We start from the raw sequence: 114624 nt of genomic DNA on the forward strand, positions 1-114624 counted from the left end.
AACGCTGTGCCGAGAGGAGTCGAAGAGGCTAATCCGGTCGATGCCTGAGCGGCCCGTCACCAAACCCTGCCAGTAGTCCGCCGCCGTATTGCCGATGGGCGTCACCGCCCCGACCCCGCTCACCACCACCCGCTTCTTTTCCATCGGGGTGCTCTCTCCTCGCAAGCTTATCTTTCCAACGATAACAGCCTTCAAAGGAGTAGCCTGGAATCGGAATGTTCGAATAATCGTCCCCAACTCTATGCCCTCAACTTCCACCCGGCCCAAAACGGCCTGTCTTGTCACCTTCGGCTGCCAGATGAACAAGGCCGATTCGGAGCGGATGGCCGGTGCCCTCTGCCACCTTGGCTATCGAATTGTCGAAGAAACTGACAGCGCCGATCTGGTACTGTTCAATACCTGCACGATCCGCGACAACGCCGAGCAGAAGGTCTATTCGTATCTGGGCCAGCAGGTCAGGCGCAAGCGGCGCAATCCTGAGATCACGCTGGTACTGGCCGGTTGTGTCGCCCAGCAGGAGGGCGAGCGGCTGCTGCGGCGGGTGCCGGAGCTGGATCTGGTGATGGGGCCGCAGCACGTCAACCGCCTCGCGGATCTGCTGGAGCGGGTGGCCGAGGGCGAGCAGGTGGTGGCCACCGAACCCATCGAAATCTTTGAGGACATCACCAAGCCCCGCCGCGACAGCGCCGTCACCGCCTGGGTCAACATCATCTACGGCTGCAACGAGGGCTGCACCTACTGCATCGTGCCCAGCGTGCGCGGGCGCGAGCAGTCGCGCACCCCGGAGGCAATCTGCCAGGAGATCTGGCAGTTGGGCGAGCAGGGCTACAAGGAAGTGACGCTGCTCGGCCAGAATATCGACGCCTACGGTCGCGACATCGGTACCAACCTGGCCGCCCTGCTGCGCTCGATCCACAGCGCGCCCGGTATCGAGCGCATCCGCTTTGCCACCTCCCACCCCCGCTACTTCAGCGACGAGCTGATCGCCACCTGTGCCGAGCTACCAAAAGTCTGCGAGCACTTTCATATTCCGTTTCAGTCGGGCGACAACGAAGTGCTGCGGCGGATGGCACGCGGCTACACCCACCAGAGCTACCGGGCGATCATCGACAAGATTCGCGAGCAGATGCCCGATGCCGCCATCAGCGCCGACCTCATCGTCGGTTTTCCCGGCGAGAGCGAGGAGCAGTTTCTGGGCACCCTCGATCTGGTCGAGGCGATCGGCTTCGATGCGCTCAATACCGCCGCCTACTCGCCCCGCCCCGGCACCGCCGCCGCCCGCTGGTCCGGCCAGCTCGACGACGACACCAAACAGGACCGCCTCCAGCGCGTCAACCGGCTGGTGGCCGCAGTTGCCCAATCGCGCTCCCAGCGCTACCTGGGGCGCAAAGAACAGGTGCTCATCGAACAGGCCAGCCCCCGCGACCCTGAGCAGGTGGTGGGCCGCACCCGCACCAACCGCCTGGTCTATTGCAAAGGTGCCATCGACGCATTGCGCGGCCAGCTCGTAGACGTCCGCATCGACGAGGCGCGGGCCTTTTCCCTCAGCGGCCAACTGGTCTGAGGCCGATGGGCGGCAAGCTCTGTATCTTCGGCGGCACCTTCAATCCGGTCCACCGGGGGCATCTGGCGATGGCCCGCGCCGCCTGTAAGCAATTCGACCTCGATCGCCTGCTGTGGGTACCGGCGGGACAGCCGCCCCACAAGCCCCTGCTGGGCAACGCCACGATCGACGACCGCCTGGAGATGGTCCGCCTCGCTATCGCCTCCGAGGCGGGCATGGAGCTGTCGCCCATCGACGCCCATCGGCCTGGCCCGGCCTACGCGATCGACACTCTGGAACTATTGGACCGCGCCTACCCCGAGACCTGCTGGTACTGGCTCCTGGGCGAGGACAGCCTCATAGATCTGCCGGGCTGGCAGCGCGCCTCTGAGCTGATCGGGCGCTGCCACTGGCTGGTCGCCGCCCGCCAGAACAACTCCCGCCTTGAGGGTCAGCTTGTGGAGTTACGGGAGCGTTACCGGGCGCAATTTTCGCCCCTCGCCCATTTTTGGTGCGCCATCTCCTCGACCGGGGTGCGCGAGCGGATAGCTCAGGGACTTGCGATCGACGATCTGGTACCGGGAGCGGTCGCCGCCTACATCCACCGGCACCACCTCTATACGGCGCACCCCCGTTAGCGAAGGTAGCGGCGGAGCTGTCGGGTCAACTTCTTCAAGAAGCCTTCATATTGCATAGCAGGATTCCGGATAATTTGTGAATGTGGCCAGAGGAGCAAACCGGCTCAGTAAAGGCTGACTAACCACCTGGATATCCGGATGGATAGTGACATAAAAATCAAGCTCTGTCCGAAAGGCAGTTTTTGATTTGGTTGCCAACGCCGATACTGCCAGTATGTCCTTTATGCAGTAGAGACCTTATGCAGACCCTTTCTCAGCAAGTCGCAGCTACGCCCAAATTTGCGGTTCTCGGCAAAGTGCTCGTCGAGATGGGCCTGGTCAACGAGTATCAGTTGCACTGCGCCCTCGACTATCAAAAAGAAGAGGCCGAGCACTTTCAAAAATGGCGGTTGCTCGGTGAAATTTTTGTCGAGTGGGGGCTGATCACCCGCAGCCAGCTCGTGGCGGCGGTCGATCGGCAGTACTTGCAAAACGAGAAGTGGTTGTTTCGAGCCCGGACCCACCCCTCGGCGCGCAGCCTGGGCAAGCGCACGATCGATCTGGTAGGAGCGGCGGTCGGCTTGAGCCTCACCGCCTGTCTGTTACCGGCGATTGCCCTCGCCATCTACCTCGAAGACAGAGGACCGATCTTTTTTGCCCAACCGCGCATGGGCCTGCGCGGACGGCAGTTTACAATCTGGAAATTTCGTTCGATGGTGCCGGATGCGGAGGCAAGAAAGCTCACCGTAGCCGGGAGCAGCATCTTTTTTAGCCCAGCCGCCGATCCGCGCATCACGGGCGTTGGCCGGGTGCTGCGCAAATTGAACCTCGACGAGTTGCCCCAATTTTGGAACGTGCTTTTAGGCCAGATGAGCCTGGTGGGCACGCGACCGCCCACCCTCGACGAGGTCAAGCACTACTCAGAAACGCAGTGGCAGCGATTGCTGGTCAAGCCGGGGATCACCGGTCTATGGCAGGTGAGTGGCAGCCGCCACGCCCAGAGTTTCGATCAGGTACTGCAGCTTGACAGCGAGTACCAGCAAAGCTGGAGTGTCCGGCGGGATCTGGCGATTGTCTTCAAGACGCTCTACTGCGCTCTGTTTCGGCGGGGGAGGCTCTAGGGCGATGAAAGTTCTGCTGGTCTGCTCTTCCGGGGGGCACTTTGCTGCGATGCTGCGGCTGCAACCGTTCTGGCAGGCCCACGAGCGCAGCTGGGTCACTTTTCGTTCTGCGGCGACTGCCGGAGTGCTGGCGGGGGAGCGCGTCTACTGGGCCTTCAGCCCGACCAACCGCAATTTGATCAATCTGGTGCGCAATCTGGTGCTGGCGGTAACAGTCCTCATCACCGAAAAGCCCGATCTGGTGCTCACCACCGGGGCGGGGGTGGCCGTGCCCTTCTTGCTTCTGGGCAGGTTGCGCCGCTGCCGCGTCGCCTTCGTCGAATCGATCACCCGCACCGAGTCGCTGAGCATGTCCGCCCGGCTGGTGCTGCCCTTCAGCGAAGTCTACGTCCAGTGGCCCGAACTGCAAAAGCAGTACCCCAAAACGATCTACACCGGAGCCCCTTTTTTATGATCTTCGTCACCGTCGGCACCGAACAGTTTCCCTTCAATCGCCTGCTCCACTGGGTAGCGCGGGCGATCGAAAGAGGCGACATCCGCGAGGAGGTGATCGTCCAATCCGGTGCCTGCACCGACAGGGTGCCCGGTGCCCAGACCTTTTCGCTACTGAGCCAGCCTGAATTTGATCGCTGTGTGCAGCAGGCGCGGTTGGTGATCAGCCACTGCGGCGAGGGGTCTTTTTTGCAGCTGAGTACGGCCAACCGGCCCTTTGTGCTGGTGCCGCGCCGCTGCGGTCTGGGGGAGCACCTCGACGATCACCAGTGGGAGCTGGCGCGGGTGCTCGATCGGGTTGGGGTGCCGGTGGCCTGGATTCCCAACGACATTGGCCGCTTTGTCAACAGACCGGTGCCGGTGGCGACCGCTGCGCTATCGAGCCAGTCCCTGCTTCGTTGTCTGACGGAGCACTTCGCACAGCAGACACCTTCAAGAGGAGCGACGAACCGATGAAAGCCTACTTGTTGGCCGCCGGGACCGGTAGCCGCCTGCGACCGATGACCCAGTGGCTGCCCAAGCCCCTGGTACCCTTTCTCAACCAGCCGCTGGTGCATTACCAGCACCAGCAACTCCTGGAGCACGCCGCTCACGTCCGCTTCAACATCAGCTACCTCGCCGCTCCCCTCACCGCCTACGTCAATTCGGTGCCGCGAACGAGCTACAGCCTCGAAGCGCAACCGCTCGGTTCGGCGCGCACGGTCTGGCAGGAGCGGGACTACTTCGATGAGACGACGATCGTCGCCTGCGCCGATGTGCTCGCCGACTACCCGGTGGAGCAACTGCTCGCAAACCACCGCGCCAGCGGAGCCCTGGTGACGATCGCCACCACCACCGTCGATGATCCGCGCCGCTTTGGGGTGATCGTGAGCGCTCCCGACGGTCGCATCGAGGCGTTTCAAGAAAAACCGGAACTGCCCGCCTCCAACACGATCAGCACCGGCATCTACGTCTTCGAGCCCGAGGTGCTGCGCCACTGGAACAGCCACTGGCAGGATTTAGGCGGCGAAGCCTTTCCGCACCTTCTGGCCCAGGGGGTGCCCCTCAACGCCTGGGCGCTACCGGGCGACTGGCAGGACGTGGGCACGGGGGAAAACTATCTATTTTTGCAACTGCGGCGTCTGGGCGGCAACAGCCTCGTCCATCCCGAGGCGTGCGTCCACCCGAGCGCTACCCTCCAGCGCACCGTCGTCGGTGCCGGTGCCCTAATCGAAGCCGGAGCCACCCTCACCAACTGCATCGTCTGGCCCGAGACCCACGTCGAAGCCGGCGCAAGCATCGGCCTGTCGGTGCTCGCTCCCCAGTTCAGCCTGCGCCTCGATCGCCGCCAGCGCACCCAGACGGTGCCGGTCGATCGCCGTCAGGCGCTGCGCTACATCTCGTAGGACCACCCGGACCCGTGCTCGATCAAACTGTGAATATCCCTAACTGTGCCGTAATCCAGCAGGCACTCCTTGAAGATCGCTTCGAGCTGTGGTTTCAGCCGGTCTACCGCGCTGCTACCGGGGCGGTCGTCCACAACGAAGCCCTCCTGCGCTTGCGCGACGGCGACGGCGGGGTGCTCCTGCCCGGTCGCTTTTTGCCCCTGGCCGAGCAGGCCGGACTGATGCGCGAACTGGACCTGCGGGTGATCGAAAAGGCGATCGCTTTTTTACAGCAAGAAGACAGGCTCTGCCTCTCGGTCAACCTCTCAGGCGAGAGTCTGGCGGATCCGGGTTTTGCCGGACTTGTGATCGAGCGGCTGGGAGGAGCCGCTATTGCGCCGGAACGGTTGGGTTTTGAACTCAAAGAAAAGGACGTCCTCGCCGACCTCGATGCCGCCCGCACCTGGATCGCGGTGCTCAAAAAATTTGGCTGTCCCATTGCCCTCGACGACTTTGGCTTTAACCTCACCGCCTGCGAGTACCTGCGGGATCTGCCCGTCGATGTCGTCAAGATCGATGGCCGCTTTATCCGCAGCCTCAAAGCCGAACCGCTCTACCGGACGCTGGTGCAGGCGATGAACAGCGTCGTCCATGCCTGCGGCAAGCGGACTCTCGCCGAATCGGTAGAAGATGCCGAGACGCTGGGCCTGTTGCGACAGCTCAAGGTGGATTACCTGCAGGGCTACCACCTGAAGCGCCCCGACGCCGCTACCACCGCCACCGCCACCGCCGCTCTGCGCTATCCGGCGCGGGTGCTGCTGGCGCTGGCAGCCCTTTACCTGTTCAAAAGTGCCCTCAATATCAACCTCTTCGAGGATTTTCACCTGTGGGAACTGCCGCTGGTGCTGCTGCGGTGGTTCTGGCCCAATCTGTCCTGAGTCTCTAAGGAAGCAAAGATGAACTGCAACCGTGTCAAAAAACAGCGTACCCCAGCCGCCCTGGTCGCTGTCCTGCTGCTGGCGGCCACGGCCCCGCTCGGGGCGATGCCGCTCTCGCCCGGCGACAAAGTCCGGCTGGTCCTGCCCGAAGGCGAAGGCTTCAGCGGCAGCTACGAGGTAGACGGGGGCGGCGCGCTCGATCTGCCCCACCTTGGCCGCTTGCCGGTAGCGGGGCTGGAGCCGGAGGCCGCCGCCCGGCGCGTCTCTGAGACCCTGGTGGAGGAGGGCTACTTTCAAAAAGCGTTTGCCCGCACCAACCTGCAGGTGCTCGCCTGGGCTCCGATCAACGTCGAGGTCGAAGGGGCGACCTTCAACCCCGGTCGGGTGCTGATCAATCCCCGACCCGTCAAAGAAGGGCGCGAGGACGAGGCGGCGGATCTGCCCGGCGACGCCACCCTCGAGCGCAACCTGGCAGCCGCCCTGCGGGCTGCCGGTGGTGTCAGACCGAACGCTGACCTGGCCCATATCCGGTTGATCCGCGCCGGGGTCGAAAAAACCGTCGATCTAAGCGGCGTGCTCACCGACGGAGCGATCGAGGATGTGCCGCTGCAGGCGGGCGATCGGATCGTCGTACCGGCGGTCGCGACCTTTCAAGCCAGCCTGGTCCGCCCCTCGCAGATTACACCGCCGGGGATCATGGTGTTCTTGTCGAACCTCACCCAGCCTGCCACCAACAACGCCAGCTCCCACGTCGATCGCGACGTGCGCGAATTTGCCTACGGCTCGCGTTTTTCGCAGGCGGTGATCGCCGCCAACTGCCTGGGCGGCACCCAGACCACCAACGCCGATCGCTACGCCGTGCTGGTGCGCACCAGCCGCGAAACCGGTGAGACCAAAACCCTCGATCGATCCATCGAACAGCTCATCCGCCACTCCGATGACACCAACAACCCCCTGCTCATGCCCGGCGACGGCGTCGCCTGCTACGACTCGGGGGTGACCAACACCCGCAGTATCTTCCAGCTGGTGGGCGACATCCTCAATCCGTTCAGCCTGCTTTTTGGTCCCGCTCGTATCCTCCGGTGAAGTCATGACAAAAGCATTTCCAGTTCCTGAATTACCCCGCGACCTCGGTGGCCCGAAGCTCTCCGTCAGTCGCCATCTGCTTCTTGGCCTGGCGGCGAACGTCGGCATCTGGGGCCTGGCGGCGGCATTTTTGGTCGGGGCACCGCGCTCCTACACCAGCGAATGGGCGCTCATCCTGCCGGGCTCCGGCATGGGGACGAACATCACCCTCGCCGATGTCGGCCAGGCGAGTTCGTCGGTCAACTCGCCCTACGCCAGCTCCAGCATCGATCCACGGGCCAACTACAAGGCGGTGGCCGAGAGCGAGCCGGTGCTCCAGGCGGCAGCAAAGAGCCTGGGTCTGACGGCGCGCACCTTTGGCCAGCCGCGCATCAAACTGCCGGACCAGTCCTCGGTGATCGAGTTTGCCCTCAACGCTTCCACGCCCGAGCTGGCCCAAAAAAAATCCCGCGCCCTGGAGGCGGCCTTTGAAAAGCGCCTCGACCAGCTGCGCACCGACGAGATGGAGCGGCGCGAGGCAAGCATCGAAGCGGCCACCGCCAGTGCCCGCCAGAAGTTGCAGCGCGCCCAGCAGGCGGTCCTGCGCTACAAGGCGCACTCGGGCCTCAGTTCCACCGATCAGGTGAGCAACCTGACAGCGACGATCGAACAACTGCACAAGGAGCAGGCCGAAGTCCTCGCCCAGGGCCGCCTCACCAGCACCCAGCTCGCCCAGCTCACCCAGACGATGAAACTCTCGCCCGGCGGGGCAGCGGACGCCTTCGTGCTCCAGGCCGACCAGATCTTCCAGGAGCACCTCAAGGACTACAGCGAGGCGACCACCGCCCTGCAGGTGCTGCAGACAAAGTGGGGGGCGAACCATCCGACCGTAGCGAAGGAACTCGCTCGCCGCGAGGCCGCCCACACCGGCATGATCGAGCGGGCACGGGCACTGCTCGGCAGCCAGGCGAACGACAACCGCCTGCAGCAGTTGAGCTTGATGTCGAGTGCTGCCGGCGGCGGCAGCCGGGAGAATCTCTTTCGCGAGCTGGTCGCCACCCAGGCCCAGAGCCGGGGTCTGGCAGGTCAGGCAGAAGAATTGACCCGCCAGATCGCAAAACTCGAAACGAAGCTCAGGATGCGCACCGCCCAGCAGACGGGCCTGGAAGGGCTGCAGCGCAACCTTCAGCTGGCGGAGACAGTCTTTACCTCGACCCTTGCCAAGCTGGACGTGGGCAAATCGGACATCTACGCCTCCTATCCCCTCGCCCAGCAGTTGATTGCTCCCCAGCTGCCGGAGGAACCGAGTTTCCCCAGCCCGCTCTACACACTTTTAGGAGCGCTGGTCGGTTCGTTTCTCGTCAGCGCCGGTATCTTTGCCCACTGGCTGCGGGGACGCACCGATGAAGCCGCGTAACTTCGAGGAGTGGGCCGTCTGGTGGGCGATCGTCGGCACCTACGGGTTTTATCTGGTGGGCGGCCTCTACATTCTCGCCCCGGTCCTGGCCTGGACCCTGACGGGCTGTTTGATCTGGCGGTTGTGGCGGCAGAACGCCGCCACGCCCCAGGGCGAGCGCGTGCAGATCCCGGTGGGGGTCGCCGTCTGGGTGCTCTCGATGCTGGCGATGGAACTGGCGCTCGTCGTCGGTCACCTCGACTTCGATCTGGGCACCGCCTCGCTCATCAAGTCTTCGATCGGCTGGGCCAAGGGCTGGGCGCTGCTGGCGCTCTTTCCGCTCATCGGCTGCCTGAAGATCCGCCCCCAACTGTTGAGCCGGGCGGCCTGCCTGCTCGGGCTGCAGACGCTCATCGTACTGCCGCTTTTTGTTGCCGCCTACCTGCTCAAACTGCCCCCCACCCTCTACGTCTCGCCGCTGCAGGTGGTGGGCGGGCCGGGGCCAGAATTTTTTAGCCTCAGCCTCTACGAAATCGATCCGGGTAACGGCCTGCCGCGCTGGCGGCTGTTTGCTCCCTGGGCACCGGCTCTCGGGATGACAGCGAACGTCTATTTTTATCTCGCCCTGGCGGAGCGCGATTGGCGCTGGCGCTGGGTAGGAACGCTCGCCTGCGTCGCGATGTGCCTCATCTCTCAGTCGCGCCTCGCCGCCCTGGCCCTGCCGGTTGTCTGGGGAATCACCTGGCTGCTTGCCAACCTCTACCGACCGGGGGTGCTGGTCGGTAGCGGCCTCGCCGCGACGGCCCTGGGTCTGTTGCAATCACCCGTGCGCGAAGCCTACGAGAACTTTGCCCGCGCCTTTGAAGGGGCACGGGCCAACTCCTCGCGGGTACGGGATCTCCTGGGCCGCATCGCCTTCGACCGCTGGCAGAACGAGGCTCCCGTCTGGGGCCATGGGGTGCTCGAACCCGGCCCCCACAGCGTCGAGCACATGCTCATCGGCTCGCACCATACCTGGCTTGGCCTGCTTTTTGTCAAAGGAGCGGTGGGCTTTGCCGCCCTGGCTGCACCGATGCTCTGGAGCGGCGTCGAGCTATTCGTCAAGCTGCGCACCAGCGCGCTTGCCCGCGTGGCGATGAGCATGTGGCTGATTCTGCTGCTCTACACCTTTGGCGAGAACTTAGAAATTCTTGCCTACCTGTTCTGGCCCGCCCTGGTGGTCTTAGGCAGCGCCCTCGCCGAGCGGCAGGAGCAGGCTGTGGGCGATTGCGCCCCCCAACAGCAAACCGTTGGTTGAGGAGTGATACATGTATTTAACGGCAAAAGACCGCGAAGATGCGCCCCTGGTATCGGTGGTCATCCCCGCCTACAACGCCGGGCGCTTTATCGCCGCCACCCTCGAATCGGTCCTCGCCCAGACCTACAGCCACCTGGAGGTGCTGGTGGTCGATGACGGCTCAAGCGACCAGACCGCCGAAATTGCCCTCGCCTTTGCCGCCCGCGACCAGCGGGTAATCGTGGTAAGCCAGGCAAACGCCGGGGTGGCCGCCGCCCGCAACCTGGGCATCGAGCGTTCCCGAGGCGCGTTCATCGCCCTGGTCGATGCCGACGACATCTGGTATCCCGACAAGCTGAGCCTGCAGGTGCAGTGCTTCGAGCAATCGGGAGCAGCCGTGGGCCTGGTCTACACCTGGTCGGCCCACATCGACGCCGAGGGAAAGCTGACCGGCGGCTACATTGCCTTCAAAGAAGAAGGAGATGTCTACCTCCCCTTGCTCTATCGCAACTTCGTGGGCAACGGCAGCACGCCCCTGATTCGAGCTGGCTGTCTGCGGCGGACGGGCGGCTTTGCCGCTGAATTTCGCGAGCGCCGCGCCGGCGGCTGCGAGGACTGGGATCTCTACTTGCGCCTGGCGGAGGTGTGCGAATTTCGGGTCGTGCCCCAATTGCTCACCGGTTATCGCCAGCTTCCGGCCAGCATGTCCGCCAACTACGAGGCGATGGAGCGCTCCTTTGCCCTGGTGATCGAGCGCGCCTGCCAGCGGCGGCCCGCCCTGCCGGCTCTGGTCAGCCGCTGGGCAGCGAGCGACGTGTGCTGCTACCTGGCCAACCTGGCCCGCCAGAATGGCCACCATCGAGCCAGTTTCACCTGGGCGCTCAAGTCTATGGGCCTCGATCCAGCTGCCCTGTTGCGCTTTGAGCTTTATCGAGACCTCATCGAAGGCGCGCTGCTGCCGCTGGTGGGTCCAGACCGCCATCCCTTGCAGCACCTGAGGCACCGCTGGCGCACCGACCGCTTCGAGATGGCCGATGTCGAGCGGCGCATCGCCCACCACAACCGGCGGCTCTGGCCGCACTACGAGCGCCATCGCCTCCGCCGCCTCGTCGGCGCATCGCCGTCAGCCAATTCCCTCAACGCCGGGGTGTCAGTGTGAATTTTCGCCTTCGCCTGCAAGAAAAACTCTCCGACCGGTTCGTGCGCAACCTGGGCTGGTTGGGAGCCGCTCAACTCGTCAACCGCGTCTTTCGTCTGGCGACGACGGTGGTGCTCGCCCGGCTTCTCGCTCCGGACGACTACGGTCTGGCAGCCCTGGTGCTCACCACCAACGAATTTGTGAACGTCTTTACCCGCTGCGGCATCGGCACCAAGCTCATCCAGGCCCGCGAAGAAGACATGCCAGTCTACTGCGACACGGCCTACTGGCTCACCTGGATCGTCTGCATTGTCCTTTTTGTCGGCCAGTGCGCCCTCGCCCTGCCGGTGGGGCTCTTTTATGGCCGCAGTGCGATCGTGCTTCCAATCTGTGCGATGGCCCTCGTCTACCTGACGCTGCCCTTTGGCTACGTCCAGGCGATGCTTTTGATGCGCGAGAACCGGCTGGAGGTCGGGGCGCTCACCAACGCCGTGCAGCTGTCGGTCGATTGTTTGCTCACGATCGCCTTTGCTCTGGGGGGGCTCGGCCTGTGGGCGGTGATCTTGCCCAAGATCCTGGTCGCACCGCTCTGGTCGCTCATTCATATTTACAACCATCCCTGGCGGGCTCCCCGGCAGTTTACCCTGGCGCGCTGGCAGGAGATCTTCCGCTTTGGCCGCAACGTCCTCGGGGTCGAACTGCTCGCCACCCTGCGCGCCAACGTCGATTACCTGCTGGTGGGCCGCTTTTTGGGCGTCGAAGCGCTGGGGGTCTATTACTTTGCCTTCAACGCCGGTCTGGGCATCAGCCTCAGCTTGATCTCGGCCTTTGACATGGCCCTCTACCCCCACCTGTGCGCCGCCAACCAGCAACCGGAACAGCTGCGCCAGCGCTTTCATCGAGCCCTCAAGACCCTCGCGCTTTTGTTCGTTCCGCTCGTACTGCTGCAGGCGAGCCTCGCCCCGTTCTACGTGCCGATTATCTTCAGCTCCAAGTGGGCCGCCGCTGGAGCGATACCGGTGCTCGTTCTCATCTGCCTTTCGGCTTTGCCCCGGCCCTTCGCCGGTGCCGCCTCCCAGGTGTTGCACGCCCTGAACCGGCCCGAAGTCGATCTGCAGTGGAACCTGCTATTTACGCCGCTGCTGATCGTCGCGCTGTTGGCCGGCCTCAATTGGGGCATCCTCGGGGTGGCTGCCGCCGTGCTCGCCACTCACCTGCTGCTGCTGCCGCTATTTGCGCTCTGGGCAGACCGCTACTGCTTTACGAGCGCCCATTCGCCTGTTCCTGCGTCCGTCTGATACCCGCCGGAGAGCTTCGATGCCAAAAGTTTCTGTGATCGTTCCTGTCTACAACGTCGAGCCCTACGTGGCCGCCGCCCTGCACTCGGTCCTCGATCAGACCTACCGGGACTTCGAGGTGATCGTCGTCGATGACGCCTCTCCCGATCGCAGCGTCGAGATCTGCCGCTCCTTTCGCGACCCGCGCCTGCGCATCGTCCAGCAGGCCAATCGGGGCTTAGCCGGAGCGCGCAACACCGGCATCCGCCACGCCCGAGGCGAGTACCTGGCCTTTCTTGACTCCGACGATCTCTGGGCAGCGACCAAGCTCCAGAAGCACGTCGCCCACCTCGACAGCCACCCCGAGGTCGGCCTCAGCTTCAGCCGCTCCGCATTTATCGACGGGGCAGGCCAGCCCCTCAACTACTACCAGATGCCCCGTCTGAGCGGCATCGACGCCGCCCACCTGCTCTGCCGCAACCCGGTCGGCAACGGCTCCGCCCCGGTGATCCGGCGGCAGACGCTTGCGGACATCGCCTATCCAGGCGAGCGGGAAGGCGAACCGTGCTACTTCGACGAGCAGTTTCGCCAGTCAGAAGATATCGAGTGCTGGGTGCGCATCGCCCTCCAGACCGGCTGGCAGATCGAGGGCATCCCCGAGGCGCTTACCTTTTATCGGGTAAATGCCGGTGGCCTCTCCGCCGTTTTGCTCAAGCAACTGGCTTCCTGGGAGCGGATGATCGAAAAGACCCGCAGCTACGCTCCAGAACTCATCGCCGCTGCGGGCAACCTGGCGCGGGCCTACCAGTTGCGCTACCTGGCCCGCCGGGCCGTTCAGCTGCGCGACGGGGCGATGGCCGTCTCCCTGATGCGCCGCGCCATCGCGACTGACAAGCGCATTCTTATCGAGGAGCCGCGCCGCACCCTGCTCACCGCCCTTGCCGCCCTCGTCCTGCTCGCGGTGCCGGCGGATCTCTTTAACCGGCTCGAAGCGTTCGGGATGCGCCGGGTCGCCCGGCAGCAGGAGCGGATCATCGCCGCCTCGGGACTGTCTGCTCCGTGAGATGCCCGCTGTTGCTGTTGCTGCTGCTCCTGTTCTGGAGCGCTCCGGCCCGCCTGGTGCGCGCCTACCAGTGGGGGAGCGTCGCGATCGGGGGCGGCGGCTATATCACCGGGATCTACCTCCATCCAAAGGCAGCCGGCCTCGCCTACCTGCGCACCGACATCGGCGGCTTTTATCGCTGGAACGGGTCGAGCCACTGGATTGCCCTCACCGACGGCTTTACTGCCGATCAGAGCAACTACTACGGCGGCGAAGCCCTCGCCCTCGATCCCGCCGATCCCAACCTCGTCTACATCGCCTGCGGCAAAGACCTGAGTGTACCCGGTGCCCTGTTCAAATCCACCGATCAAGGGGCGCACTGGAGCCCCCTCGGCCTGAACGTGCCGATGGGGGGCAACGCCGATCGGCGCTGGGCCGGGGAGCGGCTGGCGGTCGATCCTTTCGATTCGCGGCTGCTCTTATTTGGATCGCGCCGGAACGGCCTCCTGCGTTCGAGCGACGGCGGCATGAGCTGGAGCGCGGTGTCTATTCCCGCCGTTCACCTGAGCGACGGCATCGGCGTGCTCTCCCTCGCCTTCGACAGCCGCACCCGTGGCCTTGTCTACCTCAACGCCTACGGCGACGGCATCTATCTTTCTCAAGATAGTGGCCTGCACTGGAGCCGGATCCCAGGCAGCCCGGACGGAGCCCTGCGGCTTGCGGTATCCGGCGACGGTTCCCTCTACGTGAGCCACAGCCAGGGGGTGGCCCGGTACGCGGCGGGCCAGTGGTCGGACCTCTCGCCCGAAGCGAATACCAGCTTCGATGCATTGGATGTCTCGCCCCTCGACCCCCGCCAGATCCTCGTCGCCACCGACCAGAGCAGCGATACTCATATTTATTATTCTAAAAATGGCGGCACTTCCTGGACCCTGCTCTCGCGCTCGCTCGCAAGCACCCTGCCCTGGTTCGATCCTGCCGCCTTCACAAGAAGCACAGCGGCGGTCGCCTTCGACCCGTTCGTGGCGGGCAAAGCCTGGCTGAGCGACTGGTACGCCGTCTATCAGACCGCCGACTTCACCGCCCAACCGACGATCTGGCGCAACGCTGTGGGCGGCATCGAGCAGACCGTCACCTTTGGCCTGAGCGCCCCGGCGAGCGGGCCGCTCCTGGTGAGTGCGATCGCCGATCTCGACGGCTTTGTTCACGACCGGGGGTTGGATGCCGCCCCGAGCCAGACCTTCGGCGGCAGGAGCGGCCCCTGGTACCAGGACACCTACAGCCTCGACAGCGATCCTGCGGCACCCCTGCAACTGGTGCGCGTCGGCGGCAACCGCTGGCAGAACCCCTACCAGGGCGGTGTAGCCGTCTCAGGCGACGGCGGACGCACCTGGAGGAGCAGCGGTTCCTTCCCGGCTGGAACGATCCCGCTGCGCGTAGCGATGGCGACCGGCAACCCGAGCCGCTTCGTGGTTGTGACAAGCAACGGGCTGCCGCTTTTTACCAGCAACGGCGGTCAGACCTGGCAGCCGGTGAGCGGCCTGCCGCTGGGCCCCACTGGTCCCTGGTACTGGGGGCAGCCCCTCGCCGCCGATCGGGTGGAGGCGAACACTTTTTATTACTACAGCGGCGGCACCGTCTACCGCAGCGACGACGGAGGCGAGCGCTTCGCTTCGCTCACCAGCACCCTGCCCGCCCAGGACGGGGCGCTGCTTAAAACTGCTCCCGGCAGGCAGGGCGAGGTCTGGCTCAGCCTGGATGGCGAGGGCCTGTACCATTCGATCGACGCTGCCCATAGCTTCCAGCCCATCGCCAGCGTTCAACAGGCGCATCTGTTTGCCCTCGGTAAACCCGCCCCCGGCAGCACCGTCCCGGCCCTCTACCTCTACGGCAGCGTGGTCGGTCTGGGATCGGGTATCTTCCAGTCCCTCGACGCCGGGCAGAGCTGGACGAGTATCGGCAACTTCGCTCTGCCCATCGGCGACGCCCCAAACACGATGGAGGCAAGCTGGCAGCGCTTTGGACTGGTCTTCGTCGGCACCAATGGCCGGGGCATCTACTACGGTATGCCTGCAGCCGGAAATTGAGCGTCTGGCAGTGTGCAGCAGAAAATAGATAAGCGCGCCTGCTGGTTAGACTGAAGTCCAGGCGCGTTCAGGACGCAGCGATGAGCGACTCGTACACCCGCCGATTTCCTACCGCTGAAGAGTTGCCCGACTCCGACGACACCCCCGTGGACAACGAACTGCAGGATCTGATCCCCAGTCTGCTCAAGCGCCTGCTCGCCTCTATCTGGCCCGAGCGCTACGACTGGTTCTGGGGCACCGACATGGGCATCTACTTCGACCCAGACGATCCGCCCGTCGTCCCCGATGGCTTTTTAGCGCTGGGCGTGCCCCGCGTCAAAGACGAGAACCTGCGCAGAAGCTATGTGCTCTGGGAAGAGAACACCGCGCCGATCCTGGCGCTGGAGGTGGTCTCGCGCTCGCGGCGGGGCGAGTATCGCCAGAAGAAGATCGACTATGCCGAGCTGGGCATCCGCTACTACGTCATCTACAACACCCAGCGGCGGGTAAAGGCCACCTTTGAGGTGTACCGGCTGGAGGGTGAGGAGTACGTGCTGTTGGAGGGCAATCCGGTGTGGTTGCCGGAGGTGGGTCTGGGGCTCGGTGTGGAGCGGGGAATAGATCAAGGAGTGGAGCGCGAGTGGCTCTATTGGTACGACGAGGCGGGCCATCGCTACCCCACACCGGAGGAGCGGGAGCAAGCGGCACGACAGCGGGCAGAAACAGCAGAACAGCGGGCAGAAACAGCAGAACAACGCGCCGAGCGGCTGGCCGAGCGGCTGCGGGCTCTGGGCGTCGATCCAGACGCCTGAGCAGACTTTTTTGCGCTGTTCTCAGCGGCTTTTTTTGAGCACCGAAAGCGAGCCGTAATCTTCCGGATGGGCCGTGCTCAACTCCAGGCCGCTCTCGCGGTCGGCGAGGGCAATCGCGTGCATCAGCTTGGCAATCCAGGCGCGCACCAGAAGCAGCCCGCCCAGGACCAGCAAAAATAGACAGATAGAGAGAATCTGGCCGGCGGGAGTCTTGAGGACTTCGTGGACGATCACCTCGCGCAGCACCGAGACGATCGTCACCTCGACGGCGACGCTCACCGAGATCCGGTGCTCGCGCAGGTAGATGATGAGCAAGCGAAAAAGCTCGACCAGGATCAAGACGAAGAGAATTTCCGCCGAGACCTCCTGAAAGTCCAGCGGCTGGAGCATCAGCTGCAACAGAGCCCAGAGCTTGAGCACCATCACCCCAAAGAGGCTGAGGCACAGCGACATGACAATCAGATCCTGGACGTTTTCGAGTCTGTCGATGATCAAGGAGCGGACGGTGACATCGATCTGATCGGCGGTGGGCTCTTTGCGCATCGGTCTACCCCATCAGTAGGACGTTGTCGATGACGTGGATGACGCCGTTGTCGGCCTCCACATCGGCGAGGACGACGGTGGCGTTCTTGACCTCGAAGCCGTCGGGGGTGGTGGCTCGAATCGGAATGTCTGCCCCTTCTAGAGACGTGAGGGTGTCGATATCGGCCAGATCCGCCTGGCGGTAGCGACCGGCGACGACGTGGTAGGTGAGGATGCGGGCCAGTTGGGGCGGATTCTGGACGAGGGTGGTGATCGTGCCGGGGGGCAACTTGGCGAAGGCAGCGTCTACCGGGGCAAAGACGGTAAAGGGACCGGGGCTTTTGAGGGCGTCCACCAGCCCCGCCACCTGCACGGCGGTGACGAGGGTCTTGAACGAATCGTTGCTGACGGCAATCTCGACGATGTCGGGCATGAGGGGCTCCCTTGCTTAGCGGTAGTCCGAGCGCTGTACGTCCCGCAGCCGCGCCTCCGGCCTGAGGAAGCGGTCCATCTGCCCTTCAAAGAACTGGCGGTTGGCCATCAGGTGGCGCGGATTGGGATCGTCGAGGGGATAGAGCAGAGCGGTGCGCAGCGCCTGGATGACAGCGGAGGTGACGACGTACATCGAGCGCTGGAAGGTGATGCCCAGTTGCACGAGCATGTCGTCTTCGCCCCGGCAGTGGCGCTGATAGTACTCCACCAGGTACGGCGGCAGAAAATGGAGCATGTCCTGCATCAAGAGCGTCGGTGGAATGCCCGCCGTCCCCACCGGGAAGACGTCGGCATAAAGAATGCCGTAATGAAAGTCCTTTTGATCGACTGGGATCTGGTGGGCCTGGGCGTTGTAGGACTTGGTGCCCCGAAAAGGCGCGGTGCGGTAGAAGACCGCCTCGACGTAGGGCAGGGCCGCCTCGTAGAGCCAGGTAAAGCCCTTCGATTTGGGGATCACCTCGTAGCACTCGCCCCGGATATAGACGTGGTGGTAGATGGGCCGCCCGGCAATGGCAAAGATGCCGTTGACCAGAAAGTTCATCGCCTCCGGCACGGTGCGGAGCTTGCCCTCGTCGTAAAGATCGGACATCTCAAAGAAGACCGGAGCCATCACCTCCCAAAAAAGGCCCAGGTTGGCGTAGTAGGACGCCTGGCGGCACTGCTCGATGAACATGTCCGGAAAGAGCCTGTGCAGGGCGAGCATCGCCGGGTTGCCCCGGAAGTAAGCTTCGATGGCGCGGTTGGCGTTCGCCTTGTACTCGTCGCTGTCGAGGTACGGATCGAAGCGCCCGCCCATGCCCCGGTGCCAGAGCATAGCCCGCATACACATCTCGGCAAATTCCATGTTGACCCGGTCGTGCCAGAGGTGGTGGAGCAGCCGGGGCAGACGGCCCGTCTCGCCGCGCTCCATAAAGGCCAACAGCTCCGGGTGGGCGGTCGCCTCACCCCGCCAGATGCGCAGATCCGCCGTGTCCCCGGCGTAGTGGTTGTGCAGTTCCAGGTACTCTTTGGGCAAAAAGTACTTGAAAAAAGGCAGCGGTTCGAGAAAGACGCGCTCGCCGATATAGAGCAGATCCCGCCAGTAAAAGTCCATCGGTACGGCGTAGGCTTTGTAGATGCCGATAATCTGCATCAGGTTCTCGGGCGTGTCCGGCAGCATCGCTCCGCCCGCTTCGAGGCGATGGACGATCTCGGCGTGGGGGTGGCGGGAGGGAGGCAGCTTGGCCCTGGTAGCAACGGCGTTCATCGAATCGCTCCTGGTAGTGGAATCGGTATCTAGTGCAGGCTGAGCTTGGCGACGGGCACCGGGCGGGGCACAGCGGCGGCAAGGGCGTCGGTGGTGCTCTCAGACCAGTGGGTGAGCCACGAGGGCTGGATGCCCAGAACAAAGATGAGGGCGACCAGCACCAGCGCCGGGATGCGCTCGGACCAGCGGATGGTCGGATAGTAGGCGCGGGAGTTGTCGAGGCGGCCAAAGCAGGTGCGGCTGAGGAGAATGACGAAGTAGACAGCCGTGAGGCCGCTGCAGACCACACAGAGCAGGGTCGCCACCGGAAAGACGGGGAAGCTGCCCTGCAGGACGAGAAATTCGGCAATAAAGCCCACCAGACCGGGGATACCGGCGCTCGCCATCCCTGCCAGCACCAGTAGAGCGCTCGCCAGAGGCAGGCCGCGCACCGGATTCATCAGGCCGTTGAGCACGTCGAGGTCGCGGGTGCCGGCTTTTTCTTCGATGATGCCCACCAGATAAAACAGCACCGCGAGGATGAGGCCGTGGCTCACCATCTGCAGGACGGCTCCCAGCAGGCTGAGGGGCGTCTCCGCCGCCAGCCCCAAAAGCACGTAGCCCATGTGGCCGATCGAACTGTAGGCGACCATGCGCTTGATGTCTTTTTGGGCAATCGCCGCGAACGCGCCGTAGATGGCGCTGATCGCTCCCAGGGTAGCGAGCCCCGGCGCGGTGAGGTTCCAGGTCTCAGGAAAAAGTCCCAGCCCAAAGCGCAACAGGCCGTAGGTGCCCAGCTTGGCGAGCACCCCGCCCAGCAAGATCGCCACCGGCGCGGACGCTTCGCAGTAGGCGTCCGGCAGCCAGGTGTGCAGCGGGAAGAGGGGCGTCTTGATTCCGAAGCCCAGCAATAGCAGGGTCAAGATCACCAGTTGGGCCGTGAGGGGCAGGGTGCGGGCAATATCCGAGTCGAGGGCAAAGGCCGCCGCTCCACCCAGCACCCCGATGCTCAAAAAAGCGCCCAGCAGCAAAAATCCGGAAACAGCGGTGTAGGTAAGAAACTTCATCGCCGCGTAGGCCCGCTTCGGGCTGCTGCCCCAGAGCAAGATGAGCAAGAACAAAGGCACCAGTTCCAGCTCATAAAAAAGCAAAAACAACAGCAGATTTTGCGCGGTAAACGCCCCAGCCAGCCCGGCTGTCACCAATAGCAACAGCGCGTAGTAGAGCTGGGGGCGCTCGATCGTGCGGGAGCTGGTGTAGACCGCCACCCAGCCCAGCAGCGCATTGAGGGCCAGCATCAGCAGCGAGAGGCCGTCCACTCCCAGGCTGTAGTTAAGACCAAGCGGCTCGATCCAGGGCACAAACTCGCTAAACTGCATCGCTGCACTGCTCGGTTGAAACTGGAAAAATAGCCAGCCAGTCCAGAGCAAGAGGGCGGCGCTGACCGCGAGGGCCGCCTGCCGGGCGCGGGTGGCCCCCAGGTTGGGCCAGAAGCCGATGGCGACAGCCCCCGCCACCGGTAACCAGATAAGCGTGCTTAACATTGGGGAATGCTCCGATTCTTAGCGTGAGTGGAGGGCCAGACCGACCGTGTGCAGGGGCGGATGGGAAGAAGCCATCGTCACCGAGGCGTAGATGCCCAGGGCAACCACCCCGAGCAGGATGGTCAGCATATAGAACTGGGTGCGGCCATTGGTGCTGTACTTGAGCCCTTCGCCTCCAAACAGTGAGGCGTAACCGACCAGATTGACCAGGCCATCGACGATGTGGCGATCGACCAGAAATACCAGCCGTGAGATCGAATCGACCAGAAAGACGACGCTGCGGCGATAGATTTCGGCCATGTAAAAGTCGTAGGCAAACAGTGCCTGCAACTTCGGCCAGGGCAGGGCGGCCAGCCTGAGGCGGATGCCCAAAACGCCCCCCCCAAAGCTGCCCACCGCCAGCAGCACAATGGCGGGCACAGAAAGACTCGATAGGGCCGGCAAAAGCCCGAGCTGCCAGAGAATAATGGGCAGGTGCAGCGCGACGCCAAACAGGGCCATCATCGGCAGCACCATCAGCCAGCTCACCTCCGGCGAGCGCTCGGTCATCTGCTGGGGCTTGCCTAAAAATATCAAAGCAAAGGCGCGGCCCAGGGCATAAGCGCTCAGGGCGTTGACAGCCACCAGCAGCACCGCCAGCACCGGCTGGCTGGTCCACAGTACTCCGATGAGTTGCACGATGGGCCAGAAACCGGCGAAGGGCGGCAGGGCCACCAGGCTCGCCCCCCCCACCAAAAAGGCAAGGGCAGTGAGGGGACGACGAGACCAGAGGCCACCGAACTGGGTGAGATCCTGGGTGACGCTGTTCCAGACTACCGAGCCGATGCTCATCACCAAAAGCGCCATCGAGATCGAAAAGCTCAGTACCAGCAACAGCGCCGTCTGCGTCTGCCCGGCGGCGACGGCGATAAAGACGATGCCCATGTAGGCGCTCACCAGATAGGAGAGCACCCGCGTGGTGTCCGTCTGGGCAAGGGAGATGAGGGTGCCCCCCAGGGCAGAGATAGCTCCGATCGTGGCGAGCAGAGCCAGGGCAAAGGGCGAAATCGTAATCACCGGGGCGAGTTCGACCAGCACCCAGGCACCGGTGGTCACCACCAGGGCGTTGCGCAAGATCGAAGCGGGCAGCGGCCCTTCCATCGCTTCGTCCAGCCACAGGTGCAGCGGAAACTGGGCGCACTTGCCGACCGGCCCGGCGATAAGCGCCACGGCGATGAGCGTCGCCGGCAGCGGGTCGAGCCGGTGGGTCGCCGCCCAGCGCGCCAGATCGCTAAAGTTCCAGCTGCCCGCCAGCGGCAGCAGGGCAAGCACCCCCATCAGCAACAGCAAATCGCCGACGCGCTTGGTCAAAAAGGCGTCGCGGGCTCCGGAGACCACCAGCGGCTGGTTGAACCAGAAACCGACCAGCAAGTAGGTGCCGAGGGTGAGAATTTCAAGCAAAAAGTAACTGAAGAACAGCGACTGGCAGAGCACCAGGCCGCACATCCCCGCCTCAAAAAGGCCCAAAAACGAAAACAGCCGCGCCCAGCCCCAGTCCATCTCCATGTAGCCGATCGCATAAATCTGGGCGAGCAAATTGAGTCCGGTAATCAACACCAGCGCGCCGACGGTGAGCGTCGAAATTTCGACTGGGACCGCGAGGGTCAGGCTCTGCAGGTGCAGCCAGGTAAAGCTGATCTCGCGGGCCGGTTGCCCCCAGATCCCGATGAGCGCCAAAAGCGAGTGGCTAAAAGCCAGCAGTGTCGTGACGACATTGACGTAGCCCGCCGGCCTGGGACCAGTGCGGCGGATAATACCCGGAAACCACAACAGAGCAGAAATCGCCCCCACCAGAGGATAGCAAGGAACTAGCCATACAGATTCGACCGCAGACATGAACATCAGAACGTCCCTTCGCGCAGACTAAATAGTTGTCTCCCGGCAACCTGGCAACCCCATGCCCGCCGCCCTACTGGTATGTTAAAGAATGGTTACATTTAATTAAAGTCAATGATTCTTATATAATCCATAGAACCCAGTCTATATTGAAAGTGCAAACGTTCGAGGTCTGGTTCCGATGCAGGTAACGCTTCATCAGTTGCAGCTTTTTCAGGTAGTGGCGCGGCACTTGAGCTACACGCGGGCGGCGGAGGAGCTGTTTTTAACCCAGCCGACCGTCTCGATGCAGATCAAGCAACTGACAAAGAGTATCGGCCTGCCTCTATTTGAGCAGATTGGCAAGCGGCTGTACCTCACAGATGCCGGTCGCGAACTGCTCGTCACCTGCGAGGAGATCTCAAAACAGCTCGCTCGCTTTGAGATGACCGTAGCCGACCTGCAGGGTCTAAAAAAAGGCTCGCTCAGGCTGGCGGTGGTGACGACGGCCAAGTACTTCGTGCCGCGCCTTCTGGGGCCTTTTTGTCAGCGCTATCCAAATATCGATGTGTCGCTGAAGGTGACCAACCGGGGCCGGGTGCTGGAGCGGCTGAGCGCCAACTCCGAAGATCTTTATATTCTCGCCTCGCCCCCCGAAAACTTTGAAGCCGAGGCCCAGCCGTTTCTGGCGGACGCGCTGGTGGTCCTCGCACCGGGGGATCATCCGCTTTCCCACCAGCGCAACATCCCGCTGGAGCGGATTGCCCGCGAGCCGTTCTTGATGCGCGAGGTCGGCTCCGGCACCCGCCAGACGGTGCAGCGCATCTTTGACAAGTACAACCTCCAGCCCAACGTCAAGATGCAGATCGGTAGCAGCGAGGCGATCAAGCAGGCGATCGCCGGTGGGCTGGGCATATCGATTTTGTCGCACCACGTCCTGGCCCTCGAAGGCGGCACCGACAAACTGGCCATCCTTGATGTCGTCGGCTTTCCGATTCGCCGCCAGTGGCACGTCGTCTACGCCAAGGGCAAGGCACTCTCGGTGGTGGCCCGCACCTTCCTTGAATATCTCTTCAGTGAGGGGCAGCAGATAGCCGAGCGCACCAGCACGCCGATGCCTGAGCAACTCTACAGCTACCTGCTCGCCGCCGAAGGGGTCGAGTAGCGATCCCTTAATCCTCGCCCTGCCAGCCGAGAGCCTGCCGGCTGTGCTTGAGGTCCTTCCAGAGATGGTTCATCTGTTGAAAGGCTTCTTCCGCTGTGATGTTGCCGCCGGTTTCGAGGGCACAGAGGTACTCTACCTGTCTGGCAAACTGCTGCAGGTTGGCATGAAAGAGCAACTTTTCGGGTGTGAACTCGCCTCGATAGGGCGTACTGGGATAAAGAAACTGTTCTAACTCGCGGTTGTTCTGAGACATAGCACCTCTTCCTGGCTATAAAACTGGGCGCACCGCCCCCAACCCCCCCGGCGGGGCACTACTATCGACACCTCAAGCTAAATAGGCGCAAAAGCACGGGTAAAAAGCTCACCCCAGCGTCGAATAACGGCGGCAGGGTAGGATACTGCTGTAGCGTCCGTCCTGGCCATCGACATTGCGGGGACGCGCTGCTTTTGATCTGTCTTGGACCGCGATTGTATGCGTATTCCCCGCCACGTCCTCGATCTCGACCTTCTGGAGCAGGGCCGCAGCTACTATCAAAAATTGTTCGACGAACAAAAACAGGCCCTTGGCCAGCGCCTGGGCGATCCGAACAGCGATGCCGGTGCCATCCTGGCCGAATCCGGCAGCACCGCTCTCAATCTCTTGCGCTACCGCTCGGTCCTCGAACCGGGCAATCGGGAATTGCGCAGCCTGCTCGATATCGCCTGTCTGCATCTGGGAGGACTGTTCGCCCTGGCGGCGATGCCTGCCGGCAGCGGCAGCTGGGGATTTGGACTGCCCACCGGTGAAAACATTCTGCTCAGGGGCACCGGACCTACCCCCCAAGCCAACGCCCGGCTGTGGATCGATAGCTTCTGCCTTGCGATCGTCGCCCGCCGCGACGAGGTGCTCGACAATCTCGTGCATCTGCCCGAGCCGATCCTGCGCCACTCGCCGGTGGGCTGTCCAGAATACATGCACCTTTGCGTCGCTGCTCTACGCGATCTGCGCGCCGGAGCGGCGTCTACCGCCGATCGCGTCATCAAGGCGCTGCACGCTGCCAGTGAGCTTCTCGCGGCCCCCAAAGCCGATCCTTCCGTCGTTCAGCTGCGCACAGCCGAACTGGAGATGCTCGCCGCCCTGGCGGGCGGCGACGGTGCTGGTTTCAACCGCTTTACCCAGAAGACGATGACCCTGCAGCGGCTCTGTTGGGGCACGCGCCCGCGACTGCTCGATCCGCGCGGCTGGCTTTCGATCGTCGGGCTGGGCCTGGTCACCCACGCCCACCGCCAGGGCGAGCGGATCGTGATTCGCTCAGATTACATCCCGGAAGTGCTGGTGTACTAAAAGGCGCTGCGCATCTGGCGGGCAACGCCATGGCCGGGGCATAGCTCCCATACGCGATTGCCCAGCCGGTACCAGGTCGAGCGCTGGCCGCAGTGGGGACAGTTCGACCAGAGCCGGACCAGATGCAGCGGCGTGTGCATGTCAAAGAAGATTTCGTCCTCCGAGCCGGAGCCGCCGGGACGAATGACGCGGGACGGCATGACAACCCCTGAAACCGATTGCGAATCACACAACGGTTGTTTCTATTGTGAAAAGTTTGGCGCAAAAAAGATTCAAAAATTGATATTTGGCAACAAACCGGTTATTTCGGTCGGTGGTAGACGACGTAGACCGAGCAGGGGGCGTGGTGAAGCACGTAGTTGCTCACCGAGCCCAAAAAAAGGGCGCTGAGGGTCGAGCGGCCCCGGCGGCCAATCACGATCAGATCCGCCTGCCAGCTCACTGCCAGCTCACAGATCTTGCGGCCCGGATGGCCTGCCACCTGGGTCGTCTCAGCCACCAGACCGGCGGCCTCCGCCTCGCTCTTGTGCGCTTCGAGTAGATCGAGCCCGCTCTGCTCGAAGCGCCGGTAACTTTCGAGGTAGAGCCTGAGCGGTTCGTCGTCGAGGGAAGGATAGAACTGTCCGGGCAGCGACAGGGGCAGGGCGGGGCTGCCCTCCTCGTCCCCCGAGAGCACGTGCAGCAGCTGCAGGTGGGCTTTTGTGGCTCGGGCCAGTTCCAGCGCGGCGGCAAAGACGGCCCTGCCCGCTTCGCTCAGATCGAAGGCTACCAGGATCCTTTGCATCTACCCTCCCACCGATTCGAGTCAGTAACTTCCAGCCTACCGGCTCCGCCGCTTCTTGTGGGTGTGCTGGCCGCAACCGTCAGGCTCCGGTGGTCATCTCCGCCTCGATCGCCGCCACCACGAGCCGGGTGCGCACGGCGGCATCCGGATTGAGGCTCATCGAATCGATGCCCAGTTCGACCAGCCAGCGGGCGAACTCGGGATAGTCGCTCGGAGCCTGACCGCAGATGCCGATCTTGCGGCCCGTCTTTTTTACTGTCGTAATCGCCAGGGCGATCATCGCTTTGACTGCCGGGTGGCGCTCGTCAAAGAGCGCTGCCACCGCCGCCGAGTCGCGGTCGAGGCCCAGGGTGAGCTGGGTGAGGTCGTTGGAGCCGATCGAAAAGCCGTCGAAGATCTGGGCGAACTGCTCCGCCAGGATGACGTTGCTGGGCAGTTCGCACATGACGTAGACTTCGAGGCCATTTTCACCGCGCACCAGGCCGTGGCTCGCCAGTTGAGCGATCACCGAGCGCCCCTCCTCGGGGGTGCGGCAGAAGGGCACCATCAAGACGACATTGGTGAGGCCCATCTCGTCGCGCACCCGCTTGAGCGCCCGGCACTCGAGGGCAAAGGCGGCCCGAAAGCGCGCATCGCCGTAGCGGGCCGCTCCTCGCCAGCCGAGCATCGGGTTTTCTTCGACGGGCTCGAAGCTGCGCCCTCCCAATAAGTCGGCGTACTCGTTGCTCTTAAAATCCGACAGGCGCACGATCACAGGCTTTGGATAGAACGCCGCCGCGATCGTCGCCACACCCTGGGTGAGCCTGTCTACAAAGTAGTCGTACCGGTGCGGGTAGGAGGCAGTGAGGGCCGCCAGTTGCGCCTTCTCCTCCCCCTCGGGCAACTCGTCGAAGTGCAGGAGCGCGAGCGGATGGACCTGGATCTGGTTGGCGATGATAAATTCCAACCTGGCCAGACCCACCCCGTCGTTCGGAAACGCGGTGGCGAGCCGAAACGCTTCGGATGGGTTGCCGACGTTGAGGAGAATCCGGGTACGGGGACGGGGCAGCGTCTGGAGGGCCACCTCGCTGCGCTCGAAGGGAACGAGTCCGGCGTAGACGTGGCCCTCGTCGCCCTCGCAGCAGGCGACGGTGATCTGCTGCCCCTCGTCGATGCGGCTGGTGGCATCGCCGGTGCCGACGATAGCCGGGATGCCCAGTTCGCGGGCGATAATCGCCGCGTGGCAGGTGCGTCCGCCCTGGTTGGTGACGATGGCGCTCGCCTTTTTCATCACCGGCTCCCAGTCCGGGTCGGTGCGGTCGGTGACGAGCACCTCGCCGGTCTCGAAGCTCTCCAGCTGGTCGGGGGTGAGCACGATCCGGGCTTTGCCCCGGCCCACCGCCTCGCCCACGCCGCGACCGCTCACCAACAGCGGCCCCCTCCCGGTGAGCCGATAGGTGATCAAAGTCTGGCTGCTCTTTTGCGATTGCACCGTCTCGGGACGGGCCTGAACGATAAACAGTTCGCCGCTGTTGCCATCTTTGGCCCACTCGATGTCCATCGGGGTCGGCACCCCGCGCACGCGGCCATAGTGTTGCTCGATGAGCATCGCCCAGCGCGCCAGCTGGACGATCTCCTCGTCGTCCAACACCAGGGCACTCTGCTCGGTGGCCGTCGTGGGCACCGTCAAGAGCACACTGCCTTCGTCGCCGTCGGCGTAGACCAGCTTGCGCTCCTTGCTGCCGGGGCGCTTGACGAGAATCGGCTGAAAACCCTGATCCAGCGTCGGCTTGAAGACGATGTATTCGTCCGGGTTGATCGCCCCCTGCACGACCATCTCCCCCAATCCCCAACCGGCGCTGATAAGCACCGCGTTCTCAAAGCCACTCTCCGGGTCGATCGAGAAGATCACCCCCGAACCTGCCAGGTCGGAGCGGACCATCTTCTGCACGCAGACCGAGAGCGAGACGGCGAAGTGGTCGAACCCCTTGAGCTGGCGGTAGCTGATTGCCCGGTCGGTAAATAGCGAAGCGTAGCAGCGCCGCACCGCAGCGATCACCGCCTCTTCGCCCTGGATATTGAGATAACTCTCCTGCTGACCGGCAAAGCTGGCGTCGGGCAGATCCTCGGCGGTCGCACTCGAGCGCACGGCGACGTCCGTATCCACTCCGTACTGCTCGCACAGCCGCCGATAACCGGCTCGAATCTGCGCTTCAAGATCGATGGGCAACGCCCCAGCCTGAATGAGGGCGCGGGCCTTTTCGCCGCGCTCGTGCAGATTGGCCAGATCTTCGATGTCGAGATCGGCAAACAGCGCCCGCAGCTTCGCTTCCAGCCGATTGAAGTGAATAAAGTTCTGGTACGCAAAAGCGGTAATGGCAAAGCCTTCTGGAACGCGAATGCCCTTAGGCGTCAACTGCCGGATCAGTTCTCCCAGCGAGGCGTTCTTGCCGCCCACCACCTCGATATCGCCCAGTCCGACCTCGTCCAACCACAGCACCAGTGCCCGCTCGCGGGGCAACGGCCCAAAAGCATTCTGACGTTTGGTCTGCACCATGACAGTTCTCCAGAAGATTCAATCACAACCGGCAAAAAAACATCCTCCACACGCTCACAGAGGATCGAGCACTCCCCACAAGACAGCAACCGGCCCCACTATCGGCAATAGCGCCATAGTCAGACGCAGCGATGCCCGCGAACCCTAAAACTTTTATAGAGCGATGGGCCAGATCAGATTTGTATAGGAACACTACCGGCCTATCTTTCTTCAATATAGAACAAAATGTTCATTCTGAACTACTAAGTTTTTTGATCTCCAGGCCGGGGATCAAAGTCATGGCAAGCATTTGCGCCTGAAGAGCGTGGCGGAGCGTCCAAAAATCGGGTAATCCCAACCCTCCGGCACCCGGCTATTCTCCCACAAAAAGCAAAGCGCTCCTGAGCACCAGTAAAGCGTCCATTCCAACACTTTCACACGCCACAACAGCTTTCAAAAGCGTGTGCCCGCTAGACTGGTAAAGCTCTTCTGGCAAAAAACATTTTTATGTCCCTGCACCGCAGTTCTGGGCGCTGGCAATTGGGCTTGGGGCTCGCCCTTGTCACCACATTCTTATGGGGAATCTTACCTGTTGCCCTGAGCATTGCTCTCCAGCAGCTTGACAGCTACACCCTGACCTGGGTTCGCTTCGTCATCGCCTTTTCGCTTTTACTGCCGTTTCTTGCCCTGCAGCGGTCCCTGCCGGATCTGGCCAAACTGCGCCCGCTGGACTGGGGCCTGCTGGCCCTCGCTGTCGTATTTCTGGCTGCCAACTACGTCCTGTTTTTGCTGGGCCTGCACCAGACCTCCGCCTCCAACGCCGAGGTCGTGATCCAGCTTTCACCCGTACTGTTGGCCCTTGGTGCCCTGCTCATCTTCAAGGAGCGCTACACCGGCCTGCAGTGGAGTGGCCTGGCAGTCTTTGTCGCAGGCTTTGGCCTGTTCTTTCAGGCCCAACTTGCAAGCCTCCTCACGAGTTCCGCCACCTACATCGTGGGCAGTGGCCTGGTCGTCGTCGGTGCGATCGTCTGGGCCATCTATGCCCTTGCCCAAAAACAGCTGCTCAAAGTTCTGCCCGCCGCCGCCACGATGCTGCTCATCTACGCCGGTTGCGCCCTCGTCCTCCTTCCCCTCACCCATCCTGCCCAACTTTTAACGCTCGACAGCCTGCACCTCGCCGTCGTCCTCTTCTGCGCCCTCAACACCCTCGTCGCCTACGGTGCCTTCGCCGCCTCGCTGGAGCACTGGGAAGCTTCCCGCGTCAGTGCCGTCATCTCCCTTGCCCCCCTTGTCACCCTCGCTGCCGTCTGGGCCTCCTCCCAGGTCTGGCCCGCCCTGCTCAAGCCGGAGCCCCTTACCCCCACCGGCTTTCTCGGTGCCGTTCTTGTCGTCGTCGGTTCCCTGGCAATGGCCCTGGGACGGGGAACCCTCTCCCCCCAGCCCCCTCCCCCCATGGTGAAGGGAGAGAAATAAATATTCTTACGGATCCCTTTGTTCCCGGATCCGGCTATTTCGCTTCCAACCTCTACCGACTGCTGGCCTCACGCTCCTGAACTGCTCGTGCGTAGCGGAGGCGTCAAAGTCGGGGGGGAGGGTGAGGGGGACACGGGTGCCCCCCTCACGCGGGGCGGGGGGTTTGGGGGGAGGGCGCGAAGGGCCCCTCCCCCCGATGGTTTTTGTTTCCTCAAAACAGCTCAACCAAGAGACCCCCCGACGGCTTTTGTCTGCCCACCAAAAGCAGAAAGAAACTCACTAAAGTTAAAGAATGCAACAACCGCTCGCCTTTGACGTGCGGGCCTTCGCCGCCCGTTTTCTCGCCCAACCCGCCCCAGATCGCCTGCGGACTCTCCAGCAACTGGGCCTGAGCCGTTACAGCCTTTTTCTGACCCAGATGGCCCTCACCCCGGCAAATATCGTTGTCGCCGCCCGTTTTCTGGGCAATCCCGATCGAGTCAAATTTCCGGACCTGCGCGGCGTCGAGCTGGCGGGTCTGGATCTTTCGGGCGTCAACTGGATCCGAGGCGATCTGAGCAGCGCCGATCTACACCACTGCAAGCTCATCCGCGCCGATCTGCTTTTTGTCCGCTTCGACCGGGCAAATCTGAGCGGGGCTGACCTGGGAGGAGCCACCCTGAATGAGACGCGCTGGAGCGGCACGCTCGTCGATGGTTGTCATTTTGGCACTGGTCACGGCCTTACTGCCGCCCAACGGTACGACCTCCAGGCACGGGGAGGCCAGTTTGCGAAGGGCGATTTTGCTAATGCGCAGCCCTAACCATCAGCACCACTATCCATCAAAGCGGCAGAACTGTCTGAGCGGTGGCCGCGAGGGATCTCAAAACCGCGATTCAAACTGAATCGAGAAGCTGACGTTATCAAAATTTTCATTGGCACTGAGCCGGGTCACCAACTGGTCATCGATGCGGTAGCGCACCCCAAACAGCACAGGTTGAATGTTGTCGGTCAGGTTCTTAAAAACCGAGACCGAGACCGCTGGAGTCAGGTCTTTGATCGCCTCGATGCCGACGCCCAGGGCAATATTTTGAGGCGTGGCCGTCGCCACCTGACTTGCCAGGTCGATGCGCAATTCATCGAGGCCGAGGGCGTTGGCGAGGCTCTGCTCGACCGGATTGAGCAGACTGCTGCCCACCGCCGGGACAAGGCCCGTAAGCAGTGTTCCGGCACCGCCGCCACCGCCGATGAGGGCCAGCACCTCCGTCTCGGTGCGAAAAGGGTGCGAGACCAGATCGATGTCAGGTTCAGAGGCGCTGCCTGTCACCGTAGCCACGATGTCGATCGTCTGAATGCGTCCGAGGCTCGCCGGATCGCCCGGCGCACTGGGATTGCGCAGCTCGCCGCTATCGAGGAGCAGGGCGTTGGTGGGCCGGTACTCCGAAACGCGGGCTTCGGCGCGCAGATCGATGGCCGGATCGAGGTCGCCGTCGAAGTACAGCGCGTTGCGGCGACTGCCATCTAAGCGAAAGTTGGCGGTACCGATCGTGAGCGCCCCCTGGGGCACATCGAGGTAGCCTTCGATGCTCAAATTGCGGATCGAGCGATCGAGGGCGAGCTGGCCGTCGAGCCGGGCACTGAGGGCTGTGACGTTGATCCGAAACTGGGGGCCGACCTTCAGCTGCAGATTGTCGAAGGAGAGGGGCAACGAGGCCAGGCCCGCTCCCTGCCTGCTTGCCGCTGAGCGGAGGTTCGAGGAAGCGCCGGAGAGCGCCTGAATATCCTGCAGACTGAGGAGCAGCTCGCCTTCTTTGACGCGCAATTGTCCCCCGATGCGGGGCCGCAATAGAGCGCGGCCAACGGCCAGCTCACCTTCTATTGCGCCCCGGTAGAGGCCGGGTAGATTGATCTTGCCGCCGATCGTCAGTTGCAGCGGCGTCTTGAGGGTGTCGCGGGGGATCAAGGCGATGGCCCCCTGGCCTGCCAGCGCCGCACCGCCCAGATTTCCCGCCAGCGCCTCGACGAGTACCTCGCGGCCATCGAAGCGCGCCTTGAAGCGGTCAATCGCCAGGGTGGTCTGCAGGCGGGGAATCCGGACGTGGGCAGCGCTGATCTGGGCAGTGCCATCGATCTGGACGTCGTCGTAGGTGCCCCGGAGCGTGATCGTGGCATCGCCCCTGGCCGGTTGCCAGACCAGCTGATCGCTCAGCAAATTCAAGAGCGGCAGATTTTCGGCGGGCAGGGTGACATCGATGTCCAGCTGGCGGTTGTCGGGGTGCAAAAAGGGCACCGGCAGGCTACCGGCCAGCTGCACGCCGCGACTTGCGACACCGATGGCCGTCGTCTGGGCGATTATCCGGCCAGAGACGAGGGTGAGGTTGGTGCGCACCGGATCGATGGTGCGGCGATTGAGGGTGAGGTTGCTCAAGCTGACAGCAGCAAAGACCACCGGCGCGCGCAGGTTGCCCGCGATCTGGGCCTCGGCGCTCAGGTTGCCCGCGATCGCTGTTGCCTGCGGCAGCAGAGGCTCAAGCACCTCCACCGGAAAGCGATCGACCACCAGCCGGGCTGCCTGCTCACCCGCAAGCGACAGCCGACCGCTGAGGCGGGCGGTGCGGTTGGCGTAGCGGATCTGGGCGGCATCCAGGTTCAATATCCCATCGCGGTAGTTGCCCTGGGCCTGGAGCGCATCGAGTCGCCACTGTTCCCACTGCCAGCTTGTGCCAGAAAAGTCGAAGCCCACCTCGGGCGCAGCGAGACGACCGCCCAGGTGCGCCTTGAGTGCAAAATCGCCCTCCAGCGACCGCAGGTTGTCGGGGATCAGGCGCTCGGCGGTGTCGTTGAGGCGGGCCAGGGCCACCTGAGATGCCTGCTGGTAGACCGTGAGCAACTGCTGCAGCGGCAGCAGCTCACCGCCGGTATTGAGCGGGCCGAGGCGACTGGCGCAGCAGACCGTGCCGCGCTGCTGGGCAAACAGGGCACTGAGCGACTGCAGGCCCAAAAGTCGCACCAGCTGCTCAAGCCGACCGTCCTCGACGCCAAGATCGAGGGCAAGGGGAACGCCGGCAGCGAGCCCGATCTGGCCAGAGAGGGTGTAGCGGCCATCTTCGATGGCGATGAGCGTCGGTGCCATCTCAAGGCGATCGCCGCTGAGGCGGGCGGCCAGGTGGGTAGGCCCGAGGGCAAATTCGTTGACTCTGCCCGCGTCGAGATCGACCTGCAGACTCCCATTCAGACCTCGGGCGGTGCGCTTAAGGTCGATATCGGCGTCGAGGCGACCGGCCAGAGCCCGAATCGGGCCAATCGGTGCGCTCAGGAGCTGGGACAGCTCAAGATCTTGGACGTGGGCGCTCAACTGCGTGAGCCCCTGGCGAAAGTCGTAGAAGCCCCGGCTTGCATCGATGCGGGTGCGGTTGCTCGCGATTTTAAGCGAGAGCAGTTGCACGCCCTGGGGCAGGAGAGTGGCCCCGCCACTCCACAGCTGATCCTCGCCCCGCAACTGCGCCCGGATCGCTCCGCCCTGCCAGCTGAGGGGTCCTGTCAGGCGCGGAGCCCGGTAGCGGCCCAGCTTAGCCCCCCGAATCTCTAAAGCCAGCCGCAGATCAGGATTTTGGAGATTGCCACGAAACGTCCCGCTGCCGGAAAGCTCGCCCTGCAGGCGCACCGGCACCGGCACCGCCGCCAGATCAAAGCGATCGACAGCAAGGCGCAGGTCGGCCTGGCGCAGCAGCGGCGCTGCCGGTTCGGCCAGGTTGAGAGCCAGGGTACCGGTCGCAGCGATGCCGCCCAGGCGCAGAACTTTTAGTTGCAGGCGCTCATCGCTCAACTGAAAGCGCGTCGCCAGAGCCGGCAGGCGGTGGCCGTCGAGCCTCGGCTCGGCTGCCTGCAGACTGCCGTTGCCGGCGAGGGCCGCGAGGGTGTTCAAGCTGCCCGCCAGGGCAAGTTGTCCGCGCGCGGTGCCCCCCAGGCGCGCACTCACAAGCGCCAGGGGCATCGCCCTTAGATCGAGATTGAGATCGAAGGGCCGTAAGCCCGCCAGGGCGGCCCCGCCCGTCGCCACCACTTCGGCACCATCCCCCAGGCGAAGGCGGGTGGGGCCGATGGTGAGGTTGCTGTTGTCGAGGATCGCGGTGCCGGTGCTCTCAAAGGTTTTGCCCAGCAGCAGGCCGCCGCTTTGCTTAAAGTCTGCCGTCACCCCCAGCCGGTTTGCCGCCCCCTGCACGGTCGCCTCAAAGTCGATGGCTCCGGCGCGCTCGACGAGGGGAAGGCGGCCATCGTAGCGGGCTACCAGCTCGTCTATCGCCAGGGCGTGGCCGGTGGCATGGACAGTCACAAACGCCTCCGTACCCGGCACGAAGCTCAAGTCGGTCTGCCCCTGCACCGAGCCGTGGGCCAGATCAAAGCGAAAGGGTCCGCGCAGGCGCAGCCCGGAAAGCTCGACGGTGCTCTCAAAGTGAGCAAGCTGCAGCCTGTCCACCCGGACGGGGGTCGTCGCCAGAACCTGGGCACGGGCGGTCAGATCCGCCGCATGGGCCAGGGGAATCGTCGCGGTGAGGGCAATTTTGGCCTCGCCCCGCACCGGCACCGACGGCACGGTAAAAGCCGGAACGCTGCGCTCCAGAGGACCAGCAAGTTGCAGGTCAAGCCGCAGATCTTCGGGCAGATCGAAGACGCCTCTGCCGCGCACCTGGGAACCGGCCAGCTCACCTGTCAGGCGCGAGAGCACCACCTGCGGCCAGGCCAGTTGGGCGCTGACATCGAGGCTTCTGAGGGCAGGCCGGAGCGGATGGAGCACCAGTTCGCCCCCCACCAGCCGCAACGGGCCGCTGCCACTGAAGTGGCCGTCGTGCAGCTGCAGTTGCACCGCCCCTTCGAGCACCCCCCGGCGGACCGCCAGATCGCCCAGGTTAAAAATCGATGCTGCCAGGGGAGCGGGAATGGCGACCAGCCGGGCGGTGATGACTGTATCGAGCGTGCGCAGGTCGCTGTGGCCGGTTGCCTGCACCTGGCCCTGGCCGAGGGGGGCCGTCAGCTCCAGCTGCGCACCGCGATCGTCGAAGTGGGCTTCAGCCGTCAGCCCCTGCACCGCGAGCGCTCTGCCGCCAAATACGCGATCGTCGTAATAAAAGGTGCCGTCGCGAACGACGAGCTGGCTGAGCAGCCTGCCCACCGTCCGGCTGTTCTGGCGCACCTCCTCCTGCCACCCAGGCAGATTGAAGCGCCCGTCGCTGTCGCGCCGCAATCTGAACACGGGCCGATCGAGACTCAGCCGGGCATCGAGTCCCTGACCCAGGACGAAGCGGGCCAGATCGAAGCCCACCACTGCCCGATCGGCCTGCAGCAGATCGGGCTTTTCGCGCCCGGCAATCGTTACCGGTCCCACCACCACCTGCCAGGGCAACAGCCACTGCAGCCGACCGAGGTGTACGGGCGTTTGCAAAGTTCGGCTGAGCTGTACTTCTGCCTGGGCAAGCGCCGCCGGAGCCAGCCAGAGCGTTCCGAGCCACCCTGCGCCCAAAAAAAGCGCTACGAACGCCATGCCAAGAAACAGCCACCGCTGGAGCTTCACTGCCCGGACCTTGAAAAAAAGCTAGAACTTAGTCTAGGTCAAGGGCAGCTATCTTTCACCTCTTATTCTGAGGGAAAGAAGATGCAGGTGTTCGATTCAGGTGATGAGCTTGATGACGTGCTGGGCAATCCGGCGGGCAGCTCCCGGCGTGCCCATGCGCGCCGTGCCGTTGAGCCGGATGCGCTCGCGCAGGGGCGCATCGGCCATCACCACCCGCACGCGACTGGCAAGTTCAGCCGGGCCGCCCTCGACCAGTTGCACCGACTCGCCCAATAGCCGCGTCTGGGCCTCAGCAAAGCGCGGGGTAAATTGTGGCCCCTCCCCAGCCAGGGTAAAAACGGGCCTGCCCAGGCCGACGGCCTGCTCGGTAGCGGTCCCGGCCATCGCGATCACCAGATGAGACCGCTGCAGGCATTCGGCAAAGCGTCCCTGCTCAAGGTGAACTGTCAATTTGTCGCGACGAAGCAGCGGTCCTTCTAGCTGCCAGCCCACGGGCAGATAGGCGCGGATGCCCTCGTCGCTCAGGCTGCCCGCCCGCGCACACAGCAGGTGGAGCGGCTGCGGAAAGGTGGCAGCGAGCGGCTCGACCGCCTGGAGCATCAAGGCGAGGTTGCGGCAGGCTTCTGGGGCACGGGAGCCGGGCAAAAGCAGCGCGACTACGGCACCGGCGGGCGGTGCCGTGGCCAGATCCGGCCCTGCCTCCAGCTTGTCCATCATCGGATTGCCGAGATAGACGGCCTGGGGCACCCAGCGGCGCAGGTTGTCGGTGGTCAGCCGATCGCGGGGGAAAGCCGCCCGGCAGGCGGGGCGATTGAGAAGCCAGCGTTCGAGGGACGTGTAGTCGGTGGGCCGCCCGCCCTGGTAATAGTCGGACTTGGCGGTGCCGACGAAGGCGTAGGGGGCTTTGCTCAGGTAGGCGAGGGCCAGAACGACGATGTCTCCCACCGCCAGCACCAGATCGCACGCGGGGGCCAGACGGCGCAGCGTGCGCCACTGCTCAAAGGTGAGGCGACCGAGGCCACCGCGCACGTCCTTCCAGAACTCGCGCACATCCATATAGATAAAACCGCCCGAGGGCATCGTCCGGGTCGGCACGACGATCTTGAGGCCGAGTTGCCGATAGGCTTCTCCCTCACCGACCACCGGCAGAGCGAGAATTTCGACATCGTAGGCGAGCAATGCCTCGGCGATCCGGGTGGCAATCAGATCTTCGCCGTGGCCGTTGCTCAAGCACAGCAGCCGTTTTGTTGACACGGATATTCCTGGGACTTTGGCCGACGCGCGCCCACTGGTGCCTATTGTACCTGCCGGGCAGGCGCTGCCGGCGGCGCGCTACACTTGAAAGGTTGAGCGCCGATCAGAGACTTGTACATTCCAGGCATCGAAGTGCGCCTTCTGCGCGAGGGACTGGTGGAGTCGGTTCATTACTGTGAGGCGGTGGTGGTCGATCGCCGGGGCCGGGTACTCGCCCAGGGTGGCAGCAACCACTTGCCCGTCACTTTTATTCGTTCTGCCCTCAAACCTTTCCAGGCCCTGCCGGTGCTGCGCAGCGGCGCTCACCAGGCGTTTGGGATGGATAGCGCCGATCTGGCGTTGCTGTGTGCCTCCCACAACGGCGATCTGCTCCACGCCCGCAGAGCCTTCAACCTGCTGTGGCGCATGGATCTCGAACCGTCGGCGCTCAGTTGCCCGGTGCCGGAGGGCAAACACAGTCCCCTGGAACACAACTGCTCGGGCAAGCACTCCGGTATGCTCGCCGTCTGCCGTCAGCGCGGCTGGTCGATCGAGCACTACGCCGAGCGCCGCCATCCTCTGCAACTTCTCATTACCCAGACCCTCGCCGAGCTGTTGGGGATGCCCATCGACGAATTTATCCAGGCCCGCGACGACTGCGGGGTGCCGACCTTTCAGTTTTCGCTCCAGCAGATGGCCTGGCTGTACGCGCAGCTTGCTTCGGGACAGGTGGCCGAACTGGAGTGCCTGGCACGGGCGATGATCCACCAGCCGACGATGGTGGCGGGCGAAGGCAAGTTCGACACGGTGCTGATGCAGCTTGGGGCCGGTCAACTGGTGAGCAAGACCGGCGCAGAGGGCGTGCAGTGCATTGGCCGCATGGGCGAGGGAATGGGCCTGGCACTCAAAGTCTACGACGGCTCTAGCCGCGCCAAATATCCGCTGGTCATCCACCTGTTGCGGCAACTGGGCTGGATCGACCCGGCGGTGGCCGAGGCCCTCAATGATCGCTTCGCCGTGCTGGGCGAGCACCAGCGCCTCGAAGTGGTGGGCGAACTGGAGATGGTCTAATCCAGCACGAGCGGTAGCCCCAGCTGAGCGGCGAAGTAATCGGCCACCTCGCGGGCAAAGGCGGGGCGCTTCTCGAAGCTTTCCAGCCGATTCACCTTGCCGTCGGGGGCGCGCACCAGGCCGTAGCTGCTGTTGAGGCGCAGTTGTTCTCCCCAGTCGAGCAATTCGACCATCGCCCCTGTTCCCTCGCCTCCGCTGACGCGAAAAACGTAGTTGAACGTATTCTGGCGGGCGGCAGCGATCGTGGACGGCTCGCCGTAATGGGCCATCAGTTTTAATCGCGCCTGATCGACTAGAGCAGCGTCGTTCCACTCGTGCAACAGCCGCGTCTCGAGGGTGAGGGCAAAATAAAAGTCTTCGACAGAAACAAACTCCAGCTGCATCCGCCCTCGATCCAGGTACGCTTCCAACCGATAACCCTACCAGCACTTGCCCCATTCGGACAATCGCGGTCAGAATGAACACTGGTCCATCCCGCCGGGAATACCGCCATGCCGGAAGACAATCAAGCACCGCCGCCCCCTGCCCAGAACGCCGCCGAGCCGCCCGCGCCCCCTCCGGTCTCAGAGGAGCCGATGCGCGTTGACACGCCTCCGGAGGCGGAGGGAGTCGCTTCTGAGGCCGCACCAAAACCGCCCCGGCCCAAACCCGCCGCTGCTGCCGAGGGAGGCGAAGCGCCCCCCGCCCGTCCGGCCCGGCCCAAACCCGGCGAGGTGCCCGATAAACCTCTGGCCGATTACATCCAGCAGGACATCCTGCCTCTCCTCGAAAAGCGCATGAAGGCCGAAGGTGCGGGCGACATTGCCCTTTCTGCCGGCGAGAGCGACTTTACCGCCAGTTGGGAGGGCGGCAACAAGACGTTCACCGTCTACTTCGACGAGGGCAACCTCGAAGGGCGCAAGAGCATCGCCTACAACCAGGTCAAGTCCCCTGGCCGGGTGGTTCAGATGTTCATGCCGCCGGAGCGCGGTTTTAAGGGCGTCGATGCGAGGCAGATCGTCGTCATGATCCTCCAGCAATTCACCTCGACCCTTACCTGGATCAAAAAGACCCCGGCCCAACCGGCAGCGGCAGGCGCAGGGGCAAAAAAACCGAAAAAGTGACCGCTGCGGCTGCCCAATATAGCCGCCATTTTTGAAGTGCAAAGGGAAGCTTACTCCTGCAGGCTCTGGCGGCCATTTTTGACAATCTGCAACAGCTGGCTCAGGTCGCTTTCGAGCTTGCCCAGGACGCGCTCGGCGTACTGGTCAGCCCCGTTCTGCACCAATTGGGCCTGTTGCAGTGCGCTCTGCTGGATCGAGTCGGCTTCTTTTTGGGCCTGGGATTTGAGATCTTCGGCGCGCACCCGCGCCACGCGCAACAGTTCCGACTCCTCGACGATGCGCCCCGCCTGCTGCTCGGCGAGGGCGACCAGCCGTTCGGCTTCTTGCTGGGCCTGGGCAAGCAGTGTTTCGCTTTGCTCGACGACGCGCTCGGCCTCCTCGATCACCTTTGGCAGATTCATGCGGATGCGATCGAGGATGTCGAGAACGGCATTCTCGTCGATCAGCGTCCGCCCGGAGAAGGGAATGCGCGGCGAAGAGAGAATCATGTCCTCCAGGCGGTCAAGTTCTTTCTGGATGTTCACGTTCGTTCCTCCCACACAAAGCGCTGACGCAGTTCCTGCTCGATGTGGCCGGGGACCATATGTCCCACCGCTCCCCCAAACTGGGCAACCCCCTTGACCACCGAACTGCTCAAAAAACTGTATTCGGTCGAAGTGCTCAAAAACAACGTCTCGACCTGGCTTGCGAGGGTACGGTTGGTCTGGGCCATCTGCAACTCCGCCTCAAAGTCGGAAACGGCCCGCAAACCGCGCAACAGCACCCGTGCGCCCCGCACCCTGGCAAAGGCGACGGTGAGGCCATCGAAGCTCTCGACATCGACGTTGTCGATGTGGCAGACCGCTTTTTGAATCTGACTGAGGCGTTCCTCGACGGTGAACAAAGGGGTTTTGGCCGGGTTGCGCAGCACCGCCACGATCACCCGCTCAAAGAGGCGGGCCGCGCGCTCGATCAAGTCCAGATGGCCGTAGGTCAGAGGATCGAAGCTCCCCGGATAAAGTGCAATCAATGGACTAGCCTGAGAATGGTCTTATTGTAGCGACCGATAACGGAGTTTGCGCGAGGCGGTTGGCTGTGATCTCGGTGTGGACCTGCCAGGCCGAGTCGCTTGCGGGGTAGTCGCGCCGGTAGTGGGCCCCCCGCGACTCGGTGCGAAAGAGCGCCGATCTTAACAACAACTCCGCGACGATTACGAGGTTGCGCACTTCGAGGGCAGAGCGTTCGCTCGTCGAATCGTCGTCGAGAATCTGCTGCTTCCAGAACTGCAATTGCTCCAGTCCTTTTTGAAGCCCGGCCTGCTCGCGGATGATGCCGCAGGTGCGCCAGACCAGCCAGGGCAATTCGTTGCGGATGCGCTGCACCAGTTCTAGATTAGAAGGCTGCTGAGCGGCGGCGGGCGGAAAGCGAATCACCTCCGGCTTGCTCTCGCGGCTGTGGCGAACGGCCAGCGCGATGCGGTGGGCAAACACCAGGCACTCCAGTAGCGAGTTGCTCGCAAGCCGATTGGCCCCCTGCACGCCGGTGGAGGCTACTTCCCCCACGGCGTAGAGCCCCGGCAGGCTGGTGCGTCCGTCGAGGTCGGTGACGATGCCCCCCATCCAGTAGTGGGCGGCGGGAGCGACCGGCACCGGCTCGTCAAAGACATCGATGCCAAATTTGCGGCAGACCTGGGCAATAGTCGGGAAGCGCTGAGCGATCGTCGCCTCGCCGATGGGCCTGAAGTCGATGAGCACATGGCCTGCCCCGGTGCGCTGGAGTTGATCGAAGATGGCACGGGCGACCACGTCGCGGGGAGCAAGTTCCAGCCTCGGATCGTAAGCGCCCATAAAGCGCTCGCCCGCCAGATTGATCAGGTGCGCCCCTTCGCCGCGCACCGCCTCGGTGATGAGAAAGCGGGGAGCCCCCTCCAGCGAGAGCACCGTCGGATGAAACTGCACGAACTCCAGATCCCGCAGGCACACCCCGGCCCTGGCGGCCATCGCCAGACCGTCGCCCGTCGCCACCGCCGGGTTGGTGGTGGTGGCAAAGACCTGGCCCGCCCCGCCGGTCGCAAGCACCGTCACCGGGGCCATGTACCACTCCCGCGTTCCTGCCGCATCGACCAGCACCCCCCGGCAGCGGCCACCGTCGATTGCAAGGTCGATGGCGAGTGCTTCTTCGATCACCCGGATGTTGCCCAGGGCGCGCACCTCCTCGACCAGGGCGCGCACCAGTTCGCGGCCCGTCGCATCGGCGGCGTGCAGGATGCGGCGGCGGGAGTGGGCGGCTTCGAGGGTGACGGCAAGCCGGCCCTGGTAGCGGTCAAATTCGACCCCGAGACCAATCAGCTCACCGATGCGCGCCGGAGCTTCTTCGACCAGCACCCGCACCGCCTCCGGCTCGCACAGCCCGGCCCCCGCTTTGAGGGTGTCCTCGTAGTGCAATCCAAACGAATCGTCCGACTCGACGACGGCGGCGATGCCCCCCTGGGCCCACTGACTCGCCGAGAGCGTCAGGTTTTCTTTGGTGAGAAGCGCCACCCGCCAGTCGCGCGGCAATTTGAGGGCCGTGTACAGTCCCGCCGCTCCGCTGCCGACAATGATCGCGTCGTAGGCTTTCATGATTCGCTATTATCGGCGATCCGGCCCGCAAGAACGCTCACCCAAAAGCCCAAGACCCCCGGAGAAATTTCTCCGGGGGTCTTGAGGGGATGATGGCGCTATAAAAGGCCGGCTAGTAGGCCAGACCCATACTGCGGGTCGTCTCCGCTCCCAGGTAGACACGGATGCTCAGAAAATCGGTGGGGCAGGCGGTTTCACACCGCTTGCAACCGACGCAATCTTCTGTCCGTGGCGAGGCAGCGATCGTACCCGCCTTGTTGCCGTCCCAGGGAACCATCTCCAGGACGTCGAGGGGACAGGCACGGACGCACTGGGTGCAGCCGATGCAGGTGTCGTAGATTTTGACAGCGTGCGACATGGGACGCTCCGATTTGGCCTTGCGGCAGACACTTATGAGGCAGTGTAGCCCCTCGCCGCCAAAGTTGCCGAATTCACCGAGCGCTTGTTAGAGAACTTAATGAAGAGTCGTGTTGAGGGGGGTGCGCTTCTTAAAAGGCAACAGCGGGCGGCCACTCAAGCTCTGCCAGTACAGGCCGCCTACCAGGGCGATAAAGAGGGCGTAGCCCACCAGTTGCACCAGATAAAAGTGCTCGGTATAGCCAAAAAGAGCGTTCAAGAGGGCACCGGGAAAGCGATTTTCAGGCAACACCCGCGAGCCGTCCCAGATCCCAGGACCAAGAATGCAGGAGGCATTGCGGCTGAAGCGCTCGCTAAAAAAGCACAGTTGCTCGGAGGCGCGGTCGATCTGGGCAAAGGCGTGCAGGGCGGCATCGAAGTGGGCGAGGGCGGCGACCACCAGCCCGGCGACGATCAGCAGCAGCAGCACCCCCATCGTCTGGAAAAAGCGGCGCAGGTCGATGCGCACCCCCCACTTAAAGAGCAAAAGGGCGATCAAAGCCGCCGCCGCAATGCCCAGGACGGCCCCCAAAGTTGCAAACAGGCCCTCCTCAAAGCGCGAGGCAATAAAGAGCACCGTCTCAAACCCCTCCCGCACGACAGCAAAGACGATCAAGCCCAAAATCGCCCAGCCCGCCTGCTCGTCGCGCTGGAGGGCCACCCCCACCGAAGTCTCAAGCTGACCTTTCATGGCGCGGGCCTGGCGGGTCATCCAGAGCAGCATCCAGCTCAGCATCGCGATCGCAAGCACGCTGAAGACGCCTTCTAACAGCGGTTCGATCACCGGAGCGTAGCGCTGGTTCGCCTCGCCCAGATGGGCAATGAGCCAGCCAAAAAGCCCGCCGATGATGGCACTGGCAACCAGACCGAGCCCGACGCCGCTCCAGACCCAGCGGGCGAGGTGGGCGCGATTGGCCTTTTTGAGGTAGGCCAGCACGATGCCCACGACCAGAGCCGCCTCTACCCCCTCCCGCAGGGTGATGGCGAAGGTGGGCAGCACCGAGGCAAAATCCATTGAATCCTCACGCCGAAACGACTGCTTTGCTGGTCCGCTCGACCGCCTGAATCGAGGCAGTGACTTCGCTGACGCTCAAGATGGGTTTACCGGGCGGCTCGATCCCAGGCCAGGCGCTCGAAAGTCTGCGCAGGTCCGCCGCGAGCACTTTCTCGCTTTTAGGGTGGCTTTTGCCCAGAGCCGGGGCGATCCGGGCGAACAGTTCGTTGGCGTGCAGCACAAAGCCCCGCGAGTCCTCGTACTCGATCTGGGCGACGATCTTGTTGCCGCTCACGGCGGCGGAATATTCTGCCGCTGCCGCATCCAGAAGCCCGCCAATCACCTGGAGGGTAAAGGCGGGTTCGGCCCGCTCCGTCGCCGGGACAGCCGCGATTGCCCTGTCGATGGCAGCCAGGGCCGCCTGCAGGCCGGGGGCAATCTCAGGGCTGGTGGGCTTAAAGCGCACCAGATCCTGCAGCTTCAAAAGCGCACTTTTAAATTCGGGCACCTGGCGCTCGTTGAGCTGATCTTCGACGTCGAGATAAATTTCTTCGATCGGATGGCCGATGTGGGGCAGCGCCTGTTCGGGCCGTCGGCGCACGAGCAGTTCCTGGGCCACCAGCAGGTGGCCGCGCATCAGACCGAGCTTGGTGAGGTAGGCAACGTCGCGGGCCTGACCGGTGAGGACCACTTCCTCGACGCTCACCTGGTCTTTAACTTGATCGAACTGGGCCTGGGTGAGCACTTTTTTGCTCACCAGTTCCTCCGTCGAGGCGTAGGGCCGGGCGGCCTGGATGCGGTTGGAGAGGGCCGGAATGCCCAGCTGGCCTTCGAGGGTGTCCAGTTCTGAGAGGATGGCGGTGTTGATGTTGATGGGCGGACGGCTTGCTGTTACCGTAGCGACGGCGCGCGCCTCGGGCGGCGGGGGGGGGCTGCTGCAGCCGACCAGCAGTACCAGCAGCAGGCCCAGGGGCAACAGCGAGCGGCATGGATGCATTCGCGACACCTTCCTCCCTAAAAACGCTGGTCAATAAGCCCGCAATCCGTTGCGAGATTAATAGAAATCAGTCGCAATAGCAAGTGTAACCGAAACGGAGCCGATTCAACTGTGGGCATGGCCAGTATCGATGGCAGCCGGAGCGGTGCCGTCGGCGGGCAGCACCAGAAACTGGCCCATGCAACCGTTTTCGGCGACGACATCCTGGTGGGGATGAAACATGTACGCCCCCGGATAGCGGTAAGAAAATTCGAGAATGTGGCGCTCGGCGGTTCCCATCGTCACTACATCCGCCTCCTCGGTGGCCTCAAGGGTGCGGCCCGTGCGCAGGAGCCGAAAGAAGTTGGCGTGCAGGTGAAAGGTGAGGGCGGGTTGCCACTCGACCATGTTGAGCAGATAAAGCCGCACCAGCTGGTCTTGATAGATGCGGATCGGGTGCTGGAGGTAGTAGTTGGGGATGCCGTTAAAAGCGTAAATATCGTTGCGGCCCCGGTCATAAAGGTCAAAGCCGCCCATCACCAGCACCATTTCGTCGGCGGGTGCGCGTCCATCGGGCGGATCGACGATGAACATGCCGTAGAGCCCTTTGCTGATGTGGCGGGCCACCGGCGAGATGTGGCAGTGGTAGAGGTGAACGCCGAACGGCTCAGCGTCGAACTCGTAGATCGTCGCCGCCCCGTCGCGCACGGGCCGGATACCGTCCATGGCACCCGAATGGACCCCATGAAAGTGCATCGTGTGGGCGTGGCCGCCGTGGTTGACAAACAGCACCCGCACCCGCTCGCCCGCCTGGGCCCGCAGGGTGGGGCCGGGGATGCGGCCACCAAAGTTCCAGCTGATAAACGAAAGGGCCGGGTTGAGCTGCACGCGGCCTGTGCGCGCCTCGATCCGAAATTCGCGCACGCGGGTGCCGTTTTCTTGCTTGAGCGTGCCGTAATCGAACTGGCGCAACAGCGCCATCGGGTTGAAGGCGCTCACCTCCGCAGCGCCACTGGCAGGCGGAATGCGCACCGCCGAGCGCCGACGCAACAGGTAGGGCAGCGCCGTCGCCCCCGCTACCCCGGCTCCTGCCAGTCCCCAACCCAGTAGTTGCCGCCTGCCGACCTTCACAGGACACCTGCCCGCTTCTGTCCTGTTGTAACTGATATTCTTTCGCGAGATGACAGCCTCAGGATAAGCGCTGCTCCCGAGCTGTGCAAAATATCAAGCAATGTGAACTCTTGCATCGGTATGTGGCCCTCCGCCGGGATGGGCTGGAAGCGGCAGTTAGGATACGCATGAAACGCATTATCTGGAGGTGCTGGAATATGCGCTTTTTCAGACCGGCCCTCCGCGAAGAGGCCATACCCGACAACCGCCGCAAAATCCTCGACGCCTCCCAGCACCTGTTTGCTCAGCAGGGCTTCGGCAACACGCCGACCAGTCAGATTGCCAAAAAAGCCGGTATCGCCGAAGGCACGATCTTCCGGTACTTTCCGACCAAAAAAGACATTCTCGTAGAACTTGTCACCAGTGGCTGGGTCTCGATTCTCACCGACTTGCTGACCGAGTTGAGCCAGATGGCGAGCTACACCCATATCGAAGATGTTTTGCGCAACCGGATGCGCGACATGCATCAAAACATGGACATGATGAAGGTCTGCTTTTTTGAGGCCCAGTTTCATCCGGACCTGCGCGATCGCATCCACGGCGAGGTGATCGAGCGCATGATCGACGTCGCCGAAGATTTCTTTCAGACCGCCATGGATCGCGGCGTCTATCGCCGGATGAACCCGAAGGTGATCGCCCGCGTCTTTTTGGGCATGTTCACGATCGCGGGCTTCAGCCAGCAGACGATGGGCAACGGCAAGGGGCCCGGCCTCAGCCAGATTCTTGAGATGGACGAGATGGTGCGCGGCATCAGCGACATCTTTTTACACGGCGTCGTCGCCCACGCTTAAACGCCGTCGGGCTCTACCGGCTGGCAATCGCGGCAGAAAGCTTCGGCAGGCCCTTCCGGGTGAATGGCACACACCAGCATCGGCGAACGGGCGTAGTTGCGGCAGCCCAGGCAGACAGGCTGCACGCCCGGAGCAAGAATAGGAGCAAAGCGAGCAGGCCCGGCTGGCCTGCCGGCCTCCCTGGCGCGCTGCAGGGCAAAGCGCCGCCGCATCTGCTGCTCCCGGAAATCCTGCAACAGCATGTTCCAGGCCAGCAACGAGACCGAACTGCGGAAAGTCATCGCTGTGGGATAGTGCTGTCTATCATTGTACCTGCCGATTTTTATTCGAGCGTGGCGGCGTACTCGCTCAGGCGCGACAGTTCGACCTTGATGAACCGTCCCGCCCCGATCACCCCGCGCCGCCTGAGCTTGTTAAACAGGCTGGAGCCGGTCTCGCGCGAGACGTTGATGCACTCGCTGATGTCCTTGACCGTGAGCCTGAGGGGCAACAGCACCGTCGAGCCGTTGGTGTTGCGGTAGCCGAAGCGGTTGGCAAGGCCCACCAGCAAATTGACCAGCCGGTAATAGGCGGAGTGGGCCACCGCCTCGTACAGTTGCTGGCGGCTCGCCTGGGACTGCTGGTTGAACCAGCCGCACAGGTACAGCAAACTACCGGGACTGGTACGAACAATTGCCAGAAATTCGTCCACCGGCCAGGCGAGCAGACTGTTGTTTTCGAGGTGAATGGCGCGCAGTTCGCTGCGGTAGAGGCCCGAGGTGGCAAATAGCCGATTGGTCTGCAGCAGATCCCCCGGTCCTGCGATATGGACGATCGGCACAGTGCGCGCCCCATAGTAGCTGCGCTCGACAAACGCGCCGCTTTCTACCATGTAGACCAGAGGACGCCCTCCCTCGGTCGCGACTGCTTCGCCGGGGCGCAGGGCAATTTTTTGGGCACTGCTTTGTAGATGTTTGCGTTCTTCGGCGGCAAACGCTTCGAGAAGCGACGCGTTAATCGAAAGAGATGCGACCATAGATTTGCTTGCAGGTCGTTCCCATCATAGCGAGACTGCGATGCCGGGAACATTTATACGGTAATCCTGGTAGGGTACCGAGGATACACCAAAATAGCAAGGGATCGCCCACTGCTGCGGTCGAATACCGGGGTAGGCGACAATAGCGGAGGCAGCAGTCCGGATTATCTCAACACTAAGGAGAGGCACAGAGGATGACCACGCACGCAGGATCCGTCAGCAGCGAGGAATTACAGCTGAGCACTCACCGCGAGGAAGTGGAGGCTGTCATCGACAGCCTGGCCGTCGAGGGATCGGTTCGCTTTACCCAACTGCCGGAGAGCGACCAGGGACTGATGTGGATCTTCAAGTACGGCACGGTCCGGGTCTTCGTCGTCATGAGCGGCGAGACCGACGACGACACGCTCACCATCTGGGCTCCTGTGCTCAAGTTGCCCGTAGCACCCGACAAGAGCACGGCCCTATTCGAGCAACTGCTGCGCTCTAACTGGCTTGAGACCTGGGAGGCGCGCTTCTGCCTGCGCGAGGACGAGGTGGCACTGCACACCATGCGCACCCTCGACAGCATCGATCCCGCCGAGATCTCGCGGGCAATCACAATCGTCGCGACCCTGGCGGACGAATACGACGAGGTGCTCATCGAGCAGTTCGGCGGCGGCGCTCCCTAGCTTGACAGCCCGACGCACCCATCCTAAGCTGTCGATACTCGACATGTCGTTTCTCGACATAGTGAAGATAACGGGACGGGGTAGCTTCTGTGGCCTGCGAAGTCGAATCGGATGCTTCTGCTGCACTGCCGCTGGCGGAGCGCTGCTACGGGCTGTTGCTTCTGGCTTATCCGGCAGAATTCCGCGCCGAGTACGCCTCTGAGATGCTCCAGCTTTTTGCGGACGAGCGGCGCGACGAGGGGCGGCGGCGGGGGATGGTGGGGATGGTGCAGCTATGGCTGCGCACGATCGCCAATGTGGCGGTCACGGCCACAGCCGAGCACTGGGACGGCCTGCGCCGCGATTTAAGCTATGGCCTGCAGATGCTTCTGGCCCGCCCTGCTTTTGCGGTGGTGGCGATCGCGGTCCTGGCGGTGGGTATCGGTGCGAGCACCGCTTTTTTTAGCGTCATCGACGCTGTGCTGTTGCGGCCTCTGCCCTTCCCAGGGGCCGATCGGCTGGTGATCGTCGAGCAGCAGAGCCGGGGCAATGGGGGCGGCGTCTCCTATCCGAACTTTCTCGATTGGCGGGCACGCAACCATGTCTTCTCAAGTATGGCGGTGTTCAATTCGGGCTATTTTGCGCTGCGCACCGCCGGGCCGCCGGAGCGGGTGGCAGGAGCGGTGGTCTCGGCGGACCTTTTCTCGCTTTTGGGCGTGCGAGCCCAACGGGGGCGGACTTTTTTACCTGTGGAGGACCGCCTCGGAGGCGGCCCGGTGGGCCGGGCGGTGATCTTGAGCGATAGCCTCTGGCAGCGCCGCTTCGGGGGCAGCGCGAATGTCATCGGGCGCGCCCTGTCCATCGATGGCCTGCTTTATACGGTGATTGGCGTCATGGGCCCGCAGTTTCATTTTCCGCTGGCGAACGAACCGGCCCAGCTGTGGGTGAGCGTGGCGGCGGATGCGGAGCCGACGCTCTACGGCGGCACCATCCCAATTAGCCGGGGCTACCCGCACTACAGGGCGGCGATTGCCCGGCTCAAGAACACCGCCGGCCTCGAAGTCGCTCGCGCCGAACTGGATCTGATCGCCCGCAACCTGGCAAGCACCTACCCGGCCTACGACGCCGAGACGGGCGTGCGCGTCACCCCGGCGCTGCAGTGGCTTACCGGTACGGTCCGCTCACCTCTACTGGTGTTGTTTCTGGCGGTCGGTTGTCTGTTGCTCATCGCCTGCACCAACGTCGCCAACTTGCTGCTCGCCCGCGCCAGCAGCCGGGGCCGGGAGATCGCCCTGCGCGCTGCCCTTGGGGCCACCCGTGGGCGGATCGCCCGGCAACTGCTCACCGAGAGTCTGCTCTTGGCCATCCTCGGCGGGGTCGGCGGCATCGGCTTTGCCTGGATCGCCGTCGAGGGGCTGGCGGGGCTTTTGCCTGCGGGCCTGCCCCGCGCCGGAGAGATCGGCCTCGATGGCCGGGTACTGAGCTTTGCACTGCTGCTCTCGCTTATCACCGGTATCGGCTTTGGCCTTGCGCCGACGGCCAGTTTGCTTAGAACCGAACTGGCCGGGGTGCTCAAGCAGGCCGCTCCCAGCCTGAGCGGCGGCGGCAACAGCCTGCGCCGGGGGCTGGTCGTTGCCGAAGTAGCCCTGGCGATGGTGCTGCTGGTCGGGGCGGGCCTGCTGTTGGCAAGCTTCGTCCAACTGCTGCAGGTCGCCCCCGGTTTTCGAGCCCAGGGGGTGTTGAGCCTGAATATTGCTCTGCCGGAGAGCACCTACCCGCAGCGCTCGGTTCGGGTTGTCCACTTCTACGACCAGTTGCTCGGGCGCATTCGCACCCTGCCGGGGGTGCAGCGGGCGACGATCGCCCAGTCGGTGCCCCTGAGCGGAGCGGACAACGGCACCAACGTCGAACTGGAGGGCCGTCCCACGGTCACAGGCAACCGGCTCACCACCGCCCTGCGCTTCGTGGGCCTCGATTATTTCCAGACACTGGGTATCCCCATTCAGCGGGGGCGGGATTTTCTGCCCCTCGACGACGCCACCGCTCCCGAGCGCGCCATCGTCAACGCTGCTTTTGTCCGGCGCTACTTTGCAAGTAGCGATCCGATAGGCAGGCGCATCCGCCTCGGTTTTGGCGGCAAAGACTACAAGCAGATCATCGCCGTCGTCGGCGACGTGCATCACACCAGCCTCGGCGAGGCCGTCGAGCCGGAGGTGTACGTCCCCCAGGCCCAGTACCCGATGAACGAGATGAACGTGCTGGTGCTGGCCACCGGCGATCCGCAGCGGCTCACAAGAGCGATCCAGGCGATCGTGCGCGAGATGGACGACGCTTTGCCGGTCTATGGCAGCCGCAGCCTCGAAGAGTTGATTGCAAGCTCGCTTGCCACTCCCCGCTTCTGGAGCGTGCTTTTGGGGCTGTTTGCCGCCGCTGCCCTGCTGCTTTCTGCGGCTGGTATCTACGGCGTCACCGAGTACGCCGTCGCCCAGCGCACCCGAGAGATTGGCCTTCGCCTCGCCCTCGGAGCGACACCGACAAGCGTGCTGCGGCTGGTAATCTTCCAGGGCATGGCGGCGGTGCTGGTGGGCGTCGGGGTGGGTGCCCTGCTCGCCTTCGTTTTTGCGCACTTTCTCAGTAGCCAGCTTTTTGGGATCAGCGCCACCGACCCGCTTATCTATCTCATTGCCGCCACTATCTTGACGGGCGTCGCACTTGTAGCCTGCTACTTGCCTGCCCGGCGCGCCACCCGCGTCGATCCGATGGTGGCTTTGCGCTGCGAGTAGCCGTTGCCCGCTGGTCTCTTCAACGGTGTGCTGAACGAGTGCAGGGGACTGACCCTTGGTAATGGGTCTCAAGCCCCGCCCTTCTAGGACGGCGAGGAGGTCAAAAACTCATGTTTGGTCGAGCTGGAGAGTTCCGCTGCCAGGTACGCTTCTAACGAAATCGGCTGTGAATGAGCAGTCATGTCTATATCTTTGAGCGCTCCTCCTCCAGGATCTTGCATCAACTACCCATGGGTGGGCAACAAGCCTGGTTCGTCTTTGCCCCCTGCGCGCCCTAGCACCGCAGATGAGATCCTCTGCAGGCTGCTGGCGCACCGGAAACAGCACCTCCCGCAGCGGATCCATTAGGCTGTTGAGAAGGAACAGCAAGGGAAAAACGAGATGGATCAGTTGTTTTCGGGGCTGCGCAGCCTTTCGTTGCCGGAGATTGCCGTACCGGGAACTGGCATCCCCTTCGATGCCAGCCTGGATATTGCCCCCGACGATCCGGAGCTGGTGGCACCGCCCTGGCAGCTGGGCGGACAGGCAGTCCTTGAGCTGGCCCAGTTCCCAGTTGAGGCGGTACAGCCTTTTGTGCCCGCCGGGCTCGATATCCTGCAGACCTGGCCCGGCTACACCCTGGGAACAACCGCCTTTATCGCCTACGACCGCTCGCCCGTCGGCAGCTACGACGAGCTGGTCATTGCCCCGGCCCTGGTGCGCAGCCGCGACGTGCTCAGCCAGTGGGTGGCGGTTATCGAAGTCGATTCGGATACCTCGCGCCGCAATGGCCGCTACCAGTGGGGGCTTCCCAAGCAGTTGCGCAGCTTTGATTACCGCTGGCAGCCGGGAAGAGCCGATTTTACAATTGCGCCCGCCGCAGGCGAGGTGCCGCTACTGCAGGCCAGTTGCCTCGAAGCCATTCCCCTGCGCGAGCTTGATCTGCCCGACTGGCTCGCCCCGGTGCGCACTGCCCTTCAGGATCTGAGCGTGCCGCTCCAGCTGACCAATCTGACCCAACTCACCTACAAAAACGCCGGCTTCGTGCGCACTGCGGCTCGCTTCGAAGGGAGCGCAACGGCGGTGCGCTTCGATCAGCTCACGACCGAAGCGGCTCCCGACAGCCCCTACCACCTGCTCAAGTTGCGCAGACCGCTCGTTGGCTTACGATTCGAGCGCTTCAGCCTGGAGTTGGGCACCCCGTCGCCAGTTCTTTAAGTTCAAAAATACTGGGGCACGCTTTGATCGACGTACAGTGCGTAGGCGTGGATGCCGCCCTGGACGTTCTTGACGTTATTAAAACCGCGCCGCAACAGGTACGAGCACATGTCCGCCGAGCGCATTCCGTGGTGGCAGAGCACGATCGTCTCTTTGGCCGGATCGAGAATCGCGTCGAGCCTGGGTGACCACTCCTGATACTGGCTGAGGGGGAGGTTGATAAACCGCTCAAGCTTCGATTGTTCCAGCTCATCCGGCTCGCGTACATCGATGAACTGGATCTCGCTGGTGGAGGCTGCCAGCTTCCGCTTCAGTTCGGCAACCGAAATTTCCTGATAGGTCATGCCCTGGAGATTAGCTCAACTTCTCTATCCTAGGTCAGCCGCAAAGCGCCCTGCGATCCCCGCCGGGATCAAAGACTTGATCTAAGTACAAATGCCTGGCACTATGGAACCAGTCCGCGTGATCCCGGATGGGATCAGCGGTTTGCCAGTCTATCCGGAGCCTGCACAGCAGGTAACGGCTTCGTGCAGTCAGGGAGTGTTCTATGTCCCCTAACGAGCAGTGGTCCCTCGAGGAGCTGACTCTCCGGCAATTGCGGGGAGTGGCTCAGCAGTACAAGATTTCTCGCTACAGCCGAATGACCAAGACGGAACTGATCGAGGCCATTCAAGAAGCCCAGGTGCAGCAACAGACAGGAAGACGTACTCGTGGTTTGGAGGCCCAGGTGGAAGTGGAAGACAGCAAGTTTCGCGTTGGTACCGCTGAAGAAGTTGATCTCAACGACATCGACGCCGATCTAGGTGACCTGCCCGATGGATACGGCGAAAGCCGGATTGTGATTTTGCCTCGCGATCCGCAGTGGGCCTACGTTTACTGGGATGTACCGAACGAGCATCGCGAGGAGTTGCGTCGCCAGGGCGGCCAGCAGCTGTCGCTGCGGCTGTACGACGTCACCGACCTCAGCTTCAACGGCTACAACAGCCACAGTGTTCAAGAATTTCCGATCGACGAATTGGCCCGCGAGTGGTACCTGCCCATTTCGATCAGCGACCGCGACTTTGTCGTCGATATCGGCTACCGCGCCGCCGACAGCCGCTGGCTGGTCCTGGCCCGCTCCGCCTCGGTGCGCATTCCGCCCGCCTACCCCTCCGACTGGATCGACGATCGCTTCATTACGATTCCCTTCGACATGGACCTGCGCGGCAAGACCGTCTACACCCTGGTTCCTCCCTACGCCAGCCCGGCGCTGCAGGGTGGCGGCATCGGTCGCCCCTACGGTCTTACGCCCCACGAGGCGCTCTTCGAGTACGCGGGCGGCTTAGAAGCGGCAGCGGCCGGTTCGCTTTTTGGTTCCCACCAGCAGTTGCCTGAACTTTCTATCAGTTCCTATGCCGTTCCTTCGGGCATCGGCTTTGCGGCCTTCTCCGGAGCCCTCTTCTCCGGAGCGCTCTTCTCCGGTGCTTCGGTACCGCCTGGCCGCGCCCGTGGCTTCTGGCTGGTGGCCGACGCCGAGCTGATTATCTACGGTGCCACCGAGCCCGATGCCACCGTCACCATCGGCGGCCAGCAGATTGACCTGGCTCCCGACGGCACCTTCCGCTTCCAGTACGCCTTCCCCGACGGACTGCAGAACTTCCCGATCGAGGCGGTGGCAGCGGACGGCGAACAGCGCCGGGCGATCACGATGCGCTTTTTGCGCCAGACACCTCTGCGCAACACCAACACCAAGGCTGAGATCAAGCTCGAAGCCTACTAGTCACCGGGGCGGGCCATCGAGTCCGCCCTTATTTTCGTCGTTACCCACCGATATTCTGGAACTGCCGCCATGCCCCAAGGTTATCTGGCCCTCGTTTTGCACGCCCATCTGCCCTTTGTCCGCCACCCCGGAAGCGACTTTGTACTCGAGGAAGAGTGGCTCTACGAGGCGATCACCGAGACGTACATTCCGCTTTTGAACATGTTCGAGGGCCTCAGAGCCGACGGCATCGACTTTAAGATGACGATGTCGATGACGCCGCCTCTGGTGTCGATGCTGAGCGATCCGTACCTGCAGGACAAGTTCGAGCTGCACCTGAGCCAACTGGAGGAACTGGTCCAGAAAGAGTTGGAGCGCACCAAGAACCACGGCCACCTCAACTATCTGGCCCACCACTACGAGCAATTTTTTGCCACCGCCCGCACCACCTGGGAGCGCTACGACGGCGACCTGGTCAAAGCTTTCAGACAGTTTCAAGACAGCAACAACCTCGACATCCTCACCTGCGGTGCGACCCACGGCTATCTGCCTTTGATGCAGATGTATCCCCAGGCGGTCTGGGCGCAGCTCAAAGCAGCCTTCGATCACTACTGCGAGAGCTTTGGGCGCGAACCGAAGGGCATCTGGCTACCGGAGTGCGCCTACTACGCAGGGCTGGAGCGGATGCTGGCGGATGTCGGGCTGCGCTACTTTATCACCGACGCCCACGGCCTGCTGTACGCCAAGCCCCGCCCCCGCTACGGCGCGTATGCGCCTATCTTTACCACCACCGGCGTCGCCGCCTTTGGCCGCGACTACGAATCGTCCCAGCAGGTCTGGAGTTCGGAGGTGGGCTACCCCGGCGATCCGGTCTACCGCGAATTTTACAAGGACCTGGGCTACGAGTCGGACTACGAGTACATCAAGCCCTACATCCAGCCCAACGGCACCCGCAAGAACGTCGGCATCAAGTACCACAAGATCACCTCAAGAAACGGCGATCTGGGGGGCAAAGACCTCTACGATCCCTACTGGGCGCGGGAGAAGGCGGCAGAGCACGCCGGGAACTTCATGTTCAACCGCTCCAAGCAGATCGAGTACCTGCACGGAGTGATGGGCCGACCGCCCATCGTCGTCTCCCCCTACGACGCGGAGCTGTTTGGCCACTGGTGGTACGAGGGTCCACAGTTTCTCGACTACCTCATCCGCAAGTCCCACTACGACCAGGGCACCTACCAGATGACCCATCTGGCAGATTATCTGACGGCCAACCCCACCCAGCAGGTCTGCCATCCAGCCCAGTCGAGCTGGGGAGCGAAGGGCTTTCACGAGTTCTGGCTCAACGACACCAACGCCTGGATCTATCCGCACCTGCACAAGGCCACCGAGCGGATGATCGAACTGGCCCGGCGCGAACCGGCGGACGAATTGGAGTGGCGGGTGCTCAACCAGGCCGCCCGCGAGGTGCTGCTGGCGCAATCTTCTGACTGGGCATTCATCATGCGCACGGGCACGATGGTCCCCTACGCCGTGCGCCGCACCCGCTCTCACCTGCTGCGCTTCAACCGCCTCTTTGAAGCGATCCACCAGGGCAAGATCGACTCTGAGTGGCTGCAGAAAGTCGAGACGGTCGATAACATCTTCCCAAATCTCAACTACCGCATGTACCGGCCTCTTTGAGTTTTTGCTCCTGATCTCCATTACGGCGCGGTAACCCCGCGCCTTTTTTGCCCTCTCCCCTGGTCGCCACATCGAGATTGAGGAATAGCCTCCCTCAAGTTAGCGCCACAGGCGACCAACAGCTTGCCAATCGGCTGACTTCGGACGGTGCCGGCTCAATTTTCTAGCGGTGGGCGGGATGGCAGGGTTTTAACTTGACCGAGGGTGTCCCGGCGTGGGGGGTGGCGTCGGAGTGCTCCTCGCTGGCACGCGGACCGCTGTGATCGTTGTTGGGATTCACCTTTGGATTATCGACGCACTCTTCTTTGGCGGCGATCTTCTGGCGAGCCGGATCGGTCTTTGACTTTTCTTTGGCAGGAGCTGCGACAGCGCAGGCTGCAATCAGCAGGCCACACAGACAGACCTTCGCGAGTCCATTTTTCATAAGCGTCTCCACACCTCACACCCGCGCCGCACGGGCGGTACAGGCCGGGCATGGCCTCCTTGGTAGTTGGGATAAAGCGCCAGCGGTGACACACTCACTCAGCTTCAACATTGCGCGCCTGGATGAGAAAAAGATGAACACCGGATGAGATGGCTCTCATGGATTCTGCAAAAACCGTCCCGGCCCCGTCCCTGCCGCCCGTGGTAAGTTGGGGGAGTCTTTTGCAGCTTCCCGATGCGACGACGCGAAGTGCTCTGGCTCGCCGGTCTGGGACTGGGAGCCAACAGCCTCCCGGCAAGAAGCCAGCTCCTTAAAGGTGCAGCCAATCAGACAGCTCCAGGCGGCGAGCGGTTACTCAGTCCCCTCTACCGCGCCGCTGGGACAAAGAACTTTACTCCGATCGCCTGGAACAAAGCCTGGATGCTTGCAGGGGAGCAGATGAGCGCTGTGCGGGCGGCGAGCTGGTCACCTGCTTTGCGGCGCGTCGAGCGGCTGGGCTTTTATCTTGATTCGGGGCTGACCAACGAAGAAGCTTACGCCTGGGCAAAGCTCGCCCGCCTCACAGGAGGAAGGCTGGAACGGCGCGGCGAGAAGGCGGCCCTGGCGGTGGCCCGCGCCCTCGATACCAGTTTTGGCGTACCGGCAGCCACCAATCACTGGCTGGAATTGCCGGGGAGCAAGGCGATCTTGATCGTGGGCAGTCCCCACAACGGCAGTCATCCCGCCTACAAGAGCGTCCAGGCTGCTATCCAGGCAGGAGCAAAAGTCTGGCAGTTGAGCGAGGGGGGGACGACACCGGGGGTGGCGGGTAACAGCCTGGTCCTCTCACCCGGCAGCACCCTCGCCGTCTTGGGTGGCCTCATCCGCTACATCGTCGTCGAGAAGCGGGCGGACCTGGGCTTTCTCGACATTCATACCAACGCTGCCTTTCAGTTGCAGCCAGAATTTGACTTCAAAGGCGGTCTTTTTTCGGGGTTCGATCCAAAGACGCGGCGCTACGACCCCGACACCTGGGGCTACCAGTACCTCGAAGGCGGCAAACCGGCCCGCGCCGAACAGTTGAGCGACAGAGGCACCGTCTACGACCGGCTCGCCAGTTTTTATGCCCCCTACACTCCGGCCCTCGTCGCCCGCATCGCCGGGGTGAGCGAAGGGTTGCTGGTGCGCTGCTGGCGGGAGTGGACGGCTCCTGAGCAACGCCCGGCGAGCGTCGTCTACAGCCTCGATGAGGCAGTAGCCCCCGAGCTTGTCGAACAGCAGGTGCGGGCAGCGGCGATCGTGAGCCTGCTCACCGCCCAGGTCGGGCGGCCCGGCGGCGGGATTGTGCTGGTGGCACCGGGGCGCAACTTTCAAGGCAGCGCCGATGTCGGTGCCCTGGGCGGCATGTTGAGCGGCTGGTGCGGCGCTCCGCCGCTGCCGAACGAGGATCTGGTGGGCTGGGTGCAGCGCTGGGGCCTGCGGGGCGAGCGGCGCTTGATTCCGCTTTTGCGCAGCTGGTACGACACCAACCAGCCGGACTTTGGCTTTTCGCTGTTGGGCACTGCTGCACAAGCAGATTTGCCCCTGCGCGACAGCCGCCTCGACGTGCTCGTCTGTGTCGGCTCCGACCCGCTGCGCTCAGAAGACTGGCCCCTCGAAGCGCTCAAATTGCTCGTCGTCCTCGACAGCGACGCTACGAACCGCACCGCCCGCTTCTGGCAGTCTCGTCCGGCGGCGGGTACGGCGGTGCTATTTTTGCCCCTTGCCCACCCGAGCGAGCGGGAGGGAACAATCACCGACACGGGCCGCCGCATTCAAGCGGTCAAGACGAGCGGTCCACCGCAGGGCAAAAGCCAGACCGGCCTCGCCCTTGCCACTGCCCTGTGGAACCAGCTTTCTAACCGGCTCGCCACCAGCAGCGAACCCCGTGACCGCGCCCTGCGCTTTGGGCGCTGGTGGAGCGATCCGACGCCTGCTGCCGTCTTTGCCGAGCTGGCCAATCCCGATCTGCGCACCCTCGAACAGGTGGACGAGGCGGCCCAACCGCAGCAGTTTCGCACGGCAACGGCGATCTACGCTGGGGCCAGCTACGAGGCGCTGCAGGGACGGCAGCCTTTTGAAGATAGCGGTGGACTGGGGCTCTATCCCGGCTACGGCTATCTCTGGCCCGGCAACGTACACGTGATCGCCAACCGGGCAAGCGCCGATCTGGAGGGCAAAAGCCGGATCGAGCCGCCCTTTATGCAGTGGGACGGCAGGCAGTGGACCGGCCCCGACACCCCGGATATTCCGAACGCCGACAAACCCGCCGCCCCGGCAGCGACGCGCTCTTTTCGCGGTACTCCGGAAGGGGTGGCGCGGCTATTTGCCGCCAGTTACGCCCTCGGGCTCAACCTCGACACGGGCATCGCCTTTTTGAACGCGCCCACCCCCGCCCTTGGTCCGCTGCCCCTCTACTACGTGCCGCGCGGCAGCCGCCGCTCCAACCCGCTCTATCCGACCCAGCCGGAAGCGCCGAGCGCCTTTAGCTGAGCACCGGTTTGTGCTTGCCCGATGTGGTATCACTGAGCCGGTCTGGATTCTGAGAATCACCGCCATGCTCCGAACGCCGTTCGTCCTCCTGCTATCTGCAATTGCCGCGCTCGCCCTGGGCGGTTGCGGCCAGAATAACAGCCCGCCGCCCCTCACCGACCCCGACACCACCGCTGCCCAGAATGTCCCCCTGAACACCGATCCGGCCTTCGGTCGCTACGAGGAGGTGACACAGCAGGTAACGGCAAAAGTGCCGCCCTACACCGTCGCCACCGATCTCAAGAATCTCACCAACTATCCCGGTCCTGCGGAGGCGTCGGACTTTGATCTCCTGCCCAAAGCAAAGTACCTGCTCGCCAAAAATGGCTTCGTCGTGCAGCCGGGCTTTGAGCGCGAATTTTTTAGCCTCTACGAGCGCAACCGCTACGACTACCTTCCCAACTTCGTCACCACCGACTCGCTGTTGCACAACTACCACCTCGTCTTCGACTACCTGCTCAAAAAGCTCGAACAGCAACAGCTCGCTCCTGCCCTCGCAAGCCTCAACAAGGCGATGCTCGAAGCGGCCCACGAGCAGTACGAAACTGTCAAAGGCAGTGGCTGGGAAAACGCCGCCCGCCGCAACCTCGCCTTTTTTGCCGTCGCCGCCCGACTTATAGATCCCGAGGCGACCGTACCGGAGGCGGCAAGCGAACCGGTACAGCAGGAGTTGCAGCTCATCGCCGCCCAGCAGGGGATCGCCGAGTCGCCGGTTGCCAATCTGGGTAATGGCGGGGCAGAAAAATTGCGCGAGGACTATTCGCAGTACACCCCGCGCGGCCACTACGAGAGCCAGCTGCTGTTGCGCCGGTATTTTCAGACAATGCTCTGGTACGGGCGCTTCAGCTTTCGCCTCGCCGAAGCGGACGAGGTGCGATCGGCGGCCCTCATCACCGTTGCTCTCGCCCAAAAACCGGCGGACTGGCAAAAAATCTACCGGACCACCAGCTTCTTCGTGGGCCGCAGCGACGATGTGGGCTACTTTCAGTTGCGACCGGTGCTCGAAAAAGTCTACGGCTCCGAACTCAGCCTCTCGGCTCTCACGAGCGACGAGGGCCGCTTCAACGCCCTGCTCTCCCTCATCAAGACCCTCGCACCGCCCCAGATCAATTCGATTCCTGTCTTCTCTAAAGACCGCGAGCAGGCAAGCCGGAATTTTCGGTTCATGGGCCAGCGGGCCACCCTCGATGGGGCGATCTTCCAGCGGCTCGTCGAGCGCGAGGTGCCGGGGCGACTGCTGCCGAAAGCCCTCGATATTCCCGCTGCGATGGGCTCGCCCGAAGCGCTCGCCATCCTCACCGCCGCCGGTGAGACGCGCTACGACAACTACACCGCCAACCTCGACAAGCTCAAAAGCTATATTTCTGGCCTGCCCGTCGCCACCTGGACGCAGAACCTTTCTTCGAGCTGGCTGTATGCGCTGCAGCCGCTGCTTGCCATTCAAGGCAACGGCTATCCGAGCTTTATGCGCAATCCGGCCTGGCAGCGCAAGGATCTCAACACCTTCCTCGCAAGCTGGACCGAGCTGAAGCACGACACGATCTCGTATGCCAGGCAGGGGATGGCCGGGAGGGGCGATGCCGGCTCCGAAGCGCGGGACGACCGGGGCTACGTCGAGCCGAACCCGGCCCTCTACAGCCGCCTGGCGGCCCTGGTGGGGCTTACCGAGAGTGGCCTTGACGCCCAGGAACTATTGAGTGCGCCCCACAAACAGATGCTCGAACGCCTCAGCAAGCTCGTGCTCTCCCTCCAGACGATCGCCCAGAAGGAACTGGCCAACACTCCCCTCACCAGGGCGGAGTACGAACTGATCCGCTCCTACGGCAGCCAGCTTGAGCACTTCTGGCTCGATGTCAACAGCGAGCAGATGAACGGGCTGGACCAGGAAAATTATCTCGAACAAAACCCGGCGGCCCTCGTGGCGGATGGGGCCACCGACCCGAACGGCAGCGTCCTGCAGGAGGCGACCGGCAGCATCTACGAGATCTTCGTGGCGGTGCCGGTAGACGGCAAACTGCGCCTGGCCAAAGGGGGCGTCTTCTCGCAGTACGAATTTACCCGGCCCCTGGGCCGCCGCCTCACCGACAGCGCCTGGCGGCAGCAGGTAAAAGACGGCGGAACCCCGCCCCTGGCGCAGTGGCTGGGAGCTTACCTGGTCATCCCCGAAAAGCCCGCCGCAACATCGGCCACCGGCAGCCCGGTCTCGGTGCCGAGCGGGGCCGCTTCGCAGCCCCAGTGATCGGCTCGGCGGCGGTCACGTCGGTGGGCCGCTTGCGCAGATCGGGGGGCTTCGTAGCTGCTGATACCGATCCAGGATCGGCAAACAGGCAAGATACCCAGCGGTCACCTGCAGTTCAGCATCATCTACGGAGCCTTTCACATGAACCATTCTTTGAGACATCTGTTGCTCGCTGCGGCTTTGACCCTATCGGCAGCCACGTTCTATCCGGCCCAGGCCCAGACGGCCCTGCCCAAAAATCTGGCCGCAGCCCTGCAGCGGATCGTCGAACTGCACAGCCGCGATCCGCAGGCGGCCTACGCGGCGCTCAAAAATATCGAGGGCCTGCCGGTGTTTTTGCGCGACCGCGAGGGGCAGCGGCCCCTGGTCCATATCAACCTGGGCGGCAAAGCCAATCTCGAAAGTGTAGTGGCGAGCCTCAAGGCGCAGGGCCTGACCATCCAGGCGACGACCAATCTGGGCGGTGGGGTAATCGAAGCGTACCTGCCCCTGGAGCGGGCGGTCGAAGTGGCTCGCCTGCCGGGGGTGCGCAGCGTCACCCCGGTCTATCGGCCTGCCAGAAGCGTCGGTGCAGTAACCAGTCAGGCGGTCGTTGCCCAGAAGGTGCTGCCGGTGCAGCAGACGGGCATCGCCGGTCAGGGGATCAAGATCGCGGCGCTTTCTGACAGCTACGCCTCCTCGACCCAGCCTCCGACGGCGGCGGACGACGTGGCGAGTGGAGATTTGCCTGCCAATCTGACCGTCCTCGAAGATCTGCCCCCCAACTCCGGCTCTGACGAGGGGCGGGCGATGCTGCAACTTATCTACGACATCGCCCCCAGATCTACCCTCGGCTTTGCCACCGCCTTTAACGGTGAAGTCGATTTTGCCAACAACATCATCGCCCTGCGCGAACAGTTCGGCGCAGACGTGATCACAGACGATGTGATCTACTTCGACGAGCCGTTCTTCTCCGACGGTATCCTCGCCCAGGCAGTCGATCAGGTCAGCTCCGCCGGCGCAGCTTACTTTTCCTCGGCGGGCAACAATGGCCGCCAGGGCTATCTGTCCCAGTACCGGCCAGTGACAGCCCAGGCCGCTCTCAAGCTGGTCCAATCCGGCAGCCAGAATCTGAAGCTGCAGGGGGTGATCGCCCAGGGTCTGGCACTGAGCTTTCACGACTTCGATCCGGGACCGGGAGTAGATATCAGCCAGACCATCACCGTCGATGCCAGTGCACCTATCTCCTTTCAGTGGGACGAGCCATTTAACCTGGGCAAGGTGCAGACCGACTACAACCTGCTCGTCTTCAACGCCAGTGGCCAGTACGTGGGCCAGCTCAGCGGCACCGACGACAACGTGGCGACCGACCAGCCTCTTGAGATTACCCAGTTGCCCACCGGCACCTATCAACTGGTAATTGCCAAGGCGAACACCGGCCCGGCTCAGCAGATCAAGTACATCGCGATCAACACGGCAGTCAGCGGCGAGTACCTGGGCGGTCCCACCACCGCCGGCCACTCGGTGGCAAAGGGCGGTCAGTCGGTAGGGGCCGTCTACTGGGGCACCCTGCTGCCGGAGGACTTTACTTCCCAGGGGCCGTCCCAGATTCTCTTTGACACCAGCGGCAACCCGCTACCGGCTCCGGACGTGCGTCAGGTGCCGCAACTGTCGGCCATCGACGGGGCGAGTACCACCTTCTTTGCCGGTGGACCGGGGGCGAACGGTTTTCCGAGCTTCTTCGGTACCAGCGCCGCCGCACCGAACGCTGCCGCTGTGGCCGCGCTCGTTCTGCAGGGGGCAGGCGGTCCCGGCAGTCTTACCCCGGCCCAGGTCTACGAGGCGCTCCAATCGAGTGCCCAGGATATTCCCTTCGACCTCGATCCCAACTTTGCCCAGGCGAAGCTCTTCCCGGTGCTGCTCACCGCCCAGGGCGACAGCTCCAGCGATCCCAACTTCTTTACTGTCGCCCTCTCCAGCGCGGCGACGGGCCAGACCCTCAACCAGCTCACGATCAGCCTCAAGGACACCGGCCTGGTCTTCGATCCTTCGACGAGTTCCGGCTTTCCCTTTACCCTGGGGATCTTGAGGGGGGTGAGTGCGGGCGATGTGACCGCTTCGCTTTCGAGCGATCTGAGCACCCTGACCCTTAGCTTCGCTCCCGGCAGCTTCGGCCCCGGTGCCTCGGCAGGCTTCGGCATCGACCGCGACTACGCCGCCACCTTCAGCAGCGGCAACAGCGCCGATCTGCTGCAAAAAGCCCGCGTCAGCGCGATCGTCAACAACAAAACCCTGCGGGGGCAATTCCTCAACACCTATGGCGCACCGGGCTACGACACGATCAGCGGCTACGGCCTGGTTGACGCCAATGCCGCCGTAAAGGCGGTCAAACCTTAAGAGGCGTTCCCGAATCACAAGCAGGTGGCCCTTACTGTCTACCAGGGGAGGGCCACTTCCTGCTGCTGAATTGGGAGGTATAACCGTTCTTCCCGCCGCTCAGGCTATGCTCGATCCTGAGCTGTCAACCCGGCCCAGGGGAGGTCTGGACGATGCAAGAAGGAACCGACCAGCCTTCTCGATCCCACGAAAAGTTCAGCCTCGAAAAGCTCAATCAGGCTGTGCAGATCGTCGCCATCGTCGCGGGCGGAGCCTGGGGAATCTACACTTTTGTCTACCGGGCCAATATCGCCCCCAATCTTGCTCCCCCGACACTTTCGGTCACCAATGTGCTGACAAAAGTGGGCCACAAAGGCAACTGGGTCGCCATTCGCTCGACGGTGAGCCGCAGCAACGTCGGCCACACTGGCGTGCGCGTCCTAGCCCTTACCTACAACGCCATCGGCGTCAAAACCCGCTTCGGCAAAAAAACGGCTACCGGGACAAATTTTGCCAGAATTGCTCCGGGTGCCACAGTAGTCAGTGCGGCCCGCTACTACGACAACCCGGTCAGCGACGAGGTGATCCTCCACGAGGGCGTTCTTTTTGAAGGGGCCACCTCCAAACCGAGTGAGCCATCGACCCTGAATCCAGGCGAGCGCGTCACCCGCGACCTTATCTTCTACGTGGACCGCAGCAAATTCGATTCGATCCGCTTTCTGGTGAACTTTTACTACATCAGGCTCAGTGAGCAGCCCCTGCCCCTCGCCCTCAAACTCGACGGACGAAATCTGCTCATGGCTGAACCTGACCAGACCTGTCTGGCAAGTGGCCGGTGCCGGGAAGCGACCATTACCGACTTTGCCACCGAATTTTCGCTGTGGTAGGTCGCCCTGGTGGGGCGGATCGGCTCTACCGGCGATCAGCGGAACGCCTGGCTATAGTCGCGGGCGAAGGTGGCAAAACTGCGCGGCGGGCGGCCCGTCGCCTCCTGCACCCCGGACGCGACCGCAGCCGCCTCTCCCCGCCGGTAGTGGGCGTAATCTTCCACCAGCCCTTCCGCCTGCCATGGGCCCATGCCACCTGCCAGCACCGCCTCGCGCATCGCCTCGGGCGGTACGTCCACAAAGGTGACGGGCCGTCCTGTCGCCCCGGAGAGAATGGCGGCGGCCTCGGTGTGGGTGAGCGCCTCAGGCCCGGTAAGGTCGTAGATCTTGCCTTCGTGGCCGGGCTGTGTCAGTGCCGCTGCTGCCACCTCGGCGATGTCGCGCACATCGACGATACTCACCTTTGCCTCGCCCGCCGGTGCGTAGAACTCGCCTTTTTGTACGATCGAATCGCGAAAGCCAAGCAGGCCCTGCATGAAGAGGTTGGGTCGCAAAAACGTGTAGGCAAGCCCGGCGCTCTTGATCGCCCGCTCGGCGATGGCGTGGTAGCGCAAAAAGCGCACCGGTGAATCTTCTGCCGCCGCGAACTGCGAGAGCTTGACGATGTGGGCGAGGCCGATTCGTCGGGCAGTCTCGATAAAAGCAAGTTGCTGGGCTTCTGAGCGCTCGGAGGACGGGGTGAGCAAAAATGCTCTTTCGACTCCCCCGAGAGCGGCTTCAACGCTGGCGGTGTCCTCAAAAGTGCCCACCGCCAGCTCGACGCCCGGCAGAGCAGCGAGCGACTTTGCGGCTGCTTGAGAGCGGACGAAGGCGCGCACGGTTACACCCCGAGCGGCGAGGAGCCTGACGAGTTCGCTGCCAACGACGCCCGTAGCACCGGTAATCAAAATCATCACAAGTACCTCAGCAAGGTTGATAAAGCCCAGGCCAGGCAAAATCTGGCCCCTGCGCCACTTCTAGAGGACACTGGGCGAAAAAAACGCAGCACCCCGACCGATTGGGTGCGGAAGTTACAGATCTAAGATTGCTGAACACTGTTTAGTGAACTATGTTCAGAATATGAGCAATCCGTCCCGCCGTCAAGGGCGCGGTGGTAGGCCACCCCGCGAGCCAGAACAAAAAGATGCAGTGCGAGCGCAGATTTTGCTGGCCGCCCGCCGGTTGATCGTCGAAGACGGTTTTCGGGCGCTGTCGATTCGCAAGCTCGCCTCTGAAATTCAGTACTCGCCGGCGGCCATCTACCTGTACTTTGAAAGCCGGGAGGCGATTGCCCGCGAGCTGTGCCTGCAGGGCTACCGCGAGCTGCTGCGTTGTCTGCATGTGGCCATCCAGGCAACTGCCGACCCCCAGGCCAACCTGCGGGCCTGCTTCGCCGCCTACGTCAATTTTGGTCTGAGCGAAGTTGAAACCTACCGGCTCATCTTTATCGACGAGCCGGAGTACCTGGCAGCCGCCTTCGCCAACTGGCCTGCAGACAATCCGGCGACCCAGGCGTATCGCCTGTTGCTGGATGTGGCGCAGGCAGTCCTCTGCGTCGATGGCGGCGAGCCGCCCCGATTGAGTGTGGTCGAATTTGCCGAGACCTGCTGGGCTGCCATGCACGGCATCGTCAGCTTGAAGCTCACCTGTCCCGCCTTTCCCACCACCCCCGTCGAGGTTCTGGGTCGGAGCACCGTTGAGCTGTTGCTTCGTGGCTTACGTTCGTAACGAGTGATCGAAAAATGGGCTACAGGGGCGGTTGCGGCTCGTGGGGCGGTGCAGGTGCGACCCTTGTCTCGCCGGGAGCCGGCAGCGCCTGCTGCTCAGGGACGATCGCCTCCGATGGGGGAACGGTCGCTTCCTCGGAGGGGTGGGGCGGGTTCAGCCGTTCTTGCGCTGATTCGACGAAGGTCTGGCCGCGCTCTTTGGCCTGATCGACCAGTCCTTTCGCCTGTTCACCGAGGGCGGCAGTGCGCTCTTTGAGCTGGTCCCCCAGAGATTGGCTGCGCTCTTTGGCCTGATCGACCAGCCCCCTTGCCTGCTCGCTCAAAGCAGCGGTGCGCTCTTTGATCTGCTCGCTTAGATTCTGGCCGCGCTCTTTGGCCTGGTCGAGGGCGCTGCCGAGGCGCTGACGGATGCCCTCGCTGTAGAGGGTGCTCGATTTAGCGGTCGCCTCAGGAACGATCACCCGCCTTTTGCCGGAGGTGGTGATCGCCGATGTTTCCAGCAGGTAGGTGCCGTCGGTGATACCGCTCCAACCGGCGGCGACGAAGAGGTAGTGGCTGATGATGCCGCTCTGGGCGTCGAAAAGAAAGTCGCTGATCTTGCCGATGTGGCTGCCGCCGTCGGTCCAGACCTCGTGGCCGACCAGGGACGATTCACCGGGTTTGGCCTCCTCGCTCGTCTCGCCCTCGACGCTCACCATGATCGCATCCGGCCCGATGCTTTGCAGCTGGCCAAGGGGCAGTGACTTTCTTTGACCGCTCAAAAAACCGGACTTGTAGACGATGCCGACAACTTTTTGCTCCTCGGGGGCAGTCCATAGATCGTCTACCCGACCGAGTTCCTCGGCGGTACGCAGATCGAGGATCAGCCGGTTGATCAGGTCACTGTACTTGAGGGTGCCTTCCTGACTGCTCACACGGTCCTCCCTTGGTTGCCAATAAGTTTTCAATCTGGACAGGGCTGACGGGAAGAGGTGCTGAACCACCATTCGCCCGACTTTCTATCTGTAGCAGAGATCGAGACAAGTGCGGATCATCCCCCGGTTAGAACAGCCCAAAAATAGAACAACTGGGCCGGGGTGGCCGTCTCCAGGGTGTTCAATTTTGTCTACCGGCCTCCAGGGACGCCCTGCCATACCAGGCCAATAGCGCCGCCTGCTGGATGTGCTTGAGGGGCTCGCCGGTGCGCTCGGCCAACTGACGGCAATCCTCGAACTCCGGCTGTACGTTCAGTACCTCGCCCGCCCGGCTGCCGATTTTGATCCGCACCGGCCCAAAGCGCGTCTCGACCTGCTCAAAAGAACGTTCGAGGACCGTGCGCATCTGAAAGTGCCGCCGCACACCGAGGGTGGTCGTCTCGCGCAGCAGCACCTCCTCGCAGTCGCCGAGCCGGGCGGGCGGGCAGAGGACGGTCATCAAAGTTCCGGGCCGTGACTTTTTCATCCCCGCTGGAACTGTGAAGACATCCAGCGCACCTGCCGCTAGCAGGCGATCGAAGAGGTAGCCGCTTATCTGGGGACTGAGATCATCGATCTGGGTTTCAAGGGAGGCGATCACTTCCTCGTGCGCCGGCGGGTGTGGATGGTCATGCTCGGCGTGTCGGTGTGACTGCTCGTGGCTGTGGGTCCGGTGGTGCGCGTGGGCGTCGATGAGCGTCGGTACCGCTTCTCCCAGCCACAACCTGAGGACATTCGGGATGGGCAGATCTCGACTGCCGGCTCCGAGGCCGACGCGGCTCACGGCCATCGTCGGTAGCTCACCGAAGCCTGTCGCGAGGGCACAGACGATCGCAGCTCCCGTAGGCGTGACCAGTTCTTGCTGGATGCGGTTGCTGAAGACGGGCACCCGGCGCGACTCCCAGAGTCTCACCACCGCCGGTACGGGGACGGGCAGCAGGCCGTGGGCTGCCCGCACCAGACCGCCGCCCACCGGCAAGGCCGAGCAGTAGATCGCTTCGACCCCCAGGTAGTCGAGCCCGAGACAGGTGCCCACCACGTCGATCAGCGCGTCCACCGCCCCCACTTCATGAAAATGCACCGCCTCGGGGGTGGTGCGGTGGACCGCCGCCTCCGCCTCGGCGAGGGCGACAAAAACGTTGACACTCCACTGGGCGGCGCGCGGTGGCAGGGCGGCCTCCTCGATGAGCTGCCGGATGGCAGGCAGGTGGCGGTGGATGTGGCCTGCCTGCTCGCTTATGTGGACGCGGGCCTTGGTGGCGGCGACGCCATTTTTGAGCACCGGCTCGAAGCTGAGCTGGTATTCGTCCGCCAGGGCCAGACGCGCCAGATGTTCCTGCAGGTATCCGGCGGGTACGCCGCCATCGACCAAGGCTCCCAGACACATGTCGCCTGCGATGCCCGCCGGGCAGTCAAAAAAGGCCAGTTTCATCGCCAGTGCTCCCACCCATCGATCGCCAGTCTAGTCCGCGCAGGTGCAATCGGCCCCGTGCCACCCAGGAAGGCAAAAATTGCTTGCTGCCAGTCATGGAGACCACTAGAATCAAGACGCTGATTGCCGTTTTCCCAATCGCTCGTACCGTCCAGATCTCTCTTTATGCCAGATTTTTATCGCCCTTGAGGAACACCTGTTATGGCCAACGGTCCTACCCGCCCGCGTCTGGTGCTGCCAAAACCACTGCTGACCCTTGGCATTCTCGTGCTGACGCTGATTGTCTATTTTTTGCTGCCGGTGGCCAACGACCTTGGCCGGGCCGCCCTGGCGCTGTTCGTCTCACTGGTAGTGATCTTGCTGGTGGGTTTTCTGGTGCCTGCTGTATACCGCCGGGTCGATCGCGGCAGTCTGCTGGTCCACACGAGCGCGTCGTTTTTCTTTGGGCTGGTGAGTGCCCTGTTTTTAACTCTGGGCAACGTCTTTCCCTGGATTTTCTGCTGGCTGGTGCTGTGTCTTTTCTGGACCTTCCTGCCCAACCCCAGCTTTCATCGCAGCCTCGAAGACAACTTTGGCGACCTGTTTAGCTAAGTGCGCCGCTTGAGCCGATCCAGTTCCTGCTCCAGTTCCCAATCTTGAAAGCGCTTCTCCAGATCGTCGTCGAAGCGGGAGGGGCGCGCCTTGCTGTAGGTAGATTCTTCTTTTTGCTGGGCGGCCATGTGGGTTTCTAGCTCGTGGCGCTTTTCGGCGATTCGAGCGAGGAGGCCCGCCTGCTGCTGCTGCTGTTCTTTGAGGACGCTCATCTGGCCCCACAGTTCGTTGCCCCGGCGCAAAAGTTCGTCTGTCCGCGCCTTTGCCGCCTGGGCCAGATCGTCTCTGTTGCCTGCCTTTGCCTGATCGATGCGGCCCTGCCACTTTTGCATGTCGCGGGCCACCCCCACGATCTCCTCTTGAATGCGGTTGATGTCGGCCTGCAGCTTCTGCAACTGCTGCTGGGCTTCTTCTTCTTGCTGGCGGACGTTTTCTAGCAGCACCAGCAGCTTGAGGCGTGGATTGCTATCGAGAAATTCCTCCAGGCGGCTTTCAAGAAACTGGCTGAAATCTTCCCAGACGCCCATAAGCCCTCAGTTACCGATGGTCAGAATGCGGTTTTCTTCCCCTCGCTTCAGAATAACGCGATCGGCGGCAAGCCCGACCACCGTCCAGCCGTCTGCCAGCACTGCGCCGACAGTTGCGCTCTGAAGTTGTCCGCCGGCGCGCAGGAAGGCGAGGGCCGGACGCTGGTTCTTTTCGATCACCCCAACCAGAGCCAGGGAAGTCTCCGGCTCACCTCCAGCCCCAGGGGCCAGAAGCGGCATTGGCGGCGGCGGCAACAGGCGGGGGGCGGTGGTCGGCCCTGAAAGCACTGGGATTGCAGGGACGGCGGCGGCGGATGCCAGAGCCTGCGGGGCGACGAACGGGTCTTTAGAATGCGGATGGGGAAGGCGATCGAGCCGGTGGGCCACCCGCTCAAGCTCGCGCTCGTACTCGCTTAGAACCTGCCTGGCAAGCAAAGCCAAACGGGAATCCACTTCAGCTGAGGTTATAGCTGGGGGCCGACTGCCCAGGCCCGATCCTGCCCAGAGCAAGACCAGCAGCAGTCCACCAGCACTGCCCAGCAAGGACCACCGCCCGCCGTAGCGGTACAGCAGCGAGGAAGATCGTAGCTGCACGATTGCACTGCTGAGAGAGAACAGCAGCCGGGGCAGGCAGGCTGTAGTGAGGCGCACTACCCGCCGCTCTATCTTCCGCCAGCCCGCTTCTGCCATCGCCCATTTACACCACGCGACGGCGATAGATTAACCCGCCTGACAGGGAGGCGACATCCACCACACAGCTGCCTGACGGCGGCAGTCGCTTTTAACCGTCGGTGTTACCCTCGCTGCGCTCCCGGTCATTGCGCAGCAGATAGTCGTTGATTGCCTCCTGCCGGCGATTGGAAGCGCGCAATTCCTCGACCGCCTCATCCAGTCGAGAGGTTATGGTCCGTAGCCCGGAGATAGCCTCGCCCATGCTGGTGATGAACCTTTCGTTGATGTCGAGCAGGCGATCGAGGTTGCGCGTGTTGCTCAAAGTCGCTGTCCGCAGCTCGGCAAGCAACCCACCGTGATGATCGAGGCGCTGCTCGGCGCGGTCCATCCGTTCTTCCATCGGGCCTTCTCCTGCAAAGCTTGTAACATTCTTCAACTCTTAACAGCCAGAAAGAGGGTTCATCTGGAGGCACAGGCGGGTCAGGAAGATCTATTTTGACGGTGCTGGATCAGCGTCATCTGGACCCGCAGCCTCGCTTGTAAAAGTCAGAGGGCTATTGAGGGAGGCTGGGGCAGGAATGGCAATCTTTTCGAGCAACTCGACTTTCCTTTCGAGGCTGGCGATTCTCTCGACCACCTCGGCAGGAATGGCCGGGGGAGCAGCGGGCCTGCGGGCAGGCGTCAGCTCAAAATACCGGATCAAGATATCTGCCACCGCCTGGGACATAGAAAGACCCTGCTCCTTTTCGTACTGCTTGAAGCGGTCAAAGACGTACTGCGGTACGTAGGCTGAAATCTTCGGATTGTTGGTCGGCATCTGGTAAACCACTCTCTAAACTACTACCAGTCTACCCAGGGGTGTACCACCAGCAAACCACCGACGCCATCCACCGCCAGGATACGCCTGCTCATCGCCTTTCAAGCGTTCTAAAAGCGCGCACAGTGTACCGCTGCCATTGACAAAAAGATTCTACAGCCGCACCAAATCGGTGTACTGGGTCAACAGCTCATCGGAGGTGAGGGTGTCGTTTTCGTCCGCCGGGGACCAGACCACCTCGACGGCGACGATCTGTTCGCTGGAGAGGCTGCCCAAAATGGTGAGAGCCTGACGCAGATCGTCGGAGCTGCGCACATTCAGCAGGCGCGGTGCCCCGTCCTCGGTCGCCACTAAGAGCGTCACGACGATGTATTCGGCCACCTCGTCAGGATTCTCGCCGTCAAATTTTTTCTGGACTAAGCCGGTGCTGCCGGTCTTGCTCACCACCTCGTCGGTGTACTTGGTGCGCTCGGCGAGGGCGAGGCGGTTGAACTGCGATTCAGCCTGCAATCGGGGCAGCTCCTGCGCGTCGCTCTTGGCGTAGACCCAGTACTCGGGGTTGCGCAGAAGGGCGAGGGTGACTTCCTGGTTGAGGCGGGTCAGTCCTTCGGGCGTACTGGTGTCAGATTGTTCGGCGAGGCGAATCAAGTCGCGCTGGAGCTGTTTGGCGGTGGCAAGGAGGGCCACCTGCAGCCGGAAGACATCGATCTTGCCCGAGTCGATGGGCTCACCGTCGTAGCCGCCGTAATCGCCCACTCCGGCAGCGTTGCGGCGGATGAAGCGCAAGAAAAACAATCCCGCCCCGACGACGATCACGATCACAAAGATGCTCGAAAGGCCGAAGCCGCCGCCGTAGCCATAACCGTAGCCGTAGCCGCCGCCGAAGGGAATGGGCACCGGCACCGGCACCACCGGTCCCGGACTGTAGTAGCCGCCGCCGTAACCGCCCCCTGGCGCGTAGCGCGGCGCGGGAGCATAGCTGCGCGGCGCAGAGCGGAAGGAGCCGCCGCCGATGCGTCCGCCCGAAGAACCGCGTGCCCAGGCAACGTCGCTGCTTTGAAAGCTGCCGGTGCCGCTGAGCAACAATCCGAGCGCCAGGCCACCGGCCAGAACGCCGCGCATCAAGGATGTGATCCGAGCCATCGAGTTCACCTCAAAAACAGGCGCTTCTTTCTTTACTATAAGAAGTCCGGGGAAATTGCTGTATACCCAACCAGACAGGTTTCGGGCAAACAGGCGGGCTATGGGCATGACAGCCGGTGCGGGCGTATAACAGATGAGTTGCGATAGATTAGATCCACCTCAGGAGTGAAAACCGTGGAGACTGTCCGGCAAGCCTTTGAAGAGCACGTCATGCACACTTACGCTCGCTTTCCAGTCGTCTTCGAGCGCGGCGAAGGGTGCTATCTCGAGGACAGTGAAGGACGACGCTACCTCGATTTCGTCGCCGGTATCGCCACCTGTGCCCTCGGACATGCCCACCCGGTCCTGGGTGCCGCTATTGCCGAGCAGGCCCGCACGCTCATCCACGTCTCAAATCTTTATTACACCCGCCAGCAGGGTGAACTGGCCCGTTGGCTCACTGACAATTCGGTGGCCGATCAAGTCTTCTTCTGCAACTCGGGAGCCGAGGCCAACGAAGGGGCGATCAAGCTCGCCCGCAAGTATGGCCGCACTGTCCTGGGCATCGCCGAGCCGCAGATTATCAGCACCCACCTGAGCTTTCATGGCCGCACCCTGGCGACTGTCACCGCCACCGGCCAGCCCAAATATCAAAAGCACTTCCATCCCCTCGTTCCCGGTTTCGTCCACGTTCCCTACAACGACTTCGACGCCCTGCGCGCCCAGGTCACCGATGCCACCTGCGCCGTGCTCATCGAACCCATCCAGGGTGAGGGGGGTGTGATGCCGGGAGACGTCGATTTCTTCCGCAAGCTGCGGCGCTTCTGCAGCGAACAGCGCATCCTGCTCATCCTCGATGAAGTGCAGACGGGCATGGGGCGCACCGGCAAACTCTGGGGCTACGAGCACCTGGGTATCGAACCGGACATCTTCACCCTCGCCAAAGCCCTCGGCGGTGGTGTGCCGATCGGGGCTCTGTGTGCAAAGGCCGAATTTTCGCTCTTCGAGCCCGGCGATCACGCGAGCACCTTCGGGGGCAATCCCCTTGCCTGCGCGGCGGGACTGGCGGTCTGCCAGACCCTCGAAGCGGAAGCGCTGGTCGAAAATGCCAGGGTGCGCGGTGAACAGCTCGCCGCCGGTCTCAAGCGCATCGCCGAGCGCTTCGGTAGCCTCGTGCGCCTCAGCCGGGGCCGGGGGTTGATGCAAGGTTTGGTCCTTGTCGCCCCCCGCGCCGCCGAAGTCGTTCGCCTGGCGATGGACGAGGGTCTGCTGCTGGTAAGTGCCGGACCCGAAGTCGTCCGCCTGGTGCCGCCTTTGATCGTGAGTGCCATCGAGATCGACGAAGCCCTCGCCATCCTCGAAGGCGTGCTCGCCCGGCTGCCGGTGACGGTGACGGCCTGAGCTATTCCGGCACCGCTGCAAAATCTATCAGCGGAATTTTAATTTTCTCGTACCTGAAGCACGAGAAAATTAAGTTATGCTCGATTTCGGAGCTGAAGTTCTCATCTTCTCGTACCTCAGGCACGCAATGATTAAGTGGCCCTGTACCTGATCGGCCTCAATCTGGACAGCCCCACGGCCCATTACAGGGCTGAGCGCGGCTACCTTGTGCAACTGCTCCGTGGAATCTACGTCGATGCTACGGATGACGTGGATGCAGTCGTTCTGCAACACGCCGTCCGGATTGCAAAGTATCTCTACCCCAACACCTATCTATCGGCAGCGAGTGCCATTCTGCTTGGTCCTACCGCTGACGGTCGTCTTTTCCTGTCGGGCAGGCGCAAGCAGCGCACGCGCATCAGGACACTGGAGATTATCCAGAATCAGGCACCAGCCTACCCCTCCGTGGCACCCACGCTTGTGAAAGATTCGCTGGGAGAGATAAGCGTCGATGTATCGGCAATTCGTCAAAGTTTGTTGGAAGCATTTCGACGCCGCAGCGAACAGTCAGCCTCCATCGATCCAGCAATGAAGCAGGCGCTTGTCGAGCGGCTCGTCAGCGAATATGGCAGTCCGTCTAAAGCAGCAGATGCCGTTTGGGCTCTGGCCCGTGAGAACCAGTGGTACAGGGAAGGCGAGGAAGCGGAGCAATGGCTGCTGCGCCAGCCACCGATCGTCGTCAGCAATGCCGAGACAGGCATCACCTTTCATATCACCTGGCACGGTGTGCCCCTCGGGCGGTTGCGCAACGACGGCTTCGAGTGGCGCTGGCTGCTGGAGAAAGTGGATCTCATCTCTCCGGTCCGAGATACTGTGCCAGGACAACTGCCGCCGTTTATCAGTTCGCTTCTGCCGGAGGGCTGGACTGAGGAGGTGCTGCAGACCGACGACGAGCGGGAAGTTCTGCTCGGTGGTCGCCGGTACCTGTCCAACATTGCGATTGTCGATGATCTGGCAAAGCTTGCCAGCCTGCCTGTCGATGTGCTCGATGGCAGGCTCGCTCGCTGGATGCAGGAAGGACGATTTGTTGGTGCCTACGCGGGTCCAGGCAGAGGACACATTGCCAAAGGATTCGAGTGGGCAGTGGCTGAACTGTATCGGGATAGAGACACCCCACGCCTTTCAGGTGTACAGATCAAGGCTCCGATGTACCTGAATGCCTTGGGACAATTACTCGATGCGCGAGGGCGGCCATTCACGCACATCTTGAAGCCTGCGGGTGCAGCAGGATTCGAGGCCACTCCGATTGTCGAGTGGACAGCGCTCGAACTGGCGAAGCGTATGGAGTTTGTTGTGCCGGCACACGCCCTGGTGGAGATGCCGGAGCAGCTACCACCGGCACTGGTGGTGGAGCGCTTTGACATTCGGTGCGGACTGGAAGACAACCAGCAGTTATATTGCCAGGAGGACTTCTGTTCGCTGCTGAACATCTCCAGTGCCAAGAAGTATGGTTCGACCATCGAGCAGGTGGCAAAAACCCTGCGCTCCGTCTCGACCGAGCCGGAAGCAGATCTGCTCCTGCTCTGGCGCAGAGCCCTGTTTGCCTGGCTGATTGCCGATGGAGACATGCATCTAAAGAACCTTGCAGTACTAAGAATCGCTGTACCTGGCGAGCGGTCGTTTCTGTCTGTGCGTCTGGCCCCGGTATACGATACCCTCACTACCCGAGTCTTCCCAGGGATGGCTCAGGACCGTATGGCTTTGAAACTCAACGGCAAGAACGACAGATTGCAGGCCAGCGATTTTCTCACCCTGGCAAGAACCATCGGGATCAAAGTGTCAACTGCCGAGCAGGCGCTCGCACAGATGACGAGCAAACTGGCCAGTGCAGTTCGGGACATCTGCCTTCCTGCCCTGGCCTACTACGGCCCCCAGGGATTGGAGAAATTTACCCAACTTCAGCAGATCGTTGAAACTCGCTGCAAAAAAATGGCCTGATGTGTTCCTACGAAAAACTCCGGCCCCGCAAGTTTTGCAGTAAAGGACAGAGCCAGTGCAATCGTCAGTAGCAATGAGCAGTAGAACTGGTGCAGTCACGTTTGGCTGTACAGCTACATTGACTGTCCTGGCTATGTAATGCTCCAAAGTTTGACAGAGATATCCAGTACCCTGAATCTTGGCTGGGCGATCGGCTGAGGGGGGAACAGACAAAGCGGTACGTACTTCAGAGATTACTAAGTTTTTTCAATTAATAGCAGCTGCTGATTACAGGAGGTGTAAGCTTTCCGGGTACTCCTGTTTTGAAGTGAATTGTCAGCTTTGTATACTGTCTTCACCTTTGCCCCCGTTCAAGGATTCATCGAAAAATCCCGAAAACTCCGAGACCTTTACGGTGCTTCAATCATCCTTTCGTATCTCACCTTCCGGTTGACCGAGAAGGCCGAAGCAGCTGAAGGTGTGCAGGTCATTTCTCCTGGAATGCCAAATGTGCAGGAAGGAATGCCGAATCGCATCGTCCTCAGTGGAGTCGTGACAGTCGAAGAATATCAGAAAGCATTCTTTGAGAACTGGCGGCGGATGTTGCGGGAAGTGCGCGACTGGATCGAGCGGCAACTACCTGCTTATGAGTACTGCTGGCGCGACGAATGGCAGCACTGGGGCAACCATGCCTGGGAGTTTTTCTGGGGGCAGGGAGCTTCTGTGCCTGAGGCTGTGAACGACCTGGAGGCACGTAAGCTCGCTCGCAGTTGGACAGGAATCAACTGGACGGGAGAAAGTTCGAGCCTATCGGGTACTGACGCCATAGCCTGGCCAGGTCTTGGCCGAGTGGTGGATGTGCGCAGCCGGAAGCTGAATCAAGAAAAACAGCAAATTCAATTGTTTTACTCGGAGCTTGCTAAGCGACTCGATCCACAAGGGGAAGGCAAATTTCTGGCTGAAAACGAACAGCTCAGCATTCCAGAGCTTACCAAGCGACTGGTCACGCGCCACGATCTCGCCCGCTCATTGGGAATGACCGAACTAGAAGCGGGTTTTACTGATCTCGCTCGTGAGCAGGACAAGGGTACCTGGACTGGTTGGCTGATGGGTGATGGTGACAAGATCGGCAACTATCTAAAGGATCTTGCCCGATCAGAGGACGGGGGTGCATTGCGGCACTTTAGCGAGGCTATGCGCGAGTGGGGCAGGAGCTTCGCCCGAGATTTTGCTCAAGAAAAACTTGGCCGAGTAATATATGCAGGTGGCGATGACTTCCTGGCTGTCTTCTACCGGCCCCAGAAGAAATTGTTGCCTGGAGAAGTAATAGATTGGCTGTGCAATTTCCCAAAAATCTGGAGGCAACACGGTCAGAAAGTAACTGTAAGTGCTGGATTTGTTTGGGCGGCTCCCAGGGTTCCCCAGCGCGATGTGCTCCAGCACTGTCGTGAGGCGGAGCAGCTCTCCAAAGCCGCTGGTCGGGATCGCCTCACTCTGCGGGTGGTCTTCAACAGCGGACAGTACGTCCAGTGGACTTGCCCGTGGGAGTACCTGAAGACACTGATGGAACGTCGCAATCAGGTTGATTGGACACGACTATACAAAGATCTCGCCGAACTGCAAGCTCGTCACGCCTTTGAAGAGAATCACGAATCTGCCGATCCTCGCGTGGCTCTTGCCCTTTTTGACATATATTTTCCAAGGCAGGGAGAGTACTTAAACGCTCATCGCACACTCGTACACAAAGACAAATTCTCAGGCCAAGCGATCAATTCCTGGATTTCGGATCTCATTCGCGTAGGGTGGCATCTGTGTTCCAATACGTAATCACCGTTGAACCCCTTGGCCTACTGTATGGAAGTGCCGGGGCATTTCTGTCGCCTGCGAATCTGGTAGGCCGGGCTGGTCGGCGCTTCCCACCGGACGCTCCCACTCTCTCGGGTCTTTATTACAACGGTGCGTCCGAGGCACTGCGGCGTGAGTTGGGTGAAAAGCTGCATCTGGCTGGCCCCTTCTGGGCTGAGCAAGAGGATCCGCTCAACTTCTATGTACCCATTCCCTGGACTCGAGTCGTTGGCGAAGACAGCAGCGATGAGTGGACAATTGCCGATCACCACTGGCAACGCACCGACCCTGACCTCAAGCCTGCTTATCGCTGGCAACCGATCAATAGCTGGAAGGCTCCTCTGCGCAACCTACAGAAGAATCAAGCCAGGAAGGATCCCTGGCAGTTCGTGCCCGCTCTGCATCCGCATTTGAAAGACGACGAGCGCTGCGTGCCCGAGCAGGACGGTTTGTTTCTAGAAAATGCTGCGCAGATGTGCCCTGGCACTTGCCTGGTCTACCTGGCCAGCCATCCGCTCTCGGCGGGTTGGTACCGCTTCGGCGGTGAGAGTCACGTTGTACAGATTGGCTGTCGCGACTTGCCGGAACGTTCAAAGGCGATGGCTCTATTGGCTGAGCCCATCGATCGGGCTTTCGCTCTGCTGACTCCGGGGATCTGGGGATCGAACCGCTTTTCACTGCGCCATCCGCAACACCCCGATTTTCCCAAACCAGTGCTGATGCTCACTGAAAAGCCGGTGCCGTTTCGTTATCGCATCGCCGAGCAATTGGGGCGCGGACGATACGCGGTGCCCGCCGGGAGTGTCTATGTTCTAAGTCAGCCGCTAGACCAACCCTGGCGTGACTGGAACAGCGACTGGTTTCCGCGAGAAGGCCATAGCTACAAGCGCTGGGGCTGCGGCCTGGCCCTGCCCCTCGAAATAGAAGGACTGCAAACCCTCCAAGGAGTCTGAACCATGTATAGTCGCGCCTATGGCGTCATCGAGGCGCTCGCTCCCCTGCATGTTGGGGCGAGTGCAGGTGAGGAGAGTGGTAACCTCAATCTCATCTTTCGCGATCAGTTTACCCAGACCGGCATCGTCCCAGGCAGTTCTATTCGGGGCCGTCTGCGCGCTGAGATGCGTCAAGCTGGCGAGCAGGATGAGCAGGAGTGGTATGGTCGAGGCACCGACGCCGGTCGCACCGACGGTATGAGCGAGTCGGCGGTGAAGTTCGAGTACGCCTCGCTCATCTGGCTACCGGTCTTCTGTCCCGGCCAGCCGATTGTCTGGGTGAGTTGCCCACGTCTACTTGCCCGCTACCAGCGCATCGCCGGGATGCAAGGAGAATTACCACGTCCCTACACCGGCTCGAAGGATCTGCAGGGTATCGATGGCAAGGACGTTTTATTCTTCAACCTTGGCTTTCTCACCCTCAAACGCAAAGAGGATTTATCGGCCTGGTTCCCTGAAAGGCGAGCACGTCCGGCGGTTGTCGTCGAGGACTCAGACATGGCGGTGATCCATGACATGGCTCTCTATCGTCAGAGTCGCGTCAAACTCCACGACGAGGTGAAGGTAGTCGATGGCGGTGCTTTCTTCAACGTCGAGGCTCTGCCGGAAGAAACGCTGCTCGTGTTTCCAGTGGCGATTAAACCAACGACAAACGGGAAGACCTGGCAGCCTTTTTCTGATGGTATGAGTGCGGAGATCTACCTGGGTGGGCTGGAGTCGATAGGCTTCGGTCATTGCCGGGTGACTATCTATGGAGTGTGAACGATGAGCTGGCAATCATACCAACTTGACCGCGCCGCCCAAGAACTGGTGCTCAGGCACCGTGACAAAGGTGTACTCAACCAGTCTTACAAGATGCGTCAGGCAGCTGCTTTTGGTCTGGAGCGCTTCTGGGGCGAGCATGTTCGTTTGATGAAAGAGGATGCAACGGCAGCAGGCTACTGGAAACAAACCTGGGACTCCCTTGTGACCATCTTGAAAAAGGCGGGTCTAGAGCTTCCAAACCACACCATCAAAGACCCCAAAAAGACTCAGGATATTCAGGCGATGGCAGACGAATTGTGGAAACTCAGTCCCCAAAAGCAGCGTGTTGCTCTGGCTGTGCTTGTGCAATTCTGCGACTGCTTGATCTGGTGGACTCAGCGCTACAAGACCGGCAAGGAGAAGAGCGATGGATAGCAACAAGGTGCCCCAGTTATTTCGGGCACAGGTAGAAGGGCGTTGTCAGCTGCAGAATCCGCGTACAGATGATGCCCAGCGCTGGGCCTACGAGTGGATAGCGAAAGCCGATCGCCGTGCTCCTGCCTTTAGTCGTACCGTCCGTCAGCGGCGCTACCGGATCACCTGGCGCTTTGTCACCAATGGTGGTCAGGACGACGGTGTGATCCGTCCGGTACTAGGTGCGCGGGGCTGGCCCTACTATCCCGGTTCGAGCATGAAGGGGGCGTTTCGCAGCGCCTGTCGTCAGGCCGCTCCTGATAAAGTTATCCGCTACTGCGGGGGCAGTGACGGTCAGGGTGGATGGCGTCCGGGTATTCTGCGATTCCATGGTGGGTACCCGGCCAACGCTGACTGGCAACAACGTGAGCGTCTCGTCGATCTCGTACATCCACAGGAGGGTGTGCAGGTAGAGGCCAGCAGCAGCAGACACAGTGCCTTTGCACTTTTCTCGTTGTACCGTCCAGAATTGCGCTTTGCTCTCTCCAGCAACAAGCCTCTCGAAGATGTTGAGTGGACAGAGATCTGGTCGATTTGGGAAAAAGCACTCAGCCACGGCATCGGTTCACGGGTGAGTGCTGGCTATGGTCGTGTTGTGAGAGAGCAGGATGGTGAGCGCGAACTGCTGGTAGCTGATCCACTTGTCAGTGTGCATTTGACCGGGCAGGGGCAGGCATCCTATCTGCTCACCAAAGCGAGTCCGAGACCGGCAGAGTTTCGTCCCAACATGTTCAAAGCGGCTTTACGCGGACACACCCGACGTCTGTTTGGGGGATTCGTAGATGAGGCAACTGCTGAGGAGTTGACATACGAACTGTGGGGAGGCATCCAGGGCAAGGCAAAAGCTGGTTTATTGGGAGTAGTCTTTAATGGCGAGGCTGAACTGGGTACCCATGGCCGTGGTTCTTTTGCAGTACCAACCTATACCGTTAAAGACGGCTGGCTTCGCGTTGTCCAGACTAGAGACATCCCCGATGAACGCTGTCACGAGCTAATCAAATTAGTTGCGCGCCTGATGCAATTCAGCCTGCTACTAGGAGGTTTTGGCAAATCGTGGCGACGGGTGGATCATCGGCTTTTTTATCCGCAATACTACACCGATAGCAACAAGCCTCTCATTGGCTGCCATTGGAAATTATCGGAAAAAAAACTTCATCCTGTCTACGTAACAATTAATGACTTACAAGATGTTGGAAAGGCAATCGAGAAAATCCGAAATCAGTGCCACAGGTGGATAATGAGCCATCCCAACATCAAGCTGCGTGAAAAGCCTTGCCACTGGCGCGAAGCTTGGCACGCAGATAAGGTGCAGGTTTGGGGACGAGTTGCTTCTGATAAAGCTGATAGTCGGGCGGTATCCTGGTTTCATGGTCCCTATCAAAACCAGGCGACCATCAAAGGCTCGGAATTAACTGGGAGGCTCGGCGCAATCGGTCGCATCTGGCACCGAATGTACCCTAGAGTGATCAGGGAAGCGGACCATTTAGTAGCAAAGCCTGAGTTTGTCGAACTGTTGACTCTATTCCCCGATTCAAGCCAACAAACTCAAAGATTTATCAACTTTCTCGCTACTCCCCAAAGTGGTTTTACCAAGCTCTGGCCTTTTGAGGAATAAGATTTTATGTCTCTATGGATTGTCACCGTTGGCAGCAGCGATGTGCAGTTGTCTTCTCGTAGTAACTGGTATACATTATTCGAGAAAGTGCGCTCTGAACTGGAGTGCGAGGAGTTCTCGCCACAGGAAGTCGAGTCAGAAGCTGCTGAGCGGCGCTACGTGGTGCCGGGACGGGTGCTAGGTCTTGTCTACGGTACAAGCTCTAAGCATGAAGACCTTGTTTTTCCACTGCTAGATGCCTACACTTCTCGGTTATTACCTCTGCAACCTCCAAGCAAAGTTGTTTTTCTACTTACCGATCAATCAAATCTAGCTCTTGAGCGTCGTCTGCCCCAATCACCTTACTGGCAGGACACCTGCACCCTAGCACCATTGCTTGCTGCTTATATTCACCGTCGCCTCAATCTCGAACCACAAATGCTCATTCTTACTCCACCAAAGGGTGGGCGTGGTATCGACCATTGGGATGCCACTCTAAAGCTGGTTGGTGAGCAACTAATGCAGTTAACAACTAAATTGCACGAACCTGTCTATGTGAGTCACCAAGCCGGTACCCCTGCGCTTTCGTCTGCAGTACAGTTTATGAGCTTGAGCCAATTCGGCGAACAGGTACGCTTTCTCGTTGTTAACCGCTTTGACAGCGGCGAACCAGTAGAATGTATAGAGAGTTCACGCTATTTGCGGGGCATTCGAGCACAAGAAGCCAGACGACTGGTGGTTGACGGTATACCTGGGGCCGCACTCAATTTGCTTACTGTCTCAGATTCTGAAGCTACCTTTCGACACCCTGAACTGGTAAAGTTAGTAAACTTTTTCAATCTGCGCAGTACAGGCACTGGCCGAGAGAAAGACTTCGATCTTGATCAGGTAGCCCAGCGACTTTTCGAGGCTCTCGAACTCATCTCTATTTTCTTTCATCAGCGTAATTATTTAACTGGAATCACTCTACTGGCTGCTGCTCACGAGCTTTTTTTAAAAGCAGCTGTTATCAGAGCGCTTACGACACGCTCAGAGATAGTTATTCGTGGCAACTCACTGTTGTTGAACCAGCTTATTGAATGGAATGAGTACGGTCTGCGGCTGAAGAAGAGCGAGTTACTTATACGCTTTGGCCTGCCTGACGATAAAGATGGCAAGAATTGGGGAGGTTTGAAAGAAGGGATCGACAAATGCCTCAATTATCCTAAGCCTGCACTTAACAGGCGCTTTTTTGATGCTAATGCTAACTTGCTTCCGTGGCTGAAAGCACTTCGAGCAGACTTTGTTAGTTGGCCATTGCTCAACTGGATCTGCGATGATAAGCGGTCTACTGAGCAGGATCTGCGCAACCAATTGATGCACAACTTACGGGGGATTGAAGAAGAAGATGTAGTCCGCTATTTACTGGCAGGCAAGCAAGCAGAGATTGGAGAAAGCCCCGCCTCCACCTACAGAGTAAAGATATTGGAACCATTTCTAGCAGCACTAGAGCTTGTTGGCTCTGTCGATAAAGATGCAGTGCTTCTCGATCATCGGTTGAATGAGACAGCCAAACATCTTGTGCATTATTCACTCTAACTAGAAAATGCAGAGCCGATAGTGTTTAACGGCAAGAATTGGAGCGCACATTTCAACTCAATCTTCCATTAAGGGGTGTCGAGCTTCTCAGGTCTGCATGTGGTCTTTTATCGCTTAACACACGTCGAACGTGACAAGCTTCTGGCCTATTTTGAGACTTGCAAGTGGGCTTCCAATCTAATCGTTCGCTGAGGGACGTCGAACCTCCTGCACAGTGATCGGTATGTTGGATCTAGAGTGCCAGGTACTCACGTTTCCAATCTAATCGTCCGCTGAGGGACGTCGAACACGCCCGGTAACACGCCCGGTAGCCCATCGGTAATCATTCAAAATCTCTACGTCACCACGTTTCCAATCTAATCGTCCGCTGAGAGACGTCGAACACTTCCTGGCCCTCGGAGACGCCCAGGCGCAGACCGGTTAACCCGTTTCCAATCTAATCGTCCGCTGAGGGACGTCGAACACCCGCCACTCTCACGTGGACTGCCCTCGGCTCCCGAAAGTTTTTATGTTTCCAATCTAATCGTCCGCTGAGGGACGTCGAACTCGCATTTACATTACTGCTTGCGTAGTGGGTGGCATCACCTTTGGTGTGTTTCCAATCTAATCGTCCGCTGAGGGACGTCGAACAGATTGTTCGCGCCGATATCGATCGTGCCAACAGCACGTTTCCAATCTAATCGTCCGCTGAGGGACGTCGAACTGGCTCTGCTTACGACCAGCGTGATGAAGACCAGAAAGCAGTTGTTTCCAATCTAATCGTCCGCTGAGGGACGTCGAACATCCGTGCCGATTTGTTATTGTTGTCCGTATTCGACGTTTCCAATCTAATCGTCCGCTGAGGGACGTCGAACAAGTTCGATTAAATGACTCAATAGTATACCGAATAGCTCCGGGTTTCCAATCTAATCGTCCGCTGAGGGACGTCGAACGATGGGGGCGGAGGGGCGTTTTGGTTCCCCGGCTTTTCCGTTTCCAATCTAATCGTCCGCTGAGGGACGTCGAACTTCATGTCTTCTAACAGCACTGCGGGAGAAGGAGTCTAATTGTTTCCAATCTAATCGTCCGCTGAGGGACGTCGAACTTTCACTAGGTCTGGAGTTCAAATGGACATCGTCATCGTATTCCTCACGTTTCCAATCTAATCGTCCGCTGAGGGACGTCGAACAGAGTAGCGAGCAGGAAAACGCCTCAGATACTTAGATGTTTCCAATCTAATCGTCCGCTGAGGGACGTCGAACCGGCGGCGTCATTTGGAAGAAGAGGGTGACTTAATGGACAAGTTTCCAATCTAATCGTCCGCTGAGGGACGTCGAACGAGCGCTATTACCAATGGCGGGTTAAAAACAATCTGCATGTTTCCAATCTAATCGTCCGCTGAGGGACGTCGAACACAGTGGCCTTACTGAGTGGAGGGGAAAGCTCCCGCCGATCGCGTTTCCAATCTAATCGTCCGCTGAGGGACGTCGAACCATTCGTTTATAAGTATTGGGTGATCTTCAACTAGTGGTTTCCAATCTAATCGTCCGCTGAGGGACGTCGAACATGAGTTGGTGGCGGCACGGAAACGGAAATAGTCAGATCCTCATCCCTGACTAGGTTTCCAATCTAATCGTCCGCTGAGGGACGTCGAACTCAAGTATCTTCATTACGACCGCATGGACCAGCTCACCAAGTTTCCAATCTAATCGTCCGCTGAGGGACGTCGAACAAATCATGGTCATCCGCATCATCACCCTCGCCGCACTTGCGGCTGCTGGTTGGGTTATCTTCATCGCCGCCTTCGGCGTTGACGGCCTCATGTTTCCAATCTAATCGTCCGCTGAGGGACGTCGAACAGGCTTATACCGTAACTGGGCTTTATGACGAAGTGCAGGTTTCCAATCTAATCGTCCGCTGAGGGACGTCGAACCCGCGCCGAAGCTAAGAGTCGCTACGAGCTCCAGCAGTCTCGTATGACAAACACCCCAGCTTCCAACCCCTCGGTCACGAGTGGCCGGTTTCCAATCTAATCGTCCGCTGAGGGACGTCGAACAGGCGTTGATATCGCCGAAGATCGTGGCAAAGCTCTTGCTGTTAAAGTTTCCAATCTAATCGTCCGCTGAGGGACGTCGAACCCGTCCTCCTGTCTTTGGTGGTCTACTTCACCACCTTTTGTCGGTTTCCAATCTAATCGTCCGCTGAGGGACGTCGAACAGGTCTGGTCGCGGTAAAGCAATAACGAAAGTAATTCGGAAGTTTCCAATCTAATCGTCCGCTGAGGGACGTCGAACACCCAGCTGGGCGGCGGCGGAGCGCAGGTATCGATGGTTTCCAATCTAATCGTCCGCTGAGGGACGTCGAACCTTACTAATGACCCAGCATAGTTCCGGTGGACAGGGCTCGTTTTGACTCGTTTCCAATCTAATCGTCCGCTCAGGGACGTCGAACGCGTACGTGATTGGGCTGATAGTCTAGTAGCGCGGTTGAGACAGCCGGTTTCCAATCTAATCGTCCGCTGAGGGACGTCGAACTTGTTGGCAAGCCCGTCAAGCCTTACACGCCGATGCAGGCGCTGCTTGACGTTTCCAATCTAATCGTCCGCTGAGGGACGTCGAACCTGACAGCCACGACCCACCTGACTATACCTACAGCGCGGTGGTTTCCAATCTAATCGTCCGCTGAGGGACGTCGAACGCTGGGGTGCTAAGGGCACGTTCAAGACTGTTGACAACGACGCTGAGGTTTCCAATCTAATCGTCCGCTGAGGGACGTCGAACACCGCCTGCTTGCAGACAACGGCAACGTTCTCACTACCGGTTGACGCACCAATGGCCGACCAAAAGACTACCGACCTTGCAACGTTTCCAATCTAATCGTCCGCTGAGGGACGTCGAACCAGCAGCAGCTGATAGATAGCTGGCTTGCGGACTTGCGCAGTGTCTGGAACCACGGCCTAGCTCTGCTGCTGGAGCACGAGAGTTTCAGGTTTCCAATCTAATCGTCCGCTGAGGGACGTCGAACCTCAACCGCCGCCAGCTCGCCGTCCCCCATCTCCTCACGTTTCCAATCTAATCGTCCGCTGAGGGACGTCGAACTCTATGAAGTTGTCCACCAATTCAACCAACTCAATACGAGTTTCCAATCTAATCGTCCGCTGAGGGACGTCGAACCGACAACACTGGCGTTACCGAGTCGATTTTGCCGTTCAAGTTTCCAATCTAATCGTCCGCTGAGGGACGTCGAACCAACTTCGTGCACAACAGTGCGCGTCACGTAGCGGTTAACAAACCGCTCGAGTTTCCAATCTAATCGTCCGCTGAGGGACGTCGAACACGCTGAAATTGCATCAGTTTTGATGCCAATCGAATTGGTTTCCAATCTAATCGTCCGCTGAGGGACGTCGAACCAACTTGATTGATACGCCCCTCAGCAACGCTTGTACGGTGCAGTTTCCAATCTAATCGTCCGCTGAGGGACGTCGAACAAGCTTGAAGAACGACATCATCAGCTACTTTCAGAGCGGTTTCCAATCTAATCGTCCGCTGAGGGACGTCGAACTTTTGCACTTTGACAAGATCGTAAGCGGCTGATAAGTTATTAGTTTGTTTCCAATCTAATCGTCCGCTGAGGGACGTCGAACGGTCCTATCCCAGAAGCTGGTCCCTATGTGCGCAAAGCGTTTCCAATCTAATCGTCCGCTGAGGGACGTCGAACTGTCTCCAGTGTACCCCTTGCTACAAGTGGACTTGAAGATGATTTTGCGACGACCAACATGTAGCCAGGGTGGAAGCAACACGCAATCTGGACAAGAAGAAGCTCAAATCCTTGCCAGGCTTGCATTCGACAACCTCTACAGTAAAATAGGCTCTCAAGCATTTTTCAGAAATTGTCGCAGCTGAATGTTAGTACTTACACAGCAAAATGATCCGGTTTCTCATAGAGGCCATCTCCACCCAAAATCACAATTTTCCTGGTCATATTGGCTGCGATAGGATAGTACCGAAGTGAGTCGTCTGGAAGTTTCAAAAGCTTCAGGAGACGGTTTCTCAGCTCCGAAAACTGAGACTCTTCCAGGTCGCACTCAAACACACTGTACTGCACACGCTTCCCGTATCCTTCGAGGAGCTTGGCGATCTTATTGCGACGTTTAGTGACAGGAATATCGTAAGCGACGACCCAGAGCATTTCAGCGAATCCGGTAGACGTTGAACGGAAGCTCTGGATTCTGCAGAGCAGTTTTGTAGTTCTCGACACCTTGATCGATGAGCTTCCATCGAACGCCGTCGCGTCCGTTCGGCAGTTGAATGGTTTCTCCCATTATTTGCTGAAACTGGGTGACAAACTTGCGGCGTCCGGAGTCTGCGAGGAAACAGGCTCCGTTTGCATATTCAAAGTCTTCAGAGGTGAACATGCGGCGATTGACCATCGTCAGTACTAAAGAATCGATGATAGGTGTGCGAAATGGCTCAATCAAATCTGAGATAAGAGCTAGATGATCGTCTCGTGGAACGTGAAGGTGGCCAAGATATGGATCGCAGCCGTGCAACTCCACGACCGCGCGAACATGGTTCCATAGCAGACTGTAGCCGAAGCTGAGAACCGCATTAGCAGGATTGGTAGGCGGGCGACGAATACGCTCGACTAGACGAAATTCACTGTCCTGTAACTGGCGGCCATAAGCTGGATAGAACTGGGCTGCTGCCGCTCCCTCATTGCCAAGCAAGGCCGCGATGTTACTTGTCTGCGGCACCCGTGATTCTAGATACCGCAGCACATCAACAGCAAACTCATTCTCGGCAATTGGGCGGCGGCGATTGAGCCGCTGTAACAGCACGCGCTGATTGTGGATTTTTGCTTCTACTAGAGATTGTGCCAGGCGCAGGCTTCGCTCAGATTCCTCCTGCACCCGTTGCTGGGCGCGACGCAGGTGCAAACGCCCCTGCTGCGGCGGGCTGAGGGTTCCGTAAAGCCAGCCCTGGCGAGAGAGCAACGCTAGCGGAATGCGCCGCCGCAGGCAGGTCCGCAGTACTTCGATACTCAAGTGGATGCGACCGAAGACAAATATTCGGTCGATGAGTGGCAGGGGTATCTGGCGAACAACTTCTCGTTTGCGGTGAATGGCCAGTTGCTCCCCATCTTTACCAACCCAGATACCTTGTTCAAGCAGATACAGGCTACTCACGGGGCGCTCGTACTGCTAGACCGCCATCGCTAAATAGCCAGCGAGCTACCTGATCAGCACATAAGCCGATAATCAAGCTGGATAAACCGACTGCTACGGTGCAGGTGAGCACTGCCGCAAGCCCGAGCGGTGCAATAAGCAAGATGACGAGGGTGACAGCCGTGTTGACTGAGGCAACGGCGACGTTGCGGAAGAACAAGAGGCGAGCAGAGTTCATAGCTAGACAGTAGAAAGCAGCTACATCCTTAATATGCGCAGGATGTGAGAATTAAGCACCTCAAAGGGATGTTTACCTGAAATAATGCCGATCTCGAGTAAAATTTTTCCCATCGTCTGCGTCAGGTGCTCAGAACCGCGAATCTCAGATAGCCCTTCATAACCGTGGGCGACGATGCAGCGGTTACGCAGGTCGCCGTAACTGTTGATGACGCGCAGATGTAAGAGTAGTATATCTTGGTTGAAGTATTCTAAAATTGCCTCAAGGATCCGGCGGTTGAAATCGCTGTTGAGCTGCAACCTGCCCCCACCTGGCAGACGGTAGCCATCCAGGTACTTGCGTAGCTTCCCGCCGTCTATCTGGTCAATTACCTGCCAGTGATTGCGGTTGAGAAGGGTAAGTCCACATCGTTCTTCAACGACAAGCTGCATAACAGCCTCCTGAAAACGGAAGACCCGTCCGAGAAAATCGGAGTACTCACACGTAGCAAACCTGACGAGAGCGTTGAAGTAGAGTTCACGCAAAAGCACCGGGGGACGGCGCTGACGTAGAGGAGTGATCTCTCGCATTAACTCATTCCGCAGAGGCGAGTCTACGTCGGCGAGGGCAGCATGAGCACGATTAAAATCGAAGGCAAGCCGGAAGCGACCGAAGCGCAGTAGCCCCGTCAACTGCGGGGTTTCCAAATGTGACTGCGCAAGGCTGTCAAGGGCACCAGCATAGTTGAAGTCAGCAATCTGACGGGCAAGCACCTTTGCGTCGAACTCGTCACGGAGGTAGGAAGTGTCGCTTTCAAAAACTCGTGCCTGAGCGACACTCATCTGTGTTGGGTCACGAACTTGCCAGACACGGGCGTTTGGCACATATCCGGCTGCTTGTAGCAAATTCCACGCCGACTTCATTGCCGGTGTGCCTGAGGAGGCATTTAACTCGATGCGGTCCGCTGCACAAAGGGCCATGCTTGCCAGCTCTATCCCCCGCCGCGCCTCGGTTATAGCAGCCTGGATGTCAATTGGATCGGTCGATAGTACCTCATTCACCGGCAGCGCCATGACAGTCGCTGCTTCTAAATACAAGTCCTGGACAAGCCACTCGCGGCATAATTCCATCCGCTCTACCTGGTCGGCGGTGTACAACAGCACGACCCCCCCCACCGTCAATCCCTGGCCCTGTAGATAGCGAGTAAGTGTTACGAGAGAGCCTTCCTGGTTAGTTGGATAACCCGGTCTTTCTGACGAAGGATCCTGTTTACCAACAAATGAAACGACGACACTGACCACCTCAGAGCCCAAAGTAGAAACCAGTATCAGCGTAGCTCTACCTCAAACAAACTGGCTCTGGCTCATCGGTGGATAACGGTTCTTGATAATAGATCGTTGCTCACTCTCTGCGGGTGTTGAAGTTGGAGTCAGCTCTGGTCTCAGTCCAAACCAGCGAAGCGTTGATTTTCTAGAATCCTTAAGTGGCTATCGATCTTCGCGGGCGCGCCACACGCGCAAAATGAAGAGCGCATCGTCCTTTAGTTCGTAACGCATCTCGTAGTCCGCGACGATGAGCCGCCGCACGTTGCGGGGGGCAAATTCCGGCAAGGCAGTACCGAGTTGGGGGAACTGTTCGAGTCGCTTAGCTGCTGCAATGAGGCTTCTGACGACTCTGGCAGCAGCCTGTGGATTTGTCGGTCGCAAAAAGGCATGGAGACGGTTCAAGTCCACAAGAGACTTGTCGGTCCACCTTACTTCCATGCGGGCGGCGGCAGGGGGGCGTCAGTTTCAAGGCTCGCTGCCCAAATTTCAATAGAAGCTTGATCGACAGTGCGACCAGCGTCCACATCCGCTAGACCCTCAAGGGTGAGGCGATAGCGGCGCTCTTCCTGTTCGATAAAATCCGCCAGCGCCTGCCTGACATTCCACCAGTGGTGCCGGACGGTTTCCTCAGCCTCGAGGTCGAGCGCGTCTTCGATGAAGATCTGCGCCTGAGCTATGTGCTCTGGGAGGAATTGAAAGTACCAACTCTCGTTCTCAAGGTGGTCTCCAAGACGCGCAACAAAGAGTACCGGCAAAAAAAAGCGCTCTACGCCGAATTGGGCGTGCCCTACTACGTCATCTATGCGCCCCGCCGCCGTCGCAAGGAACACCTTGAGATTTATCGCCTGGTCGAAGAGCCGTACGTGTTGTTGCCGGGGCAACCGGCGTGGATCGAGGAACTTGGTTTGGGCATTGGCCGAGAGCGAGGCACCTACGAGGGCGTTACAAGAGAATGGTTATACTGGTACGATCGCGACGGCAAACGGTACGCCACGCCTGAAGAACGGTTGGCGCAGGCTGAAGAGCAAGTCGAACGAAATCGAGAGCGAATCAGAGCCTTGGAGCAGAAGCTGCGCGAATCGGGCATCGAGCCGTAGGAACCCTTGTTCGCTTTCGTATACGGAGCTGCTGCAGGAATTTGGTTGAAACAATCCTTTAATTGTTTACGGCAAATCTACGGGTGGATGCCACCCTGCCAGCTCCCACTGCTGACGAACGGTGACGGCAATCAAGTTGTTCATCTGCAAAGCAATCACTGTGGCCCGACCGCAGACTGTGTATCCAATCACTCGCGTCCCATCCGGACTCCAGCGAAAATGCCGGGACCAACGCTGAGTACGAGGATTGAACAGTTTGGTCGATCGGCCTGTTATCGGATCGCGAGCACGGACCTGGGTACCTTTGTAGCTATTGCAAAGCCGACAACTCAGCCACAAATTCTCTTCTTCGTTCGTTCCACCATAAGCTAGAGGAATAATATGTTCTATTTCAAGACGACCCAGGACATATTTTTGAGGACTCAGGCAGTAACCACAACGGTCTTGAGCATGTTGGCGAACCCTTTCACGCAGTTCCTCCGAAATGTATCCAGAACTCATGGACTCAACGGTGGAAGCAATCTTCGTTGTACAGCTTCACGTAGAGCCTGGGCCTTACGAAGTAATTGAAACTGATAAATTTGCATCAGCCCAGCAAGTTCGAGACGCTCAAATTCACCGAGCATACCCGCCTGTTGCCGATTTAGCAATTCACTCAGATGCTGGTCCTGCTGTTCGGGCAATTGCAGTTCGCATAGAGCCAGTACCTGCTCATCGCTTAGTTTCTCGGCTGCGGTGAAATCGCCTGATTCCGGAGCAGGTGAGACTGGAGCGAGAGAAAGAGCTAGAGCTTCGCTCAAAACCTCTCTAACCTCCCGGCCAGATACCTGAGCTAGATCCTGGGCACGGCGGTAGATTTCATCCGGTACATCAAGAGTGATCCGCGTTGTCATAGCTTGAGATTCAGAAGAAAGATCGCCTCAGCAAACCCTAGCCCACAGGGCGACCAAGACCGTGCCAGGGATATGAGAAGGATTAGCCATGGCTTAGAGCGCATCCGGGTCAAGGCCCAGCTCCCGTAATCGTTGGGCCAGGCGCTCGGCGCGCTGTCGCTCTTGTACAACTTGTTGCTCAGCTTGCACGGCTCGCTGTTGCTCCTGTAAAACCTGTTGCTCAGCCTCCAGGGCGCGCTCCATCGGAGTCGGGATCACCGTCCCATCAGCGGTCAGCAGGCGCAGACGATCCTCAGGCACTCCAAAAAACAGCTCAAGCTGCCCACTCCAGAGCCGTCCTGATTCGCTCACCTCAAGCGGCTCGTACTGCCCCTCTACAAGATGAAAACCGCACAGTTCCTGGCTTTGCGGGTCGAACCAGAAGTACTCGGGCACCCGGAGCACATCCTGATAAATTTGTTTTTTCAAACCGCGATCGATCTCCGCCGTCGATTCTGAGAGAATCTCGACGATCACATTGGGCAGGCGGCCTCCCTCCTCCCAGACGGTCCAGCTGCGCCGCTCCCGCCGCTCGCAGCCCAGTACTACAAAAAAGTCCGGCCCCCGAAAGTCCTCGGACTTGCGCTGGGTGAGGCTGTAGTAAATTGTCAGGTTGCCCGAGCAATAAAAATTCTGACGGTCGCGCCAGTGGCTTTCGAGCGACTCGATAAGCACCTGCATCTGCTTACGATGCCAGTCGGATTCCATTGGAGGTTCGTCACTCCACAGGTCGGTGGGCGGCCAGATAACGTCCGCCGCTGGATTCGGCTGGTACATGGATAGGCCCCGCGTCGCGATGGAATTATCTTAGCGAGTCAGGCGATGATGCCGCCCCCCAGCACCCGATCGCCCCCGTACCAGACAGCGGCCTGGCCGGGACAGATGGCAAACTGGGGGGCGTCCGTAAAGACGATGCGCACTCGATTTTCTGGTAACGGAATAATCGTCGCCTCTACCGGCTGGGCGCGGTAGCGCACCTGCACCATAGCCTGGATGGGCGCAGTTGGTTCGGCGATCGAGACCCAGTTCACCTGCCGGGCGATGCATTCGTGGGTGAGGGCTTCCTCGCGCCCACCGACGACGACCCGGTTGTTGGCGGCGTCGATGGCAACGACGTAAAGGGGCTGGGCAGCGGCGACACCGAGGCCCCGGCGCTGGCCGACGGTGTAGTGGTGCGCCCCGTCGTGCTCGCCCAGGATCTTGCCTGCAGTATCGACGATCTCGCCTCTGCGGGTATCGATGTGATTGTCCAGGAAGTTGCGCATCGAGCCCGCCGCTTCCACCAGACAGAGGTCCATGCTCTCGGGCTTGTGGGCGACGCTCAGGCCCAGTTCGGCGGCGATGGCTCGCGTCTGGTCCTTGGTCAACTCGCCCAGGGGAAAGACGGCACTGGCAAGCTGTTCCTGGCTCAGGTCGTAGAGAAAGTAAGACTGGTCCTTGGCTCGATCGACGGCGCGGGCGAGCCAGTGGCGATCGGTTTCAGGATCGAAACCGTTGCGGGCGTAGTGGCCGGTGGCGAGCCTATCGATGCCCAGCTTGTGGCGGGCATAGTCGAGCAGCAGGCCAAATTTCAGTTCTTTGTTGCAGCGCGAACAGGGCAGGGGGGTGACGCCCTGCTGGTAGCCTGTCACCAGAAAATCGACGATCGTCTCCTCGAACTGTTCGCGCACATCGACGATGTGGTGGGCAATGCCCAACTGCTCGCACACCCGCGCCGCGTCCTTCATCCCGTCGGAGCAGCAGGAACCCTTGCCGCGCATCAGCCAGAGGGTGATCCCCAGCACGCGGTAGCCCTGCTGCCGCACGAGGGCAGCGGCGACGGAACTATCGACGCCTCCGGAAAGGGCAGCAGCCAGCTTGATCCCGGCGGTCATGATCCACCTGCAAGACACCTTCTCCAGTATGTCCGATCCGGATCGGGGCTTTCAGGCTGCCAGATTGAGACCCAGCCGCTTCACCCGGCCCAGGGTAATTTCCAGACCGGTCTGCTGGGCCAGGAGTTGTGCGATGTCGTCGGGCCTGAGCACCGTTCCGTCGTTGCGGCAGGTGCCGGTGTAGCGAAGAGCGATGGCTTCTGACTCCGCGCTCACGAGCTCGAGGTCGAGGAGCCAGGGGCGGCAATCGACGGTGCGCGTCTGGCCGGATTTTTTGCTGGTGCGCAGCAGGGGCAGGGTTTCAGAAGCAAGCAGTTGGGAGATAGCGGCCTGCCAGTCCGTGGGAGCGGAAACCTGGAGGGTGAGTTGGTAGGAAGCGGCGGCGAGTTGGGCAGCGGCAGAAGGGCTCTTGAGGGGCACTTCCTCGACCGTCACCAGGGCGATGCCATCCGGTAGCTCAGGCCGAAGCTGAGCGCGGAACGCTTCGGGTGTCATCGCTGTCGCCAATTCAAAATCAACGATTTCACCCTCGCTTTCAAGCCCCAGGGCGAGGGCGGTCGCAATCGAGATGCGCGGCAGGGGATGGAAGCCGTTGGAGTAGGCGAGGGCAATGCCCGCTCGCCTGCAGGCGCGCTCCCAGAAGCGCTGCAGATCCAGGTGCCCGATAAAGCGCACCTCTCCCAGTTTGGTAAAGACGGCCCGCAGTCTCGTGGCAGGTTGGACCGCCGGTCCCTGGGCCTCCACTCGCTCAGGGATGGGAGCCGCAGGGATGACCACATTCGCCCCAAAGTCCTCGCTGCAGACGCCGCAGTGGGAGCAGGAGTCAAAGGAGCAGTCAGGAACGATCGTTTCGGCGAGTGCCCGCCGGTAGTCCTCCACCAGCCACTGTCGATCGATACCGGTGTCGATAAAGTCCCAGGGCAGGGGCGAATCGATGGCTGGAGCAACAACATCCCAGCTGCAGCCAGATTCGGCCAGCACCTGCTCCCAGATCCCGAAGAACCTATCCGGGGCAAACCAGGGATCGTGGCGGGCCACCCCCAGATCCCAGGCGCGGCGAATGGCACGGTGCAGCGAGCGATCGGCGCGGGTGAGCACGTCCTCGAGGCCCGAAACGCGCAGGTCGGTGAAGTTGGCCTTGACACCCTTGAGACGGCGGAACGCCTGCTGCAAGAGCGCCTGCTTGTGAGCGAGTTCAGCGGCGGTGACCGTGTGCCACTGGAAGGGCGTAAACGGTTTGGGGGTGAAGTTGGAAATCGTGACGTGGATCTCGAAGCGGCGACGGTTTGGGGCGCGGCACTCGCGCTGCAGCCAGCCAATCGTCTCGGCGATGCCCAAAACGTCTTCGTCGGTCTCGGTGGGCAGGCCAATCATAAAGTAGAGCTTGACCATGTCCCAACCCTGATCGAAGGCGGTCTTCACCCCCCTCAGCAATTCTTCGTTGGTGAGCCCTTTGTTAATCACATCGCGCAGCCGCTGGGTACCGGCCTCCGGAGCGAAGGTGAGTCCCGGCTTGCGCGCCCCGCCGATAATCTGGGCAATCTGTTCGTCGAAGCGGTCCACCCGCTGGGACGGCAAAGAAAGGGAGATGAGGTCGTTACTCAGGGCATTCTGCAGCTCGGCTCCCACCGCCGGCAGCGACAGATAATCGGAGCAACTGAGCGAGAGCAGCGAGAACTCGTTGTAGCCGGTGGCCTTCAAGCCTTCGAGCACCCCTTCTACCACCTGATCGGGGGCAACGTCGCGGGCCGGTCGGGTGAGCATCCCCGGCTGGCAGAAGCGGCAACCCCGCGTGCAGCCCCGGCGCACCTCGATGGCAAGCCGGTCGTGGACGGTGGCGATAAAGGGCACCAGACCCACAGAGTATTTGGGAATTGGAGCGGCCACCCGCCGCAGCACCCGTGCGGGCACTTCAGCGACAGGAACGAGCCCCCCGGCGCTGGGGGCATAAAAGCGCGGCACGTACACACCCGGCACCTGAGCCAGATCCAGCAGCAGCGCCTCGCGAGTCAGGCCCTGGGCCTTGCCTTCTTCCACCACCAGGCCAATTTCGGCGAGTACCTCCTCGCCGTCGCCGATCACAAAAAAGTCAAAAAATTCGGCGTAAGGTTCGGGGTTGGAGCTGGCGGTCGGGCCACCGGCAAAGACGAGGGGATGGTGCTCATCCCGCTCGCGCCAGCTTAAAGGCAACCCGGCCAGATCGAGCATTTCGAGGACGTTGGTGACGCCCAGTTCGTAGGCGAGGGAGAAGCCGATGATGTCGAACTCCGCCAGCGCCCGGCGCGATTCGACCGCAAAAAGCGGTGTGCCCGTCGAGCGCAACCGTTCAGCAAAGTCGGACCCCGGCAGGTAAGCCCGGTCGCACAGCTGGCGCGGCTGGGTATTGAGGATGTTGTAGAGGATGATGTGGCCCAGGTTGGAAGCGCCGACTTCGTAAATTTCGGGATAAGAGAGCACCCAGCGCACCCGGCAGGCCGCCCAGTCTTTATGAAATGAACCGCGCTCGTTGCCCAGATAGCGGGCGGGCGTCTGGATGTCGGCAGTCAAAATCGTGTCGAGGGCGATGGGCGGCATGAAAATACGTCCAGCAGGACACCCAATATTGTAGGCCGCCGATAGTCGTCTTTGCGAACTAGACATACAGAAGTAGAAAGGCTATTGACGGCGGCTTTCCAGCGTGGAATACTGACCGTGCGAATGGGTGCGAACAGACGGCAGCGTTTTGCTGGGAATATTCTTTGATTCGGACAGTTGCTTATGTATCACAGTCGTCTGATCGTCAAACCCGGCTCGACCATCGCCTTAAAAGACTACGATCCGCGCTACACGGGCGATTACAAGAACAAGGACGAAGCGAAGGGCAAACTCGAGGGTGACGTTCAGCAGCTTGCCCAGTACCAGGATGTTCTTTATGCCCAGAACTCCTACGCAGTGCTCATCGTCTTTCAGGCGATGGACGCAGCGGGCAAAGACAGCACGATCAAGCACGTGATGTCGGGCGTCAACCCCCAGGGCTGCCAGGTCTACAGCTTCAAAGCGCCCTCGGCTGAGGAACTGGATCACGACTATCTCTGGCGCTCGGCGAAGGTGGTGCCGGAGCGGGGACGGATCGGCATCTTCAACCGCTCCCACTACGAGGAGGTGCTGGTGGTGCGGGTGCATCCGGAACTACTGGACAGGCAACAGTTGCCGGCGTCCGCCAGAAAAGGAGACATCTGGAAGGAGCGCTTCGAGCAGATCAACAACTTCGAGAAGTACCTGAGCGCCAACGGCATCGTCATTCTCAAATTTTTCTTGAACGTCTCCAGGGACGAGCAAAAAAAGCGCTTTCTTGAGCGGATCGACGAGCCTGAGAAAAACTGGAAATTTTCAGCGAGCGATGCGGCGGAGCGCGCCTACTGGAAAGATTACATGCGCGCCTACGAAGCCGTTTTTAATGCCACCAGCACCGAATGGGCACCCTGGTACATCATCCCCGCCGACCGCAAGTGGTTTACCCGGCTGGCAGTCGCAGACATTATCTGCGAGCGCCTGAAGCAACTGCACCTGCAGTATCCCGTGCCGCTGGAGGCCCACAAAAAAGACCTCCTCAAGGCCAGGGAAGTCCTGGAGAGTGAAAAAGATTAGCAAAGACTATTTTAGTATTTCCTCAGCAATCAGGCAGGCTATCCCATGAACATCCTCACGGTTTCGACGACGCCGTTTGCCGATCAAAAGCCCGGCACCTCCGGGTTGCGCAAGTCCGTGCCGACTTTTCAGCAGCCCCACTACCTCGAAAATTTCGTCCAGTCCGCCTTCGACACCTTCGATCAGTGCGCCGGTCAGACCCTGGTTCTGGGCGGCGATGGCCGCTACTACAACCGCGAGGCGATCCAGATCATCTTAAAGATGGCAGCCGCCAACGGTTTCGCTCGGGTGAAGGTGGGTCAGCGCGGCATTCTTTCTACCCCCGCCACCTCCTGCATCATCCGCAAGTACAGGACCCTGGGCGGGATCATCCTCTCTGCCAGCCACAATCCCGGCGGGCCGACGGGGGACTTTGGCATCAAGATCAACACCAGCAACGGCGGCCCGGCCCCGGAAAAGGTGACCGAGGCCGTCTATGCCCGCAGCAAGGTGATCGACCGCTACTTGATCCTGGAAGCGCCGGACCTCGACATCGACGCATTGGGCGAGACGCGCCTCGGGAGCACGGTGATCGAGGTGATCGACTCGGTGGCCGACTACGAGGAGTTGATGGCCTCGCTCTTCGACTTCGAGCGCATCCGTACTCTACTCACCTCCGGCAATTTCAGAATGTGCATGGATTCGATGCACGCCGTCACCGGACCCTATGCCCACGCCCTCTTCGAGGGCCGCCTCGGTGCCCCGCCAAACACGGTGATCGCCGGGACGCCCCTGCCAGATTTTGGCGGCGGCCATCCGGACCCGAACCTTGTCTACGCCCACGACCTGGTCGAAATTCTCTGGGGAGCGGACGCACCGGATTTTGGCGCGGCTTCCGACGGCGACGGCGATCGCAACATGCTCCTGGGACGCCACTTTTTTGTCACCCCGAGCGACAGTCTGGCGGTGTTGGCGGCGAATGCGAAGCTGGTGCCAGGCTACAGCGGCGGTTTGTCCGGAATCGCCCGCTCGATGCCCACCAGCCAGGCTCCCGATCGCGTCGCCGCCAAGCTGGGGATCGACTGCTACGAGACGCCCACCGGCTGGAAATTTTTTGGCAACCTCCTCGATGCGGGTAAGGCCACCCTCTGCGGCGAAGAAAGTTTTGGCACCGGCTCCAACCACATCCGCGAAAAAGATGGACTCTGGGCGGTGCTCTTCTGGCTCAATATCCTGGCGGTGCGCGGGGAATCCGTCGAGCAGATCGTGCGCAGCCACTGGCGGAGCTTTGGGCGCAACTACTACTCCCGCCACGACTACGAGGGCGTCGAAAGTGACCGGGCCGAGACGATCATCGCCAACCTGCGATTGCTCGTGCCGACCCTCAAGGGCAAGCGCTACGGCTCCTACGAGGTAGAATACGGCGACGACTTCAGCTACCACGATCCGGTAGATGGCAGTGTTGCGAGCAAACAGGGCATCCGCATCGGCTTTACGGACGGTTCGCGGATCATCTTTCGCCTCTCCGGCACCGGCACCCACGGAGCGACGGTCAGGCTCTACGTCGAGAGCTTCGAGCCCGACCCGGCCCGCCACGACCTCGACACCCAACAGGCGCTCGCTCCCCTGATCGCCATCGCCGACGAGGTGGCCCACCTGCGGGCGGTGACCGGCATGGCCCAGCCGACGGTAATCACCTGATGAGCCTGCATCTGTATTTATTGCGGCACGGCGAGACGATCTACAGCCAGACGGGCAGCTACTGTGGCCGGATCGATCCGGAGCTGACCGAGGCAGGGACGCTGATGGCAGCGGACTTTGCGCGGGCCTACCGCGATCTGGACTGGCAGGCGGTCTACGTGAGCCCGATGCGGCGGACGATCGCCACCGCTGCCCCCCTGTGCGAGGCGGCGGGAATCGCCATGCAGTTGCACGAGGGTCTACTTGAAATCGACTACGGCGAGTGGGAGGGGCTCACCGCCGAAATTGTCCGCGAAAAGTATCCTGAAGACTACCTGCGCTGGCTCGCCGAACCGGCCTGGAATCCCCCCACTGGGGGTGAAACTTCCGTCGAGATCGCTGTCCGCTCCGCCGCTGTCGTAGCCGAAATCCAGCAGCGCCATCCAAAGGGCAATGTTCTGGTCGTCTCCCACAAGGCAACGATCCGGATCGTGCTCTGTAGCTTGCTGGGCATCGACCTGGGCCGCTACCGCGACCGCATCGATGTACCGGCTGCCTCTTTGAGCCTCGTCAAGTTCGACGTCCACGGCCCCCTCCTGCAGCGGCTGGGCGATCGGTCCTACATGAGTGAAGCGCTACGGCTGCGGCCCGGCACCTGAGAATTTCAGGTGTGCTCAGGCCGGATGCGGCGGATGGGCACGTTGGCGATCAAGGCGGTGGAGCCGCGCTCGCGCTCGAGGCTCACGTCGAATTTTTCGCTCTCGTCCACCTCGAAGTAGCGCACGATCACATCGAGGATTTCCTGTCGCAGCCGCTCGATCGTCTGGGGAGCGATGTCGGTGCGATCGACGGCGAGGACCATCTTGAGGCGGTCCTTGGCGACGGAGCCGCTGGCGGGTTTGTTGCGGTTAAAGAAGCGGTCGAGCAGTTCGAGAACCATCACACCTTCCTTCAGCGTCCGGTAAACAGTGCGCGCAGCCGGGCAATGAAGCCGTTGCTGGCCGGGGGTTTGAGATCCATCAAGGGCACATCCTCCCCTTCGAGGCGGCGGGCAATGTTGAGAAATGCCTGACCGGCGGGGGGCGGACTGGCCGTGAGCACGATCGGTTCCCCCTTGTTGGTGGTGACGATCACCTGCTCGTCCTCGGGCACGACGCCAAGCAGCTTTACAGCGAGAATCTCGAGCACATCGTCCACCGACATCATGTCGTTGGCCTGGACCATCTGGCTGCGGTAGCGGTTGAGGACCAGCCGGGGCTGGCGCAGCCCACCCGCCTCCAATAGGCCAATCACCCGGTCAGCGTCGCGCACGGCGGACACTTCCGGAGTGGTGACCACGACTGCTTCCTGGGCACCGGCAATTGCGTTGCGGAAGCCCTGCTCGATCCCTGCCGGGCAATCGACCAGCACGTAGTCGAACGTCTCGGCCAAGCGGCCTGTAATTTCCTGCATCTGGTCGGGGGTGATCGCCGACTTGTCGCGGGTCTGGGCCGCCGGTAACAGCGCCAGGCTGGTCTGGCGCTTGTCGCGCACCAGCGCCTGTTCCATACGGCAATCGCCCGAGAGCACATCGAGGATCGTGTAGACCACGCGATTTTCTAAGCCCAGCAGCAGATCGAGGTTGCGCAGGCCAAAGTCCGCATCGACGAGCACCACCGACTTGCCACGGGCGGCGAGCGCCATGCCCAGGTTGGCGGAGGCGGTTGTTTTGCCGACACCGCCCTTGCCCGAAGTAATAACGATTATTTTGCCGCTCATCTTAATTGCGCCTCCGGGCAAATTCGGTTGTCACTGCAATATGAATGGTGTTGTCCTGAATAAACGCCACCTCCGGCTGGGGTTGGGCCGGAACCTCGTCCGGCGCTCGCGCCACCCGTTCGGCGATGCGCAGCTGGGTGGGCCGCAGCCGCAGAGCGAAGATAAGAGCGCGGGTGTTGCCGCGTGCTCCAGCGTGGGCCATCCCCCGGAGCGTGCCCCATACCAGTATGTCGCCGTCCGCGATCAATTCTGCCCCCGGATTCACGTCGCCGACGACGACGATCGTGCCGGGATGGGCCAGACACATGCCCGAGCGCAGCGTCGTCTGAACATACAGAGGCTCGACCTGCACAACCTCGGGGGACTTTTCCCCTTCTTGAGGTGCTTTTTTCTCCGGCTGATCGACAGAAAAACCAGCGACCGCCGCCGCCACCGCCGTCTGCCTGCGCCCGGTTCTCACCCGCATCAGGTGCAACTGCTGGCCGGCAAGCGCCTCGTCGAGGGCCGTCAACTGCTGACCGTCGAGTAGCCGGTCTCCTACCTCCAGCACAACGCTCGCCCCGCCCTGCCACAGACGTTCACCGGCGTTGAGCCGATGCTGCAGTTGCAGAACAATTTCATCCCACGGCAATTCGACCGGGAGAATCAGGCGCAATCCCTCAGGAGACCCTTTGAAGGTAACCTGGGCAGGAAGGGAATTTGGCAGAGTCTGCATGAACGGGCGGCTTCTGGCGGCGGAGGCAAAAAGGTTGCCGAATAGTGTAGCACGGGATGTTACTGGTGCCGGTGACGCTACGGCTACCGAAAATCCACGATAGAAGGCTTTCTGATGTACGCCCTGAAGCGCTTTGGACAGCACTGGCTGAGCGACGCAACAATTCTTGAACGGATCGCCGCCGCCGCCCACTTGGGTGCGGCAGACCGGGTGCTGGAGATTGGGCCGGGCCTTGGCAGCCTCACCGCCCACCTGCTGGAGCACTCTTCTGTGATCGCCGTCGAAATCGACGAGCGGGCCGTCGCCCACCTGCGCCACAGGTTCGCCGCCGAGCCGCGCTTCACTTTGATCGAAGGTGACATCCTGGGCCTGCCGCTGCCGCCAGAGGCAACCGCCGTCGTCGCCAACATCCCCTACAACATCAGCGGGCCCATCCTTGCCAGGCTTACCGGCACCCCCAGCGCCCCAGTCCGTCAGTTCCGCACGATCGTGCTCTTAGTCCAGCTTGAACTGGCCGAGCGCATCACTGCCCGCTCCGGCAACCGCACCTACGGCGCACTCTCCGTCCGCCTGCAGTACCTGGCCGAGTGCGAACTGCTCTTCGGTATTCCCCGCACCGCCTTCCGGCCCCCTCCCAAAGTCGATTCTGCCGTCATCCGCCTCACCCCGCGCCCCTTTGCCCTGCAAGCAACCGATCCCGCTTACCTGGAAGCACTCGTTACCCGCGCCTTTGCCACCCGCCGCAAGATGCTGCGCAACTGCCTCAAAGGCTGGGTAGAATCCACCCGGCTGCTTCTTGCCCTCGAAAGCTTACAGATCCGCCCCGACGCCCGCGCCGAAGATCTGAGCGTCGAGAACTTCGTGCGCCTGAGCAATCTGCTTGTCGCTTTGCCTTGAATGCATGTGGTAATGCTTTCCCAATGCTTTTGCCGACGGCTTTGTGCGATACAATTCATGCGCACCAAGTAGCGATCGGATGAGCGATGTCAAAATCTAAGAAGCAGGAACAAGTCTGGTCCTCTGCCCGGAGTGGCCTGTGCAGCAGCCTGGTCGGTCTATTGCTACTTATCAGCCCAGGCTTGGCCCAACCCATCTTCAACCCTTCCAGCGCAATGGACGCCTATCAGTATGTGCAGACTCGGCGCGATGAAGCGCTGAAACTTTTTGAGAAGCAGCCGGAGAAAGGGCTTGCCATCGAGATGGAGCTATTGCAGTTTTTATCTGATCCGAAAATCGTGACCCTGGGCCAGGGTTTTCCTTATCTTAGTTGGAAAAAGTCAGATTTATATTACGATATTGCCCTGGGCTATCTCGCTCTGGATCAAAAGGATAAGGCTCTTGCAGCTCTTCAACGTATGCACGAAGAATTGCTTCTCAACAGCTCCTCAAAGCTACTGCTCGACAACAAAGACCTCGAAAACTTGCAGCATGAAAAGAGCTTTAAGCAGTTTATACAGCAGATTCAAAATCGAGAAAATTTTTGGGACGGCCCGGCGCTGAAGACGCCCTTCAAAGACAACTTAAGCGAGGATGAAAAAGTTGCCGGTCTTTCTAAGCTCTGGTCAGAAATCAAGTATAACTTTGTCTACTTCGATCAGGTTCCTGCCCTGGATTGGGACGCCCTGTACCTGAGCTACCTGCCGAAGGTGCGCCAGACCAAAAATACGATCGAGTACTACCGGCTTTTGCAGCACCTGGTCGCTCAGTTGCACGACGGTCACACCAACGTTTATCCACCTGAGCAACTGAATGATGCTTTCTATGCGCGCCCACCAATTCGTACCCGCCTCGTCGCAGGCAAAGTCTTGATCACACAGGTGTGGGGCGACCAGACAGAACTGCGGCCTGGCCTGGAAATCACCGGCGTCGATGGTTTATCTGTCAAGCAGTATGCCAGCACTTACGTTGCTCCCTATCAAAGTGCCTCTACTACCCAGGATCTGGAGGTGCGTACCTATGATTACCTTCTGCTGGCGGGGCCGCTCAACTTCCCTGTCAAATTGCAGCTTCTGGATGAAGCAGGAAAAACTTTTGCCGTGACTGTGCAGCGCCAAAAGATTAAAAGACCGCCGCAGCCTGCTCTGCAGTTCAAGAAGTTGGCTAACGATGTTGCCTATATTGCCCTCAACACGTTTGAAAACAAGAAGGTGGTCGAAGAGTTCATAGCTACCGCCGATCAGTGGCGGACCGCTCGTGCCATCATCTTTGACCTGCGGGAAAACGATGGCGGTGATAGTGCTCTCGGAGATGCGATCCTAAGCTATTTGACGGATAAGCCTTTCACTGGTCTGTTGTCGCGGACCCGCGAGTATCGACCGGTGGAACGCGCCCAAGGGGTTGTTCAGCACTGGTTCGACCAGCCAGACAATCCGGTAGAGCCGCAGCAAAAGCCTTACCTGGGTCCAGTTATCGTGCTGGTGAGTGCGCGCACTTTCTCGGCTGGTGAGGACTTTGTCGCCGATTTTCAGGCGATGCATAGAGGCAAGATCGTCGGCGAACCCACCGGCGGCAGCACCGGACAGCCTCTTATTTTTTCGCTGCCAGGCGGTGGCAGAGCCCGCGTGTGCACAAAGCGCGAAGCCTTTGCTGACGGTCAGACCTTCGTCGGCGCAGGCATTCAACCGGATATTTTTGTTCAACCAGGCGTCGAAGACATTCGTGCAAACCGCGATCCGGTACTGCAGGCAGCTCTGGAGGCTCTGCAGCTGCAGCCGTGATGCGCAGTCGAAGTGTTTGGCACTTGTTTATATCCAAAAATCTAGAATGTGTCAGCGAGGGTATGCCATGACTTTACTGACTCTCCCTGTGGTTCTGGATATGAGTGGGGTGCAGCTGAGCGATGCGCAGTTCTACCAGCTTTGCCTCAACAACCCCGACGTTCCTCTGGAGCGCGACGCCAGAGGAGCCTTGATTGTTATGGCACCCGTCGGTGGGAACAGTGGCAGCTACGAACTGGAGCTTGGTGCCGACCTTACAAACTGGAACCGACGCACGCGGCTGGGCACAGTCTTCAGTTCTTCGACCCTGTTTCGGTTGCCAAACGGAGGCGACCGCTCCCCCGATGCGGCCTGGATAGAGCAGTCGCGCTGGCTGGCCCTGAGTCTGGAAGACCGTCAGAAGTTTCCGCCAATCGCTCCGGATTTCGTCATGGAACTGCGCTCGCTGACGGATTCGCTGGAGTTACTGCGAGCGAAGATGCAGGAATACATGGATAGCGGCGTGCGACTGGGCTGGCTATTCAACCCCCAGGCACAGCAGGTCGAAATTTATCGTCCGGGGATGCCGCCGGAGGTGCGCTCCCTGCCCACTGAGCTTTCTGGTGAATCGGTGCTGCCGGGCTTTTTGCTCGCGGTAGAACCTTTCGAGGAAGCATAGATTTATATCAGGTTACTGGAGCGCGTCGGTGCGGTCGGCTGCTGGTGCGGCGGGTGGCACCTCAAGGGCAATGCGGCCCAGCACGCCCCGGCGAAAGTCGTTCAGAACGGCTTCGGCGGCGCGATCGAGGTTGGTATGGTAGCGAGTTTCGGCGACACCGGCGAGCCACGCCTCGGCGCTCATAGCCAGTGGATCGAGTCCGTAGCGCGCCTGGAGTTTTTCGGCGGCAAGGGGGGTGAGCAGTTCGACCGCACAGGTAGCGACCCGGCTGGTGGTGTAGGCGGCCTGGCCGATGTCGTCGCAGATGGCGAGGCGGGCGGCGGCCTGCTGGTCTTCGAGCCGGGGGGGCAAGATGCCGGGGCTGTCGAGCAGGTCGATGACATTGGCGATCCGCACCCAGCGCAGGGCACGGGTGACGCCCGGTTTGGCGGCACTCTCGACTGCCCGCTTGCCCACCAGCCGATTGATGAGGGCCGACTTGCCGACATTCGGAAAGCCCACCACCGCCGCCCGCACCGCCCTGGGCTTCATGCCCCGCTCGGCCCGCCGGGCATTGACACCGCCTGCTCCCTTTTGAGCGGCGTTTAATACTGCCCGCACCCCCTCGCCGTCCTGGGCATTGGTGGCAAAGGCGGTCTCGCCCTGGCTTGCGAACCATTTGAGCCAGCGCTGCAGGATTGGTTGGGGAATCATGTCGGCGCGGTTGAGGATGACCAGCCGCTGGCGCGCTCCGACCAGATTCTGAATTTCGGCGTGGCGCGAGGAGTGGGGGATGCGGGCGTCGAGAACTTCGAGGACCAGATCGACGTTTTTGATCTGTTCTGTCAACTGACGGCGCGCTTTGGCGATGTGGCCTGGGTACCACTGGATGAGATTCGATTCAGCACTTTCCATTAAAAATCCGCCAGACAGCAAAAAGCATTCCTGAGCGTCCACGGCTGGTTCTGCTTGCCCGATCGGGAGAGCACAGGCGAGCTTGAGAGAACACTGCGAACCTTCTCGATGACGCGACGCTTTTTCGATGCTAGCCTACGCGGTCTGGCGGCCCGCTACAGCCGCAACTTCCTGCAGTGGCTGTGCGGTCCGGATGCCGCTCTCACCGAAGTCCTCGATCCCGTCTTGATCACCCAGGAGAGGCGAGCCGATCTGCTGATTCGTTTTCTCGACGGCCAGGGGCAGAGTGCTTTGCTGCACGTCGAATTCCAGCGCTCACCGGATGCAGAACTTCCCCTGCGAATGCTGGAGTACGCGGTGTATATCCGGCAGCGGTACGGCCAGATGCCACAGCAGGTGCTGATTCTCATCGAGCAAAGTTCGAGTGCTGCCCGTGTTCCCGATTTCTTTCGCGAGGGCAGCTTGCAGTTGAGTTACCGTGTTATTCGTCTCTGGGAATGGGATGCAGGGCTCGTCCTTCAGGGTGGCCTGCCGGGACTGGTACCGCTCGCGCCGCTGATGAACATCGGCAGTCAGCCTCTGGGAGAACTGCTCGATGCGTGTGCCCGAATCGTCAACACAGAAGTAGAATCAAGGCAAGAACGGCAGAGTCTGCTGCTTGTGGCTGCTGCACTGAGTTCCCTCAGGCGAGGCAGCCGGCCTGTTATCGAAGACTTTTTGCGGAGAGTGGACATGTTCGATCTGATGGAAACGCCGTTGATGCAGGAATTGCTGGCCAAAGCCCAGCAACAGGCCGAACAGCGCGGCGAAGAGATAGGCATGGAACGGGGCATCGCACAGGGCATCGCACAGGGCATCGCACAGGGCATCGCACAGGGCATAACGCAGGGCATCGCGCAGGGCGAGCGCCAGATTCTCCTGCGCCAGTTGTCTCGCAAATTCGGTACTCTGCCGGACGCGCTCGTACAGCGACTCGAAGGTGTGAGCGAATTGCAACAACTGGAGCGTCTGGCCGAAGCAGTGCTCGACGCAGAGAGCATCGAAGATTTTGAAAGCCAGTTTTGAAGACACTACCAGGCGTCAGAGGATCTGCAGCACCTGGGAGCGCAGTTCGGGAGCAAAGTCCCCGAGCACGACGAAGTAAGGATTGAGCAGATTTTCTTTGTTGTACTGCAGAGGTACACCCTTGAGGTCGGTGACGCTGCCGCCCGCCTGGGTAACGACGGCGTGGGCTGCGCCAGTGTCCCACTCCATCGTCGGACCGTAGCGCGGGTAGAGGTCGGCGGATCCTTCGGCGACCAGGCACAACTTGAGGGAACTGCCGCTGGAGGTGGTCTCGACCGGTTTGATCTGCCCCAGGCGTTCAAGAAACCCCTCGGTCTCAGGACCAGCGTGGGAGCGGCTTGCAACAGCTTTGAAAGTATTAGCGTTTGCGGTACCGGCGCGAATGGGTACCTCCTCCCCATCGGCTTTGATCTTGAACGCACCGATGCCCCGCGCTGCCCAGTAGGTGGTGCCCAGCACCGGCGAGTGGACGACGCCCGCTACCGGCTCGCCCGCCTCGACCAGGGCGATGTTGACGGTAAATTCACCGTTGCGCTTGATAAATTCTTTGGTGCCATCGAGCGGATCGACCAGCCAGAACTGGTTCCAGCTGCGCCGTTTTTCGTAGGGGAGCTGTTTGGCTTCTTCTGAAAGTATGGGCACCGGGGGCGTCAATTGCGCCAGACCGGCAGTGATGACCCGGTTAGAAGCGAGATCGGCGCGAGTAAGGGGCGATTCGTCCGCCTTGTACTCGACGCCCAGATCGGGGCTTTCGTAAACTTCGAGGATCGCTCGCCCGGCTCGGTGGGCCAGATCGACCACCTGCTCGACGAGGGATTGGGTGACAGTCAGATCAGACATGGAGTTTCCAGACAGTGTCACCAGATTCTCACACCGCGAGACACTGTGGTGTGAGAAATTTTGATGAGCGATCAAGATCCAGCCTCCTGAATCGGGCGGGTCCGGCGAAATTCTGCGCGCAGGGCGGCGAAGACCTGGCTGAGCAGATCGCGCCAGCCCAGCCAGAGCCCTCCAGCATAAACGGCGCTCATGGCAAGGGCGACCAGCAGCACGAGGGGCAGATTCATAGTCGATAAAACTCGCAGCGCGCCGTAGCCCGTGGCGGCAGCGAGAAGACCGGCGGTCGCAGCAGGCCAGGTGTGCTGGAAGACAGAGATCTTAAAGATGCGGCTGGCGCGGACGATCACGACAAGGCTGGCGACGTTGATACTGACACTTGCGATTACAAATCCCATCGCTCCCAGCTGCGGCACCAACAGCCAGCTTAAGGGCCAGAGCACAATAAGCCAGCTGCAGTTGAGCCAGAAATTGACCTCCGGCTGGGCAAGCGCCTGATGGGCCTGGATGACGGCAAGGAGCGGCGCGTAGACCAGGGCGATCGGCAACAAACCGTAGAGATAGGGCAGGGCCGGTAGCCACTGGTTGCCAAACAGCGTGTGTACCAGGGGTTCGGCGAGGACGACGAGCAGAGCCGACAGCCACCAGACCACCAGCGCATTGAGCTGCATCGTGCGCACCACCCAGAGCCGAAACTGCTCCGGCTGCTGGGCCATTCGGCTCATCAAAGGAAAAGTCAGCCGGTCGAGGCTGAGGGGCAATACCAGCGGCAGGTTGGCGATCGTGAGCGCCCACTTGAGCAGGCCAATTGCCCTCGCATTGAGGAGCAGGCCCAGCAGCACCGGCAGCGTCGATTCTTTGAGTAGCGTCAGCACCAGCCCTGCCTGGTAACCCAGGCCCAGCCGCCAGCGCAACTCGCTCTTCCAGGGCCAGCGCCAGCCGATGGGCCAGCGCTGCAGCAGGTTCGCCACCCCAGCCCCGCAGGCAAAGCGGGCCACCATCCCCCAGCCGAGCGCCCAACTCCCCCCACCGGCAGCCGCACCGACGAGAGCAACGGCAATGAAGCTGAGCGTCTCGCTCACCTCGACAAAGGCGAAGCGGTCCAGCAACAGTTCCCGCTGCAGCAAGATGGCCGGTATCCAGCGCAGGGGAACGAACAACAGTCCCCAGCCCACCAGCGTCAATACTCCCCGTGCCTGCGTCGGCCAGCCAAAGCCTGCGACGATAAGCGGATCGGCGCAGGTGAGGGCGAGGGCGACAACCAGACTCACCAGGCACTGCAGGCAAAAAAGTCCCTGCTGCTGCTCGGGGCGGATGGGGGCGGATTGCTGGATGAGTGTCGTTCCCAGTCCCAGATCCGATAGCGTGCCGTACCAGTCGCGCAGCACCGTGATCACCGCGTAGACGGCCAGGTCTTCCGGTTGCAAGAAGCGCAACAGCACCAGACCGCCAAGCAATGACAGTCCATGGATCAAAACCTGTCTGATCACAAGGGCAGTGCCGCCGCGCACCACGCGCCCGGCCAGCCCCTGCGCTTTTGCCGCGTCGGTGCCCACCGCTTAAAGATAGCGCGAGAGTACCTGGCCTGTACTTTGGGCGGCAGCGGACCAGCTGAACTGACCGGCGCGCTCAAGGCCCAGTTCTTTAAGCCGTTCGCGCAATCCCGCCTCACCGAGAATCGCCCGCATCGCCGCTGCGATCTCGTGAATTGACAGCGGATCGACCAGCAGAGCCGCATCGCCTGCCACCTCCGGCAGCGAAGCGCAGTTGGAGGTGATCACCGGTGTGCCGCAGGCCATCGCTTCGAGCACCGGCAGGCCGAAACCTTCCCACAAGGACGGCATCACCAGCGCCTGGGCGCGCTCGATGAGGGCGGGCAACTGGGCAGCGGGCACGTAGTTCATGAACTGAACGCGAGCGGCAACGCCGAGTTCACCTGCGAGGGCAACGAGCCGCTCGACTCGACCGGTGCCCACAAGGCGCAGCTCGCCCGCCTCCGAGACCAGGGCAAAAGCGCGCAACAGCCGCTCCAGGTTCTTGTGCAGGTCAGCGCGGCCCAGGTAGAGAAAGTAATTGTCCGGCGGCAGCCCACGGGAAAAAAAGCGGCTACTGTCGTGGGCCGGGGGGATGACTGTTATTTTGTGGGCCGCCAGGCCAAAAAAAGCGCGGAGGTCGCGGGCGGTCGCCTCCGAGACGGCAAGTACCTGCTCGGCGCGCCGGAGCACCGCCGGGAGGTAATAGCGGTAGTACAGCTCCAGTTGGAGCGGGAAGCAACCCGGAAAATGCAGGGGGATGAGGTCGTGGACGGTGACCACCGAACGGCAACTGGCCTTGAGCGGCGCTTCCGGAATCGGGCAGAAGAGCAATTGTGCTTCCAGTTGTTTGTACAGTTTTGGTAGCTGCCACTGGTTCCAGACCAACCGCCGCCTCAGCCCCCGCCCGGCCTCATCCACCGACAGACGGGCGGGAACGGGCCAGTGGCGATGGGCACTCACTTTGCGGGCGGCAAGCACCGTCAGATCCGCCAACTCCAGGTGGGCGAGCAGATTCAGAGCATAATTTGCCAGGCCCGCTCCCTCGCGGGGAAGAAACGCCAGATTGTAAAGAAGCAACGCCTCCGCCTCGACTAGTTGGGCGCGCCTTGCTGGAACGCATTTTACCGTTGCCCCGGCGCGCTCAAAAGCCTCAGCGCAGGAGATTCTTGTAAAGTTTGCCGTCCTTCATGATCGCGACAAAATTCTGGTCTGGATCCTCGATGAGGCGGATGTTTTCGAGGGGATTGCCCCTGACCAGTACCAGATCGGCGAGGGCTCCTTCTTCGACGACGCCCAACTTGCCCGGATAGGGGTTGCGGGGGCCAGACAGGTCCAGCAGTTCGGCGTTGGTGCTCGTTGCCATCTTCAGCACCTGGGCCGGGGTGTACCAGCGCACCAGTTTCGCCAGCTTTGCCCCCTGGCGGCTGGCCCCTTTGGGGCTGTACAGCGTGTCGGTGCCCCAGGCGGTCTTGAGATTGTATTTTTTGGCGAGCCGGTAGGCGACGTCGGTGCCCTGGGCCACCTGCAATTGTTTGGCGCGGTTGGCCGAGCCTTCCGGGTAAGGGTTGGCGTCCGCATCGTCAAGAAATGGCTGGATGCTGAGCCAGATGCCTTTTTGGGCCATCAGCTTCGCTGTCTCCTCATCCAGCAGCTGGCCGTGCTCGATGCACTTTACACCGGCACGGATCGCCGTCTGGATGGCCTTCGGGGTGTAGGCGTGAACCGTGACGTAAGTGTTCCAGTTGGCAGCGGCCTCGACGGCGGCGCGGAATTCTGCTTCGGTGTACTGGCTCACATCGAGGGGGTCGTAGACCGAGGCGACGCCGCCCCCCGCCGCCAGCTTGATCTGCGAAGCCCCCCGCATCAGTTGCTCGCGGGTTCGGCGCAGCACCTCATCTGCGCCGTCGGCGATCGCCCCCACGCCATAGATTTCGGCCCGACTGAGGGGTGTAGTGGCGGTTCTGGGCAGCTCCGCCAGGGAGCGAAAGTCACCGTGCCCGCCGGTCTGCGAGATCATCGCTCCAGAAGGCCAGATGCGCGGTCCAACGACATCCCCCCGGTCGATCGCTTTTTTTAACTCGAACACCGGTCCTGCCATGTCGCGGGTGCTGGTAAAGCCCCGCATCAGCATCGCCGTTGCATTGGCCTGCGCCTGCTGCGTCTGAGATTCAAAGGAGGTCTTGGGCGAGAGGAGAACCTCGATGGGGGTGGCCTCCAGGTAGATGTGCGAGTGGGCGTCGATCAATCCAGGCATCAGCACCCGCCCCCCGCCAGCGATGCGCGCAATGTTACTGCCCGCCGCCACAGCAATCGGCGCGGTGGAGATCGTCTGAATTTTGTTGCCCACGACCAGCACGTTGGCGGGTGGGGACAGGCGCTCAGAGGTGCCGTTGAATATCTTTACATTCTCAAACAGGACACCCGCCGGTTTTTGATCGAGACCTTCAGCAGCGGGCTGACTTTGAGCAAAGGCAGGATGCACCAGTCGTCCGATAAAAGCGAGCAACAAAGCTGCCAGGATCGTCCGGTGGCCGAATTGCGCATTCATAAATTGATCGAAAAAAGGATGAATGTTGCTGCCTGGGCAGGTTCTGAAAGTATACCAGAATCCACTTCACCTATTTTTCTGGCTTGCCGGAGCGGGAGGTGACTGGCCCGATCGGAGGCGGCCTGCCCCTTAAGATGGAAGAACTGGAAAAAGGATGGACCGTCGTGACCCAGACTACGGAGCCGGGCACTGCCCGCACCGACTACAAAGATACTGTCCGCACCCCGAAGACCGATTTTCCGATGCGGGCCAACGCCGCCAGCCGCGAAGTCGAGATTCAGCGCTTCTGGGAGGAGCAGGATATCTATCGGCGGCTTGCCCAGAACAATCCGGGCGAGGTGTTCATCCTGCACGACGGGCCGCCCTACGCCAACGGCGATCTGCACATCGGCCACGCCCTCAACAAGATCCTCAAGGACATCATCAACCGCTACCAGATTCTGCAGGGGCGGCGGGTGCGCTACGTGCCCGGCTGGGACTGCCACGGCCTGCCCATCGAATTGAAGGTGCTCCAGAATCTCTCGCAGGCGGAGCGTTCGGCCCTCACGCCGCTGGAGCTGCGCGTTCGTGCCCGCGATTTTGCCCTGCGCACAGTCGATACCCAGCGCGCCGGTTTCAAGCGCTACGGCGTCTGGGGCGACTGGGACGATCCGTACCTGACGCTGCAGCCGGAGTACGAGGCTGCCCAGATCGGCGTGTTCGGCAAGATGGCCCTCAAGGGCTATATCTATCGGGGCCTCAAGCCCGTCCACTGGAGCCCGAGTTCTCAAAGTGCCCTGGCAGAAGCCGAACTGGAGTACCCGACCAGAGACGACGGCAGCCCCGCCCACACCTCCCGCTCGGTCTACGTGCGCTTTGCTCTTAGATCGATCTCCCAGCACGAGACGGCGACGGTGCTGGCGGCGGCGCTGCTGCCGCGCCTGGAAGCATTTCACGACCGCGAGGAAGAACTGATCGATGCGCTGATGGGCCAGGGCGACGAGGTACCGGCTATCGGCGTTGCGATCTGGACGACGACGCCCTGGACGCTGCCGGGCAACCTGGCTATCTGCCTTAACGCCCACCTCGATTACGCCGTGGTCGAGAGCCCCGAGTACGGCCTGCTCGTCGTCGCCAGCGATCTGGTGGACAGGCTGGCCACTACCCTGGGCACCAGCTTCGAGACGATCGTCACCTTCAAGGGCCAGGAACTCGAAAACAGCCTCTTCGAGCACCCGCTCTACCACCGCACCAGCCCGATCGTCCTGGGCGATCACGTCACCACCGACACGGGCACCGGGGCCGTCCACACCGCCCCCGGCCACGGCAGCGAGGACTTCGAGGTGGCCCAGCACTACGGCCTGGGAGTGCTCTCACCGGTGGACGACTACGGTCGCTTTACCCGCGAGGCGGACAGTGATCGCAAAAATCCGCTCCCTGTTTTCGCCGGTAAGGCTGTGCTCGGGGGAGCCAATCTCGAGACTGACGGCAACCAGGCGGTGATCGACGCCGTGGGGGCCGCAGGCGCGCTGCTCAAAGAAGAAGCCTACGTCCACAAGTACCCCTACGACTGGCGCACCAAAAAGCCCACGATCTTTCGGGCGACGACCCAGTGGTTCGCCTCGGTCTCCGACTTTCGCCCCCAGGCGCTGGCGGCGGTGAGTCAGACGCAGTGGGTACCCGCCAGCGGCGAGAACCGGATCACGGCGATGGTGGCGGGCCGCAACGACTGGTGCATCTCCCGCCAGCGCGCCTGGGGGCTGCCCATTCCTGCTTTTTACTGCGAGAACTGCGGCAACGTGCTCCTGACCGCCGAATCGATCGAGGCGGTGCAGCTGGCGGTGCGCACCTCGGGATCCGACATCTGGTGGCAAAAAGAAGCGAACGAGCTGTTGCCCGCCGATATCGCCTGTGTGCATTGCGGCGGCACGACCTTCCGCAAAGAAAAGGACATCATGGATGTCTGGTTCGACTCCGGTTCCTCCTGGGCAGGCGTGCTGGGCCGCCGTCCCCAGTTGCACTATCCGGCGGATATCTACCTCGAAGGCTCCGACCAGCATCGCGGCTGGTTCCAGTCGAGTTTGCTCACCTGCGTCGCCACCGAGGGCTTTGCGCCCTACAAGTCGGTGCTCACCCACGGCTTTACCCTCGACGAGCAGGGCCGCAAGATGTCCAAGTCCCTGGGCAACGTCGTCGATCCCAAGATCGTCATCGAGGGCGGTCCCAACTTAAAGCAGCAACCGGCCTACGGCGCGGACGTGCTCAGGCTCTGGGTCGCTTCGGTCGATTACACCAGCGACCAGCTAGTCGGAGCGAGCGTCCTGGCCCAGATCGCCGAGGTCTACCGCAAGATCCGCAACACAGCCCGCTACCTGCTGGGCAGCCTGAGCGACTTTGTGCCCGAGCGCGACGCGGTTGGCTTCGATTCGCTGCAAGAAGTCGATCACTACCTGCTGCACCGGCTGAGCGTCGTTGTCCTTGAAATTACCGAAGCCTTCGAGGCTTACCAGTTCTCACGCTTCTTTCAGGTGATCAACCAGTTCTGCACGGTGGATCTGTCGAATTTTTACTTCGACATCAGCAAGGACCGCCTCTACATCAGTGCCGAGAACGCCGTGCGCCGCCGCAGCTGCCAGACGGTGCTCTACCACGCCCTCGAAAGTATCAGCCGCCTGATCGCCCCGGCCATACCGCACCTGGCCGAAGATATCTGGCAGTACCTGCCCTACCCCAAAAGCCACAGCTCGATCTTTGAGGCGGGCTGGCCCACAGGCGAGCCGCGCTGGTACCAGCCGCAGATCGCCGAATACTGGGAAAAGCTGGTGGCCCTGCGCAACAGCGTCAACGCGGCCCTTGAGACAAAGCGCAACGCCAAGGCGATCGGCTCGTCGCTGGAGGCAAAGGTAAAACTTTACGTCGCCGATGCGGCCTTTGCCGCCGAACTGGCCCGTCAGGCCGACCAGTTGCGGTATCTATTTATCGTCTCCCAGGTCGAATTGCTGGAGGAGCCGTCTGGGGACGTCGCTGTGATCGTCGAAAAAGCGGACGGCAAAAAGTGCGCCCGCTGCTGGAACTATTCCGAGCACGTCGGCGAGGACCATACCCATCCCGAACTCTGCGAGCGCTGCACCGCTGCGCTGGCGGGAGCGTTCTAATCGACACGACAGCAACCTCAGTGGTCCGCCTGCGCGGCCTCCTTGCTGCGGGCACGATGGGCAGCTGCTTTGGCACGGTTGCCGCAGCCGGCCATGCTGCACCACCGCCGGGCATGGCGTTTGGTCCGGTCGTAGAACCAGAGGCTGCAGCCAGTTCCCTCGCAGCGGCGCACCAGCGCAAAATTGCCCTGGCAGAGCAGATCGGCGATCGCCTCGGCCACCGCTTCGAGCAGCTGCTCCGGTTGCTGCCAGTGCTGGTGCCGGTGGAGAACGAGCCGATTTGCCGCTTCTGGTGGGGCTACTTCGGCGATGGCGATCTGGCGGTAGCTCTGCCCAACTGCCAGGAGCCGATTTACGGGCTCCAGTTCGCCCAGAACCGAGACAGCGAGAGAACGACCGGCGTGGCGCTCGACAAATCTGCGCAGCCACTCTCTAAGTTCACGCGCCTGCCTGGCAACCCCATCGACAGAAGCCGCACCGAATTTTGCCCATAGAGCGGGCACACTTTCGCCATCGAGCAGACCAGCTGCCACCAGCCAGTCGATCAGTTCCAACCCGTCGCCTATCCACTCGTGGCGGATGCCGCCAGGAGTCGCGGTGCTGTTGAGAAAATCTATGGCCGGGTGATCGCCGATGAACAGGGGAGCAGGACGCTGTTGCTGCATCCAGAGCCTCCGGGCAATTGCTCTCCCCTATCATAACCTCTAAAACGACGCTTGACAGGTTACTACTTCTGAGTAACTATCTAAATAGATTTTTACCGGTTATCAGGCGCAAGGCCAGCAGGGACCGGTCTACCATTTCAGGAGTTTGCAATGACCGCTTACCGTTATGCCGATGTCGAGGGTCTGCGCGTCTTCTACCGCGAGGCTGGGGATGCGGGTGCGCCGGCTGTATTGCTGCTGCACGGCTTTCCGACTTCTTCGCACATGTACAGAGATCTGATCGGCCCGCTTGCTGCTCGCTACCGTGTGGTTGCTCCTGATCTGCCGGGCTTTGGCTTCACCGATGCCCCAGATCGTTCGAGCTTCGCCTACAGCTTCGACAATCTGGCCAGGGTGATCGATCGCTTCAGCGAGGTGGTCGGGCTCACCCGCTACGCGCTCTATATCTTCGATTACGGCGCGCCGGTGGGCCTGCGCCTGGCACTTGCGCATCCTGAGCGGATCACAGCCCTCATCTCCCAGAACGGCAACGCCTACGAAGAGGGTCTCAGTAGCGGCTGGAACCCGATCCAGCGCTACTGGCAGCAACCGAGCGAGGTAAACCGCAGGGCACTGAGAGACTTTCTCACGCCCGAGGCGACCCGCAGCCAGTACACCTACGGCGTCGCGGACCCTTCTTTGATCGCTCCTGAATCTTTTACGCTCGATTCGGTGCTGCTCGATCGGCCCGGCAACGTCGAGATCCAGCTCGACCTGTTCCTTGACTACCGCAACAACGTCGCGCTCTATCCCGAATTTCAGCGCTACTTCCGCGAGCATCGGCCTCCTACTCTGGCCGTCTGGGGTAAAAACGATCCGTTCTTCCTGCCCGCTGGTGCCGAAGCCTACCGGCGCGACAACCCCGAGGCGGAGGTGCATTTTTTTGAGACGGGCCACTTCGCCCTCGAAACCCACCTCCACGAGATCGCAGGCCGGATCCACGATTTTCTAGACCGTGCCCTGGACGGATCAAGAGAGGACCACTTCGCCGAGTGGATAGCCCCCGGCATCTCGGAGGCAGCGACACAGTCCCTTGCCAGGCTGTGCGAACAGTTCGGTTTCGTGCCGAATCTGGCGCTGGCGCTCGCTGCTGAACCCGCAGCGCTGGACGGCTACGTTCAGGCGCTGCAGGCTTTTGGTCAGACTCATCTAAGCCCGCTTGAACAGCAGATCGTCATGATTGCGGCAAGTCGGGCCAACGCAGCGCTCTACTCAGTGGCTGTCCACGCTACGGTCGCCTCGCAGCTAGGGGCAACCGAGAGCACTGTCGTCGCTGCCCGCGACGGCAAACTGGTGGACGATGCTCGGCTCGCTGTTCTCCAGCACTTTGCGGAAGCGC

102 protein-coding genes, 1 pseudogene and 2 CRISPR repeat arrays (2 of these 105 only partly in view) are annotated in these 114624 nt (G+C 61.2%); of the genes and pseudogenes, 52 read left to right on the plus strand and 51 right to left on the minus strand.

Annotated elements, in window-relative coordinates:
- Positions 1-144 carry the 5' portion of a beta-ketoacyl-ACP synthase II gene (fabF, locus tag GKIL_RS19455; RefSeq protein ID WP_023175567.1) on the minus strand. The gene continues 1104 nt to the left of window position 1, outside the view, so the window shows 144 of its 1248 coding nt (coding positions 1-144); it begins with the start codon at positions 142-144; the stop codon falls past the left edge of the window.
- A 97-nt stretch (positions 145-241) separates the two neighbouring features.
- Here fabF and miaB point away from each other — a divergent pair, with 97 nt between their 5' ends.
- The 15 genes from miaB to GKIL_RS19530 all read left to right on the plus strand — a co-directional run bounded on the left by miaB (position 242) and on the right by GKIL_RS19530 (position 16147).
- The gene (gene miaB, locus GKIL_RS19460; RefSeq protein ID WP_023175568.1) at positions 242-1564 is read left to right on the plus strand and encodes a tRNA (N6-isopentenyl adenosine(37)-C2)-methylthiotransferase MiaB; all 1323 of its coding nucleotides are present in this window, start codon (positions 242-244) and stop codon (positions 1562-1564) included.
- Positions 1565-1569: 5 nt separating this feature from the next.
- Positions 1570-2181, plus strand: coding sequence for a nicotinate (nicotinamide) nucleotide adenylyltransferase (gene nadD, locus GKIL_RS19465; protein ID WP_023175570.1), 612 nt, complete (start codon positions 1570-1572; stop codon positions 2179-2181).
- Between the two features lie 239 nt (positions 2182-2420).
- Positions 2421-3281, plus strand: a complete 861-nt coding sequence (locus tag GKIL_RS19470; protein WP_023175571.1) for a sugar transferase — start codon at positions 2421-2423, stop codon at positions 3279-3281.
- Between the two features lie 4 nt (positions 3282-3285).
- On the plus strand, positions 3286-3735 hold the full coding sequence (pssD, locus tag GKIL_RS19475) for a PssD/Cps14F family polysaccharide biosynthesis glycosyltransferase (RefSeq protein ID WP_023175572.1): 450 nt from the start codon (positions 3286-3288) through the stop codon (positions 3733-3735).
- A complete protein-coding gene (locus tag GKIL_RS19480; protein WP_023175573.1) occupies positions 3732-4229 on the plus strand; it encodes a glycosyltransferase in 498 nt (165 codons plus the stop codon). The genes pssD and GKIL_RS19480 overlap by 4 nt, the downstream gene beginning before the upstream one ends.
- Positions 4226-5158, plus strand: a complete 933-nt coding sequence (locus GKIL_RS19485) for a nucleotidyltransferase family protein (RefSeq protein ID WP_023175575.1) — start codon at positions 4226-4228, stop codon at positions 5156-5158. The genes GKIL_RS19480 and GKIL_RS19485 overlap by 4 nt, the downstream gene beginning before the upstream one ends.
- A gap of 29 nt (positions 5159-5187) precedes the next feature.
- Positions 5188-6075 carry an EAL domain-containing protein gene (locus GKIL_RS19490; RefSeq protein WP_187293844.1) on the plus strand — a complete coding sequence of 296 codons (888 nt, stop codon included), beginning with the start codon at positions 5188-5190 and terminating at the stop codon, positions 6073-6075.
- 18 nt (positions 6076-6093) lie between these two features.
- Entirely contained in the window at positions 6094-7161 is a 1068-nt protein-coding gene (locus tag GKIL_RS19495; RefSeq protein ID WP_023175577.1) for a polysaccharide biosynthesis/export family protein, read from the plus strand.
- A gap of 4 nt (positions 7162-7165) precedes the next feature.
- Positions 7166-8557, plus strand: a complete 1392-nt coding sequence (locus GKIL_RS19500) for a GumC family protein (RefSeq protein ID WP_023175578.1) — start codon at positions 7166-7168, stop codon at positions 8555-8557.
- Complete coding sequence (locus GKIL_RS19505; protein WP_023175579.1) at positions 8544-9833, plus strand: O-antigen ligase family protein; 1290 nt, start codon at positions 8544-8546, stop codon at positions 9831-9833. The genes GKIL_RS19500 and GKIL_RS19505 overlap by 14 nt, the downstream gene beginning before the upstream one ends.
- Positions 9834-9843: 10 nt before the next feature.
- Positions 9844-10971, plus strand: coding sequence for a glycosyltransferase family 2 protein (locus tag GKIL_RS19510; protein ID WP_023175580.1), 1128 nt, complete (start codon positions 9844-9846; stop codon positions 10969-10971).
- On the plus strand, positions 10968-12248 hold the full coding sequence (locus GKIL_RS19515; RefSeq protein WP_023175581.1) for a lipopolysaccharide biosynthesis protein: 1281 nt from the start codon (positions 10968-10970) through the stop codon (positions 12246-12248). Before GKIL_RS19510 ends, GKIL_RS19515 begins: the two co-directional genes overlap by 4 nt.
- A gap of 19 nt (positions 12249-12267) precedes the next feature.
- Positions 12268-13290, plus strand: coding sequence for a glycosyltransferase family 2 protein (locus GKIL_RS19520; protein WP_023175582.1), 1023 nt, complete (start codon positions 12268-12270; stop codon positions 13288-13290).
- Between the two features lie 11 nt (positions 13291-13301).
- Entirely contained in the window at positions 13302-15356 is a 2055-nt protein-coding gene (locus tag GKIL_RS19525) for a beta propeller repeat protein (protein WP_051382871.1), read from the plus strand.
- Between the two features lie 80 nt (positions 15357-15436).
- Positions 15437-16147 carry a Uma2 family endonuclease gene (locus GKIL_RS19530; protein WP_023175584.1) on the plus strand — a complete coding sequence of 237 codons (711 nt, stop codon included), beginning with the start codon at positions 15437-15439 and terminating at the stop codon, positions 16145-16147.
- A gap of 21 nt (positions 16148-16168) precedes the next feature.
- Here GKIL_RS19530 and GKIL_RS19535 read toward each other — a convergent pair whose 3' ends face one another.
- The 5 genes from GKIL_RS19535 to GKIL_RS19555 are packed head-to-tail and all read right to left on the minus strand — an operon-like array spanning position 16169 to position 21811.
- Entirely contained in the window at positions 16169-16690 is a 522-nt protein-coding gene (locus tag GKIL_RS19535; RefSeq protein WP_023175585.1) for a phosphate-starvation-inducible PsiE family protein, read from the minus strand.
- A gap of 4 nt (positions 16691-16694) precedes the next feature.
- On the minus strand, positions 16695-17102 hold the full coding sequence (locus GKIL_RS19540) for a fasciclin domain-containing protein (protein ID WP_023175586.1): 408 nt from the start codon (positions 17100-17102) through the stop codon (positions 16695-16697).
- Between the two features lie 15 nt (positions 17103-17117).
- The gene (locus tag GKIL_RS19545; protein WP_023175587.1) at positions 17118-18407 is read right to left on the minus strand and encodes a CO2 hydration protein; all 1290 of its coding nucleotides are present in this window, start codon (positions 18405-18407) and stop codon (positions 17118-17120) included.
- Positions 18408-18436: 29 nt separating this feature from the next.
- Entirely contained in the window at positions 18437-19930 is a 1494-nt protein-coding gene (locus GKIL_RS19550; protein ID WP_023175588.1) for an NADH-quinone oxidoreductase subunit M, read from the minus strand.
- Positions 19931-19948: 18 nt separating this feature from the next.
- Positions 19949-21811: an NAD(P)H-quinone oxidoreductase subunit F gene (locus tag GKIL_RS19555; protein WP_023175589.1), complete on the minus strand. Its 1863-nt coding sequence runs from the start codon at positions 21809-21811 to the stop codon at positions 19949-19951.
- A gap of 175 nt (positions 21812-21986) precedes the next feature.
- Between GKIL_RS19555 and GKIL_RS19560 the strand changes: the two genes are divergently transcribed.
- Positions 21987-22949 (plus strand): LysR family transcriptional regulator, encoded by a 963-nt coding sequence (locus GKIL_RS19560; protein ID WP_023175591.1) that lies wholly within the window; start codon positions 21987-21989, stop codon positions 22947-22949.
- A 7-nt stretch (positions 22950-22956) separates the two neighbouring features.
- Here the strand turns inward: GKIL_RS19560 and GKIL_RS19565 are convergent, their stop codons facing one another.
- Positions 22957-23202 (minus strand): DUF7219 family protein, encoded by a 246-nt coding sequence (locus tag GKIL_RS19565; protein ID WP_023175593.1) that lies wholly within the window; start codon positions 23200-23202, stop codon positions 22957-22959.
- A 219-nt stretch (positions 23203-23421) separates the two neighbouring features.
- Between GKIL_RS19565 and GKIL_RS19570 the strand changes: the two genes are divergently transcribed.
- Positions 23422-24273: an immunity 49 family protein gene (locus tag GKIL_RS19570; protein WP_023175594.1), complete on the plus strand. Its 852-nt coding sequence runs from the start codon at positions 23422-23424 to the stop codon at positions 24271-24273.
- On the opposite strand, the gene GKIL_RS19575 is transcribed toward GKIL_RS19570, so the two are convergent.
- The 3 genes from GKIL_RS19575 to ppsA all read right to left on the minus strand — a co-directional run bounded on the left by GKIL_RS19575 (position 24270) and on the right by ppsA (position 27593).
- On the minus strand, positions 24270-24473 hold the full coding sequence (locus GKIL_RS19575; RefSeq protein WP_023175595.1) for a hypothetical protein: 204 nt from the start codon (positions 24471-24473) through the stop codon (positions 24270-24272). The two genes, GKIL_RS19570 and GKIL_RS19575, sit on opposite strands and share 4 nt — an antisense overlap.
- Before the next feature lie 101 nt (positions 24474-24574).
- Positions 24575-25057, minus strand: a complete 483-nt coding sequence (locus GKIL_RS19580) for a universal stress protein (RefSeq protein ID WP_023175596.1) — start codon at positions 25055-25057, stop codon at positions 24575-24577.
- 79 nt (positions 25058-25136) lie between these two features.
- On the minus strand, positions 25137-27593 hold the full coding sequence (gene ppsA / locus GKIL_RS19585; RefSeq protein ID WP_023175597.1) for a phosphoenolpyruvate synthase: 2457 nt from the start codon (positions 27591-27593) through the stop codon (positions 25137-25139).
- Between the two features lie 486 nt (positions 27594-28079).
- Between ppsA and GKIL_RS19590 the strand changes: the two genes are divergently transcribed.
- Entirely contained in the window at positions 28080-29045 is a 966-nt protein-coding gene (locus GKIL_RS19590; protein ID WP_023175598.1) for a DMT family transporter, read from the plus strand.
- Positions 29046-29337: 292 nt separating this feature from the next.
- Positions 29338-29847, plus strand: coding sequence for a pentapeptide repeat-containing protein (locus tag GKIL_RS19595; RefSeq protein WP_023175599.1), 510 nt, complete (start codon positions 29338-29340; stop codon positions 29845-29847).
- A gap of 60 nt (positions 29848-29907) precedes the next feature.
- Here the strand turns inward: GKIL_RS19595 and GKIL_RS19600 are convergent, their stop codons facing one another.
- Positions 29908-34593: a translocation/assembly module TamB domain-containing protein gene (locus GKIL_RS19600; protein ID WP_023175601.1), complete on the minus strand. Its 4686-nt coding sequence runs from the start codon at positions 34591-34593 to the stop codon at positions 29908-29910.
- A 96-nt stretch (positions 34594-34689) separates the two neighbouring features.
- Entirely contained in the window at positions 34690-35847 is a 1158-nt protein-coding gene (locus tag GKIL_RS19605) for a lipid-A-disaccharide synthase-related protein (protein ID WP_023175602.1), read from the minus strand.
- Between the two features lie 111 nt (positions 35848-35958).
- Here GKIL_RS19605 and GKIL_RS19610 point away from each other — a divergent pair, with 111 nt between their 5' ends.
- Positions 35959-36897 carry an asparaginase gene (locus tag GKIL_RS19610; RefSeq protein ID WP_245595870.1) on the plus strand — a complete coding sequence of 313 codons (939 nt, stop codon included), beginning with the start codon at positions 35959-35961 and terminating at the stop codon, positions 36895-36897.
- On the opposite strand, the gene GKIL_RS19615 is transcribed toward GKIL_RS19610, so the two are convergent.
- The gene (locus GKIL_RS19615) at positions 36894-37280 is read right to left on the minus strand and encodes a hypothetical protein (protein ID WP_023175604.1); all 387 of its coding nucleotides are present in this window, start codon (positions 37278-37280) and stop codon (positions 36894-36896) included. The genes GKIL_RS19610 and GKIL_RS19615 overlap by 4 nt on opposite strands.
- A gap of 108 nt (positions 37281-37388) precedes the next feature.
- Between GKIL_RS19615 and GKIL_RS23035 the strand changes: the two genes are divergently transcribed.
- Complete coding sequence (locus tag GKIL_RS23035) at positions 37389-38000, plus strand: DUF2996 domain-containing protein (RefSeq protein ID WP_023175605.1); 612 nt, start codon at positions 37389-37391, stop codon at positions 37998-38000.
- A 50-nt stretch (positions 38001-38050) separates the two neighbouring features.
- Here the strand turns inward: GKIL_RS23035 and GKIL_RS19625 are convergent, their stop codons facing one another.
- From GKIL_RS19625 to GKIL_RS19655, 7 genes are all read right to left on the minus strand, one after another.
- The gene (locus GKIL_RS19625; RefSeq protein WP_023175606.1) at positions 38051-38524 is read right to left on the minus strand and encodes an ATP synthase subunit B family protein; all 474 of its coding nucleotides are present in this window, start codon (positions 38522-38524) and stop codon (positions 38051-38053) included.
- Complete coding sequence (coaD, locus tag GKIL_RS19630; RefSeq protein WP_023175607.1) at positions 38521-39009, minus strand: pantetheine-phosphate adenylyltransferase; 489 nt, start codon at positions 39007-39009, stop codon at positions 38521-38523. Before coaD ends, GKIL_RS19625 begins: the two co-directional genes overlap by 4 nt.
- Before the next feature lie 4 nt (positions 39010-39013).
- Entirely contained in the window at positions 39014-40600 is a 1587-nt protein-coding gene (nadB, locus tag GKIL_RS19635) for an L-aspartate oxidase (protein WP_023175608.1), read from the minus strand.
- 112 nt (positions 40601-40712) lie between these two features.
- On the minus strand, positions 40713-40958 hold the full coding sequence (gene psaC / locus GKIL_RS19640) for a photosystem I iron-sulfur center protein PsaC (protein WP_023175609.1): 246 nt from the start codon (positions 40956-40958) through the stop codon (positions 40713-40715).
- A gap of 96 nt (positions 40959-41054) precedes the next feature.
- Positions 41055-42011: an FTR1 family iron permease gene (locus GKIL_RS19645; protein WP_023175610.1), complete on the minus strand. Its 957-nt coding sequence runs from the start codon at positions 42009-42011 to the stop codon at positions 41055-41057.
- A 7-nt stretch (positions 42012-42018) separates the two neighbouring features.
- On the minus strand, positions 42019-42987 hold the full coding sequence (locus tag GKIL_RS19650) for a ComEA family DNA-binding protein (protein WP_023175611.1): 969 nt from the start codon (positions 42985-42987) through the stop codon (positions 42019-42021).
- Positions 42988-43092: 105 nt separating this feature from the next.
- Complete coding sequence (locus GKIL_RS19655) at positions 43093-44097, minus strand: multicopper oxidase domain-containing protein (RefSeq protein WP_023175612.1); 1005 nt, start codon at positions 44095-44097, stop codon at positions 43093-43095.
- A 197-nt stretch (positions 44098-44294) separates the two neighbouring features.
- Between GKIL_RS19655 and GKIL_RS19660 the strand changes: the two genes are divergently transcribed.
- On the plus strand, positions 44295-44927 hold the full coding sequence (locus tag GKIL_RS19660) for a TetR/AcrR family transcriptional regulator (RefSeq protein WP_023175613.1): 633 nt from the start codon (positions 44295-44297) through the stop codon (positions 44925-44927).
- On the opposite strand, the gene GKIL_RS19665 is transcribed toward GKIL_RS19660, so the two are convergent.
- Both GKIL_RS19665 and GKIL_RS19670 read right to left on the minus strand, forming a co-directional pair.
- Positions 44924-45208, minus strand: coding sequence for a hypothetical protein (locus tag GKIL_RS19665; protein ID WP_023175614.1), 285 nt, complete (start codon positions 45206-45208; stop codon positions 44924-44926). The genes GKIL_RS19660 and GKIL_RS19665 overlap by 4 nt on opposite strands.
- Positions 45209-45249: 41 nt before the next feature.
- Entirely contained in the window at positions 45250-45942 is a 693-nt protein-coding gene (locus GKIL_RS19670; protein WP_023175615.1) for a Crp/Fnr family transcriptional regulator, read from the minus strand.
- A gap of 194 nt (positions 45943-46136) precedes the next feature.
- Here GKIL_RS19670 and GKIL_RS19675 point away from each other — a divergent pair, with 194 nt between their 5' ends.
- From GKIL_RS19675 to GKIL_RS19685, 3 genes are all read left to right on the plus strand, one after another.
- Positions 46137-46610 (plus strand): YbjN domain-containing protein, encoded by a 474-nt coding sequence (locus GKIL_RS19675; RefSeq protein ID WP_023175616.1) that lies wholly within the window; start codon positions 46137-46139, stop codon positions 46608-46610.
- 89 nt (positions 46611-46699) lie between these two features.
- Positions 46700-49372: an ABC transporter permease gene (locus GKIL_RS19680; protein ID WP_023175617.1), complete on the plus strand. Its 2673-nt coding sequence runs from the start codon at positions 46700-46702 to the stop codon at positions 49370-49372.
- 381 nt (positions 49373-49753) lie between these two features.
- Positions 49754-50569 carry an acetoacetate decarboxylase family protein gene (locus GKIL_RS19685; protein WP_023175618.1) on the plus strand — a complete coding sequence of 272 codons (816 nt, stop codon included), beginning with the start codon at positions 49754-49756 and terminating at the stop codon, positions 50567-50569.
- 2 nt (positions 50570-50571) lie between these two features.
- On the opposite strand, the gene GKIL_RS19690 is transcribed toward GKIL_RS19685, so the two are convergent.
- A complete protein-coding gene (locus tag GKIL_RS19690; RefSeq protein WP_023175619.1) occupies positions 50572-50913 on the minus strand; it encodes a rhodanese-like domain-containing protein in 342 nt (113 codons plus the stop codon).
- 203 nt (positions 50914-51116) lie between these two features.
- Between GKIL_RS19690 and GKIL_RS19695 the strand changes: the two genes are divergently transcribed.
- Together GKIL_RS19695 and GKIL_RS19700 are read left to right on the plus strand one after the other, a co-directional pair.
- The gene (locus tag GKIL_RS19695) at positions 51117-52328 is read left to right on the plus strand and encodes a DUF4912 domain-containing protein (RefSeq protein ID WP_023175620.1); all 1212 of its coding nucleotides are present in this window, start codon (positions 51117-51119) and stop codon (positions 52326-52328) included.
- Positions 52329-52397: 69 nt separating this feature from the next.
- Entirely contained in the window at positions 52398-53987 is a 1590-nt protein-coding gene (locus GKIL_RS19700) for a glycoside hydrolase family 57 protein (protein ID WP_023175621.1), read from the plus strand.
- A 163-nt stretch (positions 53988-54150) separates the two neighbouring features.
- On the opposite strand, the gene GKIL_RS19705 is transcribed toward GKIL_RS19700, so the two are convergent.
- Entirely contained in the window at positions 54151-54411 is a 261-nt protein-coding gene (locus GKIL_RS19705) for a hypothetical protein (protein WP_023175622.1), read from the minus strand.
- A 234-nt stretch (positions 54412-54645) separates the two neighbouring features.
- Between GKIL_RS19705 and GKIL_RS19710 the strand changes: the two genes are divergently transcribed.
- The 4 genes from GKIL_RS19710 (at position 54646) to GKIL_RS19725 (ending at position 62442) form a co-directional block, all read left to right on the plus strand.
- The gene (locus GKIL_RS19710; RefSeq protein ID WP_023175623.1) at positions 54646-56922 is read left to right on the plus strand and encodes a molybdopterin-dependent oxidoreductase; all 2277 of its coding nucleotides are present in this window, start codon (positions 54646-54648) and stop codon (positions 56920-56922) included.
- 64 nt (positions 56923-56986) lie between these two features.
- Entirely contained in the window at positions 56987-59200 is a 2214-nt protein-coding gene (locus GKIL_RS19715) for a DUF3160 domain-containing protein (protein WP_023175624.1), read from the plus strand.
- Between the two features lie 141 nt (positions 59201-59341).
- Positions 59342-61576, plus strand: a complete 2235-nt coding sequence (locus GKIL_RS19720) for a S8 family serine peptidase (RefSeq protein ID WP_023175625.1) — start codon at positions 59342-59344, stop codon at positions 61574-61576.
- A 152-nt stretch (positions 61577-61728) separates the two neighbouring features.
- The gene (locus tag GKIL_RS19725) at positions 61729-62442 is read left to right on the plus strand and encodes a hypothetical protein (RefSeq protein ID WP_023175626.1); all 714 of its coding nucleotides are present in this window, start codon (positions 61729-61731) and stop codon (positions 62440-62442) included.
- 35 nt (positions 62443-62477) lie between these two features.
- Here the strand turns inward: GKIL_RS19725 and GKIL_RS19730 are convergent, their stop codons facing one another.
- Positions 62478-63335: an SDR family oxidoreductase gene (locus GKIL_RS19730; protein WP_023175627.1), complete on the minus strand. Its 858-nt coding sequence runs from the start codon at positions 63333-63335 to the stop codon at positions 62478-62480.
- Positions 63336-63501: 166 nt separating this feature from the next.
- Between GKIL_RS19730 and GKIL_RS19735 the strand changes: the two genes are divergently transcribed.
- Entirely contained in the window at positions 63502-64149 is a 648-nt protein-coding gene (locus tag GKIL_RS19735; protein WP_023175628.1) for a TetR/AcrR family transcriptional regulator, read from the plus strand.
- Between the two features lie 19 nt (positions 64150-64168).
- On the opposite strand, the gene GKIL_RS19740 is transcribed toward GKIL_RS19735, so the two are convergent.
- Both GKIL_RS19740 and larC read right to left on the minus strand, forming a co-directional pair.
- Entirely contained in the window at positions 64169-65062 is an 894-nt protein-coding gene (locus GKIL_RS19740; protein WP_023175629.1) for a PRC-barrel domain-containing protein, read from the minus strand.
- 181 nt (positions 65063-65243) lie between these two features.
- Positions 65244-66533 (minus strand): nickel pincer cofactor biosynthesis protein LarC, encoded by a 1290-nt coding sequence (gene larC, locus GKIL_RS19745; protein ID WP_023175630.1) that lies wholly within the window; start codon positions 66531-66533, stop codon positions 65244-65246.
- A gap of 201 nt (positions 66534-66734) precedes the next feature.
- Here larC and GKIL_RS19750 point away from each other — a divergent pair, with 201 nt between their 5' ends.
- On the plus strand, positions 66735-67124 hold the full coding sequence (locus GKIL_RS19750) for a hypothetical protein (protein WP_023175631.1): 390 nt from the start codon (positions 66735-66737) through the stop codon (positions 67122-67124).
- On the opposite strand, the gene GKIL_RS19755 is transcribed toward GKIL_RS19750, so the two are convergent.
- The 5 genes from GKIL_RS19755 to GKIL_RS19775 all read right to left on the minus strand — a co-directional run bounded on the left by GKIL_RS19755 (position 67121) and on the right by GKIL_RS19775 (position 70283).
- Positions 67121-67651 carry a TIGR04376 family protein gene (locus GKIL_RS19755; RefSeq protein WP_023175632.1) on the minus strand — a complete coding sequence of 177 codons (531 nt, stop codon included), beginning with the start codon at positions 67649-67651 and terminating at the stop codon, positions 67121-67123. The genes GKIL_RS19750 and GKIL_RS19755 overlap by 4 nt on opposite strands.
- Positions 67652-67657: 6 nt before the next feature.
- Positions 67658-68245 (minus strand): hypothetical protein, encoded by a 588-nt coding sequence (locus tag GKIL_RS19760; protein ID WP_187293845.1) that lies wholly within the window; start codon positions 68243-68245, stop codon positions 67658-67660.
- 187 nt (positions 68246-68432) lie between these two features.
- Positions 68433-68723, minus strand: a complete 291-nt coding sequence (locus tag GKIL_RS19765; protein WP_023175634.1) for a hypothetical protein — start codon at positions 68721-68723, stop codon at positions 68433-68435.
- Positions 68724-68813: 90 nt separating this feature from the next.
- Positions 68814-69140 (minus strand): hypothetical protein, encoded by a 327-nt coding sequence (locus tag GKIL_RS19770; protein WP_023175635.1) that lies wholly within the window; start codon positions 69138-69140, stop codon positions 68814-68816.
- Between the two features lie 153 nt (positions 69141-69293).
- Entirely contained in the window at positions 69294-70283 is a 990-nt protein-coding gene (locus GKIL_RS19775) for a DUF1517 domain-containing protein (protein WP_023175636.1), read from the minus strand.
- Positions 70284-70493: 210 nt separating this feature from the next.
- Between GKIL_RS19775 and GKIL_RS19780 the strand changes: the two genes are divergently transcribed.
- From GKIL_RS19780 to GKIL_RS25020, 8 genes are all read left to right on the plus strand, one after another.
- On the plus strand, positions 70494-71663 hold the full coding sequence (locus GKIL_RS19780; RefSeq protein ID WP_051382873.1) for an aspartate aminotransferase family protein: 1170 nt from the start codon (positions 70494-70496) through the stop codon (positions 71661-71663).
- Positions 71664-71798: 135 nt separating this feature from the next.
- Positions 71799-73640 carry a HipA domain-containing protein gene (locus tag GKIL_RS19785; protein ID WP_023175638.1) on the plus strand — a complete coding sequence of 614 codons (1842 nt, stop codon included), beginning with the start codon at positions 71799-71801 and terminating at the stop codon, positions 73638-73640.
- A 321-nt stretch (positions 73641-73961) separates the two neighbouring features.
- Positions 73962-75446 (plus strand): Cas10/Cmr2 second palm domain-containing protein, encoded by a 1485-nt coding sequence (locus tag GKIL_RS19790; protein WP_023175639.1) that lies wholly within the window; start codon positions 73962-73964, stop codon positions 75444-75446.
- A complete protein-coding gene (locus tag GKIL_RS19795) occupies positions 75431-76417 on the plus strand; it encodes a type III-B CRISPR module-associated Cmr3 family protein (protein ID WP_023175640.1) in 987 nt (328 codons plus the stop codon). Before GKIL_RS19790 ends, GKIL_RS19795 begins: the two co-directional genes overlap by 16 nt.
- A 3-nt stretch (positions 76418-76420) precedes the next feature.
- Positions 76421-77218 carry an RAMP superfamily CRISPR-associated protein gene (locus tag GKIL_RS19800; protein ID WP_023175641.1) on the plus strand — a complete coding sequence of 266 codons (798 nt, stop codon included), beginning with the start codon at positions 76421-76423 and terminating at the stop codon, positions 77216-77218.
- 3 nt (positions 77219-77221) lie between these two features.
- Positions 77222-77635, plus strand: coding sequence for a hypothetical protein (locus tag GKIL_RS19805; protein WP_023175642.1), 414 nt, complete (start codon positions 77222-77224; stop codon positions 77633-77635).
- Positions 77628-79289 carry an RAMP superfamily CRISPR-associated protein gene (locus GKIL_RS19810; protein WP_023175643.1) on the plus strand — a complete coding sequence of 554 codons (1662 nt, stop codon included), beginning with the start codon at positions 77628-77630 and terminating at the stop codon, positions 79287-79289. Before GKIL_RS19805 ends, GKIL_RS19810 begins: the two co-directional genes overlap by 8 nt.
- A gap of 6 nt (positions 79290-79295) precedes the next feature.
- Positions 79296-80846 (plus strand): hypothetical protein, encoded by a 1551-nt coding sequence (locus tag GKIL_RS25020; protein ID WP_023175644.1) that lies wholly within the window; start codon positions 79296-79298, stop codon positions 80844-80846.
- 168 nt (positions 80847-81014) lie between these two features.
- Positions 81015-82558: a CRISPR direct-repeat array (repeat unit 36 nt; unit sequence GTTTCCAATCTAATCGTCCGCTGAGGGACGTCGAAC).
- 90 nt (positions 82559-82648) lie between these two features.
- Positions 82649-84542: direct repeats of the CRISPR family, unit length 36 nt; unit sequence GTTTCCAATCTAATCGTCCGCTGAGGGACGTCGAAC.
- 195 nt (positions 84543-84737) lie between these two features.
- Here the strand turns inward: GKIL_RS25020 and cas2 are convergent.
- From cas2 to GKIL_RS19835, 5 genes are all read right to left on the minus strand, one after another.
- Complete coding sequence (gene cas2 / locus GKIL_RS25975; protein WP_023175645.1) at positions 84738-85013, minus strand: CRISPR-associated endonuclease Cas2; 276 nt, start codon at positions 85011-85013, stop codon at positions 84738-84740.
- A gap of 1 nt (position 85014) precedes the next feature.
- Complete coding sequence (cas1, locus tag GKIL_RS19825; RefSeq protein ID WP_023175646.1) at positions 85015-86010, minus strand: CRISPR-associated endonuclease Cas1; 996 nt, start codon at positions 86008-86010, stop codon at positions 85015-85017.
- Complete coding sequence (gene csx18, locus GKIL_RS25025) at positions 86003-86227, minus strand: CRISPR-associated protein Csx18 (protein ID WP_023175647.1); 225 nt, start codon at positions 86225-86227, stop codon at positions 86003-86005. Before csx18 ends, cas1 begins: the two co-directional genes overlap by 8 nt.
- 20 nt (positions 86228-86247) lie before the next feature.
- Positions 86248-87507, minus strand: a complete 1260-nt coding sequence (locus tag GKIL_RS19830; protein ID WP_023175648.1) for a hypothetical protein — start codon at positions 87505-87507, stop codon at positions 86248-86250.
- 186 nt (positions 87508-87693) lie between these two features.
- Positions 87694-87969, minus strand: coding sequence for a type II toxin-antitoxin system RelE/ParE family toxin (locus GKIL_RS19835; RefSeq protein WP_023175649.1), 276 nt, complete (start codon positions 87967-87969; stop codon positions 87694-87696).
- Positions 87970-88142: 173 nt separating this feature from the next.
- On the opposite strand from GKIL_RS19835, the gene GKIL_RS19840 reads away from it, so the two are divergent.
- Positions 88143-88628, plus strand: coding sequence for a Uma2 family endonuclease (locus GKIL_RS19840; RefSeq protein WP_223173789.1), 486 nt, complete (start codon positions 88143-88145; stop codon positions 88626-88628).
- Between the two features lie 66 nt (positions 88629-88694).
- Here the strand turns inward: GKIL_RS19840 and GKIL_RS23910 are convergent, their stop codons facing one another.
- The 5 genes from GKIL_RS23910 to GKIL_RS19860 all read right to left on the minus strand — a co-directional run bounded on the left by GKIL_RS23910 (position 88695) and on the right by GKIL_RS19860 (position 94008).
- Positions 88695-89129 (minus strand): HNH endonuclease, encoded by a 435-nt coding sequence (locus GKIL_RS23910; RefSeq protein WP_023175651.1) that lies wholly within the window; start codon positions 89127-89129, stop codon positions 88695-88697.
- Positions 89126-89521: a hypothetical protein gene (locus tag GKIL_RS19845; protein WP_041244093.1), complete on the minus strand. Its 396-nt coding sequence runs from the start codon at positions 89519-89521 to the stop codon at positions 89126-89128. The genes GKIL_RS23910 and GKIL_RS19845 overlap by 4 nt, the downstream gene beginning before the upstream one ends.
- Before the next feature lie 93 nt (positions 89522-89614).
- Positions 89615-90337, minus strand: coding sequence for a Uma2 family endonuclease (locus tag GKIL_RS19850; protein WP_023175652.1), 723 nt, complete (start codon positions 90335-90337; stop codon positions 89615-89617).
- A gap of 38 nt (positions 90338-90375) precedes the next feature.
- Positions 90376-91434, minus strand: a complete 1059-nt coding sequence (mnmA, locus tag GKIL_RS19855; RefSeq protein WP_023175653.1) for a tRNA 2-thiouridine(34) synthase MnmA — start codon at positions 91432-91434, stop codon at positions 90376-90378.
- Between the two features lie 51 nt (positions 91435-91485).
- Positions 91486-94008: a TIGR03960 family B12-binding radical SAM protein gene (locus GKIL_RS19860; RefSeq protein ID WP_023175654.1), complete on the minus strand. Its 2523-nt coding sequence runs from the start codon at positions 94006-94008 to the stop codon at positions 91486-91488.
- 183 nt (positions 94009-94191) lie between these two features.
- Between GKIL_RS19860 and GKIL_RS19865 the strand changes: the two genes are divergently transcribed.
- Genes GKIL_RS19865 through GKIL_RS19875 form a run of 3 tightly spaced genes read left to right on the plus strand, consistent with a single transcriptional unit; the run spans position 94192 to position 97379 of the window.
- Entirely contained in the window at positions 94192-95061 is an 870-nt protein-coding gene (locus tag GKIL_RS19865; RefSeq protein WP_023175655.1) for a polyphosphate kinase 2 family protein, read from the plus strand.
- A gap of 45 nt (positions 95062-95106) precedes the next feature.
- Entirely contained in the window at positions 95107-96741 is a 1635-nt protein-coding gene (locus tag GKIL_RS19870; protein WP_023175656.1) for an alpha-D-glucose phosphate-specific phosphoglucomutase, read from the plus strand.
- Positions 96741-97379, plus strand: a complete 639-nt coding sequence (locus GKIL_RS19875) for a histidine phosphatase family protein (protein WP_023175657.1) — start codon at positions 96741-96743, stop codon at positions 97377-97379. The genes GKIL_RS19870 and GKIL_RS19875 overlap by 1 nt, the downstream gene beginning before the upstream one ends.
- Before the next feature lie 5 nt (positions 97380-97384).
- On the opposite strand, the gene minE is transcribed toward GKIL_RS19875, so the two are convergent.
- The 3 genes from minE to minC are packed head-to-tail and all read right to left on the minus strand — an operon-like array spanning position 97385 to position 99193.
- A complete protein-coding gene (minE, locus tag GKIL_RS19880) occupies positions 97385-97660 on the minus strand; it encodes a cell division topological specificity factor MinE (RefSeq protein ID WP_023175658.1) in 276 nt (91 codons plus the stop codon).
- Between the two features lie 11 nt (positions 97661-97671).
- The gene (gene minD / locus GKIL_RS19885) at positions 97672-98478 is read right to left on the minus strand and encodes a septum site-determining protein MinD (RefSeq protein ID WP_023175659.1); all 807 of its coding nucleotides are present in this window, start codon (positions 98476-98478) and stop codon (positions 97672-97674) included.
- Between the two features lies 1 nt (position 98479).
- A complete protein-coding gene (gene minC, locus GKIL_RS19890; protein ID WP_023175660.1) occupies positions 98480-99193 on the minus strand; it encodes a septum site-determining protein MinC in 714 nt (237 codons plus the stop codon).
- A 114-nt stretch (positions 99194-99307) separates the two neighbouring features.
- Between minC and rsmA the strand changes: the two genes are divergently transcribed.
- The 3 genes from rsmA (at position 99308) to GKIL_RS19905 (ending at position 102568) form a co-directional block, all read left to right on the plus strand.
- Complete coding sequence (rsmA, locus tag GKIL_RS19895; RefSeq protein ID WP_023175661.1) at positions 99308-100090, plus strand: 16S rRNA (adenine(1518)-N(6)/adenine(1519)-N(6))-dimethyltransferase RsmA; 783 nt, start codon at positions 99308-99310, stop codon at positions 100088-100090.
- A gap of 182 nt (positions 100091-100272) precedes the next feature.
- Positions 100273-101910 (plus strand): S41 family peptidase, encoded by a 1638-nt coding sequence (locus GKIL_RS19900; RefSeq protein WP_187293847.1) that lies wholly within the window; start codon positions 100273-100275, stop codon positions 101908-101910.
- A gap of 67 nt (positions 101911-101977) precedes the next feature.
- Positions 101978-102568: a Uma2 family endonuclease gene (locus GKIL_RS19905; RefSeq protein ID WP_023175663.1), complete on the plus strand. Its 591-nt coding sequence runs from the start codon at positions 101978-101980 to the stop codon at positions 102566-102568.
- A 12-nt stretch (positions 102569-102580) separates the two neighbouring features.
- Here GKIL_RS19905 and ylqF read toward each other — a convergent pair whose 3' ends face one another.
- Positions 102581-103462, minus strand: a complete 882-nt coding sequence (ylqF, locus tag GKIL_RS19910; RefSeq protein ID WP_023175664.1) for a ribosome biogenesis GTPase YlqF — start codon at positions 103460-103462, stop codon at positions 102581-102583.
- A gap of 108 nt (positions 103463-103570) precedes the next feature.
- Between ylqF and GKIL_RS19915 the strand changes: the two genes are divergently transcribed.
- A complete protein-coding gene (locus tag GKIL_RS19915; RefSeq protein ID WP_023175665.1) occupies positions 103571-104527 on the plus strand; it encodes a DUF4351 domain-containing protein in 957 nt (318 codons plus the stop codon).
- A gap of 15 nt (positions 104528-104542) precedes the next feature.
- On the opposite strand, the gene cysQ is transcribed toward GKIL_RS19915, so the two are convergent.
- The 4 genes from cysQ to GKIL_RS19935 form a co-directional block, all read right to left on the minus strand.
- Positions 104543-105367 carry a 3'(2'),5'-bisphosphate nucleotidase CysQ gene (gene cysQ / locus GKIL_RS19920; protein ID WP_023175666.1) on the minus strand — a complete coding sequence of 275 codons (825 nt, stop codon included), beginning with the start codon at positions 105365-105367 and terminating at the stop codon, positions 104543-104545.
- 71 nt (positions 105368-105438) lie between these two features.
- Positions 105439-106920: an oligosaccharide flippase family protein gene (locus GKIL_RS19925; protein WP_023175667.1), complete on the minus strand. Its 1482-nt coding sequence runs from the start codon at positions 106918-106920 to the stop codon at positions 105439-105441.
- A gap of 3 nt (positions 106921-106923) precedes the next feature.
- On the minus strand, positions 106924-107976 hold the full coding sequence (locus GKIL_RS19930; protein WP_023175668.1) for a glycosyltransferase family 4 protein: 1053 nt from the start codon (positions 107974-107976) through the stop codon (positions 106924-106926).
- Positions 107977-108049: 73 nt separating this feature from the next.
- A complete protein-coding gene (locus GKIL_RS19935; protein WP_023175669.1) occupies positions 108050-109447 on the minus strand; it encodes a metal-dependent hydrolase family protein in 1398 nt (465 codons plus the stop codon).
- Between the two features lie 134 nt (positions 109448-109581).
- Here GKIL_RS19935 and ileS point away from each other — a divergent pair, with 134 nt between their 5' ends.
- The gene (ileS, locus tag GKIL_RS19940; RefSeq protein WP_051382967.1) at positions 109582-112581 is read left to right on the plus strand and encodes an isoleucine--tRNA ligase; all 3000 of its coding nucleotides are present in this window, start codon (positions 109582-109584) and stop codon (positions 112579-112581) included.
- Between the two features lie 17 nt (positions 112582-112598).
- On the opposite strand, the gene GKIL_RS19945 is transcribed toward ileS, so the two are convergent.
- On the minus strand, positions 112599-113246 hold the full coding sequence (locus tag GKIL_RS19945) for a CGNR zinc finger domain-containing protein (RefSeq protein WP_023175671.1): 648 nt from the start codon (positions 113244-113246) through the stop codon (positions 112599-112601).
- 150 nt (positions 113247-113396) lie between these two features.
- Between GKIL_RS19945 and GKIL_RS25980 the strand changes: the two are divergent.
- Together GKIL_RS25980 and GKIL_RS25985 are read left to right on the plus strand one after the other, a co-directional pair.
- A pseudogene (locus tag GKIL_RS25980) lies at positions 113397-114242 on the plus strand (alpha/beta fold hydrolase); the annotation flags it as partial.
- Positions 114243-114347: 105 nt separating this feature from the next.
- On the plus strand, positions 114348-114624 hold the 5' portion of the coding sequence (locus tag GKIL_RS25985; protein ID WP_420841405.1) for a carboxymuconolactone decarboxylase family protein. 248 nt of this gene lie beyond the right edge of the window; only the first 277 of its 525 coding nucleotides appear in the window; its start codon is at positions 114348-114350; its stop codon lies beyond the right edge, outside the window.

The sequence above is a fragment of the Gloeobacter kilaueensis JS1 genome (assembly GCF_000484535.1).
Lineage (GTDB): Bacteria > Cyanobacteriota > Cyanobacteriia > Gloeobacterales > Gloeobacteraceae > Gloeobacter > Gloeobacter kilaueensis.

Coding starts and splice junctions, on each gene's coding strand:
- miaB (WP_023175568.1), top strand. CDS start 242: ATGCCCTCAACTTCCACCCGGCCCAAAACGGCCTGTCTTGTCACCTTC.
- nadD (WP_023175570.1), top strand. CDS start 1,570: ATGGGCGGCAAGCTCTGTATCTTCGGCGGCACCTTCAATCCGGTCCAC.
- GKIL_RS19470 (WP_023175571.1), top strand. CDS start 2,421: ATGCAGACCCTTTCTCAGCAAGTCGCAGCTACGCCCAAATTTGCGGTT.
- pssD (WP_023175572.1), top strand. CDS start 3,286: ATGAAAGTTCTGCTGGTCTGCTCTTCCGGGGGGCACTTTGCTGCGATG.
- GKIL_RS19480 (WP_023175573.1), top strand. CDS start 3,732: ATGATCTTCGTCACCGTCGGCACCGAACAGTTTCCCTTCAATCGCCTG.
- GKIL_RS19485 (WP_023175575.1), top strand. CDS start 4,226: ATGAAAGCCTACTTGTTGGCCGCCGGGACCGGTAGCCGCCTGCGACCG.
- GKIL_RS19495 (WP_023175577.1), top strand. CDS start 6,094: ATGAACTGCAACCGTGTCAAAAAACAGCGTACCCCAGCCGCCCTGGTC.
- GKIL_RS19500 (WP_023175578.1), top strand. CDS start 7,166: ATGACAAAAGCATTTCCAGTTCCTGAATTACCCCGCGACCTCGGTGGC.
- GKIL_RS19505 (WP_023175579.1), top strand. CDS start 8,544: ATGAAGCCGCGTAACTTCGAGGAGTGGGCCGTCTGGTGGGCGATCGTC.
- GKIL_RS19510 (WP_023175580.1), top strand. CDS start 9,844: ATGTATTTAACGGCAAAAGACCGCGAAGATGCGCCCCTGGTATCGGTG.
- GKIL_RS19520 (WP_023175582.1), top strand. CDS start 12,268: ATGCCAAAAGTTTCTGTGATCGTTCCTGTCTACAACGTCGAGCCCTAC.
- GKIL_RS19530 (WP_023175584.1), top strand. CDS start 15,437: ATGAGCGACTCGTACACCCGCCGATTTCCTACCGCTGAAGAGTTGCCC.
- GKIL_RS19535 (WP_023175585.1), bottom strand. CDS start 16,690: ATGCGCAAAGAGCCCACCGCCGATCAGATCGATGTCACCGTCCGCTCC.
- GKIL_RS19540 (WP_023175586.1), bottom strand. CDS start 17,102: ATGCCCGACATCGTCGAGATTGCCGTCAGCAACGATTCGTTCAAGACC.
- GKIL_RS19545 (WP_023175587.1), bottom strand. CDS start 18,407: ATGAACGCCGTTGCTACCAGGGCCAAGCTGCCTCCCTCCCGCCACCCC.
- GKIL_RS19550 (WP_023175588.1), bottom strand. CDS start 19,930: ATGTTAAGCACGCTTATCTGGTTACCGGTGGCGGGGGCTGTCGCCATC.
- GKIL_RS19555 (WP_023175589.1), bottom strand. CDS start 21,811: ATGTTCATGTCTGCGGTCGAATCTGTATGGCTAGTTCCTTGCTATCCT.
- GKIL_RS19560 (WP_023175591.1), top strand. CDS start 21,987: ATGCAGGTAACGCTTCATCAGTTGCAGCTTTTTCAGGTAGTGGCGCGG.
- GKIL_RS19565 (WP_023175593.1), bottom strand. CDS start 23,202: ATGTCTCAGAACAACCGCGAGTTAGAACAGTTTCTTTATCCCAGTACG.
- GKIL_RS19570 (WP_023175594.1), top strand. CDS start 23,422: ATGCGTATTCCCCGCCACGTCCTCGATCTCGACCTTCTGGAGCAGGGC.
- GKIL_RS19575 (WP_023175595.1), bottom strand. CDS start 24,473: ATGCCGTCCCGCGTCATTCGTCCCGGCGGCTCCGGCTCGGAGGACGAA.
- GKIL_RS19580 (WP_023175596.1), bottom strand. CDS start 25,057: ATGCAAAGGATCCTGGTAGCCTTCGATCTGAGCGAAGCGGGCAGGGCC.
- ppsA (WP_023175597.1), bottom strand. CDS start 27,593: ATGGTGCAGACCAAACGTCAGAATGCTTTTGGGCCGTTGCCCCGCGAG.
- GKIL_RS19590 (WP_023175598.1), top strand. CDS start 28,080: ATGTCCCTGCACCGCAGTTCTGGGCGCTGGCAATTGGGCTTGGGGCTC.
- GKIL_RS19595 (WP_023175599.1), top strand. CDS start 29,338: ATGCAACAACCGCTCGCCTTTGACGTGCGGGCCTTCGCCGCCCGTTTT.
- GKIL_RS19615 (WP_023175604.1), bottom strand. CDS start 37,280: ATGCAGCTGGAGTTTGTTTCTGTCGAAGACTTTTATTTTGCCCTCACC.
- GKIL_RS23035 (WP_023175605.1), top strand. CDS start 37,389: ATGCCGGAAGACAATCAAGCACCGCCGCCCCCTGCCCAGAACGCCGCC.
- nadB (WP_023175608.1), bottom strand. CDS start 40,600: ATGAAAGCCTACGACGCGATCATTGTCGGCAGCGGAGCGGCGGGACTG.
- psaC (WP_023175609.1), bottom strand. CDS start 40,958: ATGTCGCACGCTGTCAAAATCTACGACACCTGCATCGGCTGCACCCAG.
- GKIL_RS19645 (WP_023175610.1), bottom strand. CDS start 42,011: ATGGATTTTGCCTCGGTGCTGCCCACCTTCGCCATCACCCTGCGGGAG.
- GKIL_RS19650 (WP_023175611.1), bottom strand. CDS start 42,987: ATGCATCCATGCCGCTCGCTGTTGCCCCTGGGCCTGCTGCTGGTACTG.
- GKIL_RS19660 (WP_023175613.1), top strand. CDS start 44,295: ATGCGCTTTTTCAGACCGGCCCTCCGCGAAGAGGCCATACCCGACAAC.
- GKIL_RS19665 (WP_023175614.1), bottom strand. CDS start 45,208: ATGACTTTCCGCAGTTCGGTCTCGTTGCTGGCCTGGAACATGCTGTTG.
- GKIL_RS19670 (WP_023175615.1), bottom strand. CDS start 45,942: ATGGTCGCATCTCTTTCGATTAACGCGTCGCTTCTCGAAGCGTTTGCC.
- GKIL_RS19675 (WP_023175616.1), top strand. CDS start 46,137: ATGACCACGCACGCAGGATCCGTCAGCAGCGAGGAATTACAGCTGAGC.
- GKIL_RS19685 (WP_023175618.1), top strand. CDS start 49,754: ATGGATCAGTTGTTTTCGGGGCTGCGCAGCCTTTCGTTGCCGGAGATT.
- GKIL_RS19690 (WP_023175619.1), bottom strand. CDS start 50,913: ATGACCTATCAGGAAATTTCGGTTGCCGAACTGAAGCGGAAGCTGGCA.
- GKIL_RS19695 (WP_023175620.1), top strand. CDS start 51,117: ATGTCCCCTAACGAGCAGTGGTCCCTCGAGGAGCTGACTCTCCGGCAA.
- GKIL_RS19700 (WP_023175621.1), top strand. CDS start 52,398: ATGCCCCAAGGTTATCTGGCCCTCGTTTTGCACGCCCATCTGCCCTTT.
- GKIL_RS19705 (WP_023175622.1), bottom strand. CDS start 54,411: ATGAAAAATGGACTCGCGAAGGTCTGTCTGTGTGGCCTGCTGATTGCA.
- GKIL_RS19710 (WP_023175623.1), top strand. CDS start 54,646: ATGCGACGACGCGAAGTGCTCTGGCTCGCCGGTCTGGGACTGGGAGCC.
- GKIL_RS19715 (WP_023175624.1), top strand. CDS start 56,987: ATGCTCCGAACGCCGTTCGTCCTCCTGCTATCTGCAATTGCCGCGCTC.
- GKIL_RS19720 (WP_023175625.1), top strand. CDS start 59,342: ATGAACCATTCTTTGAGACATCTGTTGCTCGCTGCGGCTTTGACCCTA.
- GKIL_RS19725 (WP_023175626.1), top strand. CDS start 61,729: ATGCAAGAAGGAACCGACCAGCCTTCTCGATCCCACGAAAAGTTCAGC.
- GKIL_RS19730 (WP_023175627.1), bottom strand. CDS start 63,335: ATGATTTTGATTACCGGTGCTACGGGCGTCGTTGGCAGCGAACTCGTC.
- GKIL_RS19735 (WP_023175628.1), top strand. CDS start 63,502: ATGAGCAATCCGTCCCGCCGTCAAGGGCGCGGTGGTAGGCCACCCCGC.
- larC (WP_023175630.1), bottom strand. CDS start 66,533: ATGAAACTGGCCTTTTTTGACTGCCCGGCGGGCATCGCAGGCGACATG.
- GKIL_RS19750 (WP_023175631.1), top strand. CDS start 66,735: ATGGCCAACGGTCCTACCCGCCCGCGTCTGGTGCTGCCAAAACCACTG.
- GKIL_RS19755 (WP_023175632.1), bottom strand. CDS start 67,651: ATGGGCGTCTGGGAAGATTTCAGCCAGTTTCTTGAAAGCCGCCTGGAG.
- GKIL_RS19765 (WP_023175634.1), bottom strand. CDS start 68,723: ATGGAAGAACGGATGGACCGCGCCGAGCAGCGCCTCGATCATCACGGT.
- GKIL_RS19770 (WP_023175635.1), bottom strand. CDS start 69,140: ATGCCGACCAACAATCCGAAGATTTCAGCCTACGTACCGCAGTACGTC.
- GKIL_RS19775 (WP_023175636.1), bottom strand. CDS start 70,283: ATGGCTCGGATCACATCCTTGATGCGCGGCGTTCTGGCCGGTGGCCTG.
- GKIL_RS19780 (WP_051382873.1), top strand. CDS start 70,494: ATGCACACTTACGCTCGCTTTCCAGTCGTCTTCGAGCGCGGCGAAGGG.
- GKIL_RS19800 (WP_023175641.1), top strand. CDS start 76,421: ATGTATAGTCGCGCCTATGGCGTCATCGAGGCGCTCGCTCCCCTGCAT.
- GKIL_RS19805 (WP_023175642.1), top strand. CDS start 77,222: ATGAGCTGGCAATCATACCAACTTGACCGCGCCGCCCAAGAACTGGTG.
- GKIL_RS19810 (WP_023175643.1), top strand. CDS start 77,628: ATGGATAGCAACAAGGTGCCCCAGTTATTTCGGGCACAGGTAGAAGGG.
- GKIL_RS25020 (WP_023175644.1), top strand. CDS start 79,296: ATGTCTCTATGGATTGTCACCGTTGGCAGCAGCGATGTGCAGTTGTCT.
- cas2 (WP_023175645.1), bottom strand. CDS start 85,013: ATGCTCTGGGTCGTCGCTTACGATATTCCTGTCACTAAACGTCGCAAT.
- csx18 (WP_023175647.1), bottom strand. CDS start 86,227: ATGAACTCTGCTCGCCTCTTGTTCTTCCGCAACGTCGCCGTTGCCTCA.
- GKIL_RS19835 (WP_023175649.1), bottom strand. CDS start 87,969: ATGGAAGTAAGGTGGACCGACAAGTCTCTTGTGGACTTGAACCGTCTC.
- GKIL_RS23910 (WP_023175651.1), bottom strand. CDS start 89,129: ATGAGTTCTGGATACATTTCGGAGGAACTGCGTGAAAGGGTTCGCCAA.
- GKIL_RS19845 (WP_041244093.1), bottom strand. CDS start 89,521: ATGACAACGCGGATCACTCTTGATGTACCGGATGAAATCTACCGCCGT.
- GKIL_RS19850 (WP_023175652.1), bottom strand. CDS start 90,337: ATGTACCAGCCGAATCCAGCGGCGGACGTTATCTGGCCGCCCACCGAC.
- mnmA (WP_023175653.1), bottom strand. CDS start 91,434: ATGACCGCCGGGATCAAGCTGGCTGCTGCCCTTTCCGGAGGCGTCGAT.
- GKIL_RS19860 (WP_023175654.1), bottom strand. CDS start 94,008: ATGCCGCCCATCGCCCTCGACACGATTTTGACTGCCGACATCCAGACG.
- GKIL_RS19865 (WP_023175655.1), top strand. CDS start 94,192: ATGTATCACAGTCGTCTGATCGTCAAACCCGGCTCGACCATCGCCTTA.
- GKIL_RS19870 (WP_023175656.1), top strand. CDS start 95,107: ATGAACATCCTCACGGTTTCGACGACGCCGTTTGCCGATCAAAAGCCC.
- GKIL_RS19875 (WP_023175657.1), top strand. CDS start 96,741: ATGAGCCTGCATCTGTATTTATTGCGGCACGGCGAGACGATCTACAGC.
- minE (WP_023175658.1), bottom strand. CDS start 97,660: ATGGTTCTCGAACTGCTCGACCGCTTCTTTAACCGCAACAAACCCGCC.
- minD (WP_023175659.1), bottom strand. CDS start 98,478: ATGAGCGGCAAAATAATCGTTATTACTTCGGGCAAGGGCGGTGTCGGC.
- minC (WP_023175660.1), bottom strand. CDS start 99,193: ATGCAGACTCTGCCAAATTCCCTTCCTGCCCAGGTTACCTTCAAAGGG.
- rsmA (WP_023175661.1), top strand. CDS start 99,308: ATGTACGCCCTGAAGCGCTTTGGACAGCACTGGCTGAGCGACGCAACA.
- GKIL_RS19905 (WP_023175663.1), top strand. CDS start 101,978: ATGACTTTACTGACTCTCCCTGTGGTTCTGGATATGAGTGGGGTGCAG.
- ylqF (WP_023175664.1), bottom strand. CDS start 103,462: ATGGAAAGTGCTGAATCGAATCTCATCCAGTGGTACCCAGGCCACATC.
- GKIL_RS19915 (WP_023175665.1), top strand. CDS start 103,571: ATGACGCGACGCTTTTTCGATGCTAGCCTACGCGGTCTGGCGGCCCGC.
- cysQ (WP_023175666.1), bottom strand. CDS start 105,367: ATGTCTGATCTGACTGTCACCCAATCCCTCGTCGAGCAGGTGGTCGAT.
- GKIL_RS19935 (WP_023175669.1), bottom strand. CDS start 109,447: ATGAATGCGCAATTCGGCCACCGGACGATCCTGGCAGCTTTGTTGCTC.
- ileS (WP_051382967.1), top strand. CDS start 109,582: ATGGAAGAACTGGAAAAAGGATGGACCGTCGTGACCCAGACTACGGAG.
- GKIL_RS19945 (WP_023175671.1), bottom strand. CDS start 113,246: ATGCAGCAACAGCGTCCTGCTCCCCTGTTCATCGGCGATCACCCGGCC.